Source organism: Chryseobacterium cheonjiense (assembly GCF_012927265.1).
Taxonomy (GTDB): Bacteria; Bacteroidota; Bacteroidia; order Flavobacteriales; family Weeksellaceae; genus Chryseobacterium; species Chryseobacterium cheonjiense.
In genome coordinates, this window is the sequence record NZ_JABBGF010000003.1 from 115343 (window position 1) to 230685 (window position 115343).

The window sequence follows — 115343 nt, forward strand, 5'->3', positions numbered from 1 at the left end:
ACCCCCCAAAATAATAATATTTTGTGTTTCCAGAAGTAGGGGTTCAGGGTTTTTAAAGCTTTCATAAACTTTTACAAATTTACGAAAATGTCATCACACTACGAATTTCATAAATTTTAAATTTCGTATCTTTGCACCCATAAAAAGCTCTTTGAATGTTAGGAAGACGACAAATCCGTGAAAAGATAGTACAGACTGTGTATTCGTATTACCAGAATCCAGTAAAATTTGATGTTTTAGAGAAAAACATGTTTACCGGAATAGAGAAAATCTATCATCTCTATATTTATGAACTGAATTTTCTGGTGGCCCTGAAAGAACTGGCGGAAAACCAGATTGAAATCGGTAAAAACAAATTCATTAAAACTGATGCAGATATTAATCCTAACCAAAAATTCATCAACAATAAGGTTTTGATTAAGCTGGAAGAAAATCCGGAAAGATTATTCTTCACCGGTCAGCATAAGCAGCTTAAATGGGATCTGCATGACGACCTTCTGGTAAAAACTTTCCAGAGAATTACAGCTGGAAAAAGATATCAGGATTTCATGAAAGAAGATGGCTATTCTTTTGAAGAAGATCAAAAATTTATCGGTAAATTATTTTTGAGATATATTGCTGAAAACGATGATTTTCATGATTATCTTGGGGATAAGGAACTTTCCTGGTATGATGATATTCACATTGCCAATTCTATGGTACAGAAAACAATCGGTTTCCTGAAAGAGGATGAAGAAAGCAGAACCTTAATCAAAATGATTAAAGATGATGAAGATAAAACTTTTGCCATCAAACTTCTAAGAAATACACTGGACAGCTGGGAAAATAATGAAAAGAAATTAGAAGAAAGATTAGAGAACTGGGATCTGGAAAGAGTCTCGCTGATGGATAAAGTAATTTTGTTAGCCGCTCTTACGGAACTCGATAATTTTCCTTTTACGCCTTCAAGAGTTATCATTAATGAATATATTGAGATTGCGAAAGTATTCGCTACCGACCGCTCCAATATTTTTATTAACGGAATTTTAGATAAATACTGCAAAGATTTAAACAGAATATAAATATTTCAATATGAAAAAGACGCTATCAATTATCGCTTTATCAGTAATAGGCTTTGGATTTGTTTCATGTAAGAAAGAAAATAAAGAAATTACGGGAACAGAAATTGCTGCAATAGATTCTACTGCTGCAATGCCGGCAACTTCCGGAGATTCTGCTGCTGTAGCTTCGGTTGCAGGTGAAACAGCTGCTGCTCCTGCATCCAATCAGCCATTAACAACCATTGCTCTTTCTGAAAGCAACTTCGATTTCGGAAAAGTTAAAAAAGGAGATAAAGTGCAGCACGTATATGAAATTACAAATACAGGAAGCAATCCTTTGGTGATTTCAGAAGTAAAACCGGGATGTGGATGTACTGTTCCTGACTTTACTAAAGAACCGATTATGCCGGGTAAAAAAGGAAAAATTACTTTGCATTTCGATTCTGCCAATTTTGACGGAAACGTAAACAAATACGCAGATGTTTTTGCCAATGTGGAAAAAGCACCTATCAAATTAACTTTCACTGCGAATATTCAACCATAATACCATGAATTTATTATCAATTTTTTTACAGGCACCTGCTCCGGGAGGTAACTCTTCCATGATGCTGATCATGATGGGGGTAATGTTTGTAGGGTTTTATTTCTTAATGATAAGACCGCAAATGAGAAAGCAGAAACAGGAGAAAAACTTTCAGGAAACGCTTAAAGTAGGAACAAGAGTAGTCCTTACGTCAGGTCTTCACGGAAGAATTGCTCAGGTTCAGGATGATGGTTTTGTAATCGAAACATTATCGGGAAAGCTAAAATTTGAAAAAGCGGCTGTTTCGAGAGAATTTACGGAAGCACGTTTTGGAGATAAGGCTAAAGCTGCTGAAAAAGCAGGAGACAAAAAAGAAATAGAAACTGAAAAGAAATAATGCTTTTCGTTTTACGATACTCGTTTCGGCGGGGTGAGCAAAGCTCACCCCGCCGAAACTTTTTATAAATTGTACATAATGCTGTCATTCTGAACATAGACTGAAAGTCTACGAGCATAGTTCAAAAGCGGAGTGAAGAATCTATCTTAAATCATCTTAATTACTTAATAAACTTAATGGTTAAAAAAAGAAATAGATTTCTCCTTTTCCGAAATGACAAAAGTAACAGTAAACCTTTGTGCCATTAGTGAAAATATTTGTGTTATTTGTGGTTTAAGTTATCTTTGCCCAATGGATCAAAACACAAACAAAACCGTTCTCATTTTAGGCGCCAGTTCCGATGTTGCGAAACAAGCCATTAAGCAATATATTCAAAAAGGTTTTTTCATTATTGCTGCTTCCCGAGATATAGAATCTTTGGAAGAATTTGTTCAGAAAAGTAGTCTTCATTCAAAGGTTTCGGTTTTATCTTTTGATGCTGTTGGTTTTGATTCTCATCAGAAATTTTATAATGAACTTCCCATAAAACCTCACATTGTAGTTTATGCGGCAGGTTTTTTAGTGGATAATGAAACCGCTTTAAAAGACTTTAAAGGAACCCAACAAATGATGTTGGTGAATTACATGGGAGCCGTTTCCATCTTGAATATCATTGCGATGGATAAAAGCAACAAGAATTTAGAAAGAATCATCGGCTTATCCTCTCTTTCAGGAGTTCGCGGCAGGAAAAGTAATTTCGTGTACGGAAGTACAAAAGCAGCCTTTACAACGTATTTAGCCGGATTAAGACAGGAATTAAAACATAGAAATATTACAGTGAATGCTTTGGTAATTGGATATATTAATACAAAAATTAATCAGGGTTTAGCATTAAATAAAAACCTGGTCATGGAGCCTGATTACGTTGCAAAATTCATCGTCAATGCAGGAAATACTTTTACCATTGTCCCGAATTTTAAATGGAAAATCATTTACCTGATTTTAAAACTGTTGCCGGAAAGTCTGGTGGCGAAGCTGCCATAATTTCTTTTAAATATCAGATTACAATTTTTACATTGCCTTTGTCATGCTGAAAGCATCTAAGCTTAATTAAACCTGTTGACGCTTACGGCAATACATCTATTATGTGCTAATAGATATTTGTACTATCGGATTACTCAATCTCCTGCAACAGCTCAAGCGCCTTAATCATATCAATTCCTTTACCTAAAACAGGCTTAAACAAATCTCCTTTTTCTTTCATTCTTTCTAATGCATTGTGAATATTGAAGTCGGTTGGTTTCATGCCTTTTTTTACCTCATTCCATTCCAGCGGCATGGAAACAGATGCTCCTTCTTTAGGTCTGATACTGTAAGCACTGGCTAAAGTCTGGCCTGTTCTGTTTTGCAGATAATCAAGGTAAATTTTACTGTTATCTCTTTTCTGAAGGCTCCTTTCCAATGTAGTGATTTCCGGAAGCTTTTCATGAACCTGTTTCATCAGGATATGAGCAAAATCCTTAACCTGGTCAAAATCGTACTTTCCGCCCATTGGAATATAGACGTGGATTCCTGTGCTTCCTGAAGTTTTGCAGTACCCATTGACTTTAACGGCATTTAAAACCTCGTTTACCTGCAAAGCTGTTTCGATAACATCGTCAAATGTATTCTTTTTGGAAGGATCCAGATCTAAAACAAGAAAGTCCGGATGATCGAGATCAGGTAGGGAGGAGTTCCAGGGGTTCATATCAATACATCCTAAATTATTCAGGTAAGCAAGGGTTGCTTTGTCATTACAGTAGATATAATCAATATATTTATCGTTAGACTCTGAATATACCTGCGTGGTTTTGATCCAGTCCGGAATATTGTCGCTGGCGTCTTTCTGATAAAAATTCTGCTCTTCGATACCGTTCGGAAAACGGTTCAGGGAAAGCGGCCGGTTTTTTAAATGCGGCAGAATATAATCTGCAACAGACTGATAATAATCAATAACATCGCCTTTGGTCACATTGTCTTTTGGAAAATAAATTTTATCCTGATTGGTAAGTTTTACCTTATGTTTATTCAGTGTTATTTCTTTTTCCTTTTCGGATGGACGCATTTTTTTATGGGGTGTGGTTTTCATAACTTTTGTATTTTGATTTACTTCATCTTCTTCACCGGCGGTATTTTTAACTTCTTCAGGTTCTTTATCTTCACGCAGTGCAACGAACACTGGGTGCCTGAAAATACCGTCTTCTGTAATTTCAGAATATTTGATTTCACATACCAGTTCTGGCTCAGTCCAGGTTACAGGCATATTGGTTTTAGGTCTGGTTTCAAACGGCGAGGTTTTTACCACCATTTTCTTTAGCCTTTCGTGAAGTTCAAGGATAGATTCGCGGTTGAAACCGGTTCCCGTATGTCCGGAGTAAACCAGTTTTCCGTCTATATATTTTCCCAGAATCAGCGCTCCGAAACCTTCCCTTGATCCGCGCGGTTCAGTAAAGCCACAGATAATAGCTTCCTCCGTATTGGTAAATTTTATTTTGAGCCAGTCGGAAGTTCTGTGGTTCTCCGTGTATTCGCTGTCTGCTTTTTTCGCAATCATTCCTTCCAGCTTCATTTTTTTCATCTGGTTGAAAAAAGAAATGCCTTTTTCCTGAATATGATCGCAATACTTGATAACATCGGTCTCGACTAATGCCTCTTTCAGGAGCTCTTTTCGCTGAATTAACGGGAGTTCTTCCGTGGAATGCCCGTTCAGCCAGAGAATATCAAAAACCTGATAGACCAGAGCCATATCCGGATTATCACCGATTTGCTGAAGCAGCTGGAAGTTCGGTCTGCCGTTTTCGTCATATGCAACAATTTCACCATCCAGGATCATTTTATGTTTCTGAAGACTGAAATCTTTGGTAACCTTTTTAAACTTCGATAAAAAGGAAATTCCGTTTCGTGAATAGAATAGATGTTCTTCTTCGCTAAGATCGGCAATAGCACGATAGCCATCCCATTTTATTTCAAAAATCCAGTCTTCGTCATCAAATGCGTCGGGATGCGGTTTGGCAAGCATTGGCTTAATAAAGCTTTCAAGCTTTTTTTCATCAACTAAAGAATTGAATCTTTGAAACCGCGGTTTTGTTTCAGTCTCTACCGCTTTTTTTTGCCGGCGTCCGGGCTTTTTTTTTCCTCTAAAAATTTCGTAACCAGTGAATTTTTCGCGGTATTTTCTTCCGCATCGTAATCACTTTCTGCAAAATTATCTTTATGTTTGATCAGCAGCCATGAATTCTCTTCGGTATTTTTCATTTTTACCAGGGCAAATTCACCTTTCAGTTTTCTTCCGTGGAGGATAAATTTTAATGAACCTGCATGCAATTCTTTCAGCAATTCTTTTTCATCAGAAAGCTTTGAGTTATTATCCAAAGGCTCATACGTTCCGCTGTCCCAAACTTCAACCTGCCCGGCACCATAATTTCCTTCAGGAATATTTCCTTCAAAATCTTTGTAATCGTAAGGGTGGTCCTCAACCATCATTGCCAGGCGTTTGTCTTTAGGGTCTAGTGACGGGCCTTTTGGAACTGCCCAACTCTTCAAAACACCATCCATCTCAAGCCTGAAGTCATAATGAAGGCGTGAAGCTGCATGGCGCTGAATCACAAAAATCAGCTTGTCTTTGCTTTTCTTTGTTTTTCCTTCAGGCTCAGTGGTTTCATCAAACTTTCTTTTTTCGTTGTAATCTTTTAAAGCCATTATGATGCGTTTTTAGATTTGGGACTTTGTAGACTTGCTTTCAGCTGGGCCATCAGGTCAATTACTTTTCCTTCTTTGGCAGGTTCAGCTTTTTTCGCTTTTATGTTTTTACCTTTGGCTTTCTGCTTAATAATTTTCATTAACGATTCAGAATAGGTGTCTTTATACATTTCCGGATCAAATTCCTGTGAAAGCTGTTCTATGAGGCTGATGGCCATCTTTAGCTCTGCCGGCTTGGGTGGTTTTTTGGCAGGTATCTTTAGATCGCTGTAATCTCTGATTTCCTGTGCAAACCTTAAGCGGTTAAGTACCAGGACATCATCTTTATAGGGACGGATCATTCCGATGGCTTCACTTTCACGAAGAACAAAAGTTCCTACTCCTACCATCTCTGTTTTGGCGAGTGCCTTTAAGAGCAGCCTATAGGCATTTTCACCGTTTTTCTGTGGTTCCAGATAATAAGGATTTTCGAAATAAACAGAATCTACTTCAGATTCTTTTACGAACTGATCAATCGATAATATTTTTGATTTTTCGGGGCTGGCCGCCTCGTAATCTTCTTCATCGAGAATAATGTATTTATCGTCCATGAGATAACCTTTTACAATGTTTTCCCATTTTACTTCTTTTCCTGTACTTTCATTCACCCTTTTAAAGCGGATATTTGAAAAATCGGATTTATCAAGCATATCCAGATCCAGTTTGGTGGTTTCTGTTGCTGAATAAATTTTTACAGGGATATTTACTAAGCCAAAGCCAATGGCGCCGTTCCAGATTGCTTTCATTGTAATCTAATTTTAAATATAGCGTACAATGATTGTGCCGTCTAAACAACACTTTACAAATGTGGTACTTAATTAAATGGTTTATTTTGATGTAATTACATCCGGAATTTTATTATCAAAAAGCTGAGGAATTATTAATTTCTGCATTTTAATTTATTCTCTGAAAAAATTATACTTATTGCATTGAAATAAAGATCAATATGAAAATATTTTCTATATATTTGTTTTAATAAAAACAAAACACAAATGAATGCAGAAAAAAACAACTGCCTTTCCGTCGTGAAAGGCAATCCACCAGGCTCCCGAAACAATTTTAGTAATTTCTGTGCTAAAATTGATGATACACAAGCTTACCTGGATTCTTTCTATGCAAAACTGCTGAATATTCACCATGTAAAATCAAACAGCAATGATTACGAGAATAGAGGAGGTAAGTGATCTTCAGGATCTTGGCATTGATCTTATCCGTTTTTATGTTTTTCTGCAGGGTACAGACGGCAGTGAAGTGACTATGCCTTTAATTATCTACATGTGGGATCTCAAAAAATATATGAGCACTCATGAGCCTCAGGCTTTTGCTTATTTGGTTAAAGTAAGCGAAAGCATACGATACTACGGCGCCAAAGACGGAAAAGTTCTTAAAGTGCTTCATGAAGACGGTTTTCCCGTTCATTCTTTTGTAGAGAAATACGTAAGGAATATGCCTGCCGATAAAATACTGAATCATATCAAATGGTCGCAAAGTATCGATGAACCGCACACCGGGGATGTGCAAGAGAAATCTGACATTTTGCCACATCCTGAGCTTGCATCCAATAATTTCAGGAGAACCATCTTTGCGGAGACGATAGATGAAGCCGTTCAAAAAGAAGTAAGAAAGCTTTACCCTGATTTTTTTAACAATGCAGATGCTCATGCTATTTCGAAATATGATAATATTTTGATAAATGCGGTAAATAAGTTAATTATGCAGATGGATGATTTTTTTTTCAGGGAATCTGAAGCTAAGAAATAGAAAAGCGGAGAATGTCTCCGCTTTCTTTATGTTTTAGGCGAATCAATCAAAAATTCTAGATCCAGATAATAATTGGTAGGAATATATTTATCGAAATAGACTTTTGCAGATGTATGGATGCGCGTCAATATTGGTAAACGCTGTAAGCAGAGGTAGGGATTTATTATAATATTCTATTGTAACCTTGGTTTTTACAAATTCTATATCATTTTTGTTATAAAAAATATTAGCATATTCGTTCTGATCTTTACCAATACCAAAGACATAATCTTCTATTGTGGCCTTGGTTAAATTAATGTCTTCAAAGAGTTTATAACCTTTTATCTCTTTAATAACAACTTCTTTGTGAAAGTTTTCTATAGGAAAACTTTTTTCCTTTTCGATAATGGAGCGAATGAAGATATAAATTGGAGCCATAATCAGAATTCCAATTACAAAATATCCCCCTTTAAAATCAAAAGCATTTTTCTCTTGTGAATATCCGATTCCATAATAGAAAATAAACAATCCGATATACCAAAGAATAACAACAGGAATTTCCCAAGACTTTCTTTTATTTTTTTTCATTAATTTAAATCAAATTTGTGTTGAAACAAAAAAGCGAAGAAATTATCTCCGCTTGTAGTTTATGATTTTAAATTCAATTTCAGTTCCAGTTCATCAAGCTGCTCATCAGCAATAGAAGCCGGTGCGTCAATCATTACATCTCGTCCTGAATTGTTTTTAGGAAATGCAATATAATCTCTGATCACTTCATTTCCGTCAAGAATTGCCACCAGACGGTCAAACCCGAAAGCCAATCCACCGTGAGGCGGAGCGCCATATTTGAAGGCATTCATCAGGAATCCGAACTGAGCCTCAGCTTCTTCTCGGGTAAAGCCCAATAGATCAAACATTTTTGACTGTAAATCTTTATCAAATATTCTGATCGAACCTCCGCCAATTTCGTTTCCGTTCAACACCATGTCGTAAGCATTGGCTCTTGCTTTCCCCGGATCGCTTTCCAGCAAATGAATATCTTCCGGCTTCGGAGAGGTGAAAGGGTGGTGCATGGCATGGTAACGGCCGCTTTCTTCATCAAATTCCAATAATGGGAAATCTACAACCCAAAGTGGAGCGAATTCATTCCCTTTTCTCAATCCTAAACGGTTACCCAGCTCCATTCTCAAGGCAGAAAGCTGCGTTCTTACTTTATTTTCGTTGCCGGAAAGGATTAACATTAAATCACCTTCTTTTGCTCCGAACTTTTCTATGATTTTGGCTAAATCTTCCTCGCTGTAGAATTTGTTTACCGAAGAGGTTTTCACACCGTCATTCTGGAATTTTACCCAAACCATTCCTGAAGCTCCGATCTGAGGTCTTTTTACCCAATCCACCAGCTCGTCAATCTGTTTTCTTGTATAATCTGCACACCCCTCAACGTTAATTCCTACTACCAGTTCTGCTTCATCAAATATTTTGAAATCTTTTCCTTTTACCAAATCATTCAGTTCTACGAACTCCATTCCGAAACGGATATCCGGTTTGTCGTTTCCATATTTTTTCATGGCATCAGCAAACGTCATTCTTGGAAAGTCTCCAAACTCCTGGCCGGTGATGTCTTTAAGTAAAGTTTTGGTCATTCCTTCAAAAACATTCATCACATCTTCCTGCTCTACAAAAGCCATTTCACAATCGATTTGTGTAAATTCCGGCTGTCGGTCGGCTCTTAAGTCCTCATCACGGAAACACTTTACGATCTGGAAATATTTGTCCATTCCACCAACCATCAACAATTGTTTGAAAGTTTGTGGAGATTGCGGTAAAGCGTAAAACTGTCCCGGATTCATTCTGCTCGGCACTACGAAATCTCTAGCTCCTTCCGGAGTAGACTTAATTAAAACAGGTGTTTCAACCTCTATAAATCCGTTGTCTGAAAGATAATTTCTTACTTTCTGTGCCATTTTGTGACGGAATATCAGTTTGTCTTTTACCGGATTTCTTCTGATATCCAGGTAACGGTATTTCATTCTTAATTCTTCACCGCCGTCTGTTTCATCTTCAATGGTGAATGGCGGAAGCTGAGATTCATTAAGGACCGTTAGTTTTTCTACAAGGATTTCAATTTCTCCTGTCGGAATATTTGGGTTTTTGCTTACTCTTTCGATCACTTTTCCTGTAACCTGAATCACAAATTCACGTCCCAGTTTTTTTGCGTTTTCCATCAGTTCCGCTGTAGAACGTTCCTGATCGAAGACCAATTGGGTAATTCCGTAACGATCCCGAAGGTCTATCCAAATCATAAATCCTTTGTCCCGAATGGTCTGTACCCATCCTGAAAGTGTAACTTCTTCATTTAGATTTTTGAGAGATAATTCTCCGTTGGTGTGCGATCGAAACATAAATTATTTGTTTAAAGTTCAAGGTTTAAAGTTCAGATTCGAACTTTAAATTTTCCGTTGGCAAAGATAAGATTTTTAGAGGTTTTTAAAAGAAAAAAACTCCCTTTCGGAAGTTTTTGATCTGAGTTTTGATGGTTATGTGTTGTTTTTAGGGAAAATTTTAAAATTTCAATTCATTATGGAAATGATAAAATGCCTGCATCTTAGTTTTTAATCCATTCTACAGCTTTGTCCAGAACCTCATCTTTGTTATTTTTAATGCCTTCCACGGTGGGTTTTATTTCTATATCAGGGATGATGCCTATTCTCTGGGTTTCAGATCCTTCCGGGGTATAAACACCGATGCCTGTTATTTGTGTTGAAATTTTTCCTGGAAGCATGAAGTAAGAAACATTACCGTCGGCACCCGCAGTTTGTGATCCGAAAACTTTTGCTTTGGGAGCTTTTCTGAAAGCCATGGTGTGGTATTCTGCACTGCTTTGAGTTGTTTCATTAACGAGTATGGCGATTTTACCGGGGTAAAAATCTTTGTTATTATTACCGACGGTAATTCCTTCTTTCATCGAGAATACTCCCGGCGAAATTATTGACGGTATCGTAAATTTTGCAAATTTTTCAGGGTGTGGCATCAGGTATTTCCCAAATTTGTATACGTTGAACTCGGCCGGATATGCTCTGATATCGATGATCAAACCTTTTGTATCCTTTATCTTTTCAAAAATTTCTTTAAAATTGTCTGATCTTATAGTTCCTAAATTAATATACGCTGTTTGCTCATCAATCATTTTAAAAGCTGCCGCAGGTTTTTGGGTATAATTTATTTTATCAGGAATATAGGTTTGAAGAGTTGCTGTTTTCTCTGTTCCGTCGGTAACATATCTGATATCAGTAGTGAGATCATTAGAGCTTAGAAGTTCAAAAGATAATTTTCTTAATTGGGTGGGATAATTAGAAGCCGGAAGGTATACAGAGTATTCTTCGATGACCTTTTCAACGGGTTTGTTGTTGATTGCCAGAATAATATCTCCTATTTTTAGTCCTGTTTCTTTTCCGCGTTGTTCGTCATAATAATTTTTTACCACTGCTTTATTTTCTACAAAAACTATTTCTAAGGGAAGAACTCTTTCTCCAAAAAAATGACGTGTTACGGCATTATATATTCCTGCATGAGAATCGTTGGTACGCGTAGTAAGTTCGAGGCAGGTGAGATTATAGGCTGTTGCATCTTCGTCGGAAAGAAATTTCGGTATGAATTCTTCTAAAACTTCTTTCCAGTCCCTGCCGATTGCGTATCGGTAAGGAAAATAATACTGAATGATATTCCAATATCGGTAAAGGCTCAGAAGTCTGTATCCCTCATCCGGATACATCATTGCAGAATAAGGGTTTTCATTTTTAAAATCGGGATTGCCGTCGGGAAGAAGTGCTACGTAATAATTTTTATTTTTTCTTTCAGCATTTTTCACCTTTAACAGGATGTCCGTAAGCTCCTTTGAGAAACCTGAAGATGTAATCCACTCAAGATCGGCTTTCATTTTAATATTTTCCGATACAGGATAATTCTGAGTTGTAAATACTCCAAAACTCTTGATCCAGTCTGTTAATATTTTGTTACTTTGTTCAGCAGGTGCATTAGACAATTGAGTGATAATTTTAAAAAGCTCTTTATCCCAGTTATATTTTCCAGACGAAATAGCAGGGTGGTAGTATTTCAGGAATCCCCATATTATTCCCAGTTGCTGTAATTTTTTATTGCCGATTTTGTTCAGTGATTCTAATGAAACTTTTGAACTTTGGTCAAATTCTGTTGTTGGATTTTTAGAATTCTCAGTTTTAATGACTGTTTGGGCAAAAGATAGTGGTGTCCAAAATGTCAAAAATAAGATGATGTATTTCTTCATGATTACTGGTTTAGTTTTTTACATATTCAAGGATGTCTCCGGGCTGACAATCCAGTGCTTTGCAAATCGCTTCCAGTGTTGAAAGCTTTACCGCTTTGGCTTTCCCTGTTTTAAGAATAGAAAGATTAGCTTGTGTAATGCCAATTTTCTCGGCAAGTTCCTGAGACTGCATTTTCCTTTTCGCCAACATGACGTCTACGTTGATGATTATGGGCATAACTTAAATTGTTAAATCATTTTCAGCTTTAAGATCGACAGCTTGTTTGTAAACCTGGGAAACAATATATATAATTGCAGATACCAAAAATAGCTGAAAATTTTGATTATCAATGCTCAAATTAAAAGTAACTTTATCTAGTAATGCTTCTATAATTGTATCACTTATAACAGAAAAGCATCCTAAAGCTAAAGTGTAAATAGCAATTTTTGAAATAATCTTGTAGATTTCTAATGAAAACGGACTCTTGATCTGGATTTTATTTGCCAGATTTAAAACATTTGAAAAAAGTCTAGTTTGTAATATTACTATTATGATTGTCATAAAAATGATCACTATTGAAACTTCTTTTTTTAATGACTGAATATCCTCTACGTGTAATCTTTTACTGTCTATTTTTATTTTGCTTAAAACACCAACATCAATTCCAACTATTTTTGTAATCAATAAAATAGCAAGAATAAATATGGTTATATATGAAATGATTAAATAAAGCCATAAAAAAGTAGTGAGAATGCTCAGAATCGTGGAAGAATAATTTTTCATAGTCTTTTTTATTGCAAATGTATAATTAATTATCGTTTAACGATAATTGTTTTATTGATTTTTTTATTTTAAAGCTCGAAAAAAGAATACTTCCGTCAACATGTTCAGATATTTTTACAAAACTTTCCCTATGCCAAGAAGTAATCACTTTTGAATCTCTATTTTTGCGGGATACAAAACCGAACCAATGTCAAAATATTTCAATTTTCTGAAGAAAGCTTTAAGCGGAGAAGACGTCGACTATACAAAGGCAACCATAAGAAGCGCTGTTCTTCTTCTCGCTATTCCCATGATGCTGGAAATGGCGATGGAATCTGTATTTGCATTGGTAGATCTGTATTTTGTAGGACATCTGAAAGAGAGCGGCTTTGCAATACAGACAGTCGGTCTCACAGAATCAGTACTCTCTGTGATGTATTCTATCGCAATCGGGATGAGTATGGCTGCAACAGCGATGGTTGCAAGAAGAATTGGCGAAAAAAATCCTGAATATGCTTCCAGAAGTGCAGCACAGGTTTTATTGGTTTCTTTTGCCGTGACTTTTATTTTAAGTGTATTCGGAGTGATTTATGCCGAAGAAATTTTAATTCTGATGGGTTCAAAGCCTGAGGCAGCAGCTTATGGCAAAGAATTTACAAGAATTATGATGGGAAGCAGCGTGATCATTATGCTTTTATTTTTGATCAACGGAATTTTCCGGGGAGCAGGAAACGCTGCGGTCGCCATGAAATCTCTCTGGATTGCCAATATTGCGAATATTATTTTGTGCCCGGTTTTGATCAGAGGCTTTGGGCCAATTCCGGCAATGGGATTGACAGGAGCGGCTCTGGCTACGACCATCGGGAGAAGTATTGGAGTAATTTACCAATTGTATCACCTCTTAATTGCAGATACACAGATCAGAATCCACTCAAAATATTTTAAACCCGATTTTGAAATCATAAAATCTGTTATAAAAATTGCAACACCCGGAATTTTCCAGTTTGTAATTGCTTCCTGCAGCTGGATATTTCTTGCTCAGCTCGTGGCAACCACAGGCGGCGAAAATGCTTCCGCAGGTTATCAGACCGCTTTACGGTTAATGATGTTCTTTATGCTTCCGGCATGGGGACTCAGCAATGCAGCATCTACGCTTGTCGGACAAAATATGGGAGCCAACGAAATGCTGAGAGCAGAACAGTCTGTCATGAAAACCGTGAAATATAATGTGATTTTTATGGTGACCGTAAGTGTTGTTTTCTTTTTTCTGGGTGATTTTTTAGTTGGATTTTTTACCAATGAAGCCGAAATCAGAAATATAGCAACCAACGCATTGCATATTATGGCTGTAGGATTTATCTTTTATGGAATCGGGATGGTGATGATTAATGCTTTTAACGGAGCCGGAGATACATGGACGCCAACCTGGGTGAATCTTTGCGGTTTCTGGCTGTTTCAGATTCCACTGGCCTATCTTCTTGCAAAATATTTTGAATGGGGACCGAAAGGAGTATTTATATCAATTCCCGTCGCTGAAGCTTTAATAACAATCGTCGCTTTTATATTGTTTAAAAGAGGAAAATGGAAAACGGTGAAAGTATAAGGAGAAAGAAGGTAAAGTTTAATACTGAATTTAAATTTCTTAGGCTAAAGATTTACCTCCATAATCTATACCTCCAGCCAATATTTATAAAAATTTTAACAGCTGAACTTTTGATTTTAAAATGGTATTCTCTAATTTCGTAAGAACAACTAAATTATATTTACTATGGGAAAAGGAGACAAAAAATCAAAGAGAGGCAAGATTAACAACGGAAGCTACGGAAAAAGAAGACCGAGAAAATCTTCAAAAACTGTTGCGGCTTCTGAAGATAAATCTAAAAGCTAAAAAGACCGGAAAATATTTCCGGTCTTTTTTATAGTATTAATCAAAATTTATTTTCCGCCAAAAATATTTCCCAAAATACTTCCGAGTCCGCCGCCATCTTTTTTCTGATCGTTATTGTTTCCTAAAACACTTCCCAGAATATCATTCAAAGGGTTTGACTCTGTATTTTGCGCCTGGCTGGAAGCGGTGCCAAGAATACTTTCAAGGAGGCCTCCCAAACCTCCGGCTCCTACATTGTTCTGCTGTTTTTCTTTCCCGATGTATCCCATAATGATTGGTGCCAACATCGACAATACAGGCCCGATTTTATCAATGGAAATTCCTGTTTTCTGAGACAGCTGATTTTCTACGTCCTGTTTTTCGCCACCGAAAATATGGTTGAGAATAGAATTTCCTTCAGATTGTCTTGCTTCGGCCTGGCTTACATCATTAAGGATACTTCCGTCATGGTCTTTATCCAATGCTGTATTTAAAGATTCAGCTTCACCGGAAGACTGAGATTTTTTACTGAGATAAGAAATGATCAAGGGTGCAGCTACTGCAAGTAATGCAAGCACCTGGTTTTTATTGATTCCGAATTTGCTTTCAGCCCGCTCTGCTACCTGATTGCCGGTATTTCCTGTAAGTAAATCAATTAAACTCATAGTTTATGTTTTTATTATTACACTAAACTCAAGTTATCAAAAAATATTCCTAACGCTTTTGTGCGAATGGCTGAAACAGGCTGAATCGTTTACAATAATCAGTTTTTCAAGATGGGTACGTTTGAGCAGGCTTCGCCGAACATTAAGGATTTTACAATGGGTTTTAGCTGCTCAACAAGTTCAATATAGGCGTTTTCAGGAATTTCTTTATCCGAACAGCCTTTTACCAGAACTCTTTTACCACGCATTTCCCCGAAATCATGATTTTTAATGGCATTGTGCATCAGAATCACTTCCAGATCTTCGCGGTTTCCGAAAACAATTTTTTTCGTAACATCGGTTAATCTGGCTGTAATTAAGAAATATGCCCACAGCGGAACAATAGCATCTGCAGAGTTGTAAATATATACATAAGCATCACGGTATTCTTCCAGGTCGATTGCTGCGACTTTTTCCCGGAAATCTTTCTCCTTCAAAATCATCTCCATGAAAAGAAAATCTTTAAGATCAATGCCCTTTCTTACCCCCTTCGGGACAAGATCGGTGAGATCAAAATTGATGAGGCCACTCTCTGCAACTTTATTTCGGATTTCAAATTCTTCTGACATTTTTATCATTATCTTTGAACAAATTTACAAATTAAGATGCTATAAAGTCTTATTTTGTTCTCTATACTTGTCATAGAAACCTCCCATAACTTCGGTTGTAATTCAAAAGAGGTCCCTGATGGCAGTTAAAAATAAAAGATTTCAGAAATGAAGTATTACATCATAGCCGGAGAAGCTTCCGGAGATTTACATGGAAGCAATTTAATGAAAGCGCTTAAGCAGAAAGATCCTGACGCTGAGTTCAGGTTTTGGGGGGGCGATCTGATGACAAAACAGGGCGGAACTATCGTAAAGCATTACCGTGATCTTGCTTTCATGGGTTTTCTGGAAGTTGCGATGAACCTTCGGACCATTCTTAATAATATTAAATTCTGTAAAGAAGACATTCAAAATAACAGACCTGACGTTCTTATTCTCGTAGATTATCCGGGTTTTAATTTAAGGATTGCCAGGTTTGCAAAAGAACTTGGGATAAAAGTAGTCTATTATATTTCTCCTCAGCTTTGGGCCTGGAAAGAGGGAAGGGTGGAGATTATAAAAAAATATGTGGATGAAATGATGGTGATTCTTCCGTTTGAAGAAGATTTTTACAAGAAGCATGGTGTTCATTCTCATTTTGTGGGACACCCTTTACTGGATGCTATTTCTACCTTGCAGGATGTTAATAATGAAGATTTTAAAAGAGATAATGGTTTAAATGAAAAGGAAATTATCGCATTGCTTCCCGGATCAAGAAAACAGGAAGTCGAAAAAATGCTGCAAATCATGCTTTCGGTAAGGCCTTATTTTAAGGAATATCAGTTTGTGATTGCCGGTGCACCAAGTCTTCCTAAAGAATTTTATGAAAAATATGTAGATGATAATGTGCATTTTGTGTCTAATAAAACCTATGATCTGTTGAGGTGTTCCAGGGCAGCATTGGTAACTTCCGGAACAGCAACCCTTGAAACGGCTTTGCTTAACGTGCCGGAAGTAGTCTGCTACCGTGGAAGTAAGGTATCTTATGCAATTGCAAAAAGACTGGTAAAAAATATAAAATACATTTCTCTGGTTAATCTCATTATGGATCGAGAGGTGGTAAAAGAATTGATTCAGAATGATTTAAATACCAATAATCTTGTAGAAGAGCTAACAAAAATACTTGCAACTGAAAAAAGATTTGAAGTATTCCGGGATTATGAGCTTTTACGGCAAAAGCTGGGCGGTAAAGGAGCCAGCGATAATGCAGCTGACGTCATTTTAAAAATGTAAAATTTAAATAAATAATAATTAATCGCAGAAATTTTTTCTGCGATTTTTCTTTTGTGTAAAGAATTTAGGAGTTTTTCTAAAGTTTTAAAATATTGCTGTGCAGATTTTTTCTGAAATATATATTTTTGGAAAAACACAAACTGTTGAATAAGCAGCCTCTTCTCATTCTTGCCCTGTTTTTTATTCTTGGAATTCTTTTTCAGGATCGGTTTTCTCTGGATGAAATTTACATTTTTGCAATTATAGGTATAAGCATGATTGCTTTTGTTGCCACATTTTTTAAAAGCTTTTTTCTGTATAGGTTAAAAAAATATTTACTGTGTGTAATTTTTTTTGGAGTCGGGGTTATTCTGCATTTTTTCAATACTCACAACAGTCATATTTCTGTTACCGGTAACCAGACGATAACCTTTAAAATATCGGGAAAGCTTAATTCTAACGAAAAGAACAGAAAATATGAGGCATTTGTACAATTAGAGAAGGACGTTTTTAAGGGCATCATTTATATCCCGAAAAGTAAAGGAGCGCTAGACTTTAATCATTATTATAAAGCTCAGGCTTTTGTATTGATGCCAAAAGCCCCGCAATATGATTTTCAATTTGATTATTCAAAATACCTGAAACGTAAAAATATAGACTTTCAATGTTATGCGAATGATGAGATCCAGACTACAGTAAGAAATGATTTGAGCTGGGGCGAACAATTTTCTCAGAAAAGACTTGAAGTTCTCCAAAACATTGACGAAACGCACATGTCTTTAAGGACTAAAGAATTTCTCAAGGGAATTATTCTTGCTGACCGCACGGAAATTGATGCACAAACGGTTCAGGATTTCAACAGGTCCGGGCTGGTGCATTTTCTCGCTATTTCGGGAACCCATATTGTTGTGATTTTCGGATTGTTCTTTTTTTTATTAACGAAACTATTGCCGGTAAAATATAGGAAATACGCCATTATTGTAAGCCTCATTTTCATTTGGCTTTTCACTGTTTTTATCGGTTTTGGGAGTTCTGTGGTCCGTTCAGGTCTGATGCTCAGTATTTATTTTATGTATATTCTTCTTCAAAGAAAACCTGACCTTCTGCATGCGCTCGCTTTGTCGGCTTTTATCATTTTATTGTTTGATACTCAGCAGTTATTCGACGTTGGATTTCAATTGAGCTTTCTTGCCGTTCTTGGGATATTCTGGCTGAATCAACCTATTCTCAGTCATTTTCCGGCACAGGATAACTGGTTTAAAAAGATTATTTTCAATACCATTTCAATTTCCATTTCGGCTCAGCTGGCAACGCTTCCTTTGGTGCTGTATTATTTTCATCAGTTTTCATTTATTTCAATCGTAGCCAATTTTTTTATCGTTCCATTTTCAGAAGTTATTATTGTGTTTTCATTTTTAATGACTTTTTTAATAGCTTTCAATGCAGATTTAGAATATGTAAACTTAATATATGGATTTGTTATTAAGGTTCTGCTTAAGGTGATTCACTGGTTTGCAAGTTCTGATGCTGTATTTTATGAAAATATTCCTATGAACCTGCCTGAAGTTTTTTCTCTCTTTTTAATTGTTTTTTTATTGAGATCGGTAATTCTACCATTCAATTTTAAAAATTTTATAAGATGTATGATAGCAGCACTTACATTTTTCATGCTAAAATTGAGTTCTGATGTCTATGAAAGCAGTACGTCCGAAATTCTTATACATGATTTCTCTAAAAGCAAAGTTTTATCTGTTAAAAAAAATGATGAAGTCTGTTTCTGGATTGAAGAAAATTCGGATAAATCTAAAATTGTAAAATTTGTCATAAACCCTTACTGTGCCTCACGGCGTATAAAAAGAACAGAGATAAGGAGGCTTCCTAATGCAGTTCGGAAAATTGTTTATAAACATAAAATTTATGAAATAAATTAATTTTGACACTTAATGTTTTCCTTTATTTATAATATTTTAAGACTTATTTAGAAAGATTACAAACTGGCTATATGTGAGATTTCTCACTTTTTGTTGTAGTTAACATTTCTTAATTTTGTGGAAAATCAAATTTAAACTTATATGGCAGGTTTAACGAGTTCTACAATAGGTAGAAAATATGCTATGGCATTGTCGGCTATCTTTTTGCTGATATTTCTGGTAATGCACCTTTCTGTAAACCTTTTGTCGGTTTTTGGAGCAGATGCTTACAACAATGCTTCGCAGTTTATGGGGTATAATCCTCTTATTCAATTTGTAATGCAGCCGGTATTGATATTTGCTGTTGTCTTCCATTTTGTAATGGGATTTGTTTTGGAAATTAAAAATCAAAAAGCACGTCCTGTTAAATACGAGGCTAATAATCCTTCTCACAATTCTACCTGGATGTCTAGAAATATGATCATTTCGGGTGCTGTGGTGCTGGCTTTTATTTTTCTTCACATGTATGATTTCTGGTTTCACGAAATGAACTACAAGTATCTGGACGGGTTGCCAATTGAAGAATCACGCTTCTGGGGAGATCTGCACGCTAAATTTGCAGATGCGTGGAGAGTAATCCTTTATATTATTTCTTTCATTCTGCTGGGATTACACCTGGGACACGGTTTCCAGTCTTCTTTCCAGTCTATCGGTGCAAGACATCCAAAATATACTCCTGTAATCATGGCATTAGGAAAATGGTATTCCATCCTGATTCCTGCAGGTTTTATTTTTATCGCAATTTATCACTTTGTAACTCAATAATATCAATATACTAATATGAGTAAATTAGATTCAAAAATTCCGGCGGGTCCTTTAAAGGATAAGTGGAAAAATCATAAAGATCATATGAACCTTGTTGCACCAAACAACAGAGATAAGATTGATATTATTGTTGTTGGAACAGGTTTGGCAGGAGGTTCTGCTGCTGCTACACTGGCAGAGCAGGGATATAATGTAAAAGCATTCTGCTATCAGGATTCTCCGAGAAGAGCGCACTCTATTGCCGCTCAGGGAGGTATCAACGCAGCTAAAAATTATCAGGGAGACGGTGACTCTACCTACAGATTATTCTATGATACCATCAAAGGTGGTGACTATAGAGCAAGAGAAGCAAACGTATACCGATTGGCAGAAGTTTCTGCAAATATTATCGACCAGTGTGTTGCTCAGGGTGTTCCTTTCGGACGTGAGTACGGGGGCCAGCTTGATAACCGTTCATTTGGTGGGGTTCAGGTAAAAAGAACGTTCTACGCAAAAGGACAAACCGGTCAGCAGTTGTTATTAGGTGCTTATTCAGCCATGAGCCGTCAGATCGGTAAAGGAAGAATCAAGATGTACAACCGTCATGAAATGATGGACCTTGTGATTGTTGACGGAAAAGCAAGAGGGATTATCGCAAGAAACCTTGTAACAGGTGAAATCGAAAGACATTCTGCACACGCGGTAGTAATTGCATCCGGAGGATACGGAAACGTATATTTCTTGTCTACGAATGCAATGGGCTCCAACGTTTCTGCAGCCTGGAAAATCCACAAAAAAGGAGCGTATTTCGCAAACCCTTGTTATGTGCAGATTCACCCTACATGTATTCCGGTTCACGGAACACAGCAGTCTAAACTGACTTTGATGTCAGAATCTTTAAGAAACTCAGGAAGAATCTGGGTTCCTAAAAAGATTGAAGATGCACAGGCTATCAGAGAAGGAAAATTAAGACCTGAAAATATTAAAGAAGAAGATAGAGACTATTATCTGGAAAGAAGATATCCGGCTTTCGGTAACCTTGTACCGAGAGATGTTGCATCAAGAGCTGCTAAAGAAAGATGTGACGCCGGTTACGGAATCGAAAATAATGATACTCAGGAAGGTGTTTACCTGGATTTCTCTACAGAGATTATGAAAAAAGGTAGAGAATCGGCTATTGAAAAGCATATTCATAATCCTACTGAGCAGCAGATCTATGATTTAGGAAAAAGCTGGGTTGAAGAAAAATATGGTAACTTATTCGTAATGTATGAAAAAATTACGGCTGATGATCCTTACAAGACACCGATGAAAATCTATCCTGCCGTTCACTACACCATGGGTGGTGTTTGGGTTGATTATAACCTTCAGTCTACCATTCCTGGCTGTTTCGTAATCGGAGAAGCTAATTTCTCTGATCACGGAGCTAACAGATTGGGAGCTTCTGCTCTAATGCAGGGACTTGCAGACGGATATTTCGTACTTCCTTATACCATTGCAGATTACCTTTCTGCTGATATCAGAACAGGAGCAATTCCTACCAATTCTTCATCTTTCGACGAAGCAGAAAAAGGGATCAAAGAAAAGATAGATTTCTTCCTTAATAACAACGGAACACATTCTGTTGATCATTTCCATAAGAGATTAGGAAACATTATGTGGAATAAAGTAGGAATGGGAAGAACACCTGAAGGTTTAAGAGAAGCCATCAGAGAAATTGAAGAAGTAAGAAATGATTTCTGGAAAAATGTAAAGGTTCCCGGAGATAATGACGGAATGAATACTGAGCTTGAAAAAGCATTCAGAGTAGCAGATTTCTTAGAGCTTGGGCAGTTAATGGCCATTGATGCATTGCACAGAAATGAATCTTGTGGAGGACATTTCCGTGAAGATCACTCAACTCCGGACGGAGAAGCTGAAAGAGATGACGTAAACTTCAAATATGTAGGAGCCTGGGAATATCAGGGAGATGATATCAATACAGAAGTATTGCACAAGGAAGAACTGGTCTACGAAAATATTGAGGTAAAAACTAGAAGTTACAAATAATCTCCAACCTATAAATATAACATTATGAGTGCAAAAAAAGGCTTACATCTTACGCTGAAAATTTGGAGACAAAAAAATAATAAATCTAAAGGTCAGTTTGAGACTTATAAAATATCGGATGTTTCTACAGATTCCTCATTTTTGGAAATGTTGGACATCCTAAACGAAAATCTTATTAACGAAGGAAAAGAGCCTATCGCTTTTGATCACGACTGCCGTGAAGGAATCTGCGGAATGTGTTCTCTTTACATCAACGGTAGAGCGCACGGCCCGGATACCGGAATCACTACTTGCCAGCTTCACATGAGAATGTTTAAAGATGGCGAAACGATCGTTATCGAGCCATGGAGAAGTGCTGCTTTCCCGGTTATTAAAGATTTAATTGTAGACAGAAGCGCATTCGACAGAGTGATGGCTGCAGGAGGATTTATTTCGGTAAATACTTCAGGAAATACATTGGATGCCAATGCGATTCCGGTTCCGAAAGAAGATGCCGATAAAGCAATGGATGCTGCAGCGTGTATCTCCTGTGGTGCCTGCGTTGCTTCATGTAAAAACGGTTCTGCAATGTTATTCGTCGGTGCAAAAGTTTCTCAATATGCTCTTTTACCTCAGGGTAGAGTAGAAGCGAAGAGAAGAGTACTGAATATGGTAAAAGCCATGGATGAAGAAGGATTCGGAAACTGTTCAAATACCGGTGCGTGTGAAGTAGAATGTCCGAAAGGAATTTCTCTTGAGAATATTGCCAGAATGAACAGAGAATACATGGCAGCGTTTGTTGACAGAGGATAAAATTATTAATTATATTAAAAAGCAGCTTTCAATTGGAAGCTGCTTTTTTGATTATAATATAAAACAATATTCTGTTGATTTCTTATAAGTCTGCAATAGTAAATCCCATTTATAAATTACTGCATATAAATGTTTTATTAATGTAGGTGATATTTGAATAATCACGTAATATTTACATAATTTCAAAAATAATACTTATAAATTTAATTGTTTAATATGCGAAATCAAAGCTTTTATTTCTTTTAGTTAAATCTTTCATAAAATCCCATAAAATATGATATTTACTTGAGATGAAAAACTTATTTTTGCGTAATTATAAAATTCGAAATGAAAAAATATCTTTTATTGTTTATCATCGCGGTTTTTGCGATGTCTTGCTCTAAAAAAGTAGAAGTAAAAGGAAAAATTACCGGCGGTTCTCCACTAGAGAGAATCGAATTTATTGAAGCATCAGGTGTTGCTACTTTACCACTGATTAATATCGGAATCAACAAAGACGGAACCTTTGCAGGAAGTTTTGAAGCTCCGAAAAGCGGAATGTATGTAATGTCGTATGGCGGAAAACAAAACCTGATCTACCTGAAAGGCGGCCAAAAGCTTGAAATTACCGGAAACGGAATGAGCTTCCCTTCCGAATTCGTGGTTACCGGTGATGCCAAAAATAATAACGATTTCTTTAATGCCACCCAAAAATACCTTTCTACCTATGCTCAGACCGTAAATATGAATGAGCTGATGACAAAGGATGAAAAAACCTTCCTGAAAGGAATTGAAAAAGTTCAGGCAGATGTTACTAAAAACATTGAAGAAAATGTTAAAAAATTCAGTCCGGACAGCGAGTTGGTAGAGTGGAAAAAGAACGACCTGGCAAGTACGCTGCTTACGATTCTGAATCAGTACGAAATGAGCCATAAACAAATGGGCAACCCTTCGTTCAAAGTGACAAAAGCTTTCACTGATTACGAAAACAAGCTTCAGGAAAATAAGGATGTAATGGTAAAAGAAAATCCTTACTACAGACAATATCTTTTAACAAAAATGAGTCCGGATTTCCAAAAGTATGCACAGGCGAACAGCGCTGGGAAAACAGATGTTACCACTTCTGAATTATTTTCAGAATATTTAAAGAAGAATCAGAAAGATCTTTCACAAACCGCTAAAGATTATTTGCTTGCTTTTGTAATGGCTCAGTCAGATATTCATCCGGGATCTCCTGAAAAAACAATTGAAAAAATTAAGAAGATCATTGATACAGATATCAAAGATGCTAATATTAAAGAAGATTTAAAGAAAATTCAGTTTGCCATTAACGGTTTCAAAACCGGAGAGCAGGCTCCTGAAGCATCTCTGATCAAGGCTGATGGAAAATCATACAATCTTTCTTCAAACAAAGGAAAACCTTATATGATGATGTTTTACGCATCATGGAATCCATACATTGGTGAAGCGTCAATTCCTGTTTTGAAAGAAGTGGTGAACTTCTACAAATCAAAAATGAACTTTGTGTTTGTAAATGTAGACGATACCAAAGATCAGTTTGTGAAAACAAGCAATTCTCTTCTGAAAGGAATTCCAGGAACTAATGTTTATGGTGAGGAAGGTTTAAATTCTGATATTGCTAAAAAATACGGTGTATATGGTTTCAAATTGCCATGTTTCGTGATCGTTGATAAAGATGGAAAAATAGCAAGCAAGCCGTTCTTCAATCTTGGAGATCCTGAATTGGTAACGGTTCTTGATAAACAGACCGGGCTTTCTGCGCCAAAAGTAAATCCTAACGTTCAGCTGCAGCCTGGAGCAGGAATGGATCCTGCGGCAGCGCCACAACCGGTACCTCAGCAACCGGCAAACCCACAGCCTGCTCAAACAAAATAATTTAAATTCAATATAGATAAAACCTTGTCTTCGGATAAGGTTTTTTTTATTGTATTTTTGCAGACCGGAAGATTATCGTTTCCGGGGTACTTTGTCAAAGTTCGGATCTTTGACAAAGTTTAAACAGTAAAACAGAAAAAATTCTTAATGAAAAAGAGAAGTAAGAAAAATATTATTCTTGAAAATATAGAACTCTTAAATGCAGGCGCGAAAGGTGTTGCTATAGGCAGAACCGAAGAAGGAAAAACAGTAATGGTTACAGGTGCAATTCCGGGAGATATTGTAAATGTAAAAGTAAAAAAAGCGAAATCCAGATATTATGAAGGAGAAGCGGTAGACTTGCTTCAAAAGTCACCTTACAGAGTAGACCCAAAATGTATTCATTTCGGTGTGTGCGGAGGTTGCAAATGGCAGAATATGAGCTATGAAAAACAGCTGGATTTCAAACAGGAAGAAGTATATAATAATATCAAAAGAATCGGAGGTATTGAACATTTTGAAACAGTGCCGATTTTAGGTTCAGCAGAGCAATATTATTACAGAAATAAAATGGAATTCTCCTTTTCAAATGCCCGCTGGTTGACCCAATATGAAATAAGCTCGGAAGAGAATTTCGGAAACAGAGATGCACTGGGCTTCCATATTCCCGGTATGTGGAGTAAAATCCTTGATCTTAAAGAATGTTTCCTGCAAGAGGAGCCCTCCAATACCATTAGACTTGCGGTGAAAGAATATGCCGTTAAAAACGGTCTCGATTTTTTTGATGTGAAAAATCACGAAGGGTTTTTAAGAACTTTAATGATGAGGCAAAACTCAAAAGGAGAATGGATGGTTCTTTTTCAGTTGTACAGGGAAGAAAAAGAAAACAGGGAAAAACTTTTCCAGTTTATGCTTGAAACATTTCCTCAGATTAAAACCCTGGTATACGCTATCAATCCGAAAGCTAATGATTCTATCTACGATCTGGATATCAACGTTTACTTCGGGGAAGGATATTTAATGGAAGAAATGGACGGTCTGAAATTCAAAATCGGTCCGAAATCCTTCTTTCAGACTAATTATAAACAGGCGCTGGAACTGTATAGAAAGACGCTGGAATTTGCAGACTTGAAAGGTGATGAAGTGGTTTATGATCTCTATACAGGAACTGGTACAATTGCACAGTACGTTGCAAGAAAAGCAAAACAGGTTATTGGGATAGAATCTGTTCAGGAAGCAATTGATGCGGCTATAGAGCATGCGCAACTGAACGGGCTTACCAATACAACGTTTTATTGTGGTGATATGAAAGACATTTTTAACGATGAATTTCTCGCCAACCATCCGAAAGCAGATGTTCTGATTACCGACCCTCCAAGAGACGGAATGCATCAGAAAGTGGTAGAGCAGATTCTGAAGCTGTCACCGGAAAAAGTGGTTTATGTAAGCTGTAATTCTGCAACACAGGCCCGTGACCTGGCTTTAATGAAAGAACATTATGATGTAGTGAAAATTTTACCGGTGGATATGTTTCCGCAAACCCACCATGTTGAAAATATTGCATTGCTGATTAAGAAATAATTTATTTAAATTTGAAAAAGATCACTATTCATATGAAATCTTTTAAAATTCTATTGGCCCTATGTTTAATCAGTATGCTTTTTTCCTGCGGAGCTGATGATGATATCTGTGAAAGCGGAGAAGGGACTCCCCGAATGAAAGTCTCTTTCCTGAGCGCAGAAACCGGTAAAGAAAAACCGGTTGACTCTCTGTATGTTGCAGTTGATTACGGATCCGGAAAAGTTCAGCTGGGAGGGCAGGCAAAGATAACTTCCAGGATAATTCCTTTAAGAGTAGACGACTCTCCATACACGGATATTTATTTCCGGACAGAAAATCTTGGAGCAGAATCCAAAGTGAGAGTGAATTACACGACCAAGTCGGTTTACGTTTCTCCGGGATGCGGAATCAAAAAAACATATGAAAATTTAAATTCGGTATTAACCACATCGGCGACAGCACCTGTAAAAACTATTCAGGCCGGACAAAACTTTATTGAGAATGAAGACAAGACAAATCTTTACCTTCTTTTTTAGTGTAATAAGTATCCTGAGTTTTGCTCAGAATACCCAGGAAACAAAAAAAGAAAAATGGAAATACGAACCCAATTTTATGGTTGGTGGCGATGTGCTGAATGCCGGAGTTTCTTTTTTTTCAGACCGAAAGCTCTATCAGGGCTTTATTTCTTCTAAAATAAAAAATAATCTGCATGCCATTGTGGAAGCCGGATTCGAATCTAATATTTACCAGAAGAATAACTACGACGTTAAGGCAAATGGACCTTTTGTGAAAATAGGAGCTTTCTATATGCTTGCAAAAGATCCGGAGAATGAATTCAATGGTTTCTATGCCGGCGGAAAAGCAGGGGGAGCTTTTTATACCCAGGAATATATGGCCGTGCCGGTTCGTGGCTATGGAGGAAGCAGTTCTTCCGTTTCTTTTCCATCTTCGTCACAATCTTCTTATTGGCTTGAAGGAACAATCGGTGGTAGGGTACAGCTGTTCGAATCCAATTTTTTCATTGATGTAAACCTTCAGCCCAGATATCTTGTAGCCACTACCAAACAGGACGATATACAGCCAATGATTGTTCCGGGCTTTGGAAAAAGCTCTTCAAAATTCAATATGGGATTTGCGTGGAATATTGCTTATAAGTTTTAAAAATATTTTAAAATATTAATCTGATCCTTCCTTATTTGGGAGGATTTCTTTTTGAATGTTAATGTTAAAATATTAATTTATTAGAAATTATGATATTTTCATTATTTTTAATAATTCGTTGAATAATTAAAAATATTTTTTTAGTTATAAAGTGTATAATTTCTTAAAACTGTTAAATAATAATACTTTATTTATAAATAATATTAATAATAATTTATTTATTAACATTAAAACATCGGTGATATTGCGTTTTTATTAGGTGAAAACTAGCAAATAATATATATTTGCAAACTAAATATTTCTAATGCAAAAATCTAAATCTTTTAAGGCTGTACTTTTGCTTTCCTCAATGTGTATTACTCTTGTTAATGCTCAGAACAAGAATGATAAAAAGAAAGCAGAGTTTGTTAGTACAAAATCTCCATCTGAGCTTGTAAATTCTCATGGATTTGAAAGGTGCTCTACTGAGGAATATGAGAAATATCTTCAGGAAAAAAATCCAAAAAGGATGACAAAGGAACAGTTTGAATCATGGCTGGCTCCTCTCATTAAAAATGCAAAAGTAGAAAAATCACAAAACGGTAATATTATCACAATACCGGTAGTAGTACATGTTATCCATAATGGGCAAAACGTAGGAGTCGGGCCAAATATTGTTGATGAGCAGGTAATGTCTCAAATTACAGTTATGAATAATGATTATCGCAGGCTTGCTTCTACGCCGGGTTTCAATTCCAACCCTGTCGGTGCAGATACACAAATTCAGTTTGCTTTGGCTAAAGTAGATCCCAACGGCAATCCTACCAATGGAATTGATAGAGTAAATCTTTGTCAGGCCTCATGGTCTCAGGCTCAGATTGAAACATTTGTGAAACCTGAAACAATTTGGGATCCAACACAGTATATGAATATGTGGAGTGTTAATTTCCCTAATACTTCTTCTATATTGGGATATGCTCAGTTTCCAGATTCTAATCTTCCAGGGCTAGATCCTATTGGTGGAGAAGCATATACTGATGGAGTTGTAGCGAGATACTCTACTTTTGGAAGCAGTGATTATGATACCAATAACACTTTTAATCTCGATGCTCCTTATGATAAGGGAAGAACAATGACCCATGAAGTTGGTCACTTCTTAGGATTAAGACATATTTGGGGAGATGATACTTGCGGAACAGATTATTGCGACGATACCCCAACTGCACATCATGAAAATTATAATTGTCCGCAGGGTATAGTGAGCTGTAATGATCTTTCACTTTATGAGATGGTACAAAATTACATGGATTATACTGATGATACATGTATGAATATTTTTACAATTAACCAGAAAGACAGACTTCGTACTGTTATGGATAATTCACCAAGAAGAATTGAACTGAAGACATCTACAAAAGATGTTGCAATTGCTTTATTTCCGAATGATGCTGAGGTTAAATTAGAAAGAGAATGTACAACCGTTAACTGCTCAAGTACAACACAAAATCCTAAGATTTCACTTTATAACAGAGGTACAAGCCCTATGACTTCTGCGGTAATTACTTATACTGTTAATGGTAATACACAGACTTATAACTGGAGTGGTAATTTAGCTCCGAATAAATATGTTGTAATTTCACTTCCTATAAGTGCAACGGCTTTAGGAGGTAGAATGAATATTAACGTAACTTCTGTAAATGGAGTTGCTGATCAACGTACTTCCAACAGCAATATTATAGTTAATTATTTAGGTGCTCCTACAAGAGTTGATTTAAATGTTGTTTTCAAGCTTCAGCTTGATCCTTATGGAAGCGAAACATCTTGGACTCTTAAAAACAGTGCCGGAACTACTGTATATAGCAGTCCTGCAGGTGGTTATGGCAATTCAGCTGGTCTACCAGCCTTAATTACTCAAAACTGGACCCTAAACCCTAATGAGTGTTATACTTTTACAATTAATGATACTTATGGTGACGGTATTTATCAGTTCGGTGGAAACTATAGCATTACTTCTCAATCCGGAGCAATATTACTTACGGGTTCTCATTATAGCACCACTCAAAGCAGAACATTAAAAGCGCAGGTTTTAGCAACCAATGATGTGACTGGACCTGCCAACGGAATTCAGATATATCCGAACCCAGTATCAGATATTTTAAATGTTACTAAAGTTTCTGATAAAACATCGTATAAAATCTACAGCGCTGCCGGTCAATTGGTAAGACAAGGTAATATCAACAGCGGAAAAATCAATGTTTCTGAATTGATTAAAGGTGGTTATGTAATTACGATTGAAGAAAAAGGAAAAGATGTATTCACTTCCAAATTCATCAAAAAATAATAAGATAATTTAAATGATTAATTGTAATCCTCAGGGCAACCTGAGGATTTTTTTTTGCTATAATAAATTTGGTGATGTTATTTTCAATAATATAATTGCAGACAACGTACGGAAACAACTGGATCAATAATATTTATTCTAATATAGGGGATAAAAATTGTGAAATTTGTATAAAAAAAATATATGCATTTTCATATTAATAATAAAAAATGATTAGATTTGTGTAATTAATATAATATTGAGAAAGTTATGAAGAAAAAATTTACTTCTTTCTTTTTCCTCTTTTTGTTTGCGATTACCAGTGCACAATGGAGTCCCACGACATTCAGGGGAGAAAAAACAAGAGCAGGCTCAGATAATAAGAGCTATTACACTCTGGACATTTCTTTACTAAAGTCTCAATTGGCAAAAGCACAGGAAACGGGTAAAAATGCAAAGCCCGTCACCATCTCGTTGCCAACTGTAGAAGGAAAAATCGAAAAATTTGCCGTCTACAGCTTCCCCGTTGTAGTTAAGGAACTGGCAGACCAGTATCAGCTGGGATCTTACGTAGGAGTTGGGATTGATGATCCCGGTAAATACTTAAGATTCAGCTTAGCACCGGATGATTTTCAGTCGATGATCATTAAAAACGGTGTCTATGAATTTATAGAGCCGGCCGACAAAGGCAAAACTGTTTATGGCGTGCACCCAAAAACTGACAAAAGCAATGAAGGCTTCCTATGCTCTATGAACGAGGATAGACTATCAAAACAAGAGATAGCTAACCTTTATAAAACAGGGAAATCATTTAATAACCAAACCAATGATTTCTCAAAGTCTTCTGACAAAAAATACAGGACAATGCGTCTTGCAATGTCTGTAACTGGAGAATATACCCAATATTTCGGAGGTACGGTAGCTAATGCTTTAACAGCTGTAAATGCTACATTAACCAGAGTGAATGGAGTGTTTGAAAAAGATTTTGCTTTACACCTTAATTTACAGAACTATCCGGGAGTAATTTATACAGATCCGGGAACGGATCCGTATTCTCCTGCAGCACAGATGAACAACTGGAATCTGCAGCTGCAACAAACGCTAACTGCTAACGTGGGAAGTGCCAATTATGATATCGGGCACTTATTCGGAGCTTCAGGAGGTGGAGGAAATGCAGGATGTATAGGATGTGTATGTATTGATCCGGCTAACAATAATGCAACACAGAAAGGTTCGGGATACACTTCTCCTGCGGATGGTATTCCACAGGGAGACAATTTTGATATTGACTATGTAGCTCATGAGATGGGACACCAGTTAGGAGCAAATCATACATTTTCACATGCTCTTGAAACAGCAGGTGTAAACGTGGAACCTGGTTCTGGTTCTACTATTATGGGATATGCAGGAATTACAGGAACCAATACTGACGTTCAGGCTCATTCAGATCCTTATTTCCATGCAGTAAGTATTACCCAGGTTCAGAACAATCTTACCAGTAAGACCTGTGATGTTGAAACGTCCATTACCAATAATCCGCCTGTAATAACACCATTACCTACCTATAATATTCCTAAAGGAACGGCATTCGTATTAACAGCATCTGCAACAGATGCCGAAAACGATCCGATGACCTATTGCTGGGAACAGGTAGATAATGCTAATGTAACTATTAATAAAAACAATCTTGGAACAACAGCAAGTGGAGCTATGTTCAGGTCATTTAATCCGACTACTAGCCCTACAAGATATTTCCCTAAGTTATCATCAGTATTAGCTGGTGTTTTAAATAATTCTAATAATGGATGGGAATCGGTATCTACTGTTGCGAGAACTACAAATTTCAGAGTTACGGTAAGAGACAATAATCCCGTTCCTACGCAACAGCAGACACAGTTTGCCAATCAGCAGATTGTAGTAGGTAACGATGGACCTTTTAAAGTAACTTCCACAACCGCTTATAACAATGCACCAACTCCTATTACATGGGATGTGGTGAATACTACGGCGGCACCATACAATGTAGCTAATGTTAAAATTGATTATACAACCGATAACGGAGTTACTTGGACAGTAGCATCAGCTTCTACGGCTAACGATGGTAATGAGTCTTTAACTCTTACAGGTCTTACTGTTGGAGGTAATGTTAAAATCAGAGTAAGTGCCATTGGAAATGTATTCTATGCAATTGGAAGTGCTACGGTAACGAGTTTAGCAAGTTGTACAGGTGCAGCTCCAACAGGTATTGCAGTATCTGCTATTACGCAAACTACCGCTACTGTGACATGGACTGCTGCGGCAAATGCAACGTATGTAATTCAGTACCGTCCGGTAGGAAGTACTACATGGACTACGGTTACGTCTACAGGAAACTCTGTGAACCTTACCGGTTTAAGTGATGGTATTCAGTATGAAGTACAGGTTGCTACAGTTTGTAACGGAGTGCAGGGAGCTTTCTCTTCCTCAACAAACTTTACGACTTTAGGTCTTACTTACTGTAACATGACGTCAAGTAACTTTAATGATGAATATATTTCTAATGTTACGGTAACTCCTACTGGCGCTTCAGTAATGAGTAATAACTCAGGAGGTTCTACCTATACAGATTATACAACCACACCAAGTGCTCTTGTAAATCTTGTGATAGGATCTGCAAACAATACAGTATCTGTTACCAAATTCTGGACAGGAACTACATTCAGTGAAGCGGTAGGTGTTTGGATTGATTTCAACAGAAACGGCGTTTTTGAAACATCTGAGCAGGTAATGAACTCTCCGGCTAATACAACAACTCCTGTTTCAGCTACTTTCGCTGTTCCTGCAAATGCCTATAACGGTCCTGCTACAACAAGAATGAGAGTGGTAATGCAGTTCAGTTCTTCTCCTGTAATGTGTACAAGTTTTACATATGGAGAAGTGGAAGATTATGCTGTAAAATTAATTCAGCCTATTCCTTGTACAAGCAATGCCCCGTTGAACCTTACGGTTACCAACCTTACGGCGACTTCCGCTTATGTAATGTGGGATCCGGCTGCGGGAGCTACTTATGTATTACAGTACAGACCCGTTGGCTCTACAACATGGACAACAGTTCCTTTAACATCGAATGCATACACCATCAATGGTTTAACAGAACAGACTTCTTATGAAGTTCAGGTTGCCTATGTATGTTCAGGAACTACAGGAACATTTACGGCTCCTTACCAGTTCACGACACCGCAAGTAACCTATTGTAATATTACTTCAACAAATAATACCAATGGTTATATTTCTAATGTAACAGTGGCTCCTACCAACTCATATGTTATGAGTAATAATTCAGGGGCAAATACATATACAAACTATTCAGCAGATCCTGCTAAATTGGTTACATTAGTTCGTAACTCCACAAACAACAGTATCTCCGTTTCAAAATCATGGTTAACGACAACAACTTCTTCATTAGCTGTTGGAGCATGGATCGATTTCAACAGAAACGGAATTTTTGAGACAACGGAAAGAGTAATCAGCACTACTGCGAATACCACTACTCCGATAAGTGCTACATTTACTGTTCCCGGAACTTCATACAATGGACCGCTGACTTTAAGAATGAGAGTTATTTTCTCCACAAGCAGCATTACAGATCCTTGTGCAACGGTAGCCAATGGTGAAATTGAAGATTACGCTGTTAAGATCATTGATCTTGCGCCTTGTACAACAGCAGCGCCATCTCCGATTGTTGTTTCAAATATTACTGCTTCTACAGCTTTAGTTTCTTGGATTAATGCTACGGGAGCTACATACTCTTTAAGATACAGAACAGGTACTGGTGCATGGACAACTATTGCCCCTGCAACAAATCCTTATACTATTATAAACCTGAACGGTGCTACAACTTATGAAGTACAGGTAGCTACTACTTGTGGCGGTACTACAGGGCCATGGTCTACTTCAGTGAACTTTACAACGCCTGCTATATCATATTGTAACTCAGGTACAGCAACGGTTAGTGATGGGTTTATTAATAATATTACGGTAACAGGTACAGCTACGCCTACGATGTCTAATAACTCCGGAGCAAGCACCTATACCGATTATTCTAACGATCCTACTAAAATCATCACGTTAGCAAGAAACTCTACCAACAACGTACTTTCTGTTGGAAGAACAATTTTGTCAAGTACATATTCTACTTATGCCTGGATAGACTTTAACGGTGACGGAATATTTAATAATAATCCGACAACGGTTGCAGGAGGTGAAAGAATTATGAATCTTGGATATTCTTCTACAACACCAGTTACGGCGACATTCCCAGTTCCGGCAGGAGCATATGCAGGAACAAACAAAGTGAAAATGCGTGTTATTGTATATTTCCTTACACCAACAGATGCATGTTCACCTCTTACAAGTAATGGGGAAGTTGAAGATTATCAGGTGAAATTTGTAGATATTCAGCCATGTACAACGGCGGCTCCTACGGGAATTACCGTGTCAAATCTTAGTGCTACTACTGCTACCATATCTTGGATTTCATCTACAGGTGCTACTTATCTTGTAAGATGGAGAACAACAAACCCGGTAGGAGCATGGAATGTGTCTCCTGCGCCAATTACAGGAAACAGCTTTAATATTACAGCTCTTACCGAGCAGACAGCTTATGAAGTACAGGTTGCTACGATTTGTGGTGGAACTCAGGGACCTTGGTCTCCTTCTACACCATTTACGACGCCGCCGATTAGCTATTGTAATATGACGGGTACAGGCACAACTGATTTCATTTCTAATGTGACGGTAACTTCAGTGAATCCGGGTATTCCTCCAATGAGTAATACGTCTGTTCAAACTAATTACATCAGCTATACGACTCCGGCTACTTTAATTAATCTTGAAATTGGATCTACCGGAAATCAACTTTCAGTATCCAAAGGAGCAACTCAAAATGATGCAGTCTCTGCTTGGATTGATTTTAACAGAAACGGAGTCTTTGAAACTTCAGAGCAGATTATGGCTTCTGCAGCTAGTACCACCAGTCCTGTAACAGCATTGTTTGGTGTACCTGCCAATGCATATAACGGAAACCTTACTACTACAATGAGGGTTGTTCTCAGACGTACGACTGCTCCTGTAATGTGTCAGAATGCCGTAAACGGAGAAGTTGAAGATTATGCAGTGAGATTGAGACCGTGTGCAACAACGGCTCCTACCAACATAACGTTCAACACGATTACACATACATCTGCTAATGTTACCTGGACAGTACCTACCGGAGGTCTTACTTTTATCGTAAGATATAGAGTAGCCGGTACAGGAACCTGGTCACAAGTGGTGGCTTCTACATTAACCGGAAACCCACCATTGGCACTTACAGGATTAACACCTGCAACAACCTATGAAGTACAGATTGCGGCAAGCTGCGGTACAACGCCGGGAACATTTACACCAGTTCAGACATTCACAACAAGATGTGACCCTACACCTCCGAATGTAACTATCGGTACGGTAACAGCAACCACTGCGGTAGTAAGTTGGTCTCCGATTGTAGCGAGTGCAACCTATGTATTAAGATACAGAATCACAGGAACAGGTATTTGGACTACTGTAAATATTACAGCAGCACCATTAAATACATATACTCTTACTGGTTTAAGCCCGTATACAACATATGAGGTACAGGTTGCTAATAAATGTAATGGTGAGACAACAGTAAATACATGGTCTAACCCTAAAGTATTTACAACAGAAAGAACGTGTGAATTACCACCTCCGGGATTAACGATTACCAATCTTACTCCTACAACAGCAGTTGTGGTATGGGATCCTTTCCCTGGAGCTACCTATATCCTGAGATATAGAAAAGTAGGTATTCCAAGCTGGACAACAGTGACTTCAAATACGAACACCATTACACTGACAGGTTTACTGGAATTGACACAATACGAAATGCAGGTTGCCAATGTATGTAGCGGAACACCGGGAACATATACACTTCCATATTTCTTCACAACTCCTACAATTGTGTATTGTCAGATGTCAGCGGCATCATCCACTGCGGGATATGTTTCGAAAGTTAAGGTTACTCCGAATGGTAAACCTGTTATGGAAAATCCATCAGGAGCTTCCAACTATACAGATTATACAGGTGTTACAACTAAGTTTATAGAATTGATTCAGGGTTCATCAAATAACCAGATTACAATCGATAAAAAACTTTCCGGAAATACCGAAGCAGGAGTAGCAGTTTGGATCGACTTCAACCGAAATGGATATTTCGATATCAATGAAAGAGTAATGGCAGTTGCACCGAATACCGATCCTACGGTGAGTACAACATTTACAGTACCGGCAGATGCTTTCATCAGCTTAACAGACTATAAATATGTTGTAATGAGAGTGGCGTTGGCAAAAGATGCTATTCCGGTGAACTGTACCAATATTCCTAACGGTGAAGTAGAAGATTATACTGTAAGGATTTCTAAACTTCCTGTTCCTAACCCGATCAACCAGACGGATATCTTAATTTATCCTAACCCGGTTAGTTCAGTATTGTATGTGAAAAATATCAGCAAAAAAGCGAATTATAAGATCTACAATGCAGCAGGACAGTTGGTGTCAAGCGGAATTATTCTGAATAACAAAATCGATGTGCACACCCTTATCAATGGTGTTTACTTAATCGATATTCAGGATGGAAATGAGATTACCGCTCAGAAGAAATTCATCAAAGAATAAATCATTTAATTATTAATCACTTCACAGGCTCTCAGTAATGGGAGCCTGTTTTTCTTTGAAATTAATGACTTTTTTAAAATAAGTAATTTATTCAAGCTTATTTATTCATTAAATAATTGAAAAAAAAGGCGGACTTAAATCAAACAAAATAGCGTCTGTATAGAATTGATAAATGTTAATAATTCTTGACTCAATTTTCATCATAAATAAAACCCGCTGAATTCAGCGGGCTTTGTTATCCTTTATTCAATGTCAAAAATGACCTTTTCCGTATGTTCTTTTAAATCTTCCAAATTGGTGTTGTTGTAAATAATACAGTCTGCCAATTTGATTTTATCTTTTTCAGGCATCTGCTTTTCCATTATGGACTGTACTTCTCTGTATGTTTTGCTGTCCCTGTCCATTACCCTTTTGATCCTGATATTATCTTCTGCAGTTACCAATACAGATCTATAACATTCTCTGTTAAGTTTAAGCTCAAATAATAAAGCGGTTTCTTTAAAAATTAAATACTTGGTCTGCTTTTTTACCCAATCTTGAAAATCGAGGCGTACCACCGGGTGGATGATCTGATTTAGTTGTTCCAGCAGATCTGTGTTGTTGAAAACTTTATCAGCTACAAATTTTCTGTTATAAAAGCTATTTTCATCATATGCCTCTTCACCCAGAAGCTCTTTAATCTTTGATTTCAGCGCTTCATTTTCATTGACGATATCTTTTGCCCTTTCATCAGAATAATACACCGGAAATCCGAATTCCTCAATAAATTTTGCGACGGTAGTTTTTCCCGAGCCTATTCCCCCGGTAAGGCCGATAATTTTGGGTGAAGATAATGGTTCCGGCTCAGCCTTCTGAGTTTCTGAATGTAGTTCTTCCATAATTTATATTAATATCCGAAAACATCATTAAAACTAAATGTCTCATCAAGCCTCACTCCTTTTTCTGTCATTTTAAGACTTGCCAGTTCATTGTGAGCATCATGTTCAAAGAACAACAAATATTCATTATCCACACACTGTTTTAAGAATTTTCCTTTCTCTTCAAGCGTAAGGAGAGGTCGTGTATCATATCCCATGACATAAACCTGGTTAATATGTCCTGCAGTAGGAATAAGATCCGCTGCAAAAACAATGGTTTTTTCCTGATACTGAATTACAGGAAGCATTTGTTTTTCTGTATGGCCGTCTACAAAGATGACATCCATTTTAAGATCCGGGGCAAAACCGTAGTTCCCGGTTGTAGGAAGGGGTAAGAAATTAAGCTGACCGCTTTCCTGGATCGGAATAATATTTTCTTTTAAAAAACTTGCCTTCTCTCTGGCGTTGGGTTCTGTTGCCCATTTCCAGTGGTTTTCATTGGTCCAGAACTGTGCATTTTTGAAAGCTGGTCGGTATCCTGTTCTGTCATCGTTCCACTTGATAGCGCCACCGCAGTGGTCAAAGTGAAGATGCGTGAGGAATACATCCGTAATATCTTCTCTTACAAAACCGTATTTTTTTAAGTTTTTGTCTAAATTATCATCTCCCCAAAGCGAATAGTGGCTGAAGAATTTATCGTCCTGCTTATTACCCAGTCCGCAGTCAATCAGGATCAGCTTTTTGCCGTCTTCTACAAGCAGGGAACGGGTTCCCAGCTCAATCAGGTTTCTTTCGTCTGCAGGATTGGTTTTTTCCCACAGACTCTTTGGGACGACCCCGAACATGGCGCCGCCATCCAGTTTAAATTTTCCGCACTGTATTGGATATAGTTTCATATTAAGATTTATAATGTTTGTTTATTTCTGAAAAATAAGATTTTCACGGCAACCGGAAAAATAATTTTAAGTAATTTTTTGTTGACGAATAAATAGGTCATAACCTGTGCAATTAAAAAAGTTCGCCCGGATTTTTTGGTCTGGAAATATTTAAATGTTTGTATGCTTTATCGGTTACTTCACGCCCTCTCGGCGTTCTGATAATAAATCCTTCCTGGATTAAAAAAGGCTCATAAACCTCTTCCAAGGTTTCCGGATTTTCCCCGATGGATGTTGCCAAAGCAGAAATACCAACAGGTTTTCCTTTAAAATTTTCAATCATGACGCGCATAATCTTGTTATCCATCTCATCGAGTCCGAACTCATCCACATTCAAAGAATCAAGAGCATATTTCGTAATGTTGATTTCAATTTCTCCATTTCCTTTGATTTCAGCAAAATCGCGTACCCTTCTCAGAAGAGCATTGGCAATTCTGGGAGTTCCGCGGCTTCTGCGGGCAATTTCGATGGCAGCATCTTCATAAATCCTTACGCCTAAAACCCTGGAACTTCTTTGAATGATCATCGATAAAAGCTCGATGGTATAATATTCCAGCCTGCTTTGGATCCCGAATCTTGCCAGCATCGGTTTGGTGAGCATTCCGCTTCTTGTGGTGGCACCTACCAACGTAAAAGGATTTAAGCCGATCTGAACACTTCTCGCATTCGGACCCGTTTCGAGCATAATGTCAATTTTATAATCTTCCATTGCAGAATATAAATATTCTTCTACAACCGGAGACAGCCTATGAATTTCGTCAATAAAAAGGACATCATTTTCTTCAAGATTTGTTAGCAATCCGGCAAGACTTCCCGGCTTGTCCAGAACGGGCCCTGAGGTAATTTTGCAGTTTACGCCAAGCTCGTTGGCGATAATATTTGCTAATGTTGTTTTACCGAGTCCAGGCGGACCATGAAGTAAGACATGATCCAGTGCTCCGCCACGTTTTTTGGCAGCAGTTACAAAAACTTCGAGGTTTTCCAGCGTTTTTCTCTGTCCAGCAAAGTCTTTAAAACTCTGCGGGCGGATCTGTTCTTCCTGTGCAAGCTCTTCACGGGAATAATTATCTTTATCCGGGTGTAAAAAATCGGGCATTAATTCAGTTTCATTTACTGTAAAGATAGGAAAATTGAGGTTAAGAATAAAGATTGAAATATAAGATTAAGGTTATGACAGAAAGCATATGTACCGATCATGTATCAGATTGATATATTTTAAGTATTTTTGAAAGAGAAATAAAACTGAAAATCAAAGTTTGCTCTGATGTTTGATTTGCTTAGATTCCTATTAAATGACAAGCATCCGCACAATTTTGTCATGTTGAAACCTTTAGGTTAGACATAGTCAAAGCATTTAAACTTTGCAAAGTTTTTAACATCAACTTTAGAATAAATGAAACTAATTGGACCCTTTAAGCAAGTGGTAACTCTTGCCAATCTTCCGTTAAGAGGAAAGCTATCCGATGAACAGCTGGAAATTATTGAAGATGGCGGACTTATAGTCAGTCAAAATAAAATCCAGAAAGTTGGAAATTTTGAAGCTTTACAATCCGAATATCCGAATATAGAAATTGAAAGAATAGAAGAGGAGCAAATTGTATTGCCAGCTTTTACGGATTCCCATACTCATATCTGTTTTGGGGGCAATCGTGCCAATGATTTTGCAATGCGCAACGCAGGCAAGACATATCTCGAAATTGCCGAAAGCGGAGGAGGAATCTGGAGTTCCGTTCAGCACACAAGAAATGCGTCCGAAGATGAATTGTTGAAAACATTACTGGAGCGCATAAACTTTTTAATCGCTCTCGGAATTACCACCATCGAAATAAAAAGCGGATATGGTCTTGATGTTGAAAATGAGCTGAAAATGCTTCGGATTATCAAAAAGGCACAGCAGAAAACAAACGCGACACTTGTTCCTACCTGCCTTTCTGCCCATTTAAAGCCGAGAGATTTTGAAGGAAGCAATCAGGATTATCTGCAGTATATTTTAACAGAAATTTTGCCTAAAGTAAGAGAAGAGAATCTGGCGAAACGTGTGGATATTTTTATTGAAAAATCAGCATTTCTGCCGGAAGAAAGTAAAGTGTTTTTATTAAAAACTAAAGATTTAGGTTTTGAAATAACGGTTCATGCAGACCAATTTACAGCGGGAAGCTCCAGGATTGCCGTAGAAGTTGGCGCAAAATCTGCAGATCATCTGGAAGCAACTGTTGATGAAGATATTGAATTTTTGGCACAATCGGAAACGGTTGCAACAGCTTTACCGGGCGCAAGTCTTGGGTTGGGAGAAAAGTTTACTCCTGCGAGAAAGTTATTGGATGCAGGAGCAATTTTGGCTATTGCCAGCGACTGGAATCCAGGGTCGGCACCGATGGGCAACCTTATTACACAGGCATCAATTTTAGCAACTTTTGAAAAGCTGACAACCGCTGAAGTTTTAGCCGGAATTACTTTCCGTTCGGCTTTTGCACTCGGACTGGAAGACAGGGGAAAACTGGAAAGCGGTTTAAAAGCAGATTTTGTGACATTTAAAACCGATAATTTCCAGAATGTTTTATATAATCAGGGGAGTTTAAAAGCGGATAATGTTTATGTTGATGGAATGAAAATTAAATAATTTATTATAATAAAGAATATGTTTAGGTGTTCTTAGAAGGAGATGACAATCTTGCGTTTTTGCTCTGCGCGTATTGTCATGCTGAAAGCATCCAGACACAATCATAATACAGATGATAAAAAATAATGTTCTAATTGAATGAAGGAATTTATAAATTTTATGTTTATATCTTAACCAATAAAAGCAGAACAGTTTTATACACAGGAGTTACAGGAAATTTACATCAAAGATTATTCAGCATGTACATAAAGTTAATCCGAATAGTTTTACTTCAAGGTATAATGCTTGTTTCTTAATTTATTATGAAAGCTTTGGCTGGATACAACAAGCTATTGAAAGAGAAAAAGAAATCAAACTTTTAAAAAGGAATAAAAACTTGAATTAATAAGAACTGCAAATCCTAATTTAGATTTTCTTAATTATCTTTTTGAATAAATGAGCTGAGATGCTTCCAGCATGACAAATACGAACCACACAAATTAATAATTGATAATGAACAATATCTGGCAGGGAAGATTAGACGGAGAAGAGTTGCTTTTCCACAGAATATTTCAGAGAGTTAAAGAAGAAACCAACTATGATCTTATCTCAACGAAGGATTTCGTTTTACACGGATTTGCTGTGGATGAAGGCGTTCGTAGAAACAAAGGAAGAGAAGGTGCAAAAGATGCTCCTGATATTATTAGAAAAAATATATCAAATTTCCCTGTTATCCGCCCGGATTTTACCTTGCTCGATTTCGGAAATATTACCTGTGACGGAGAAAATCTGGAAGATGCTCAGAACAGCCTTGCAAAAAATGTATCTAAGGTGCTGCTGAAAAATGGCCGATCTGTCGTTTTTGGCGGCGGACATGAAGTTACCTATGCCCATTATCTTGGCGTAAAAACCGCTTTTCCCGAACAAAAGATTGGAATTATCAATATTGATGCCCATTTTGACAACCGTGAGCCTGAAAACGGAGTAGGGCCGAGTTCGGGTACCGGATTCTGGCAGATCGCTCAGGGTGGGCCAATCAATTCTTTACATATCGGAATTCAGAGAAATTCGAATACGCTTAAATTATTCGATACAGCTCACCAATATGGAATGAAGTACATACTGGCCGATGAAATCTTTTTTGAAAACCTTCCATCAATTTATCAGAGAATTAATGATTTGGCAGAAAGTGTTGATTATCTTTATCTTACTATCTGTATGGATGTTTTCAATTCTTCTATAGCTCCCGGAGTTTCTGCTTCAGCTTATAACGGTATTTTTGCGGACGCAGCATTTATGCATCTTTACAGGCATATTTTAAAAAGTGAAAAACTGTTGGCACTGGATGTGGCCGAAGTCAATCCGTTATATGATATTCAGGACAGAACCGCAAGGCTCGCAGCAACACTCGTTAACGAATGGTTTATGATTTAACATCAACCCGATAGAGAGAATCATTATTTTATTAGTATACAAGGAATATATTTTGCTCCTTTCATTACGCTTTTAAAGCAATAATAAATTCATTTTGAATTTAAAACAGAGACTATTTTATGGAACAATTAATTGAAAATAAACTTATCAGAGCAGATAAGGCATTTTCAGAATGGAAGAAAATTCCATTCGATCATCGGCAACAACTCATTGCCAAGGCAGCTGAAATTTTAAAATCACGATCAGAAGAATTTGGAACTATTATTACTTTAGAAATGAACAAGCCAATTTCACAGTCCATTGCAGAGATTGAGAAGTGTGCTTTAATGATGAATTATTACGCAGATGCCGAAAACATTTTACAACCTGAAAAAATACAGTCCGAATATTCTTACTCCGAGATACATTACGTTCCGAAAGGGGTAATTTTGGGAGTTATGCCATGGAATTTTCCTTTCTGGCAGGTTCTGAGATTTGCTATTCCGGCTATTCTTGCAGGTAATACCGTCGTGCTGAAACATGCATCAATCTGTTTCGGCAGCGGAAATGCTATTGAAAAAGTATTTCTTGAAGCGGGCTTTCCTGAAGGCGTTTTCCAAAATCTTGAGATAGGACATAAAGATGTAAAGGAAGTTCTTGAACATAAAACGATTTCCGGTGTGAGTCTTACAGGAAGTGAAAAAGCAGGAGCTGAGGTTGCTTCCATTGCCGGGCAGCATATTAAAAAATCCCTACTGGAATTAGGCGGCAGCGATGCGTTTATCGTTTTGGATGATGCAGATCTGGATGAAGCGGCTAAGGTAGGAGCTTTGGCGAGACTTCAGAATTGCGGGCAGACATGCGTTGCAGCAAAAAGATTTATCATTGACGAAAAAATTGAGGATGCTTTTCTTCCGAAATTCATTGAAGAATATCAGAAATACATTCCTGCTGATCCCATGGATAAAGAAACGAAAATTGCCGGAATGGCAAGACCTGATCTTGCAGATGATTTGGAAAAGCAGTTTCGTAAAGCATTGGAAAACGGAGCTGAAATTATTCTTCCCCTGGAAAGAATTTCTGACAACGAATTCAAACCCGGTCTGATTCGTGTGCGGGAAGGAAACCCCATTCTGCAGGAAGAACTATTCGGACCACTGGGAATGGTAATGACTGCTAAAAATGATGAGGAAGCATTACAACTGGCCAATGATATTCCTTTCGGGCTTTCAAATTCTGTATGGACACAAGATAAAGAGCGACAATTATTTTTTATTGAAAATTTGGAATCGGGAACGGTAAATATCAACAGAATGACAAGTTCTGATCCTCGTTTTCCTTTTGGCGGTACTAAGTCTTCAGGATATGGAACCGAGCTTTCTCTATTGGCTTTAAAGGAATTTGTAAACGCAAAAACGATTTTAGGTCAATAATAAAACTAATTTTAAATTGGATTTATTAGTTTTGAAGAAAAGTAAACACCTCAGAAGTACAGTTGGTGGAAAGATGATACTTCTACCATAAAAAGAATCGTTTTGCCATTATTAGAAAAGAAATAAAATAAAAAACTCCCGATTATCCGGGAGTTTTGCTTTATGATAAACCATTCAAATTAAACGGTAGTTAATCTTAATGTATTTGTTTTTCCGCCTTCATAGGATGGAGTAGCGTTGATGTTGATTACAAAATCACCAGCCTCAATATATCCGTAGTTGTGCGTAAGCATATTTACCTGGATAATCGTTTCATCAGTAGATTTCTTCATATCATAATAATAGGCGTGAACACCCCAAAGAAGGTTCAGCATGGTAATGACTCTTCTGTTTCCACTGTACACGATAATGTGGGAATTCGGTCTGTGTGCTGAAAGCTGGAATGCAGTATATCCTGAACTTGTTAAAGTAACGATAGCAGAAACATTGGTTGTTTTTGCAATTCTTACTGCTGCCAGACAAACCCTGTTGGTAATGAATCTCTCGTCGATACAATTGAAGTCTTTTTCGATGGGCTCATTTTTATGTTGATAGAAGTGTGTGGTCTCAATATTTTTTACAATTTTGGTCATGTTTTCCACTACCTGTACCGGATATCTACCTACTGAAGTTTCTCCTGAAAGCATTACCGCATCGGCACCGTCAAGTACGGAGTTGGCTACGTCGTTTACCTCTGCTCTTGTAGGCGTAAGGCTGTTGATCATTGTTTCCATCATCTGGGTAGCAATGATTACCGGTTTGGAATAGAATCTTGCTTTTTCTACCAGAGTCTTCTGGATAGCCGGAACTTCTTCCATTGGAACCTCAACTCCTAAATCTCCACGGGCAACCATTAATCCGTCGCATTCCAATAAGATTTCATCGATATTTTTTACCCCTTCCGGCTTTTCAATTTTAGCAATAATCGGCGTTTTGAATTTTCCGTTCGGGTGTTTGGCAATAAGTTCTTTCAGGTCAATAATATCCTGTGCATGACGAACGAAAGACAGTGCTATCCAGTCAACATCCTGGTCCAGCATGAAATTGGCATCCTGAATATCCTTTTCCGTTAAAGCAGGAAGAGAAACATTCGTATTTGGTAGGTTAACACCTTTTTTGGAGCTTAATGGTCCCCCTTGAATGGTCTTTGCTTTTACAGTATCGATAAGGTTGGTTTCCATAACTTCCAACACCAGTTTACCGTCATCGATCAGGATTCTTTCCCCAACTTTTACATCCTGAGGAAATTGCTGATAAGTCATATAAACTTTTGTAGAATCTCCCTCAATCTTTTCATTGGTGAAAGTAAGGATGTCGCCCGGATTAAGGTAAGAACCTTCCTTTACCACCCCAACTCTTAGTTTTGGGCCCTGCAAGTCTCCTAAAATACCAACAGAAAAGCCATATTCTTTATTAAGCTCTCTGATGATTTCAATATTTGAACGAACTAAATCGTAATCAGCGTGTGAAAAATTGATTCTGAAAATGTCAACACCTGCTTTCATTAACCCTAACATTACTTCCTTCGACGATGAAGCCGGACCAAGTGTTGCGATAATTTTTGTCTTCTTTAAATACTTATTCATAATACTGGATAATTTGATAAAGTTCTTCTTCAGAACCTAATGTATAATCTTGAATAGGAAATACAAGATTTTCAGGGAGCAAAATTACGGAAAAATCAGGAAACTGTTCCGAACTATGCAAAATATATTGTACTTCTATGTGATTATTTAATAAAAATTTAATGTTTTCTTCTCCTGTAAAGAGCTCGGTCTGTAATTTTTTTTGTTTACTTTCCGAACATCGGTTGGAAATGAAAGTGAAGCAAGTTTTTGTAAACTTATGATATGCTTCAAATCTTGGAAAAAAGTAATCATAATAAGACCCGTGATAGATGAGGTCATCAATCCGTTTAAAGTTCAGATCGTTTTTTTGATTAACAGTAAAGAAAAACTCATGATCAGGTACATTTTTGGCTAATCTTACCAATCCTATGGTAACATCTTCAAATTCTGTTTCGTCGAGATCATAAAGCTTTTGAATTTCCAAGTATGTTTTCTTTTTTGTTTAAAATATAAAATGCTCTCTGTGCTGCTTTTTCTTCCGCCTTTTTCTTGGAGGTTTCGGTAGCATTCGCGATTTTTTCTTCCCCGAGCCACACGTGGCAGCGGAACACAATCGATTTGTTTACCTGTATTTCTTCACAGGTTTCGTACTTTATATTTAATTTTTTCTTTTGGCTCCATTCGAGAAGGAGACCTTTGTAGCTTACAATTTTATTTTCAAGCTTGTTCATCTCAGTGGGCGTGAGAAGCCTTTCTAAAATAATCCTCCTGCATGTTTCATACTGAAAATCCAGGTAAACGGCACCTATTAATGCCTCAAATAAATTTCCGGAAATATTTTCGCCTAATGCCACAGAGGTCTGCTTTTGCAAAAGGTCGGTAAGCTTTAGATCTTCTCCTAATTTATTAAGATTTTTCCTATTCACAATCTTGGATTTCATTTGCGTCAGGTAGCCTTCATTAGCCTGAGGATACGTCTGAAACAAGTGGCATGAAATGATTGTGCCCAAAACAGAATCTCCTAAAAATTCAAGTCTTTCGTAATTGCTGTCTTTATTTTTAGAAGAGTTTTTCACAGAAAAAGCTTCACGGTAAAGAGCAACATTTTGCACCTCAGTACCCAGAATTTTATTTAATTCAGTACTGAGAAAATAGTCTCTCTCCGTTAATTTTCTTTTTCTTTGTTTGAGAAGGAATTTAGAAAAGTATTTCTGTAACTCCATTCAGTAGATTTAGATTTTCTTAAATAGAACGCAGGCGTTGTGCCCGCCAAATCCAAAAGTATTGCTCATGGCTACTTTTACGTCTTTCTTCGCAGCTTCGTTAAATGTGAAATTCAGTCTGCTGTCGATATTTTCATCATCCGTAAAATGGTTGATGGTAGGAGGAACAATACCATGAATAATCGTTCCTAACGCAGCAATAGCTTCAATAACTCCTGCAGCACCCAACAGGTGGCCGGTCATTGATTTTGTAGAATTAATCTGAATGTCGAAAGCATGCTCTCCCAGTAATTTTGAAATTGCATTGGATTCTGCAATGTCTCCTAATGGAGTAGAAGTACCGTGCATATTGATATGATCTACTTCATCAGCAGTTAGTCCTGCATCTTCCAGGCAGTTTTTCATTACCAGATAAGCGCCTAATCCTTCAGGATGCGGTGCGGTCATGTGATGTGCATCTGCACTCAGACCTCCGCCTTTTAATTCTGCATAAATTGTTGCCCCACGTTTTACAGCGTGCTCATATTCTTCAAGGATGATACATCCTGCACCTTCGCCCAGTACAAAGCCATCTCTGTCTTTATCAAAAGGTCTTGAAGCTGTTTTAGGATCATCGTTTCTTGTAGATAATGCCATCATAGCATTAAATCCGCCGACACCGCTTGCCGTAACGGCTGCTTCGGAGCCTCCACATACAATTACGTCTGCTTTACCCAGCTGGATAAGCATTTTGGAATCAATTAATGCATTGGCCGAAGAGGCACAGGCAGAAACCGTAGTGTAGTTGGGACCGTGGAAACCATATTCGATGGAGATATGTCCTGGTGTGATATCAGCAATCATTTTAGGAATAAAGAAGGGATTGAATCTCGGAATTTCCGTATTGGCCCATCCTAAAACTTCAGTTTCAAATGTTTCCAGACCTCCGATACCGGAGCCCCAGATTACACCGACTCTGTTTTTATCTACGCTGTCTTCAATAATTCTTGAATGTTGTACTGCTTCTCTTGCAGCTACCAGCCCGAGTTGCGTATTTCTGTCCATTTTTTTTGCTTCTTTCTTATCGAAATGCTGCAGCGGATCGAAATTTTTTACTTCGCAGGCGAATTTTGTCTTGAAGTTTGTGGCATCAAAAAGAGTAATCGGAGCGGCACCGCTCTCACCTTTCACAAGATTTTCCCAGTATTCTTTTGCATTATTTCCAATCGGTGTTATTGCTCCAAAACCGGTTACAACTACTCTTTTTAATTCCATAAACTTAGTTTAATTTTCTTTTTTGTTGAAGAATATTATTTATTTACTACTTCCTCGATATAAGCGATAGCGTGTCCTACAGTAGTAATTTTTTCAGCCTGATCATCAGGGATTTGAATGTTGAATTCTTTTTCAAACTCCATGATTAGTTCAACTGTATCCAATGAATCAGCTCCCAGGTCGTTAGTGAAGCTAGCTTCAGGAGTTACTTCTGTTTCTTCAACGTCAAGCTTATCAGCGATGATAGCTTTTACTCTTGATGCAATGTCTGACATAGTAAATTTTTTTTTAATTGTTAGATGGTGCAAATATATAAAATTCTTTACGATAAAACATTTTTTTAATGCTTTTTGTCGCCCATAGGTATGTATTTTATCGCATCAGTGTTTAGTATTTTCGTTTTCAGAGCTTTATATTTTGTTGTTTCCCAATCTTATTTAAGCCTGATTTATTTAAAATACAAATCTTCTTTTATTGTTTGTTGCGTCGTGAAATCCCAACGTGTTCTTTTCATTTTAATGCACACAGTATTATCATTAGTTTTGCATTTATTTTTTTAAACACTAGTTTTTATCTGAATGAAAAAAATTATTTGCGTTGTATTATTTTCAGTTTCCTTAGCATTACCGGCACAGACCAAAGGAAAGGTTATTAAAATAAAGGATGGCGATACGGTGGTGGTTTTATTGGCGGACAATACCCAGAAAACGCTGAGACTGGCGGAAATCGACTGCCCCGAAAACGGACAGGCCTTCGGAAGCAATGCCAGACAATTTACCGCCGGCCAGGTGTTTGGAAAAACGGTTGTTTTCTATACCATAGGGAATGACCGCTACGGAAGGAGTGTTGCCGGGGTTTTCTATGATGGCGACAAATATCTGTCAAGGGAAATAGTCAAAGCCGGATTCGGGTGGTGGTATTTTAAGGCTTCTAAAAATACGGAACTGCAAAAGCTCCAGGATGAAGCGATGGAAAAGAGACTGGGCTTGTGGAGTGATAAAAAAGCCGTTGCGCCCTGGGAATTCAGGAAAAATAAAAAGAACAAGACAAAATAAAATACACTCCAATTGATATTAGAGTGTATCATGTTGATAAAATCATCCCACCAAATCATTGGTGAAAATAAATTATATTTCAGATGACAGTAAATTTTATGCTTTGCAGAATGCGTCCCATGTTGTCCAGAAGTGAGCATTGATGGCTCCCGGAGCCGGGCTGGTGCTATCCGCAACAATTCCTACCATAGAAGCACAGTTGGAGTTGCATCCGATCTGGTTTCTGCTTCCTTCCTGAGCCGGGATTTCTCTCCATGTTCCGGTAGAACCGCTTAACAATTCTACTTTAATATCAAAAATTCCTGAAAGACCCGGAGTCTGAAGTTGCTTGGTTGGGTTTTCGCTGGAGATCATGTCTTTCCAGTTTCCTTGTGAAAAGGTTACTCTCCACTGTCCGATCATTTTTGCCGTGTCATTTTGCGGTGAAAGGTATACCCAGAACTGAGCACCTCCTCCTAACTTTAATTCTCCCGTAGAATTTGCGTTGTAGCTTGTGTTTGCTTCCATGATGTTTGTTTTTATAGGTTGTTTTGTAGGTCAAAGTAACGCAGAAAAAAACATCCGGAATAGCGTGGAAATGACCAATTGTTGGGTTAGGTGTTTGTACGGAGGGGTGAGGGGTTGAAATTTTAAGATTAATGATTTGGCTTTGTTTAAATATGTATATAATAAATATATTTATCTTGTAATTGAATAGGATATTAGGTGTTATAAAAACAAAAAAGAGAAAATACAAACGCATTTTCTCTTTTTAATTTTGTGGAGTTGGAGGCTCAACTTGATTTGTTTGATAATTAATGTTTTACATTTATTTATTTTTTCTTGTACCAACAATTGTACCAACAAAATTCTTATTTTTACTTTTCTAAATTTACTATAAACAGTGTATAAATTGATAATTATTCGTCATGTCTAAAAAATTTAAATGTCATATTTATTTTAGTAGTAGTTTACTTTGAAAAAAAAATTAAATTTGTCCAGTCATTTGTTGAAATGAAAATTTATAATTCACTTAATAGTTCTGATTTTGCAGATATTGCGAAATTATTTTCTCCAATTTATATTGATTTTATTGCGAACAATCAATATGAGGAAATAAATCATATTATCACAACATATAAAAAATACTTTCATTGTACAGGAAGTGTTTCTATTCTTGATATTTATAACAATCTCTATAAATTGTTAAAACAAAATTACAGGAATGAATATGTATTTAAAAATGGAATTTATAAAAGTCTAATTTTATTAAACCATAACATAAATAAATGTGTTGTTATTCCTGAATTTAATGTTGGTGCTTCAAAGGCTGATTTAGCTGTTTTTAATGGTACATCAACTGTTTATGAAATTAAATCTGAAATTGATTCTACTGAAAGATTGAAATCACAGATGGACGATTATGAAAATTTTTTCGAATTTTTAAATGTTGTGATTTCGAGAAAACATTTAAGCAAAGTGAAAAAAATCATTCCCTCCACTGCAGGTATATACATATATGATGAAAAAAACAAAATTATTTTAGAAAGAGACTCTACAAGTAATTTGCATAATTTGAAACACAGGAGCCTATTTTATTCTTTAAGAAAACCTGAATATTTATATATTATTGAGCGAAAATTTGGTTTTATTCCTAAAATTCCAAATACTCAAATCTTTGAATACTGCTTTGATTTATTTAGTAAAATTGATATATATGAAGCACATTCCTTAGTAACTGAAGCTTTGAAGTTTAGACAATTCAAAAATGACCAAATCAATCTTATAAAGCTATTACCTGAAAGTTTAAAAAGCATTTCTATTTCAAAGCGGTACAATAAATTAAAATGTGATAACATTATTAAAAACTTAGCTATTTTGTATAATTAGTTGAAAATATTTATATTAGATGATAATATAAAAACTTTAACTATGTATTTTCCAATTTTTTTAGCTAAAAAATATGACATTTTAGCACTCTGTGATTTAGATGAGAGATTATTTAAAAATACTATTCCTATTTTAATACCTCATTATCATAAAGATTTTAAAAAAAATATCAAAAAAATAGTAGATAAAAATATCTATTTTATTATTGTTCTAAATTTTAAAAGAATTGGTTATCCAACCATAAGTGATATTGAGAACGATTTAATTAATGATGTTCTCAAAGACTATAAGAATTATTCATTAGCATATTGGACTTATAATGATACTTCTAAATTAGAAATTCAAAATTTTATTAATCAAAATGTAGAATTGGAAAAATCTATAATTCATAGAGAGAATTTTTCTAATATTTCATATTTAAATAAACAAGATTTTAAATATAATATTTTCATTGAAAATTATGTAGATCAAGATTATATAGACTTATTTGAAAATAATAATAAGGTGTATATTCAAGATGGTTTTAAAAGACAAAAAAAGAATGCAGATTACCCAAAAATAAGTAGTTTTTCAGATAATCATTATTCTTATAAATCAAGAGGTGGAATAGGATTTGGTGATTTTACTATTATTGGCCATGATTTAAAAGATGGAGGTGGAGCAGCGTATGCTGTTGCTATACATATAACAAACGCTCAAAATAAAACCGCAAATGTTCATCATTTTGTTTCAGATACAGTTACAGGAAGAGAAAACCCGGGGGGGAAGTTTATTGAAGCTTTGAATCATATGATGAAATTTATTGATAAGCATACAATTTTTGAAGGTATTGGAATAACCACATACAGAGACTTACATAAAAGAAAGCACTTTCCAGGCCTACCTATAAATAAAAAATTAGGTATTATAAACCATATAGAACAAATAGTAAATATTATATGAATTAACACAATTAATTAAAAAATAAACCACTGGATGTTTTTAACATGCGGTGGTTTATTTTTTACAGTGACTAAAAGATTTTAAATATTTAATGTTATCATTTTTTAGGTTGATTTGGTGGGGGAGTTGGTGGTGTCCCTTGTTTTACTCTTCTTGGAGTTTGAGGTGGTGGTGGAGGTGGTGGAGTTGGCTGATTAGCAAAACGTAATTGATTCATAACTTTTATATTATAAGTTTCTTGTTTTTCATGTCGCATATAGTTTGTACTAAATATAATTCCACCAATAAAAATAGCAATGAGACTATTTATTAAATGTATTTTTGACCAGTATAGATAATTCGCTTTCTTATCATTATTATAAATATTAGTGGTAAGGCATTCTGAAATTATTTTATTAACATTATCTTCTAAGAGGCTCTCAAAAGTTATTCCGTTTTGTACAAAATATGCTTTATTTGATTCGTAATAGGTTCTTATGTTTACCTCTTCCTTTTGAATAAAATCGGTGCAAGGAAAATATTCATACGTATAGCCTTTATACATGCCATTATAAGATAATAAAATAAATATAATACTAATAATCCAAAATATTATTGATAATCCAATTAATCCCCAAAATGCTATTTGTAAAATGCTATTTTCCTGCTCATAATTATATTTAGTTACAAGGTAATAAATTGCGGCAACAAAAGCTGTTAGGATCCCTATGGGGATATTTAATGAGTTGTCTAGGGCATACCTTCTTTCATCTTCTTTATAATACCACTCTAAAAGAAAAGCGTGAGTTTTCATTGTTATAGGATTGATTTCAATTTGTAGCAAGATAAATAAAAGATATAAATAATACTATACGTATTTTCCCGATATTTTAATCTTATTTTATTAAATAATATATAAATAAAAATCCCACTGGAATTAGTGAGATTTTTATATTTCTATCAATTAACTTATGCAGTTAAAATTACCTTATTTGCTTCTATTTGAGAATTTCTATCTTTAGTTTGATATTCTCTTCGGACAGTTTCTAACTGCTTATTCATAGAAGCAATAGCTGATATATGGCGAGGGCTATTTAAAGAGGTTACTTTACCTTCTCGCGCCATTTTTGCTTTAATAGCTTCTGTTTTACTTACTTTTTTTATCATATTTCGAAATTATTAAGGTTGTGCTCAAATATTTGAAATCGTGGCAAAGTTAACACATTACTTTGTAAAATACCACTTTTTTCATCAAATAATATCAATTTCTCTTGATATGCAGCAATAATTAATGGTTTATTAGAATATATAATTTTCTGTGTTGCATCTAATATAATCAAACCATTTGCCATTTTATTTTTCATAAGTTCTTTTGAGCTAATTTCCGTTATCCAAATGAATTTAGGCATGGCAGATTCTATTATTAGGGATTTTAAATCGTCTTGTATTGTTTCGTTTTTAGAAATCTCATGCTTAAAAGATCTACTTGATGCAAGAAATGTTCTTAATAAAACTGTACTATTATCAATGAGAGGTTCGGGGCCTGTTGTTAAAAATTCTAATATATAGTTTTTTGCCTCATATGCCTCTAAATAAATTTTAGTATATAAAGGAACTATAAAATGAGTTATTTTACATTTGTGCCATTCTGCTGAATAATGTATTGTAGGTTCATTCAATGAAGCTCTTTGATATGAAGGTTGATTATCATCAATAAAAATAAAATCTTTATTTATAGTATCAAAATCATATATTTTAATGTTTTTGGACTGTAGAATATGTTCTATAGATGAATTTATATGAGGCCACATGGCGTCTATTTTAGAATTTTCTACTTTTGTATGACCGATAGCCAATAATGCATGAGCAATATTTTCTTCATCATCAACGGTAACAATAATGGGAATACCACTTTCAACATAACAACTTAATAGACCCTCAAATTCTTTTCCATATTCTCTTTTACTGTAGATTCTTGCTCCAAATCCAAACTCTTTGAGAGCATATGACATTTCACTTATGCTTAAACCTTTCGAAGGAATTTGCCTTTCTGAAGACATCTGACGTAATGTATTGGTTATTTTGGAAGGCAGCAATGGTTGATAATCGGAATACTTATTACTAAAATACTCCATAATAGCCCATAAACTTGTTTCTGCGCAACTTATTGTTTCGGTATCTTGTGATGAATGAGGAAATCCTTTTACAGTAAACTTTAAACCATAAACCGTTGTGTGGAATTTACTTACGCAAGCGGTAAAATTATTATTTTTTAATAGTAAAGGAGATATTACACTTCTGCCAATTATAAAAGGGTCAGTTGGGCGTAAAACAATGAATCCTCTATATTTCTGTTGAAGTTTTTTATATTTATTTTTATCCCTGAAATCTGTATCTGAAATTTTCCCTTCAAAAAATGATAATCGAATACAATTTCTTTTGTAATCAGGTAATTTTGAAGAATAATAATGATAATAGCTATCTCTATAAACTTTATCTACATATTCGGTTTCAGCAAGAATGTATGTTTCATCCTTAAAGTTGTCAAAACTTGGTTTAACATATTGCTTAAAAAGATTTTTGCTATTAATTTCATTAATATTAAATTCATCCATTAAAAGAAATTTTATTAAATTTTTCCCTTTTTTAATAGATGTTATGTAAATATTTATGTTCATAATTGTGTAGATAAATTTAAAATGTTGATCTAATGATATGATACTTATAATATTTTATTTTAGATGTCTTAATTCATCATCAATTTGGAAATCAAATTTTTGATGTAAGTCCATAAAATTGAGATTTCCGTTAAAAAGAGCCTTGTCTAATACGAACTCACGATATTTATTAAGATGTCCTCCTTGTAATGATACTACGATTTGAACTTTATTTTCTTCAATATAATACGTGATATCTTTAACCCAAAAGTAATTTGTTCCCACAGCAGCTTTAATAAAATAGAATTCCAAGCTTTCATAGACTCTTGGGATAAATGGAAGTGTTAAATTAATAAAGCAATAATCATCATAATGTTTAAAATGTAGTTCCACATTATAGCCCCTTTCGTCATAAAATAAAACAGGATATTTCTGATTGAGCTCTAAAATATCTATATACATCTCACGACGCCATCTGCTAATTTTGGTATTGCTATAACAACTTAATTCTGCAATTTTTTTTAGGCTAATTCCTTCCTCTATACTATTAAAATATTGGTTAATAATAATCCAATTTAAAAAATCATTATAAGGCTTTTTATTGTTTTGTTTGAGCAATATTTTAGACCAATGAATCATATTTCCCAAGCAATATAAATATTCATGGGTCTTTGCATTATGATTAAATTTTAAACGTTCTTTATTTCTAGACATTTTATATACAATTAGTTAATCTAGATAAACCAATTTATTTTATTGAAATCATTTAAAAGTCTATTGCTATACTTTTCATCAATAGAATGGATATAACAGATATGACCATACAACCAATCATAAAAATTAAGTGAATTATATCCTTTAAATTCGTTGTAATTTTTGTTTAAATGATTTTCAACCCCATGTTTTCTACAAAAATGAATATGACGGGCAATTTGCTTTCTATATTTTTTGGAAGTATGAACTCCATTTGTAATAGTTAATCCTGTCACGAATTGTTTTGTTCCCTTCTTCATATATTGAATTTTATCTTCATTAATATAAAAACCTTCATCGTTAATAATTCTTAATACAAGTTTTATAGGAGGCAACATTCCATCACCCTTAATTGAAAATGTAAGGTCATCGGCATAACGAGAATAAAAGAAATTCATTTTTTTAGATAATGCTTCAAATCTACTATCCATTTTAGTAGCTATAATGTTTGCCAAAGCTGGGCTAGAAGGAGCACCTTGCGGCAAAATTGAAGGTTTTGTTTTAACAAGTTCAGATAAAATTAATTTTTCTCTTTCAGTAAAAGCTTCCCAGTAATCAGGTTGATGCTTTGCTGTACAAAGTTTGGCTAAACTTACCGATAAATTACCATGGAATCCCATAGCTCTAAAAACTCCATAGACTCTTTTCTCTGTAATAGTATCATAAAATTTTAAAAGGTCTACTTTTAGAATTATATCTGACTTTTCATGAGTTTTAGCATTATCTTTGATCGAAATGCCTTGCCTAAACCCTTTGCAACTTTCTTTCAAAGGATATTTGTTCAGTATATTAAAAAGAAGCCATTTTTGAATATATTTTAAATCTTTATGAGGAGCTATTATTTCGCGATATCCGCTTCTTTTCTTTTTGAATTTAAAATATTTATATCTTTTTTCTTTATATTCGAATCTATCAAATTCAACTTCTTCCCATTTAATATCACCAACTAAAAATCTTAAATAATCTGACTCAACTCCTATTACAACAGCTAAATGCTCTATTGTAAATATTACAGGATAATCTTTATCAATTAATTGATTCGCATATTTTAAACAGAGATCTATATATTCCTTAGAGTGTCCCTGTTCTTTGGCTGCTTCTTTAAATTGTTCAATGGGAAATGATTTCATTTGTTACTCTTACTCGGTTGTTTGATAATATTCATAACAGATATTAAATGTTAGTAAGGATTAGAAATGGCAACATTTAATATCTATTATGCATAGTATTTTATGCTGCTTTAAAAAGACTCCTTAATGATTCTCAGCAACAAGGCACTGAGAAAACCTTTTACAGTTAAATGCTAACAAATTACGTCATCCCATTGAACGTTTTTGGTAAATATATGTATTTTTTGATTTCTAAATTACTTTTTGATTCATTTCTAATTTTGTCTTTTTTAGACAGTGTTTTAAGATTATCTAATATTAAAAGTGCATTACTTGTAAGTTCATAGCTTCTTTTTTGAACCAAACCTTTGTTTAAAGCTTCTAAATAAATTAATCTAAGTTCTTCTCTTGTTAACCCCAACATTTGACATATAAAAACATTTTCAAGCCCTAACGATTTTAAATATATTAACGCAACAACAGCATGATTTTGCTCATTTAATTTTTGATAATCAGCATCCCTTATATCTGGCTGTATAGCTATAATTGAGCTGCCATTAATTATATCAATACCTAATTTATCACATATGCTCAGATAATAAACAATTTCTTTTTTAAACTTTTTGGACTCTGACATTCTAATTTCAGATTTTCTAGGAAATAATGGCTTCCAATCCGAATCGCCCCAAATCAGAGGAATTGTATTATTTGGGGTTCCATGAAAGAAAGCAACAAGGGCTTCACTATTATCATAACCAAAAGGTAAATAAGATTTTGGAGGTCTAATAACCTCAATTTTATTACCGTAATATTTAGTAATTCTTTTAATATCGTATTTATTCTTAAATAAATGTAATGGTGAAAGTGGTGAGTGAAACAGTTTATGTCTTGTCTCGGAGTAAATTTGAATTTTGTTATCCTTCTTTAAGATTTCATTTTTTCCTTCATCCATTATGATAGATGAAAGAATAAAAATACTATTAAAGCCATTATCACTTATCCATTTTTGTAAATCGGAATTACTATATTCTTTGATAAACGTTTTACCACTTCCAATAAAATCATCTAGAAAAATTATATGTTGAAAATCATGAGGTCTTTTAATCATTTGAAAATCATGAGTAATTAAATTATACTCTTCATTTCTACTAATATACTTGTTTTTTATAGCTAATGCTTGTCTATTTTTATAAGCTATAGTGTTTCTTAGAGGATAAGTAACTAACGTACCACTCTTTCCAACTTTTCCATAAGGATAAATAATAGCTCTTTCATTTTTAGGAATTTTTTTAAAAATTTCCTTTAATAAATAATCTATCCTTAACATGAATTCATTAAAAGGAATATATTCAAAAATTCTTAGTAAATCTAAAGCATGGGACACATCATTTTCTTCAAAGTTTTCTAACCATTGAACAATAACAGTAGGACGAACAGAAAATTTTAATTTCGGTAATAACATTTCGACCTGTCTTATTGAATTTTCTTCATATTTGAAGTCATGTCGTCTCATAGTTTTTTATTAGTTAGTTTTCTTGCTCATAAAATATTTTATAGTATTTTCGTCCACTTTCGTCAATACCTTGTTCTATTAATTCACTATTTCCGTGAATGTATATGTCAAAATTTTTATCAAGCTTTAAGACGTTTTTGAAAACCCTTGCTTGTTTTTTTACTGCTTGTACAGAGATATCAAAATTATCTGAAAGCTCTACCTCATTTTCCTGTCTATAATTTTCATCAAACTTTCGAAATGATTCAATAACACTGCTGTCTGCAAAAACCTCTGATTCGAATTCTTGTTTGTCGAAAGTTTCGTGCTTTTTAAAATAGTCTACTGAACGGTTGAGAAAGTCTATTTTCTCTGCCTTAGATATTTTAAAATCTTCAGGAATTTGTTTAGTAATAAAGTCCTTGGTTATAGAAAGAAAATCTTTTGTGAAATGATAATTATCACTTGCAGGTGTTATACTTAAAAAGTCGTCTTTCCAGTATTGTGTATCGTTTGATTTATTTGAATCTACTATACATACTTTATAGCCGTTTTCTTCCTCTAAATTAAAGATTAAACATCCTTTGTCTAATTTATCAATATTGACACCACTTTCGTGTCCAATTTTTGAAGACGTTAGTTTTAAAAAAATGTCTTTTTTTTCAGACTTGAACAAACCTATCGCATCTGTTTTTTGCCCCTCAAATAAACAGTCTTTAAAATAACAAATACAAAACTCTCCTCCATTTATTTTGGGATGCGAAGACTTTTCATATAAATGCTTTGAAACATCTATTGATAATTCATAAAGATTTTCTGGCTTTGCAAAAATTCTTTTAGCAAAAGTGTAGGTGTCATTGAGGTTAAGGTCAGTTGGATAATGAAAATTATAAACCTCATTATTGCTGAATGGAGAAAGAAAATACCTTAACAAATATTTTTTTGTGTCTTCATTTTCTAAATTTAGGTTTTTATCAGATACTTCGATTCCTTCGTCCCTAAGCTTATTTCCAACTTTATGGATGTAGATAGATTCAAATGTTATTTGAGTAAAATCAATCATTTTATTATATTGAATAGTTTTAATTTTTCAAGTTTAAGATTTTCAATTTCCTTTCCTAATTCCTTTTCAAGATTTTCAATACTTGATAAAGATTTCACTGAATTTGTTTTCATTAAATAAGGAGCAGATTTGAATACTCCGTCAAATTCGGGTTTGTTTTTAAGAGCATTTGAAAAGTTATATGTAACCTTATACATTCCATTTTTTATATTTAAAAAGTTAAATTTGTATAGCACTCTCATTTCTTCTAGAAAAATTGATTCTTTTGCATTTAACTCACTCAACTCTGTTAGTGTTTGTAACCCTTTTCCTTCAAAATTTATAATTAAGTCCTTGTCGACTTTATCACGATAGAATTCTGGAATTTCTGTGTTTTCATCGAACTTAAATCTGATATTTTGAATATCCGCCTCGTGGAACATTGCAGAAGAAGCAATATTACTAAAGCTAAGCAAGAAATTTACCCTTTCAGTATTTGAGCTAAAATTCTTGAACATTGCTTTTATTTTTTCCTCTTCAATAAAATCTATACGTTTAAACTCTTCTTCAACAAGCTTTACTAAGCGGTTAACTATATATTTGTCTGCTTTATTAATCGTGTTTTCGGTTACTACTACTAACTGATTATCTTTTTTCTTAACTACAACCTCTGCTTTTCCTGGTTTTGTATTAACCAATAAGCTACTTGTAGGATCTTTTGTTTCTGTAATCAACGTTAATTTGAATTCATCTTTTGCAGGACTGGCTTCAAATTTTAAACTATCTGAATTGATAATTTTGACATTTAGACCATCTGTCAAATTATCTGTGTTTATTTTTACTTTCTTAAATACAGATTCTAATGTTTCATCTTGTTTAATATTAAAAAATGCATCAGAACTGTTTACAGTTTTCCCTTTTACATCAATATAGGATTTAAAATCTTCAAGCTCTTTAGGGCTAAAAAGTAATGAAGTCATTAAATCAATTAATTTTTTTATGTCTGCGTTTCTTGTGTAAATTCCCTTTTTGCCAAGAAAGAATTTAATATCATTCGCTGTTATTGCATCCGTTTTAAGAAAAGGTTTTATAATATCTCCATACGGAAGTATATTGACAAAAGCTTCGTTTAAATGTTTTGAATTTACTAAAGATGGCTGATTATCTTCCTCGTATGTTTCATTCTTACTTGTAATTACCTTTGTATTTGACAATGAATCCAATGCTTCTGTATCAATGCTATTGTATTTTAGCACTTTAATCTTTTCATCTAATAATTCTTCGTTAAAAGAACGGATAACTTCAAGGGCATCATTTTTATTATCTGCTTCATTATAATCAGGAAAATAAAGAATATATTCATTTCCATAACCACTTGTAAGGCTAATTGTTAACCAAATGAGCTTTTTTAAAGCTTCCTGTGAAAATGGGTCAGAACAAAAAAGGAGAAAACTAATTTTAGATTTACTTTCTTTTGTAATAGGCAGCACAGAAGAATTAATGTATTGGGGAGGCAGCTTTAATCCTCTTGCTCCAATGCGATTTGGGCTTTGAGTAGCTTCTGTTATTGGATATGCAAATTTTACAGGTACGTCTGGTCTATAATTTTTTGCAGTTGTAATACTGCTAATCAAAAAGTTAGCTTTATTATTATCTATTAGAAAATAATTCATATTTTCATTGAGTAAATTTCGTTTATAGTTTTCTTTGGTGTAATGAATAAAATCCGTTGAAACCTCACTGTTATCCGTTGAAAGCCAAAATAAAAGACTGTAAATATCCGTAGAATCAAATTTTTTTAGTGGAATTTTATTCTTTTTTTCCAAATCCAAATATACAATATCAGTATCGTTTAAATATTTTGATATCTCTATCTTGGAAGTGTCAGGGTATTTAAGTGAATGGAGAGAGGAGACCATTATCAAATCTCCCGAATTTTCTTTTAACTTACTTTCAAAATCTCCAAGAAAATTGACCGAATGCACTTCATTTTCTTCTGTTTTTTCATTAAAACATTCTACAGTATAGTTTTCGCCAAACTGATGCCAACCAATAAGCTCTAATATTTTCTTAACTATCCTATGATTGATAGGAGTATTTAGATTTTCCGTTGGTGGAGCTAAGGAAGCATAAGGATTGTTGTCAAGTTGCTTTTCAACTGCACTAATCCATTCTAAAAGTTTTGTGTCAAAATCAGCCCTTGATACTTCTTTTCCAATAATAGAACTTGTTCCAAATTCCAATGTTAATGCTTTTACTATAAGCTCTCTAACCTGCGATGAAATCTTAGGCTTGTTCTTGTTTTCATAGTATTTATCAATTTTTGTCGATGCTTGGTCAATTAAAACTTGAACATTTAAAGGTTTAATTTCTCCAACTTTTACATTACCAATATCTTTTGCTTTTGAGAGTTTTTCGTCAACATTTCCAATTACAATTAATTCATATTCCGATGCGTTTGGAGAATGAGTTTCAAGCTCTTCACACCATTTTTTAGCAGCAGAGTGTCGAATTATGTTTTCGGAAGATTTTATTTGACAAAGTTTTGCAACATCATTAGCATATTTCCATCTAATGTCTACTTTTTCCGATTCGTCTAATGGCTCAAGTGTTACTGAAGTCCATAAATTATCAGCTTCGAGTGAATCTAATACACAAATAAACGTTTGTATTAAATATCCTCTTATTCCTGCATTACCTCCCATATATTTTAAGATTTTTTACCTTATATATTAACTTTTGTCAACATTATAAACTATATTAATTTTACTTTTCTATTTCATTAAAAGATTTTGAGATACCTTTGTTGCTAATTGTATAGAGTATACTTTAAGACAATTACATTTCGGTATAGCACTTTCATAAAAAGGTAAGATTTTTGAGATAATTTCAATACTGATTTAGTATTTCTAAAGATATAGATGGATTCCTCAATAATTTTTTCCATAATATTTGCGAATATTTTATACAATAATTTATTTTGCAACAATATATGCAAAAAGTACATTTCATGGTATAGGTATTTTCCCTGAATTTATAATTCCCATGAATAAAATAATAAAGCGACAAAATTGTCGCTCTTTATATCTTACCAATTATCTTTTTTAGCTGCATTATTCTGATTATAGATGTAGTCATAAAGACTTTTGCTGAGGTTGTTAAAATAACCAGAAACGCTGTTAATTGCATCCTGATACATTTTTCTTACTTCACCATCCTTTTTAAAGTGTGTCCAACTATTTATAAAATTCAGTTCACCCCAATGCGGTATACCTCTTAAATCTTTACCATTATTTTCAAGCCCAAGTACAGCAAATTTATATTTTCCATCTTTGAAAGAAATTTCGATGTCATACTTGATATTACTGCAAACCTTTACAATATTATTTGAACAGTAAATCTCTTCCGAACTTATACCTTGAAAGCGGATATAATCATTTTCAACTTGTGCTTTTATAACCTCGCTGGGTTTATTATAATTTTTATTAATCCATTCTATTGTTTTCTTATAAAGTTCTTCTTTGCTTTTTCCTTCGCATATAACTACAATAAAGTTGGTTAATCCTTGTGTCTTAGTTATAGTAAATTCCTTTGGTGGGGCTGTTTGCGTTGAGGTTGCTTCCTGTGAAAATAGGCTGTTGGAAAAAGCCAAAAATAGTAAACCTATAAAAGTGTAATTTTTTCTATTCATAATTTGTTGTAATAAGTATTTTAGTATAATTAAATATTATTGCCTTTAATTTTAAAGTGATTTTAGGGCTTATACAAGTGCAATTAAGCATTTATTCTTAATTATTCCTTACGGGATTCCATATGATAGGGCAAGAAAGCTAAGTAAAACACTTTTTATCATCTTGAATTTTTTATTCTACCAGCTCCGATAATAGTAATTATTAATAAAGAAAGCGCGGAACTGAAGCCAATCGGTCAAGAGGTACCGCGAAGAACCTAACATCCAGAATGACTCAGCCCGCGCCAATATAGGACACGGGCATAAGCCTATTATTCTTTGGATGTTTTTAGAAAATTCGCGGTTTTCTTGAACCAATTATAATAGCTTACGCCTTTATTTCGTTAAAATTTGAATGTCAAAAATAGTGTTTTTTTCTTTCCTACAAAATGGGATTAAAAACGAAAAATTGGAAAGGTTTTGTTTTGGCGTTGCTACTATAGTCTTTTTTTGTAAGGCGATTGAATGTGCTCAATTGGCTAAAATACCCATGAATAGAGGCGATTCATTGCTTTTTCATCGCCCGAAATAGATTTACTAAAAATTAGGCGTTTTTTTATCACTTGGTGATTGAGAAAGAACTGCATTTTTTTGCTTTTCGCTTGCGGTTTATTTTATATGTTCAAACAGCCAGAAACAGAATATTTAAAGCAGTAATTAGTCTCATCATTTTGAAAAGTAACTAATAATGAAAAGCACACTTCATAAAATGCTTGTAAAATAATTTCTCATGTGAAAGCATAGCTTTTATTTAATGAGAAAAAGAAAAACAGTCAAAAAAAATACTTTTTATCAATTGTAAAGCTTCTTTATCGCAAACCATAGCAAAGCGAGATAAAGAACTGAAAGGGCTATGAATAAAGCTTTTTTGTTTTCTGCAAGGATGCGTTACACCCTTTCATTTTTTGCCTTCCTTGGAGATACCATAGTGTGACCCATTTTTCTGTTTCTTTTTACAAGCAAAAGACTATGAATAAAAGAAAATGGGTTATGTCATAGAATTATTCAATTTATCCGCTTTTTCTTTTTTTGTTGCTGATAATATTTATGCCTGCAAGCATCTGAACAAAAAATAGCCGTAACCCTTTTATTTTTTAATGATTTGCGACACTCCCTCCGCCTACATCTCCTGATCCTCTTTATAGATATTACTGCTTCTTTTTCCTGTGACCAATTATACTCATCGTTTAACCCTTTATTTAAATGGTTAAAACATACCTCATTTTCAATTTTTTGCAGTTGTGAATTTTCATTTACTTTTATAATATTTTTAAAGTCTGAAAAAAGGGTTAATTCTTCTCCTTTTTTAGAATTTACCGTTATTAGTTTTTGACATTTTTCGAATAATAATTGTGTAATGATTTCTTTTGTATTGGCAGCTTTACAATACTTTTGTTTGATTTTTTGAATGAATTCTTTAGCTTTGCTTTGCTGCTTGGGGCTTAAACTTAACCAGTATGAAGCATCCAAAAGACGAAAAAATTTTCTTATTTCGTAATTTTTCATAAGCCTGTAGTCAAAATTATTTTCATCAATAAAAACAACCTCATTCCAAGCCTGTATCAGTTTTTTCAAAAGTAATTCCCACGCAAGAGGAGGTGCCAAATCCGAGAGGTTTTTAATTTTAGTATCTTTTATCCAAACCATTTTTTTTACAGCTATTTCAAGTCTTAATAATTGTGAATCAAGGTCTTTAAAGTACATCTTAAAATGATATTGCTGGAATTCGAAAACAACACCTATTCGTTTGCCATTATCAAGGTAATTTTTAAATCCCGTTCCTTTATAGCTTTTGACAGCAGAAATAAATTCCTGCACTTTCAATGGGCAAATAATATCAACCTTAATTTCAATTGTTTTAACAGAATTTTGCTCTGGTTTTATTTTTAATTCAGCTTCGAGTTTCAGAAGAGTAGCTAAAAACATTTCACGGGTATAGTCATAGGAATTGGTGTGACCATCACTAAAAAACATAGGTAAAGAGCCTCTTAAATTGCAGTAAATGGATTTCTCTCCCTTTACTACAGATAAAAATAAACCTTTATATTTTGCTTTGCTTTTATTCTCATATATCTCACCTGTAGACACATCAAATTCACCTGTAAATCCTAAATTACGGTTCGATAGCCACTTAGAGGGCTGTATACCACATAATAAACCGAAACCGTCCATTATTTACCTGATTACTTTATCGTAGTTATGAATGCTATGAAAGAAAATATTTGAAAAAGGACTGCCTATGCAATCCCTTTCTTTTAAGTAGCCCGATAAGATTAAAAAGAGGGCTTGCAATGCATTTTGAGCCATGATTGATTTCCCATGACGGAAAATCAATCATGGTTAATTAATCAAAGAAGTTTATTTTTGTTAATATACTCGTCAATTTCGGAGCGTTTGAAATAGACTCTATTTCCAACTCCATATGCAGTAAGAGTTCCATCTTTACGCCACCTATGTAAAGTGCTAAGGTCAATTTGTAAAAGTTCGCAGACTTCGGAACGAGTAAGATATTCTGTGGGCTCTTTAGGTTGGAAATCTTTTGAAAGTTGCTCTCGTAACTCTGGAATAAGAGCGTTTTTAATTTCTGTAATTAAATCTTTAGGTGTTGTACCAATAAACTGTATAGTATTCATATGCAATGTATTTATAATTTTACACTGCGAAGGTATTGAGTTGAAAAAGGTTTATATTCCCGCTTTATTCCTTTTTTATTCCAATGCAATAGAATGAAATTAATCTTTAATATTTTGGAACTCTAATGCTAATTTTTTTAGTTGTTCAATATGCTTTGGCGTACTTCCTTTTATTTCACTTCCATAATATTCAAATCCAAATAGTTCTTTGATTAAATTTTTATAGGCTTGTTTTTCAACATAAGGGATTTTTTCGGATCTTGATTTATTTTCTTCAGTTTCGGAATGAACATCGTGGAAATATGCGAAAATTTGATTATACTTTGTGAGTTCTGTAAATTTTTTACTTGTTGAAATAAAGTTTGTTGAAAGATATTTTAATAATTCAATTTTAGATAGATCTCCAAAAAAAGCACGAGCATAATCCCTAATTTCCTTAGAATATTGAAGTACATTATTTAAATTAGCTATTTTGCCGCCTTTATCTTCTGTATTCTTTATTTCATCTTTTAAAATTTCATTTTTTAAGTAATTAGCAATTTTAAATGCTTCTTTGCGTAATATTTTTGATATTTTTTTTGTATTCTGCAATGTAATAGATCTTTCTTCAATTTCATATTCTTCCAGAAGATAGAAAATAAGAAAAATGCCATATTTCTTTTCAATATATTCTTTTTCTTCTTTTAAACGATTTTCATCAAAAGGTAAATCTCTAAAAATTTTTGCATACTTATATGCAAGCTGATAATTATACTCTTCTAAGGAAATAGGCTCGTATTTATTGTATTTTACATATTCCTCTAAATATGATTCAAAGAAAAGATCAAAAGTAGGGTATATGGGAAATTCATAGTTTATCATAATTGAATATTATATTTATGAACTTATTTTGAAGATGGAACTCATTTTCTCTGCAACTCTCAGTGCTTTATCCAATTTAGCTGTTTTGTTATATAAGTTCACCATATCATCTGTTTTATGTCCTGTTTGTGTTTTTATGTTTTCTTTGCCTAATATATCAATGAAATTGGTTACAAAAGAGCGTCTAAAAATATGGGTTGTTATAAGCTCCCATTTTTCATATTCTTTAACAACTTTCTTACCTCGTTCGCCTTGTTCTTTATCTTTAATGCCACCAATCATTTTTTGTGTTAATCCAGCTATTTTGCAAACTTCTTTAATGTAAAGGTTTAATTTTACGTCCGAAATTTTACGTGGAAATTGTCCTTCTCTCTTTTCTAATACTTTTAAAACTTCTGGATGTAAATAGATACATTCTTCGGCATCATGAGTTTGATTTTGAATTTTCTTTTGTTGAAACTTTAATATGTTTCCATGAATAATATTTTTCGAATCAAAATTTAATAAGTCTGATACTCTCGCACCAGTATAAAATCCTATAATTATCCAATCTTTGGCATTTTTTAGATAATCATGCGGATAAATTGTTGATTGTATCTTCTTTAATTCTTCAAAAGATAAAATTGGAGGTGTATAAGTTTGTCTGGCTCTCATAAACTCCCAATGTAAAACCTCATTATTTACATCTATCTTCTTTTTCGATGCAAAACTACAGATAGTCTTAATGTATTTTAAATCTTTTATAATTGTGCTTCCACTATACTTTTCACTTTGCATCCATTGAGTTAAATCATCTCTAAAGTCATCGTTTATATCTTTTATAAATAATTTTTTATCAAACAGTATAATCCTATTTTTAATAGTTATAAGCTTTTTACGTGTAGCTTCTGTTATGGGTTCTTGTTTTCCTTCTATTCTTTTACTTTTTTCTTTAATATAATATTCTATGAAATCAGTGAAGACTTGTGGGATTATATTTTTTACAGTTTTTGGTTTTGATTTTTCGGGAAAATACTTAGTATTATAAAAATCTTTAACCTCCTCTTTATTTGCATGCGGGTTATTAGTTAAGTATATGGATATTTCAGATTTTAATAAGGCAAGATTATTATTCAATAATGAGATTTCGGTATTAAAATTTTTTTCTAATGTGGTTTTCGCATTTTTTTTAATTGCTGCTGCATTATAGCATTCGTTTTTATCATCCCAGTATTCAGGGTTGATAGAATAAGGAGTTTTAAGAGTGACCTCAAACTCCCTACCTTTATTATAACGAAAATAGATTGTTGAATTTGTTCCTGTCTTTGTACGAATAAAAAATTTTTTTGCCATTGTAATTGTATTTTACAAGTCAAAGGTAATAAATGTTGGTACAAATTGCAATTTGTACCAACTGTTGTACCGACAAATTTGAAATTTTATACAATTTTATGCATCGTGAAAACACTATTTAAATATATGGATTTTATTCCTCGTTGTGCTTTATCAGGGATTTTTGCAATAAAAAAGGGACTTATTTAAAAGTCCCTAATTTTATTTAATGTGGAGTTGGAGGGATTCGAACCCTCGTCCAAACAAGCAATACATAAGATTTCTACATGCTTATTCTGCTATTGGTTTTCGACTGAATGCAGAGAGCAGACACCCAACATTCAACTTATCTTCTGAGGTTTTCGAGCTTTAGCCGAAGTATCTAAAGCCTTATTTCCGCATTCCTATATCCCAGGATCAAACGCCGCAGAACAGAGCATTTGTGGAATATCTTGCTTCCCTACTAAAGTCTTCGGGAAAACGCTTGATCTACTATACTTCGATATTAAGCTGCAAGAGCGAACTCTTCGTTGCCAGTTAAAATTGTGTAGCAAGGGATTATAGAGATCGCGCTACGGTTCTCTGCATGCTTACTTACCCATTGGTCTTGCTGTCGAAACCAGTCAACCCCATGAATAGAGTATGCAAAAATAAGGCTTTTTATTCAAATATAATTAACATACGCTAATCTTTTTAGAGAAGCGCTGTTACTCCCTGTTCTTCAATAAGATCCACCCGGATAATTGTACAGGCTGTTTTGTAATCTGGTCGGTCCAGGATAGGCTGTACCAATACGTGTCGGTTGGCAACGGCATTCCGACATATTTTCCATTCCATACCGGATTTTTAGAACTTACCTCGAAAACAACTTTACCGTATTTATCAAAAATACTTCCTTTAAAATCTCCGAACTTGCTGATGATGCTGAAGTCGATATTATCGTTGATTCCATCACTGTTTGGCGTAATCGTGTTATTCATTAAGAAAGTATAGTATTCCGTATGGGTATCACACAAAACGCCCCTCTTTCTTACTCTGATAGAATACTGCGTATTTCTCAAAACATTTTTGAAAATATTATACGATTGCCACGTTACACCGCCGTCAATAGAATATTCCAGAGGATCACCTGCCGGATTTTTAACGTTGATGGTTAAGAAGCCGTTTTCATACGTAATCCCTGTAATTTCAGGAGTTTTAATATAGGAAACTACGGCGGTAAGCACTTTGGAACAAGACCCGTTGTTGATGGTTACCGTGTACGTTCCCGGAATGGCGGTGCTTATGGTTTGCGTGGCAGCTCCGGTATTCCAGCTGTAAGAATAATTCTGTCCGGCGCCAGCATCCAGAATGGCATTGTCTCCCTGACACACTTCAACATTCGGCAAAGAGGCTGAAATGGCAGGAACAACATTAATCGTAAGGGAAGTGGTTGCTTGGGCAGGACAGCCATTGCTTCCGATTCCTGTTACCGTGTAAGTGGTAGTAGAGGTAGGGGAAACAGTTTGCGTATTTCCATTGCCCGAAAGTCCGGTCCAGGTATAACTTGCAGCGCCTGAAGCAGTAAGCACAACAGAATCTCCTTTACAGATATTGATGGATGAAGCGTTTAGTGTAATTGTTGGGGGCGTAATATTTTTTATAACTGTTACCGACGATTGTTTCGTACAACCGAACGGACTGGTAATTTTCAGCGTATATGTTCCGGCATTATTCACAACCGGAGTTAATGTATTCGCTCCTGAAACAATCGTTCCGCCGCCGGAAGCTGTCCATAAAAAGGTTGAACCATTAGGAAATGTTGAGCCTGATGCATTTAGGGTAATTTGTGTATTGGCACAATTGATTTCAGCAGGAGCGGCAATATTTAACGAAATGGCAGGATCCATCGTAACCGTTGCAGAACTTTGGTATTGGCATCCTAACGGAGTGGTTACCGTAACCGTATAGGTTCCGGATGCAGTCACCGTATTGGTTGTTCCTGTTACACCGTTCGACCAGGAGAATGTATTTCCGGTTCCTGTGGCAGAAGCTGTTAATACCGTTGAAGATCCTTCGCAGAAGGTTAAGTTTCCTGCAATCTGAACATTCGGGTTGGGACTGCTGCTGATCGTAACGGAGGTTGTGTCACTTGTACACAATCCGTTATTGTTGGTTAAAGTGTATACGCCGGGTGTGTTTACCGTAATGCTTTGCGTGGTTTGTCCGGTCGACCAGGTATTTCCTGTCGCGTAATTGGAAGTCAGCGTGATGCTTCCGTTATTACAGATAACTGAAGCGGAAGCCGTGATCACTGCAACCGGTTTTTGATTGACTGTCAATTGCAGGTTGGCCACCTTAGAACATGTGCTGGATTTTACCCGAACATATACTGTTGCATTCCCGGAAATATGAGCTGCAGGATTAGAAATCGTATTCGTATTTCCGGCTACCGCATCAGCCTGGTTAAGATAGTAATCAAAAGTTACTCCAGGCGTTGTGCTTATATTGTTTTGTGCTGAGGTTAAATTAAAAGTAGCGGTCGCCGTATCCGAACAGATACTTAAACTTGCATTCTGCACAGCAGGAACAACGCCTTGTGTAACCGTAACCGATTTTTGATAGGTACAGTTGGCAGGTGTTGTAACGGTCACTGTATAGGTTCCCGGTGCTGCAACGGAAATGGTATTTCCGGTAGCACCGTTAGACCAGGTGTAGAGATTTCCTGTTCCGGTAGACGTAGCGATGAGTTGTGTAGAAGTATCACACAGCACAAGATTGCCGGTAATTTGTACGTTTGGATTTGTAGCAGCGGTAATGGTTACGGATGCCGTAGGACTAGTACAATTCCCATTCGTGGTTACAAGGGTATAGGTTCCCGGTGCTGTAACGGTAATAGACGGAGTGGTAGCGCCTGTAGACCAGGTGTTGCCGGTTGTATTGCTTGAGGTTAATGTAACATTTCCGCCGGGGCATAAAGTCATTGATGATGTGGTAATGGAAGCTGTTAAATTGCTGACTGCAAAAATGAAAGAACCGGTCTGTTTACAGGCATTCAGGCTGCTGCTCGGATTAGTGGGGTTGTTGTAATTGATATTATAGTAATAAACAGAGCTTGGTATTATAGCAGTAGGTGCTGTAATCGGGTTGCTGCCTGTCGCAGCATCATTGGCATCATTGAAATAGCTTACTGTAAAGTTGGTATTTCCATTAATAATTCCCGGAGATAAAGTGTTAAAATTAAAAGGAACGCTGCTGTCGCAGATGGATATCACTCTCGGCGAATTCGGATTAGGCCCTGCCACACCCGGTGCGATAAAGGGATTTGTTGCAATTGTAGAACTGGAAAAAGGAGATACAAAAGTGGCTGTTCCACCCCATGTAAGGTTAAAAGTATACACGGTAGTAGACCAATTGTCTATATATAGATAATAAGTTTCCCCGGCAACAACATCCATATATTTACAATACGGGCTTGTATTTCCGCCGGCAGAACTTGTATTCGTGTTGGTCATGTTCATGCCCGTGCTTGAAAGTGTTCCGGATGCATTGCATCGAATCGGAAACCCAAGATTGCCGCACGATGTATTCGGGCCGTAAATCGCCCAGTCGTAATCAACAGGTCCGGTAGGAGTAAGGTTAAAGGTAAGCGTCCCGCTGGTAGCGATGGTAAATTTATACCACACGGAATGATGTTCGCCGGAAGACAAACATCCTCCCAGATCTTCAAAATCATTTCCGACTCCTGAAGGGGTGTAATTGATGTTGGAATTTCCGCAAACCGTGATTGCTGAAACACAATCTTCCTGAGCAGAAAGAGAAATATAAAAAATGGAGAGTAAAAAAAACAGTAATCTTTTGATCATAACCCTGTTACAAGTTTAAATATGAATAGAGAAATATAGGAGATAATATGAGAATAAGGCAGAAGACCTTATGTTTTGACTGAGATGAGCCGTAATGAAAACGTGTTCATTTTAAATAATGTTAGTTTTTCGGCAAATTTAACTAAAATTTTATTATAAAATTCAATTAAATAATTGTAATATGATTTTAATACCGTGTTGATTTTGAAGATTTATCAGCCTGCATGCATGTCTTTTTACAAATGATTGTCAAACAATTCAGGTAAAAATTTGCAGATTTATAAAAAATTAGTATTTTTGCAATCCAAAATGAGATGTAAAATATGTTAATAATTCCAGTTAAAGATGGTGAATCCATCGACAGAGCATTAAAAAAATATAAAAGAAAATTTGATAAAACAGGTACCGTTCGTCAGCTTAGAGCAAGACAACAGTTTATCAAGCCTTCTGTAACGTTAAGACAAGCTAGATTGAAAGCTGCTCACAAACAAAGAGCGCTTAGCAAAGAAGAGCAGGCTTAAGAAAATTTTCTTAATTCGCATACGAATTCACTCTTTAAATAGTTATATTTGAAGAGTGAATTTTTTGTTTTTATACTTTAATGATGCTGGACAAATTCTTAGAACATTTAGAACTCGAAAAGAGGTATTCACCTCATACGATTACAAGTTACAGAAAAGATCTTGAGGATTTTTACCGTTTTTACCTCAAAACGGAATCTTCGGAAGATATTTCAAAAGCCGACAAAAAAATCATCCGCAATTTTATTGTCGAACTAAGCGAAAACAATATATCCAAAAGAAGCATCAACCGTAAACTTTCTTCCCTTCGCAGCTTTTATCTCTTCCTTTTAAAAATTGGCGATATTGAAGTTTCTCCCACCGAAAATATTTCTTCCTTAAAATTTTATCCCGAAAAACAGATTCCCATGTCCGAACAGGAGATGCAAAACCTCAGCGATCAGGTTTTTACGAACGTTCAGGATGTTCTCGAAAAATCAATTCTGGAAGTGCTTTATCAAACCGGAATACGGAAGGCGGAGCTTTGTGGTATGACTTTTGAAAATGTAAACCTGTCTGTTAACGAAATAAAGATCATCGGGAAAGGGAATAAGCAAAGAGTCATTCCGATCTCCGAAAATCTGGCGGCGATTTTAAAAAGTTACGCACAAATCCGCAAACCGGCAACAGAATTTAAATCATACTTTTTTGTCAACAGGAAAGGTAAAAAACTCACCGAAAAATTTGTTTATGTGGTGGTTAATAAGTACCTTAGTCTTATAACAACAAAGGAAAAAAGAAGTCCTCACATCCTTCGGCACAGCTTTGCGACACACGTTTTGGATAATGGGGCAGAGATCTCTAAAGTAAAAAAAATATTAGGACATTCCAGCCTTGCAAGTACTCAAGTCTATACGAATGCCAATATCGAACAATTGAAAAAAGTTTTTAATCAGGCTCATCCAAGAGCTGCAAAAAATGACGAATTATGAAGATCACAGTACAATCAATTGGTTTAACTCCACACGAACCATTAGAATCACACATCGAGAAAAAAGTAAGCAAACTGGATACTTTTTATGATAAAATTCAGGATTGCAAAGTCTTTTTAAAAGTGGAAAATAACTCTGATAAGGCCAACAAAACGGCTGAGATTATTTTAGCGGTTCCGGGAGACGATATCGTGGTAAAAAAGACATCGACAAGTTTTGAAGAAAGCTTAGACCTATGCGTTGATGCTGCTAAAAAGCTACTAATCAAGAAAAAAGAAATGGCGTAATAAAAAAAGTCAAAAAAAATTATTAAAAAGTTTGAGAATTCAAAAAATCCGTTCTATATTTGCACTCGCAAAAAGGAACAGTGATCTTTTGAATTCTTTTTTATTAAATGCCTCCATAGCTCAGCTGGCCAGAGCACGTGATTTGTAATCTCGGGGTCGTGGGTTCGAATCCCTCTGGAGGCTCATTTACTATAAAATATCTGGGGAGATTCCAGAGTGGCTAAATGGGACTGACTGTAACTCAGTTGCTTCGGCTTCGTAGGTTCGAATCCTGCTCTCCCCACATTTATAGTAGAAAAAAAGTTGCATGAATAAAGGATTTTCCTTAAGTTTGCACAGCATTACCAATAATTTTGGAAACAAAATTGCGGAAGTAGCTCAGTTGGTAGAGCGTCAGCCTTCCAAGCTGAATGTCGCGGGTTCGACCCCCGTCTTCCGCTCAGAATAATCACACTTATTGCAGGGTGATTTTTTTTTAACTGCTGAAATGATGTAGAGTAGAGTTTCTCACAGCTTTCAGCCCATTTGTTAAAATGCCTCCATAGCTCAGCTGGCCAGAGCACGTGATTTGTAATCTCGGGGTCGTGGGTTCGAATCCCTCTGGAGGCTCATTTACTATAAAATATCTGGGGAGATTCCAGAGTGGCTAAATGGGACTGACTGTAACTCAGTTGCTTCGGCTTCGTAGGTTCGAATCCTGCTCTCCCCACATTTATAGTAGAAAAAAAGTTGCATGAATAAAGGATTTTCCTTAAGTTTGCACAGCGTTACCAATAATTTTGGAAACAAAATTGCGGAAGTAGCTCAGTTGGTAGAGCGTCAGCCTTCCAAGCTGAATGTCGCGGGTTCGACCCCCGTCTTCCGCTCACATAAAATCACGCTTTCAGTGTGATTTTTTTGATTCATGCCGACTTAGCTCAGCGGTAGAGTGCTTCCTTGGTAAGGAAGAGGTCACGGGTTCAAGTCCCGTAGTTGGCTCTCGTTTCAATCCCGATTTCTTCGGGATTTTTTATTTTTAAATATTCATTAACGCTAACGCCGCCAGGATTACCTTTAACTCTTTTAATTCCGTTCGAAAAGGCATTCCATGCAAATGAAAGATATGCGATATTTAAGTTTTTAAAATTTAAAGATTTTAATTTTTACGAATTGCATTACCTGTTCTGATCCATAAATTAATGTTTATTCGGAATTTGTCGAAATATTTCCCCAGATTATAATGTAATGAAAATTGTATGTATACTTAATGCTATGTTTCTTTTCTATAAAATATTCCAGAGATTAGTAAATATAATAAGTAATTTCAACGCTACTATCATTTGCTGAACGAAGTGTCTTTGCGAACGCAAATATTCAGTAGAATTCAAATATCTATTGCGTCCATAGCGTTTAAAATATTTTTAACCTTAAAATTCAATTAAAATACTTCCCGCAAATTTGAATTCCTTTACGGTCATGAAAATTTTCTTTACATTCGTATAAAATAATTTTCGATGCATATTCTTTTATTGGAAGACGATCTGATTCTTTCGGCGGAACTTTGTAAGTTTTTAGAATCGAATAATTTTACCTGTGATAAAATCTATGACGGAGAAACTTTTCTTCGCCAGATCAAGAACAGCTCGTACGACCTGTACCTGCTGGACATCAATGTCCCGAAGATCAACGGGCTGGATGTCTGCCAGACCATACGTTCTTTTGATAAGAATACCCCGATTATTATTATCTCGGCATACGGAGATCTTTCTGATAAAAAAGATGCTTTTACAAGGCTGGCAGATGATTATCTGGTAAAGCCTTTTCAGTTTGAAGAACTGCTGCTGCGAATGAACTCGCTCCTGAGAAGAAAAGCCCCCTCCGAAAACAACGATCAGGATATTGTAAGAATTGATGATCTTATTATCAATAAAACCGAGCAGAAAGTATACCGGGCAGGAAATGAAATCGCGCTTACCCTTAAAGAATTCCAGCTGCTGGTTTATCTTGCCGAGGCGCAGGGAAGAACGGTTTCGAAACAGCAGATTACGGAACATGTGTGGGAACATAATTTCAATACCAATACCAATACGGTAGAAGTATACATCAACTTTTTAAGAAAAAAAATAGATAAGGATTTTAAAATTAAGCTTATTCATACACGTTCAGGATTTGGATATTATTTAAGCCCGCTGTAGAATGTCTTTAAAAAGAAAAATTGCCCTCAATCTCAGTATTGCTTTTTCATTGCTTTTCGGTATTGTGATGGCGGTTATTTACATGTCTTTTAATGATTTCAGGAAAGACGAATTTAAAGAAAGATTCAGGCAAAGACTGGAATTTACTTCTCATTTTATAGCAAAATCCAAAGACTTTGAGGAAGAGGCACCTGTCTTTTTCAATGAAAACTCAGATAATATTCTTTTAAACGAAACCATTTTAATCTTTAATGCTAATAAAGAACTAATCTACAGTACCATCAAGGACAGAAATGTAACCTGGGATGATACCTTACTGAAGGAGCTGGATGAAAAGAAAATCATTTACTCTGAAAAAACGGTTCCAGAAATCTATGCTGCATTAAAAAAGATCAATGGAGAAAACTACTACATTCTTACCAGTGCTTATGATACCAACGGAAATTCTAAGCTGGAGTATCTCAAATATCTTCTGATTACAGCCTATGTTATGAGCACGCTACTGATTGGTTTTTTCAGCTATTATTTTATGGGGCAGTTTTTAAAACCTTTGGAAGATCTTAATAAAGAAATTTCGGAAGTCACTGCGCACAAACTGACCACGGAAATTCCGGTACGTGATTCCAACGATGAGATTGATGTTCTTGCCAAATCTTTCAACACCATGATCAAGAGGCTGGATGACGTATTTCAGTCGCAGAAAGATTTTACGGCAAGTGCCTCTCATGAAATCCGTACTCCGATTACGAGAATGGCTTTTCAGCTCGAAAATTTAATTAAACTCGAACAACATTCACCGGAAACCTTAACTTCACTTCAGCAGATCCAGAGAGATGTGTATCAGTTGTCTGATCTCACCAATTCACTTTTGCTGTTAACAAAGTTTGATAAGGAAAATATCCAGAGCATATATGAAGAAGTAAGAATTGACGAGGTTATTTTTGAATCCTTTGAAGCAGTAGAAAAAAGCTATCCAAAGCTGAAGATGGATTTTCTGATCTCCGAAAATACTTCCGAAAGCGCATTGCTTACCATAAAAGGAGTACAGTCATTATTGGATATTGTATTTATTAATCTATTCAAAAATGCCGCGGTCTATTCTGATGATGCGGAAGTTGATGTTCTGATTACAGAAACGGAGCACCGGCTTATTGTTGACGTTATTTCCCACGGAAATACAATTCCCAAAGAAGAACAGCCAAAACTTTTTGAAGCTTTCATGAGGGGGAATAATTCTCAGAATATTTCCGGTTCCGGCCTGGGACTTCGGATCGTGAAAAGAATTCTGGAATATCACGGCGCTGAAATTACCTACACAGCACCTGCTAATCTCCTGAATAAATTCAGTGTTATTTTTCAAAAATAAATTTTAAACTAAAACTATGCGCTTACAAGCTTTAATAATTAGTAAAGTCCGTGCATGCGTTTAAGGCCGTTGAATGGTGTCGTATAGTGTATGTATAATCCTGAGTTTTAGTCAAGATTCTTTAAATCAATTTGTTATAAATAGTTTCAAGCTAAATTTAATTTTTTTTTAAGCATTCTTTAAGAGCATTTTAATACCATAAAGGCAACTTTGTATCATAAAATAAAAAAATGAACAAAATTGCAGGGCTGTTGATTGTTGCCTCATCACTTATGGCAGCACAACAGCAAATGTCACTTTCGGATTGCGAAGAAGCTTTTCAAAGGAACAATTTACAACTGCTCGCCGAACAGTATAACATCAACATGGCCGACGCAGATATTTTGCAGGCTAAAATCTGGGAGTTGCCGCAGCTAAGCGGACAAATCAATGCCTATAATCCTGAAGACCGGAAAGTTTTTGATATCGGCCGTGCGAAAGGAGCGGAAATCACCCAGCTTATTTATATGGGCGGGAAAAAGAAAAATGAAATTGCCTTTGCGAAATCAAATAAGGAACTGGCTCAGCTTCAGTTTTCCCAATTGCTTGTCGATCTCAGGACACAGCTTCACACAACGTATTATAATCTTTATTACGAAAGACTTAAACTTGAAAACACCAAAAGACAGCTTGGTTATATGAGTGATCTCCTTGCTGCTTATAAAGTACAGTCTGCAAAAGGAAATGTGTCGCTTAAAGACGAAGTAAGGCTTCAAAGTATTGTTATCCAGCTGAATAACGATAAAATGGCTATTAATAAAAATATTCTTGAATTTGAACAAAACCTTAAAGTTTTAACAGGGATCACAGACGATATAGAACCTAAACTTTCTGATTCAGAAGCTAAAGATATTCTTACAGCACAACCTTTCGGGGATGAAATAGAATTACAGAAAAAAGCGGTTGATAACAATGCCGATTATCAATATAATCTGAAATTAATCGACAACAGCAAGCTATATGCTCAATGGCAAAAATCTCTGAATATTCCCGACCTTAATCTGGGAGCGGGCTGGGACCAGAACGGAGGAACTTTTAAAAATGAGGTTAATCTTGTGATAGGTATTCCGCTGCCTTTATGGAAATCCAACAGGGGAAATGTTGAAAAAGCAAACTTTGCGATACAGCAAAACCAAAAAAATGCAGATTTTCAAAAGCTTAACCTTGAAACTAGAGTGCAGTCCGCCTATAAAACCTGGAAAATGCAATACGATCAGCTTTCCCAGATAAAATCCGAAGATCTTAATAACATGGAGCTCGTTTACAACGGTATGCTGGCCAACTTTCGGAAAGGAAATATAAGCCTCATCGAATTTGTAGATTTTATGGATAGCTACAGAGAAACCGCGCTTCAGATCTATGATATGAAAAACGGAATCATGCAATCTGCAGAACAATTAAATCAACTCGTACAAACAAAAATTTTCTATTAAACATGAAAACATATATTATTCCCTTATTCATTGCAGTCTTACTTTTTTCTTGTTCAAAAAAACAAGAAGCACAACAGGCTCAGGCAAAAAAAGGCTTTGAACTGAGCAATACCATGCTTCATTCCATTTCTCTTGCAAAAGTTGAAAAAAAATATATTGAAGATGATTATAATTTCTACGGTAAGATTTCTGCAGATAAAAACAGTTATATCGATGTATATCCGTTAGTTGGAGGAAATGTTTTAAGTGTAAATGTTGAACTGGGAGATTACGTAAGAAAAGGACAGGTGCTGGCAACTATAAGGAGTACTGAAATGGCTGAAGTTCAGAAAGATGTAAGCGATGCAAGAACAGACCTCGTAGTAGCGCAAAACAATCTCCGGGTAGCAAAAGAAATGTATGAAGGAAAGCTAAATACGGAAAGAGATGTTTTGGAAGCAAAAAGCGAATTGCAGAAAGCCCAGGACCAAATGCAACGGGCAAATGCCGTAAGCACGGTATACAATGTAAAAAAAGGAAATATTTACAGTGTCGTAGCGCCGATCAGCGGATATATTGTTCAGAAAAATATTAATAAAGATATGCAGTTGAGAAGTGACAGAAGCGAAAATATCTTCGATGTAGCCAATACCACCAATGTTTGGGCCATTATGAACGTTAATGAATCTGATATTGATAAAATCAGTCTCGGCATGAAAGCCCAGGTTTCCACTTTATCGTATCCGGATAAAGTCTTTGACGGGAAAATCGACAAGATTTTTAAAATCATCGATCCCGAAACCAATGCCATGCAGGCCAGGGTAGTACTCGATAACCAAAGCGGGCTACTGATCCCTGATAGCAAGGCCACTATTAAAGTATCCAGCTCAGAAAATACGACAGCACTTACTGTTCCGTCCAAAGCGGTAATCTTTGATGACAACAGAAGTTTTGTAATCATCTATAAATCAAGGACAGATGTGAAAATTCGTGAGATAAAAGTGCTGAAACAGGTCGGTGATGTTACCTATGTTTCCGAAGGACTATCAGAAGGAGAGCAGGTGGTTACCAATAATCAGTTGCTGATTTACCGCTCACTGAATAGTTGATTTATTTAAACCATTAAGACTTTTAATAATGTATAATTTAGAAATTAAGTCTAATTAAGAAATATCTAAAGATATTATAAACATCGATTTTAAACTCGTTATGAGTCACTTAATAATTCTTAAGTCCTTAAATGTCCTTAATGGTTCAAAAATTCGGATTCTTTGTTAAGTGAAACGCCTTTTGCGAACTTAAAAACGTATAGTTTATCAAAAAAACTTTGCGCGCTTTGCGTTAAAGAAAATAATTCAACGGCTTTTTTAGGTCAAAAAAATCCATCATGAACAAATTCATTAAAAATATAATTGCCTTTTCATTAAAAAATAAAACGTTTACCTTTATCTGGGTAGCCGTTCTGGCGGTGGCGGGATTCATCAGCTTCAAGAATATGCCCATCGAAGCCTTTCCTGACGTTACTAACACCCAGATCGTCATTATTACCCAATGGAACGGCCGAAGCGCAGAAGAAGTTGAACGTTTTGTAACAACACCTATTGAATTGGCAATGAGTCCGGTTCAGAAGAAAACCAGCGTAAGAAGCACCACGATGTTCGGGCTTTCCATTGTCAAAATACTTTTTGATGATGGGGTAGACGATACTTTTGCCAGAAATCAGGTGAATAACCAGTTAAGAGCAGTAAGCCTTCCTGATGAGGTTGACCCCGAAGTACAGCCGCCTTATGGTCCCACCGGAGAAATTTTCAGATATACTTTACAGAGTAAAACCAAAGATTCCAGGGAATTGCTGACATTACAGAACTGGGTGATCGACCGTGCTTTGAGAGGCGTTCCCGGCGTTGCAGACATCAACGTTTTCGGAGGCCAGGATAAAGTTTTTGAATTAAGTATTGATCCGAGAGCGTTGGATAAATATAATCTTACACCGCTTCAGGTTTATGATGCTGTTACCAAAAGCAATCTGAATGTTGGAGGGGATGTTATTGAAAAAAACGGACAGGCGTATGTTGTCCGTGGAATCGGTTTGGTAAAATCTGTCGCAGATATCGGAAATATCACCATCCAGAATGAAAACGGTAATCCGGTCTTGGTGAAGAATGTTGCCGAAGTTCACGAAAGCTCAATGCCGAGGGTCGGGCAGGCTGGACTCAACAGTCAGGAAGATACTGTGGAAGGAATCGTAGTGATGAGAAAAGGGGAAAATCCACGCGATGTTTTGGTAGGTGTGAAGGCTAAAATTAAAGAATTAAACGAAAAAGTTCTGCCAAAAGACGTCAAAATGGTCACCTTTTATGATCGTGACAACCTGATGGATTTTACCACACACACTGTAATGCATAACCTTATCGAAGGAATTATTCTGGTAACAGTGATTGTTTTGATTTTTATGGCAGACTGGAGAACGACATTAATAGTCTCCATTATTATCCCCTTATCTTTATTGTTTGCTTTCTTATGTTTAAAACTGGCGGGAATGAGCGCCAACTTATTGTCATTAGGAGCGGTCGATTTCGGAATTATCATCGACGGAGCCGTCGTCATGGTGGAAGGGCTCTTTGTCATGCTCGACCATAAAGCCCATAAATACGGTAATGAAAAATTCAACAAATTAGCAAAAGCCGGCTGGATCAAACAAACCGGAACAGGTCTTGGAAAGGCAATTTTCTTCTCAAAATTAATCATCATTACTTCTCTAATTCCGATTTTCTCGTTCCAGAAAGTGGAAGGAAAAATGTTTTCGCCGTTGGCATTTACCTTAGGTTTTGCATTAATGGGGGCTTTGATTTTCACTTTAACGCTCGTTCCGGTACTTTCACACATTCTTTTAAATAAAAATGTAAAGGAAAAAAATAATCCGTTTGTGAATTTCTGGGACAGAATTGTTTTAAAAGGATTCAGTTTTACATTTAGACATAAAAAATTAAGCTTAATAGTTTCGCTGTCATTTTTAGCCGTAACCTTATTCTCGGGAAAATTTTTAGGAACAGAATTTTTACCGCAGCTCAATGAGGGTTCATTATGGATCACTGCGGAGATGCCGATGAGCTCATCATTAAAAGAATCCCTGAAAACCGCCGATCTCCTCAAAAAAGACATCATGAGTTTCCCGGAGGTGACGGATGTTCTTGCGCAAACCGGTAGAAGTAACGACGGAACAGACCCGAACGGTTTCGGATTTGTACAGTTTGCCGTAAATCTAAAACCTAAAGAAGATTGGAAAAGAAAGATTACCTACGAGGAATTCATTGAAGAGATTGATAAAAAACTTAGAAATTATCAGGGAATTACCTTCAATTATTCCCAGCCTATTTCGGATAATGTAGCCGAAGCAGTTGCGGGGTTCAAGGCAGAAAACGGAATTAAAATTTATGGGGATAATCTTCAGACTTTGGATGTACTTGCCGAAAAAGTTTTAAAACAGGTTAAAGATATTGAAGGAGTAAAAGATGCCGGAATCATTAAAAATATTGGGCAGCCGGAAGTAAGTGTGATATTGGATCGAGATAAAATGGCCGCCTATGGCGTAATGCCGGATGATGCACAGTCTGTTCTCGAAATGGCTTTCGGTGGTAAAACCGCATCGGAAATGTTTGATGGAGAAAGGAAATTTCCGATTCGCCTCCGTTATTCGCAGGAGTATAGAAAAGACGAAAATGATATTGCCGCATTAATGGTTCCTACACAGGACGGCACCAAGATTCCGTTAAAAGAGATCAGTACGATTGAAAAAGACAACGGAGCCGCATTTATATATCGAGATGATATTAAAAGATATATCGGAATCAAATTTTCCATCCGCGACCGTGATCTGGGAAGCACCATTGCTGACGCACAAAAAGCAGTCTCTACAATTGATCTTCCGGATGGCTATTCCGTAGGATGGACCGGCCAGTTTGAAAATCAGCAGAGAGCCTCAAAAAGATTGACACAGGTTGTTCCGGTCAGTATTTTGGGAATTTTCTTCCTTTTATTTATCCTTTTTGGAAACATGAAAGACTCTTTACTGGTTTTGGCCAATGTTCCTTTTGCTTTAATTGGAGGAATTATCGCGCTTCACATCACCGGAATTAATTTCGGGATTTCAGCCGGAGTGGGAATGATCGCCCTTCTGGGAATATGTATTCAGAACGGAGTGATCCTGATCACAGAATTTCATCAGAATGTTAAAAATGGGATGGATCTGGACAGCTCATTGCTCAACGGGGTAAAATCACGAACGCGTCCTGTAATCATGACAGCATTAATGGCATCCATCGGATTAATGCCGGCAGCATTGTCTACCGGTATCGGTTCAGAGTCTCAAAAGCCTTTGGCTATTGTAATTATCGGAGGATTAATTACCGCAACTGTTTTAACCTTGCTGATCTTCCCGATTATTTTCTGGATTTTCAACAGAACTAAAAAGTCCCAGCAGATGTAATTATTTCTTACATTCATATTTATTAAAAGAATCGCGGAAAACGAAGTTTTCCGCGATTCTTACTATTGAAATAATTATTATGAGGTTTAAAGTCCTTTAGGCTGCCATAAATCTTTAACAGCATTAGGTAAACTGCAACAAATGTTCATATTTGTATCTACGACAAAATGTGAATGATGGTTTTATATTCCTGGAATTTTTTTAATTTGGATCTATTTGATTCAGAATTAAAGAGATAGTTTATAATTTAATGAAAAGCTTCAGAAGGATTTTTTCAATTAAGAAATTTGTGTAAATTTGCAATCTCAATACATTGAAATATAAGGTTTGTACTTCATTGGATTTGAATATTGAAACTTTTTTAAAGAAAAAGGTTTTGGTATTTAAAAATTCATTATATTTGCACACCGAAAATTTGAAAAACAATAAATAAATAATTTTAAATCATGGCAAAGGAAACGTTTAATCGTAACAAACCACACTTGAACATTGGTACTATTGGTCACGTTGACCATGGTAAAACTACTCTTACAGCTGCTATTTCTGCTGTATTAGCTAGCAAAGGTCTTGCTGAGAAAAAAGACTTCTCTGCAATTGACTCTGCTCCAGAAGAAAAAGAAAGAGGTATTACTATCAATACAGCTCACATCGAATACGAAACTGAAAAAAGACACTATGCTCACGTTGACTGTCCAGGTCACGCGGATTACGTAAAGAACATGGTAACAGGTGCTGCTCAGATGGACGGAGCTATCGTGGTATGTGCTGCGACTGACGGACCAATGCCTCAAACAAGAGAACACATTCTACTTTGCCGTCAGGTAAACGTACCAAGAATCGTTGTTTTCATGAATAAAGTTGACATGGTAGATGATGCTGAGTTATTAGAGCTTGTTGAAATGGAGCTTAGAGACTTATTATCTACTTATGAATTTGATGGTGATAACTCTCCTGTAATCCAAGGTTCTGCTCTTGGTGCACTTACTGCTGCTACTGAAGGTAACTCTGATGATAAGTGGTTTAAGTCTGTTGAGCAGTTAATGGATGCTGTTGATGAGTGGATCGAAGAGCCAATCAGAGATACAGACAAGCCATTCTTGATGCCAATCGAAGATGTATTCTCTATTACTGGTAGAGGTACTGTAGCAACTGGTAGAATCGAAGCTGGTATCATCAACACTGGTGATCCTGTAGATATCGTAGGTATGGGTGATGAAAAATTAACTTCTACAATTACAGGAGTTGAGATGTTCAGAAAAATCCTAGACAGAGGTGAAGCTGGTGATAACGTAGGTCTATTGTTGAGAGGTATTGAAAAAACTGACATCAAGAGAGGTATGGTAATCGCTAAGAAAGACTCTGTGAAGCCACACAAAAAATTCAAAGCATCAGTTTATATCCTTTCTAAAGAAGAAGGTGGACGTCACACTCCATTCCACAACAAATACCGTCCTCAGTTCTACGTAAGAACTACTGACGTTACAGGTGAGATCTTCTTACCAGAAGGTGTAGAAATGGTAATGCCTGGTGATAACTTAGAGATCACTGTAGAATTGTTACAGCCAATCGCTCTTAACGAGGGTCTTAGATTCGCGATCAGAGAAGGAGGTAGAACAGTTGGTTCAGGTCAGGTTACTGAAATCTTAGACTAATCATCTATTACAATATAAAGCTTCCGTAAGGAACTTCTTTACGGAAGCTTTTTTTTAACTACGGGCATCGTCCAATGGTAGGATACCGGTCTCCAAAACCGTTGATCAGGGTTCGAATCCTTGTGCCCGTGCAAATAACAATTATGAGTTCATTTATCGATTTTTTAAAAGGTTCTTATAACGAATTCAGACATAAAGTTGAATGGCCAAAATGGTCTGATCTGCAGTCTTCTACAATTGTAGTAACGATTGCAACAGTAATTCTGGCGTTATTTACCTTTGGTGTTGATGAGTTGTTTTCTAAAGCAATCAGCAACATAATAGGAATGCTTATCAACTTGTTCAATTAATAATAAAACTATTTTCCCATAATGAGCGAATTGAAATGGTATGTGCTGAAAGCAATCAGCGGACAGGAAAATAAAGTGAAAAACTATATTGAGACAGAAATCAAACGTTTAGGGTTTGAGCAGTACGTTACTCAAGTGGTTATTCCTATGGAAAAGGTTATTCAGATCAGAAACGGTAAAAAAGTTCCTAAAGAAAGACCTTACTATCCTGGATACCTAATGATTGAAGCTGATCTGATGGGAGAAATTCCTCACGTTATTAAAAATATTCCGGGAGTTATTTCCTTCTTAAGTTTAACAAAAGGCGGAGACCCTGTTCCGATGAGAAAATCTGAAGTGAACAGAATGCTTGGAAGAATGGATGAACTTTCAGAATTTGCCAGCGATGTTGAAATTCCTTATGTAGTGGGTGAAAACGTTAAAGTAATTGACGGACCATTCAATGGATTTAACGGAACCGTTGAAAAAATTCTTGAAGATAAAAAGAAAATTGAAGTTTCAGTTTTGATCTTCGGAAGAAAAACACCAATGGAACTTAGCTACATGCAGGTTGAAAAGGTATAAATCATACTTAAAAATATTTTAAAAACCACTTATTAAACAATAAGTGGTTTTTTATTTTAAAAATTATATAAAAATAAGAATATCAATTTGCTATTTCAAAAATATTTTATAATTTTGCAGTCCGAAAAGTAGGCTTATCTAATGTGAGAATGATAACCTGCTGAATAATAATGCTTCCAAACTCATTAATTATTCAAATTTAAAAAACAAACAATGGCTAAAAAAGTCTTTAAAATGGTAAAGCTTCAGGTGAAAGGTGGCGCAGCTAACCCTTCTCCACCAGTAGGTCCAGCATTGGGTTCTGCAGGTGTGAACATCATGGAGTTTTGTAAGCAATTTAACGGAAGAACTCAAGATAAGCCGGGACAAGTTTTACCTGTAGTAATTACAGTATACGAAGACAAATCTTTTGAATTCGTAATTAAAACTCCTCCTGCAGCAATCCAGTTAATGGATGCGGCTAAAATCAAGGGTGGTTCCGGAGAACCAAACAGAAACAAAGTAGGTTCTGTATCTTGGGATCAGGTGAAGAAAATCGCTGAAGATAAAATGACCGACCTTAACTGCTTTACAATGGATTCTGCAGTTTCTATGGTTGCAGGTACTGCTAGATCTATGGGATTAAGAGTAACAGGAACTAAACCAACTTTTAACGCTTAATACTTAAAGAAATGGCAAAATTGACTAAAAAGCAAAAGGAAGCTTTAAGCAAAGTAGAAAAAGGAAGAATCTATAACCTTGAAGAAGGTTCAGCTCTTGTAAAAGAAGTGAACACTGCAAAGTTTGATGCTTCTGTAGATATCGCTGTAAGATTGGGTGTAGATCCAAGAAAAGCAAACCAAATGGTAAGAGGTGTAGTATCTCTTCCTCACGGAACCGGTAAGGATGTTAAAGTTTTGGCTTTGGTAACTCCGGATAAAGAAGCTGAAGCTAAAGAAGCTGGTGCTGATTATGTAGGTCTTGATGAATATTTACAAAAAATCAAAGAAGGCTGGACAGATGTTGACGTTATCGTTACAATGCCAGCTGTAATGGGTAAATTAGGACCATTAGGTAGAGTATTAGGGCCAAGAGGTTTAATGCCAAACCCAAAATCAGGAACTGTAACTATGGAAATTGGTAAAGCAGTAACTGAAGTAAAAGCTGGTAAAATTGACTTTAAAGTAGACAAATACGGAATTATCCACGCTGGTATTGGTAAAGTATCTTTCGATGCTGCTAAAATCAAGGAAAATGCTCAGGAATTGATCTCTACTTTGATCAAAATGAAGCCAACTGCTGCTAAAGGTACTTATGTGAAGTCTATCTATTTATCTTCTACAATGAGTCCTGGTATTGCAATCGATACTAAAGCTATTAACTAATACTAAATCCTAAGACAATGACAAAAGACCAAAAAGTTGTAGCGATACAAGAGATCAAAGATTTGCTTCAGGATGCTAAAGTAGTATATGTAGCTGATCTGGACGGTTTGAATGCTGCTAGATCTTCAGAATTCAGAAGACAGGCTTTCAAGCAAAATATCAAAGTGAAAGTGGTAAAAAATACACTTTTGCAAAAAGCAATGGAGCAGATTGACGGAGTGAATTTCTCTGAAATGTTCGAAACTTTCAAAGGGAACTCTGCATTAATGATTGCTGAAACAGCTAACGCTCCTGCAAAATTAATCAAAGACTTCAGAAAGAAAGAAGAAAAACCTGCATTGAAATCAGCTTTCGTACAGGAAACTTTCTATCTTGGTGACAATAACCTTGATACTTTGGTGAGCATCAAGTCTAGAGAAGAAATGATCGGTGAAATCATCGGATTACTTCAGTCTCCAATCCAGAGAGTGGTTTCTGCTCTTCAAAACAAATCTGAAACTACAGAAGCTCAAGTTGAAGAAGCAGCTCCTGCAGTAGAAGAAACACCTGCTACGGAAGCTCCGGAAGCTCCTGCTGCAGAAAGCACTGACGAAACGCCAGCTGCTGAATAATTATACTCAAAAAATTAAATAAATAATCAACAAAAACATTACAACAATGTCAGATTTAAAAAATTTAGCTGAAACGCTAGTAAACTTAACAGTAAAAGACGTAAACGAATTAGCTGCTATCCTTAAGGATGAGTACGGAATTGAGCCAGCTGCTGCTGCAGTTGTAGTTGCAGGTGGAGGTGCTGCTGAAGCTGCTGAAGAAAAAACTGAATTCGACGTAATTCTTAAGTCTGCAGGTGCTTCTAAATTAGCGATCGTTAAATTAGTAAAAGATTTAACTGGTGCTGGTCTTAAAGAAGCTAAAGATATCGTAGATGGTGCTCCTGCTCCAATCAAAACTGGTATCTCTAAAGACGAAGCTGAAGCTCTTAAGAAGCAATTAGAAGAAGCTGGTGCTGAAGTAGAATTGAAGTAATTTCAATTATCTATAATATAAAGCCCGGACATTTGTCCGGGCTTTTTTTGTTGAGGAGCTTGATCCCGCTATCCGCACTCGCTATTTTTTTGGTTTCAGCGCGGCGGCGAAGCCGCCGCGCTGAAACCAAAAAAATGAGCTCAAACAAATGCTCCTATCGGGGCTATGATGTTAGGACTGGTGGCTTCGGAGCCTCAGCACCATACGAATAGAAGTTTTCCTATCAATATGACATTGATTTTTACAGATGAGAATTTTTTCTTTAAATTATACGAGGAATTTCAGGAATTTTTGACTAGCTTTTAAACAAGCATTTCGAATAAGTATAATCAATATTAAATTATTCAATAAAGTTGTAAATGTGGATAACTTTTCGTAAATTTGCAGTCTCTTTTGGCGCGAAAAATTGTTTATAATTCTATAAAATACTGTTAATCAACTCTTTCATTATATGAAAGGGCTTTGTTGTATATAGATATTATGGCTATTCTGCCTCAAAAGTAATAAAAATATTTTGCATTACGCTGTGAAAAGATATACCAGTGTTGCAGTTAGAAAGAGCCAAGTGCAAAGTTAAAGAATTCAAGGTCCTTCGTGAGCGCCAAAACACTTTTACCTTATTTTTTCTTTTCTTGTTCTTTTCTGATATTTTTTAATGAATCAAAATATTTTTTAACCCTTTCTTAAAAGTTTTATGAGTAAAACAACAGCAACAACTAAGGGAACGCCGAGAATTAATTTCTCATCAGCAAAAGGAAAAATTATCACTCCTGACTTCCTGGATATCCAGATCGAGTCTTTTAAAGAGTTTTTCCAGCTTGATACGCTTCCTGAAGACAGAACGAATGAAGGTCTTTACAAGACTTTTCAGGAAAACTTCCCGATTACGGATTCCAGAAACCAATTTGTGTTGGAATTCCTTGATTATCTGGTAGATTCTCCGCGTTATTCAATCGATGAGTGTGTGGAAAGAGGATTGACATATTCTGTCCCTCTTAAAGCAAGGCTTAAATTGTATTGTACAGACCCTGAGCACGAAGATTTCCAAACCGTAGTTCAGGATGTATACTTAGGTCCGGTTCCTTATATGACGCCTAGTGGATCTTTCATCATCAATGGTGCTGAAAGAGTTATCGTTACCCAGTTACACCGTTCACCAGGTGTATTCTTCGGGCAGACATACCACGCAAACGGAACCAAATTATACTATTCAAGAATTATCCCTTTCAAAGGATCTTGGATGGAATTTACAACCGATATCAACAGCGTAATGTACGCGTATATCGACCGTAAGAAAAAATTACCGTTAACAACTTTGTTAAGAGCAATTGGTTACGAATCTGATAAAGATATCCTTCAGATCTTTGACCTTGCCGAAGAAGTTAAAGTTTCTAAAGCTGCCCTTAAAAAAGTAGAAGGAAGAACATTAGCTGCGAGAGTTTTGAACACTTGGTTTGAAGATTTCGTAGACGAAGATACAGGTGAAGTAGTTTCTATTGAAAGAAACGAAATTATCCTGGATAGAGAAACAATTCTTGAAAAGGAACATTTAGATCTTATTCTTGATGCTGGTGTGAAGTCTATTTTGATCCACAAAGAAAACAGCAATGAATTCTCTATCATCCAGAATACACTACAAAAAGACCCTACCAACTCTGAAAAAGAAGCGGTAGAATATATCTACCGTCAGTTAAGAAACGCAGATCCACCAGATGAGGAAACAGCAAGAGGAATCATTGAAAAATTATTCTTCTCTGAGCAAAGATATTCTCTTGGTGAAGTTGGACGTTACAGACTGAACAAAAAATTAAGTCTAAACATTCCTACAACAACTGAGGTTCTTACAAAAGAAGATATCATTGCAATTGTAAGACACCTGATCGAATTGGTGAACTCAAAAACTGATGTTGATGATATCGATCACTTATCAAATAGAAGAATCAAAACTGTTGGTGAGCAATTGGCAGGACAGTTCGGGGTAGGTCTTTCAAGAATCGCGAGAACAATCAAGGAAAGAATGAACGTTAGAGATAACGAAATCTTTACACCGCTTGATCTTGTTAATGCGAAAACGTTAACATCTGTAATCAACTCATTCTTTGGTACCAACCAGCTTTCTCAGTTTATGGACCAAACCAACCCGCTTTCAGAAATCACGCACAAGCGTAGACTTTCTGCACTAGGGCCTGGAGGTTTGTCAAGAGAAAGAGCAGGTTTCGAGGTTCGAGACGTTCACCATACCCACTACGGAAGAATTTGTCCAATTGAAACTCCAGAAGGACCAAACATCGGTTTGATTTCATCTTTAGGTATTTATGCTAAAATCAACAGACTTGGTTTCATCGAAACTCCGTACAGAAAAGTAGCAGACAGCAAGATTGATCTTAATGCTGATCCTATCTACTTAAATGCTGAGGATGAAGAAGATAAAGTAATTGCTCAGGCAAACGTTGAATTGAGTGATAATGGTGACTTCTTAACAGACAGAATTATTGCAAGATTGGATGGTGACTATCCGGTGGTGGAACCTTCTCAGGTTAATCTTATCGATGTAGCACCAAACCAGATTTCCGGTATTTCAGCTTCGTTAATTCCGTTCCTGGAGCATGATGATGCGAACCGTGCATTGATGGGATCCAACATGATGCGTCAGGCAGTGCCTTTATTGAAGCCACAGGCTCCGGTAGTGGGTACAGGTCTTGAGCAGCAGGTTGCAAGAGATTCAAGAATTTTGATTAACGCTGAAGGTACAGGTACGGTAGAGTATGTAGATGCCGACAAAATCGTTATCAAATATGAAAGAAGCGAAGACGAAGATTTAGTACAATTTGAGTCTGCTACGAAAACATATAACTTAACTAAGTTCAGAAAAACCAACCAGAGTACAACCATTACCCTAAGACCAAACGTAAGAGTAGGTGATGTAGTGGAAAAAGGACAGGTTCTTTGCGACGGTTATGCTACTGAAAAAGGAGAATTGGCTCTTGGTAGAAACTTAGTGGTTGCGTTCATGCCTTGGAAAGGGTACAACTTCGAGGATGCGATTGTAATCAACGAAAAAGTTGTTCGTGAAGACTGGTTTACTTCAATTCACGTAGATGAATATTCTCTTGAAGTTCGTGATACCAAATTAGGTATGGAAGAATTGACAGCAGATATTCCGAACGTTTCTGAAGAAGCTACAAAAGATCTTGACGAGAACGGTATGATCAGAATCGGTGCTGAAGTGAAGCCTGGAGATATCATGATTGGTAAAATCACTCCAAAAGGTGAATCTGACCCAACGCCTGAAGAAAAACTTCTTAGAGCGATCTTCGGTGACAAAGCCGGTGATGTGAAAGATGCTTCATTGAAAGCAGATTCATCATTACGAGGTGTTGTGATCGACAAGAAATTGTTCTCTAGAAATATTAAAGATAAAAAGAAAAGAACTGAAGAAAAACTTAAACTTGAAGAAATTGAAAACACTTACAAGGCTAAGTTTGATGATTTAAGAAATACTTTAATTGAAAAATTAAATACACTGGTAAGCGGTAAAACTTCTCAAGGGGTTAAAAATGACCTTGATGAGGAAATTATCGGTAAAGGGGTGAAGTTCACTCACAAATTATTGACTTCAGTTGAAGATTATGTAAACGTTAGCGGTTCAGACTGGACTGTTGATAACGATAAAAATGAATTGATCAAACAATTAATTCACAATTATAAAATCAAGTACAACGATATTCAAGGGGTTAAAAACCGTGAGAAATTTGCAATTTCAATCGGAGACGAGCTTCCTGCAGGTATCATGAAACTTGCGAAAGTGTACATCGCTAAAAAACGTAAGCTTAACGTAGGAGATAAAATGGCAGGTCGTCACGGTAACAAAGGTATCGTTTCGAGAATCGTTCGTGAAGAAGATATGCCATTCCTTGAAGACGGAACACCGGTAGATATCGTACTGAATCCACTTGGGGTACCTTCTCGTATGAACATTGGTCAGATCTATGAAACAGTTCTTGGATGGGCTGGTCAGAAATTAGGATTGAAGTTCGCGACACCGATCTTCGACGGAGCAAGTCTTGATCAGATTACTGAATATACTGAGAAAGCAGGACTTCCTAAATTCGGTCACACGTATCTTTATGATGGTGGTACCGGAGAAAGATTTAGTCAGGCTGCAACAGTAGGGGTAATCTACATGTTGAAACTAGGTCACATGGTTGATGATAAAATGCACGCACGTTCTATCGGTCCATACTCATTGATTACTCAGCAGCCGTTAGGAGGTAAAGCTCAGTTCGGAGGTCAGAGATTCGGGGAGATGGAGGTTTGGGCTCTTGAAGCATTCGGAGCATCAAATATCCTTAGAGAGATCCTTACCGTGAAGTCGGATGACGTGATTGGTAGAGCGAAGACTTATGAAGCCATTGCAAAAGGTGAATCCATGCCTGAACCAGGTATTCCGGAATCATTCAATGTATTGCTTCACGAGTTGCAAGGTCTTGGATTAGACGTAAGATTGGAGGAGTAATTATTAATTTTTGTTAATTAATAATGTTCAATAGCGGCGGGCTTTAGCCCGTCCATATAAATAAAATTGACAATTTGGCTTTAGCCTAAATTTAATTTAAATGGTTTTGATTTTAAAGGGACATTACCTGAAACTTTAAACACTGAACCTTAAACCAAAAAAATTATGTCAAATAAAAATAAATCAAGTAGATTTAATAAAATAACCATCGGTTTAGCTTCTCCGGAATCGATTCTTCAGGAGTCAAGAGGGGAGGTTCTTAAGCCGGAAACTATTAACTACAGAACGCATAAGCCTGAAAGAGATGGTTTGTTCTGTGAAAAAATCTTCGGTCCTGTAAAGGATTACGAATGTGCTTGTGGTAAATACAAGAGAATTCGTTACAAAGGGATCGTTTGTGACCGTTGTGGAGTAGAAGTTACAGAGAAAAAAGTACGTAGAGAAAGAATAGGGCATATTAACCTTGTTGTTCCAATTGCGCACATCTGGTATTTCCGTTCTTTACCGAACAAAATCGGTTACCTTTTAGGAATTCCTTCCAAGAAGTTGGATATGATCATCTACTACGAAAGATATGTGGTGATTCAGCAGGGTATTGCTAAAAAGTTAGACGGCTCCGATTTCGAAAATATGGAGTTCTTAACTGAAGAAGAGTACCTTGATATCATGGAAACTCTTCCAATCGAGAACCAGTATCTTGATGATTCTGATCCAAACAAATTCATCGCTAAAATGGGTGCTGAAGCGGTTGAGGAATTATTAAAAAGAATCGACCTTGATGCATTGTCTTTCGACCTGAGACACAAAGCGCACAATGAAGGTTCAAAACAAAGAAGAACTGAAGCTCTTAAAAGATTGAACGTTGTAGAAGCATTAAGAGGTGCTAATACAAGAATGATCAACAAGCCTGAGTGGATGATCATGCGTGTGCTTCCAGTTATCCCGCCGGAATTAAGACCATTGGTTCCGTTGGATGGTGGACGTTTCGCTACTTCCGATTTGAATGACCTTTACAGAAGGGTTATTATCAGAAATAACCGTTTGAAAAGATTATTGGAGATCAAAGCTCCTGAAGTAATCTTAAGAAACGAAAAGCGTATGCTTCAGGAATCGGTAGATTCATTATTCGATAATACAAGAAAATCTTCAGCTGTAAAATCTGAATCAAACAGACCATTGAAATCACTTTCAGATTCATTGAAAGGTAAGCAAGGTCGTTTCCGTCAGAACTTATTAGGAAAAAGGGTAGATTACTCTGCGCGTTCGGTAATTGTTGTAGGTCCAAACTTACAGCTTCATGAGTGTGGTATTCCTAAAGATATGGCTGCTGAGCTTTACAAACCATTCATCATCAGAAAACTGATTGAAAGAGGAATTGTAAAAACAGTGAAATCTGCAAAGAGAATCATCGACAGAAAAGAGCCTGTTGTATACGATATTCTTGAAAACGTGATGAAAGGCCACCCGGTACTATTGAACAGGGCGCCTACGCTTCACAGACTGGGTATTCAGGCATTCCAGCCTAAAATGATTGAAGGTAAAGCGATTCAGCTTCACCCGTTGGTAACAACGGCATTCAACGCCGATTTCGACGGTGACCAGATGGCGGTACATTTACCGTTGGGTCCTGAAGCAATCCTTGAAGCTCAGTTATTAATGTTAGGTTCTCAAAACATTTTGAACCCGGCAAACGGTTCTCCGATTACGGTACCTTCTCAGGACATGGTTCTTGGTCTTTATTTCATGACTAAAGAATTAAGCTCTACAGAAGATATGAAAGTGAAAGGTGAAGGTCTTGCATTCTATTCTCCTGAGGAAGCGGAAATCGCTTATGCAGAAGGAAGAGTATCTTTAAATGCTAAAGTAAGATGTAGACTGCCAATCAAAGAAAACGGAGAAATCGTTACGAGACTTATCGAAACTTCTGTAGGTAGAATTTTATTCAACCAGATTGTACCTAAGCAAGTAGGATATATCAATGAACTTCTTACGAAGAAATCATTAAGAAACGTTATCGGTAAGATCCTTGCTGACACGGATTTCCCTACAACCGTGAAGTTCCTTGATGCCATGAAAGACTTAGGGTATTCAAACGCATTCAAAGGAGGTCTTTCATTCTCATTAGGAGACATCGTAGTTCCTGTTGAGAAAAAACAGATGATTGCACAATCTATCGAAACTGTAGACGAAATTAGAGCCAACTATAACATGGGTCTTATTACCGATACAGAACGTTATAACCAGGTAATCGACGTTTGGACAAATACCAATGCCGGATTGACCGAAATGATCATGAGCAGAATGAAAGTTGATCAGGGTGGTTTCAACTCTGTATACATGATGCTTGACTCCGGAGCGAGGGGTTCTAAGGAACAGATCCGTCAGTTATCAGGGATGAGAGGTTTGATGGCAAAACCACAGAAAGCCGGTTCCACCGGAGCGGAGATCATTGAAAACCCGATTCTTGCAAACTTTAAAGAAGGTCTTTCCATCCTAGAATACTTTATCTCTACCCACGGTGCCCGTAAAGGTCTTGCGGATACCGCTCTTAAGACTGCCGATGCAGGTTACTTAACGAGAAGATTGGTAGACGTTGCACAGGACGTTATTGTTACAGAAGACGACTGTGGAACTTTAAGAGGTACAGAAGTTACTGCACTTAAGAAAAATGACGAGATCGTTGAAAGAATCTCTGAAAGAATTTTAGGTAGAGTTTCTTTACATAATATTTATGATCCAGAATCAGACGAATTAATTACTGAGGCAGATCAGGTAATCTCTGAAGCTTTAGCTAAGAGAATAGAAGAAGCAGGATTAGAAGCCGTGGAAGTTCGTTCACCATTAACTTGTGAGGCTAAGAAAGGAATCTGTGCAAAATGTTACGGTAGAAACTTAGCAACAGGTAAGATGATCCACATGGGTGAAGCGGTAGGTGTAATTGCAGCACAATCCATCGGGGAGCCGGGAACTCAGCTTACGTTGAGAACCTTCCACCAGGGGGGTACTGCAGGAAACGTATCAGAGAACCCTTCCATCGTTGCAAGAAGAGACGGTATCGTTGAAATGGATGAAGTAAGAACCATTACTTCTGAAGATGAAAACGGTAATACAGCGGAAGTTGTCGTTTCCCGTTCAACAGAATTCAGATTGGTTGCTGATAATGAGTCAAGAACTCCATTAATGGTTGCCAACGTACCTTACGGTTCCATATTATCAGTAAAACCTGGTGATAAAGTGAAAAAAGGAGACGTAATCTGTAGATGGGATCCGTATAACGCCGTTATTATTGCAGAGACTGCAGGTAAGGTTGAATACGAAGATATCATCCAGGGGGTTTCATTCCAGTTGGAAATTGACGAACAGACAGGATTTGAAGAGAAAGTAATCTCCGAATCAAGAAATAAAAAAGCCGTACCTACTTTGAAAGTGGTAGATTCTAAAGGAGTTGAGCAGAAAGCGTACAACTTACCGGTAGGAGCCCACTTAATGGTAAATGATGGTGAAAAAATTAAGGCAGGTAAAGTCTTAATCAAAATCCCGAGAAAATCTGCAAAAGCAGGGGATATTACCGGAGGTCTTCCGAGAGTTACCGAATTATTCGAAGCAAGAAACCCTTCAAACCCAGCGGTGGTTACAGAAATCGATGGGGTAGTTTCTTACGGAAAAATCAAAAGAGGTAACCGAGAATTGATCGTTGAAGCTAAAACTGGAGAGAGAAAAATTTATTTGGTTAAATTATCCAACCAGATTTTGGTACAGGAGAATGACTTCGTAAGAGCTGGTTCACCACTTTCTGACGGATCAATCACACCGGACGATATCTTAAGAATCAAAGGTCCAACAGCTGTTCAGGAATATTTAGTAAATGAAATTCAGGAAGTTTACCGTCTTCAGGGGGTAAAAATCGACGACAAACACTTCGAAATCATCGTAAGACAGATGATGACAAAAGTATCTATTGTTGACGGAGGTGATACTCAGTTCCTTGAAGGAGCTCTTGAACACAAATATGATTTCTTGGAAGAGAACAACAGAGTATTTGGCCTTAAAGTAGTGACTGAAGCGGGAGATTCTAAAATCTTCAAACCGGGACAGATGATTACGGCAAGAGAATTAAGAGATGAAAACTCTAAGTTGAAGCGTGAAGACCAGGCTTTAGTAGAAGTGAGAGAAGCTTTGCCAGCTACAGCAACGCCTGTATTGCAGGGGATTACAAGAGCAGCACTTCAAACGAAATCATTCATGTCTGCAGCATCATTCCAGGAAACAACAAAAGTTCTTAACGAAGCTGCTGTTGCCGGAAAAGTAGACTATCTTGGAGGTCTTAAAGAAAATGTAATTGTAGGGCATAGAATTCCTGCAGGTACAGGTCTTAAAGAATACCAAAATGTAATCGTTGGTTCTAAGAAGGAATTCGAAGATCTTAACTAAAATTTATAATTTGAAATTTGAGGTTTGAAATTATTTTTATACTTTCACAATCTCAAATTTCGAATTTTTTAAAATATAATTTATAACAAATGGACAACAATCAAAACCCACAAGACGGAAACATCAACATCGAATTAAACGAAATGGTAGCGGCTGGTATCTATGCTAATTTAGCTTTGGTAAACCATTCTCCATCTGAGTTTGTAGTAGATTTCATCCAGTTAATGCCGGGTGTACAGCAGGCGAAGGTAAGATCAAGAGTGATTCTTGCTCCGCTTCATGCAAAAAGAGTACTTTCTGCTCTTCAACAAAATATTGCTAACTACGAACAGCAATTCGGAGAAATCAAAGAAGTTGAGCCTTTCGTATTAGGAGGAAACAACGTAAACGCTTAAGATTACTCATAATCATAAAGAAAATGCTCCATTTATGGGGCATTTTTTTTTGGTTTTTTTATTCATTAAAAATATTTTGATTATAATATTATTAATAATTTTCCGTTTTATGTAAATTTTATTAATAGATCAAAAAAATCGCCTACAGAATTCACAATTTTATATCTTTGTTTTATATATGGTATAAGGATATGATAAACAATCAATTTATTCTCAATAAATTTGGCTTCTTAGGTGCAAAATTTTTAAGTGAGCTTGAAAAAAACGCGGTCATTACCGAAGTTAAGTCAAAAACTGAAATCATTCGTGAAGGCCAGAAAAATAAATTCGTCCCTTTTTTAATTAAAGGATCGATAAGGGTCTTTACCTTAAATGACGGGCGTGAACTCATTTACTATTATATCAGGGCTAATGATAGCTGTCTTATGACGTTTTCCTCCATTTTTACGGACTATATAAGCCGGGTTTATGCAGTGGCCGAAGAAGATTCCGAAGTCTTGCTTATTCCTGTTTCAGTTGTTCATGACTGGCTGATACAATTCCCTGAGATCAACAGGCTTTTTTATCATGAATATGATAAAAGGTTTTCAGACGTAATGAATATGGTAAATGATGCCGTTTTTCATCGTCTCGACAAAAGAGTGCTGAACTATATTCGGCACCAGATCTCTCTTACCGGAAACAATCCTGTCAGACTTACGCATAGAGAAATTGCCAGTAATCTGGGAACTTCCAGGGAAGTGGTAAGCCGTGTATTGAAGAAAATGGAAAATGAGGGAGAAATTTCACAGACAAAAGAAGGGATAAAAGTTCCTATAAATGAAAATGTTATACAAGGCTAATAAATTATATATAACTTATTTAACAATTTAATTGATAAAAACAATCCTGTCGGTGACTTTTATCACACAATTTTGATAGCATAAGTATATAAGTTTGTCATATTAATTATAATATAAACTGTATGACAAAAACCTTACTCTTTTTGTCAGTATTAATTTCAGGTTTCACCTTTGCACAGGAAGATCTGCTAAAAGATATTGACACTATTCAAACAAAAAACACAGATACTTCTCAACCTGCTTTTAAGGCATTACAGATCGTTACAGGCCAATCTACCAAACTCGCTGCAAAAAAAGAATGGTATATTGTTGTAGCACACCGTTTCGGGGATGTAAGCAAAGGATTTAAAGATTTTTTCGGACTGGATGATGCTTCTACAAAGCTGGGAGTCATATATGGAGCTACAGATTGGCTCTCATTCAATTTATCAAGAGAAACCAACCAGAAAACTTTTGAAGGAGGAGCAAAATACAGACTATTGAAGCAGAATGAAAATTTCCCTGTCGATATTGTCGGTTATAATGTGATGGCCGTAAACACAGATCTGAGTACAGATAATTATCCTCATCTTAAATTCGGAGACAGGTTGGCTTACCTTACCCAAGCTTTAATTTCCAGACGATTTAATGATAATTTTTCTTTACAGCTTACCCCTTCTTATGTTCATAAAAATCTTTATGAACCTGCAATAGAAGATAAGAATCAGTTTCTGGCAGGTCTTGGAGGAAGATATAAAATATCCAAAAGAATATCCATCAACGCAGAGTATTTTGTGAATTTCGATAACCACAGCTTTTATAAAAACCCGCTTTCAGTAGGGATGGATATTGAAACGGGAGGGCATGTTTTTCAGCTGTTGTTTACCAATTCACAAATCAATTCAGATATAGGATATCTCACGAACGCTACAGGAAAGTGGGAAAAAGGACAGATTTTCTTTGGATTTAATCTTTATAGAGTTTTTTAATATGAAAAAGTGTATATATATCATTGCTACAGCAGCAGTATTGATTGCCTGTGAAAGCAGAACCTATGAAGAGATATCCGACAATACTCCTGTTCCGGAAACAGTAACCTACAATAAAGATGTTAAAGCAATTATTGATGGTAACTGTGTAAGCTGTCATTCTCCTGGTGCTCAGGCTTTAACCAATTATACCCAGGTTAAAAATAATATAGATAATATTATAAATCGGATCAGCAGACCCAATGGTGATCCACTGAAAATGCCGCAGAGCGGAAGTTTATCGCCGGCACAAATCAACATCATCACCAAATGGAAAGCCGACGGTCTTTCCGAAAACTAAAATAGTATTATGAAAAAGCTAGCATTATTAATCATTTTAATGATATCGGGTAATTTTCTTTTTGCCCAGAAATATATGTCTAAAACAGGAAAGATAACATTCGAAGCATCTGTCCCTCTTTTTGAAGACGTCTTTGCGCAGGATGACAACAATGTTGTTGTGCTCAATGCAGATAACGGCGATATTGCTTCCGTTTCGGTAGTTAAAAATTTTCATTTTAAAACCAAGCTTATGGAAGAGCATTTCAATGAAAGCTACGCAGAAACAGCCAAATTTCCGAAGACCACTTTTAGTGGTAAAATTGTAAATTTTGATAAGTCGAAACTTACAGCTTCACCTCAGAAATATACTGTTCAGGGTACGCTTAATTTCCATGGAGTGGCAAAAGCATATACATCCACTGCTACAATGTATGCTAAAGACGGCAAAATTTATATGTCAGGAGGATTTGCGGTAAAAGCGGCCGACCATAAAGTGACAATCCCCAAAATGGTGATGAAGAAAGTAGCGGAAACAGTGAATGTTGAATATAATTATGTTTTGGTAAAACAATGAAAAAGCTGATACTACTTTTAAGTATATTTCTGGGATTCACATTTACAACGGCCCAGGATAAGGCAAAATCAATTTTTGATATTGCCCGCACAGGAACTGTTGAGGAAGTAAAAGAACTTATGAAACAGAATCCGGATATTATTAATCAAACCAATGAAAGCGGCTTCTCCCCATTAATTTTAGCATGTTATAGAGGAAATGTAGAAGTTGCTAAATTTTTAATAGACAACGTGAAAGATGTAAATTATAAAAGCCAGGAAGGAACTGCATTAGCAGGACTTGCGGTGAAATATAATAAAGATTTGGTAGAGTATATTTTAATAAAAAATGCAAACCCGAATATTGCAGATGCAAACGGCGCTACACCATTGTTCTGGGCAGTAAAATTCGGTAATAAAGAATTGACGGAATTATTACTGAAATACAAAGCCGATAAATCTATTAAAGATTCACAGGGAATGACACCTTTTGAGTATGCCCTTCAGACAAACAACAAAGAAATTATTAATCTTTTAAAAAATTAGCGAATGAAAAAAGTTTTACTTACTTTATCAATGGCTCTGGCATCTTCGCTCGGAGCTCAGTTTTTTTCGACAGGAACAGTAAATCTCGGATCAACCGGAATGACTGTTAAACTTGTAACGTCACCAACTCAAGCTACAATTACATTAACCGGACCCGATACATCATATTTGGGAATTGGTTTCGGAAGCAGTGGAATGGCAAATGGTGCAGACGGATTTATTTATAATTCTTCTACAAACAGAGATTATACATTTGGAGGAGTTGGAGTAACACCTACTGCAGATGTCTCTCAAGATTGGACGGAAACCTCAAACACAACTTCTGGAGGAATACGAACCGTAGTTGCTACAAGATCTCTTACGGGAGGATCAGGAGATACGGCAATTACCAATTCGGCTACATCAATTAATATTTTCTTTGCAAAAGGGCCAGGAACTGCTTTGTCCTCAGGATATCATGGTGGAGGAAACAGAGGGTATGCAACTCTTACAAGAACTTCAGTTTTAGGAACAAATGATTTGGATCTTGAAAGTAAAAAAGTTGTTCTTTATCCAAATCCTGCAAAAGAAACGGTAAGCTTAAAAAATGCTGATAAAATAAAATCGGTTGATATTTTTGAGTCTACGGGAAGAAAAATCAGGAGCGTGAAAGTGGATGGTAAACAAATTAATATTTCCGATCTGAAATCAGGAAATTATTATCTTGAAATTACTCTAAAAGACGGTTCAACAGCTTTTGAACAGCTCATCAAAGAATAATTAAGTGCCTAAGAATAATTTCGGGGCGGCGGCAAAGCCGCCGCCCCGAAATTTAATAACAATCCACAAGATTCTCTTCTGCTGGTTAGCAAAAGTAGGCTCATTTACCATTTATAAAAGAAAATTTTACCCGGCATCTTTTACATCTATCAAAAAAGAAATATCTTTCCGGTATGAAAACTTCTCAAATCACCACTGCGCAGAGAATAAAAGCTATTGTGGGCGGATCCATCGGAAATCTCGTTGAATGGTACGATTGGTATGCTTACGCAGCATTTGCCATTTACTTTTCAAATTCCTTTTTTCCTGATTCTGATATGACGGCACAGCTGCTGAATACCGCGGGGATTTTTGCCGTAGGATTTCTTATGCGCCCTGTAGGCGGATGGCTCTTTGGAAGTATTGCAGACCGGATCGGCCGTAAAAAAGCGATGACGTTTTCGGTATTACTTATGTCTTTCGGATCACTTCTGATTGCGCTTACCCCGACTTATAATACAATAGGAGTCTTGGCACCGTTACTTTTATTAATAGCAAGGCTTCTGCAAGGACTGAGTGTGGGAGGAGAGTACGGTGTTTCTGCAACCTACCTCAGCGAAATGGCAACTCCGGACCGTCGCGGATTTTACTCCAGCTTCCAATATGTTACCCTTATTGGCGGACAGCTAATCGCTTTGGGAATTCAGCTTATTTTACAGAAACTTCTACTGACGGAAAGCCAGCTTGAAAGCTGGGGTTGGAGAATTCCCTTTGTTGTCGGAGCACTCCTTTCGGTCATTGCCTTATATCTGCGGGCCAATCTTCATGAAACCGAAGCATTTGAAACTAAAAAAAGTGTGGATGAAAACAAAAAAGGAACCCTCAAAGAATTATTGAAACATCCAAAAGCGTTACTGACTGTTGTAGGGCTTACCTTAGGCGGAACACTTGCCTTTTATACTTACACCACTTACATGCAGAAATTTCTGGTAAACACCGTTCATCTTACAAAAGAAGAATCGACATTGATTTCCTTTATTTCCCTTTTTATTTTTGCTTGTCTGCAGCCTGTCTTTGGAGCTTTATCAGATAAAATAGGAAGAAGACCGCTGTTGCTGAGCTTCGGGATTCTCGGTACTGTATTCACCTATCCATTACTGAATGCTCTAAGTACAACTACGTCTATGTGGGGAGCCTTTTTCCTGATCATGGCAGCACTACTTATTGTGAGCGGTTATACTTCTATTAATGCGGTGGTAAAGGCAGAACTTTTCCCGGCTGAAGTAAGAGCGTTGGGAGTAGGGCTTCCATATGCATTGACGGTAGCGATTTTCGGAGGAACGGCAGAATATCTGGCGTTGTGGTTTAAGCAGCAGCATGTAGAGCATTATTTTTACTGGTACATCACAGCCTGTATTTTCTTTTCTTTTGTCGTCTATTCAAGAATGAGAGAGACAAAGAAAACATCTTCCCTTGATAAAGATTAAATAAAATAATAGTGTATAAAAGACCCGCGGCTCAGAGAATCTGAGCCGCGGGTTCTATTTAATGATAGGCTTGCTTAAATTTGGCGAGAATATTGTCCAGGTTATGTCGCTGAACATATACACTCTTTACATCTTCATATCTTGGCGATTTGTAAAATACTTCGTGGAAATCCATACTTCCGTTTCCCACCTTCACTACTTTCTGAACTTCGATATTCAACTTTCTCAATTCATCTTTAAAAACCTGAAATTCGTCTTGGATATTTTTCATCTATATTTTTGAATTTTAATTAAAACTATGTTTTTATATCAAACACCCTACCAAAATTCGGGGGTCTATCTAAAATCTAACATAAAGATAATGAATTTATGAATACATATGCAAGAATTTATTAGGATTTTAGCAAGAATTTCTTTGTTTTCAAGTTATTTTAATAAAATTTTAAATCAATTGAATATTTTGTTATTGAATGAAAAAATTAAACAAAACTTTTAAACTAGGGATCCCTGTAACAATAAGTATCGCGGAACAACTTATTGATGAAAAATTTTCGTGAGTTATTTAATAAAATTTAAAGATGATGCTGCTGACTTAATACGATTCATTAGGAAACCAAATGATGTTCAGTTTAATGGTACTGCCGGAAAAAAAGTTTCTTTAATATTTAATATGCTTGCTTTGGAAATTATTTTTTCACTGATATTTATATTTCCCTTACAATATGTCGTTGAAAAACTCATAGCGGTCGAAGAAAGTGAAATATTTAAAAATCTAACTTTATTAAATGCCGTATTCTTGACCGTTATTCTTGCACCGTTATCGGAAGAATTAATTTTCCGGTATTCTTTACGGTATAAAAAAATATTTTCCACATTCATGAGAAGAGAAAAGTGGAACCAGATTTTCCCGTTTCTAGTTTATGGATTCTCAATTTTATTCGGATTTATCCACCTGAATAATTACGTAAATGATTCCTGGGAATTTTATGCCTTGTCACCTTTAATTATCGCATCACAGCTGTCAGGAGGGTTAGTTCTCAGCTATATCAGAGTAAGGCTCAATATTTTGTACAGTATGCTGTATCATGCCATTTGGAATTTCCTTTTTGCTATTATTATTCCTTCGTTATATGTGCTTTTTACTCCGGTTTTTGTGGAGAGCACTTCAGAATATCAGATAAAGATCGAAGAAAAAGCTTTTGTCAGCACTGTTACAATTCATGCGCAAATTGAAGGTGACAAAATATATGAGATCACGGCCAGGCGGTATCAGTTTCAGGATTTATTAGACTATATATATGAAAAAGGAAAGCTCAGCACTGATGAAGGTTTGATTGATATTAATTTTGAATCAAAAAAGGGAATTTCCAAAGAAGAGTTTTTGAAGATCCTACGGAGGAAATATGATATTGAATGAGAAAGTGTGTTTACGCTAATTTCAATTTAACCGTAAAGAGATAAAAATTATCTTATAAATTTAGACATAATAAGCTTTCAAAAATAAAGATCATAGATTTTTAAGACTTAGGTATCTCTTTTATCTTAATGATAAGCTTTTAATTGTATTATTAAAATCTTTGTGTTAAATAAAAATAAAAAAAATAAGAGGTTAAAATATCTGTAATTCTAACCTCTTATTAAATATCTTAATTATTTGTCTTACTCTTCCTTCAGTTCCACTTCATGTCTCAGCTGCGCTTTGTATAAGGTAGCATAATATCCGTTCTTATCCAGAAGCTCCAGGTGTTTGCCTTCTTCAACAATTTTACCATGTTCCATAACGATGATTTTATCTGCCTTTTCAATCGTGGAAAGCCTGTGCGCAATGATAATTGATGTTCTGTTTCTCGTAATTTTTTCCGTAGCCCTTTGGATCAGCTTTTCACTTTCGTGGTCTATGGATGAGGTAGCTTCATCCAGAATCAGAATCTTAGGATCCGAAAGATACGCTCTCAGGAAAGACAACAGCTGTCTCTGGCCAAGCGAAATAGAAGAACCTCTTTCGCTTACCACATAATCATATCCTCCCGGCAGACTTTCTATAAATTCGTCGACCTCAATTTCCTTCGCTCCGGCTTTAATCTTTTCAAGCGTGATGGTATCATCACCAAAAGAAAGATTCTCAAAAATACTTCCGTGGAACAGGAAAACATCCTGCAGCACCACGCCTATATGGCTTCGGAGGCAGTAGAGTTCATAATTTTTAAGATCTACATCGTCAATAAGAATACTCCCGGAATTGATATCATAAAGTCTTGTAATCAAACTGATAATGGTTGATTTCCCGGCTCCGGTTGCTCCTACAATGGCTACCGTTTCTCCCGGATTTACCTTAAAATCAATTCCCTTTAATACTTCCTGCTTTTCATCATAAGCAAAATGAACATTTCTGAATTCTATCTTTCCGTCAAAATGATCTTTCTGTACGGTTCCTGTATTCGGCATTGAATTTTCCTCATCCATCAGCCCCAATACTCTTTCGGCACCCACAATACCTCTCTGGATATTGTTGAATCGGTCTGCGATTTGTCTCAAAGGACGTATCAGCATAGAAATATACTGGATAAATGCTATAACCACTCCAGCACTGATCGTGATATAACCTCCGTAAAATAGAATAAATCCAATAAAAAGTGAAGAAATTAGTTCTACCACCGGAAAGAATAATGAGAAAATAAACACCGTTCTCAGCAGTGCGCCTTTTAATGTTATATTAATTTCGTCAAACTTTTTAAACTCAGACTCCTGCCTGTTGAATACCTGAATAATAGGCATTCCTGCAAGCCTTTCCTGAACAAAAGAGTTCTGGTTGGAAGTCCAGTTTCTTTCATCACCAAATGCTTTCTTCAGTCTCTTCTGGAAAAAACGTGTGATAACAACCATTAAAGGAAGAATAGCCAGCGTAATATAACTGAGATGAACATTGGTGCTGAACATCATTACCAGCACAAAAACAATCCTCAGCACGTCCCCGAAAACCATCAGGAAACCATCCGTATATACCGTAGCGATTGTTTCTACATCTCCTACCGCCCTTGTAACCAGCTGGCCGATAGGTGTTTTATCGAAGAATGAAGTTTTAAAATAGATCAGTTTGTTATAAAGCCTCTGTCTGATATCCCTGATTACATTCTGTGAAATATAATTGGAAAAATAAACCAGGAAAAAGTTTAAAACAGTTTCTGCGAAAACCAAACCTACTAAAATGTAGATGTGCTTCATCATTAGAGTTTTATCCTGTAGCTTGGTGATATCATTATCCACCACCTGCATGGTAAGGTATGGCCTGTAGGTAGAAACCATTGCCAGTATGAGGGAGATAATCAGGGTAAGGACGAACCAGGAACGGAATTTCATTCCGATAAAGAACAGTCTTTTGATTATGCCCCAGGTATCTTGTTTTTTCATTGTATGATTGACGAAAAGAATGGTATTTAAATTCTATGCAAAAATAAGACTTTAAAATTTGACAATCTTACCAACCGTACAAATAGTCATAGAAAATTTCAGATCGTTATTATTTATGATATAGATTAACTATTGAGCAGTAAAGTTCAGTCGATCGCAACTTGAAGATTTATTTATAAAGGTTAAAATTAAATTATTGCTCAAAATCATAGCCCACATCCACCAGGTATAACCCATGAGCCGGTGCAGAAGTACCCGCTGAATTCCTGTTCTTATTCTCAATGACCTTGCGCAGGTCTTCAGGTTGTAACTTTCCGGCACCAATATCTACCATAGTCCCTACGATAGCTCTCACCATGTTTCTCAGAAAACGGTTGGCCGAAACGGTGAATTTTAGTTCGCTTCCGTTTTGTTCCCATTCTGCTTTATATATTTTGCAGAGGTTGGTTTTATTATCCGTATGAAGCTTGGCAAAGCTGGTAAAATCTTCATACTCGAAAAGGATTTTGCACGCTTCATTCATGGGTTCGATATCAAGCGGTCTTCTCCAGTGCTGCCAGGCAGATTCTTCCGTGAAGGGATTTTTTTCTAGCGAAATATAATATTCATACGTCCTGTATGTAGCATCAAAACGGGCATGAAAATCATCCTTTACCTGAAAAATTCTTTTAACCGAAATATCCGGAGGTAAAAAGCTGTTCAGCTTTCTGGTTAGATCCTGATCAAGAATTTTCTCCGTATCAAAATGCGCGAAAATTTTCTTAGCATGCACACCTGTATCCGTTCTTCCCGCGCCGGTAGTTTTGATCTCTTCTCTTAATATCGTAGAAAGTGCTTTTTCCATTTCTTCCTGCACGGAAACGGCATTTGGCTGAATCTGATAGCCGAAATAATTTTTGCCGTTGTAGGAAAATTCTATAAAATACCTCACTGTAATAAAATAAGTCTACAAAATTACTTTAATTAAGTGATAAACATCAATACAATTTTTAAAATAAATCTCGAAAAGTAGGTACCATAGTGAGCTGAATCCATATGAAAATTCCTATTTTTGCAAGGTATGAAAAGATGGTACCTTTATCCCTTTTCTCTAGGTTATCGCATGGTAACGGGTGTCCGAAACACAATGTATGATCTGGGAATTTTTAAGTCGACAACATTCAGAACACCGATAATATGTGTCGGTAACCTTTCTGTGGGCGGAAGCGGAAAATCTCCTATGGTGATGTACCTTGCGCAGTTTTTGTCAAAACATTACAGAACAGGAGTTCTTTCCAGAGGCTATGGAAGACTCACCAAAGGTTATGCAGTAACAAATTATGAAAGCAACTACAAAATGGTGGGCGATGAAGCCATGCAGCTGTTTGAGCGTTTCAAAAACCGTTTCGTGATAGCTGTTTCTGAAGAAAGAGTTCCCGGCGCTAAAAAAGTAATCTCCGATATGGATCTCGATGTTCTCGTACTGGATGACGCGATGCAGCATAGAGCTATAAAGCCAGGCTTTACCATTATGATGACCGACTTTAATGATCCTTATTTTAAAGATCATCTGCTTCCTGCAGGAGATTTAAGAGAGTCAAGAGCAGGATCCAAAAGGGCAGACATCATCATGGTCAGCAAATGCCCCGACGAACTCACCGAAGAAACCAAACAATATTATATTTCGAGAATCAGACCTTCCGGACGCCAGAAAGTATTCTTTTCATCCATAGGCTATGACGAAAATGTGTACGGAAAAGAAAAAATACTTCCGGACAATAACCTGAATTATTACGACATTCTCCTCATTACAGGAATTGCCAACCCAAAGCCTTTAGTCAGTCATCTTGCTAAATTTTCGCAGAGAGTAAAGCATTTGAAATTCCGTGACCATCATAATTTTACGGAAGCAGATATTAAAAATATTGTAGCAGAATATAAAAAGCTGGGGGAGTACAAATTAATCTTAACAACAGAAAAAGATTACGTGCGGCTTAAAACATTTGATTACCTGAGGGATATCGTGTATTACTGGCCTATCAATGTGATTATTGACAAGAAAGAAGAATTTAACCAAATCATTCTGGATTATGTTAGAAAAAATTAAAAAAATAACGGCCTTCATACAAAACGTTGTCAATGATACTCCTGATTTTGCCATCGTTTTAGGTTCGGGATTAGGAAAACTACAGGATGAGGTAGAAATCATTCATACATTTGAATACGCTGAAATTCCTGATTTTCCGCAGACTACAGTTGCGGGCCACAGCGGAAATCTGATCTATGGAATGCTGGAGGGCAAAAGAGTACTCATGATGAGCGGCCGTTTTCACTATTACGAAGGTCATCCCATTGAAAATGTAGTGCTGCCGATCAAAGTTTTTCATTTACTGGGAATAAAAAATCTTATTCTTTCCAATGCTTCAGGTGGGGTAAATTCTGCCTACAATATTGCAGATATTGCCATCATTAAAGATCATATCAATATGATGCCCAAACATCCGCTGCGTGGAAGAAATATGGACGAGTTGGGTCCCCGTTTTGTAGATATGAGTGAGCCGTATAATAGAAATATGATCGCCATGGCACAAAAAGTTGCTTCCGATAATAATATTACTGTTCATCAGGGCGTTTATGTGGCGCTACAGGGCCCTACTTTTGAAACGCCTGCAGAATACGGAATGATTAAAGCCATCGGCGGCGATATGGTAGGAATGAGCACCGTTCCGGAAGTTATTGCAGCCCGGCATATGGGAATGAACGTTTTCGGGATCTCGGTAATTACTGACCTTGGCGGACCGGATATTGCATTTTCGGTTTCCCATGAAGAAGTACTCAATGCTGCCAACAAGGCGATGCCCCATGTAATTACAGTAGTAAAAGGTCTCGTTAAAAGCTATCCGCAACCATTATAGAATTTTTCAATAGTACAAATTTCCGGCAGTGGCTTTCTAATAATTTTTCATTGTTTAGATTTGCAGAAAAGATTTAAAAAAATGAAGAAGCTGTTTTTATTATTCATGCTCGGAATTTTCGGTTTAAGCTGTTCACAGCAGGCTCCCAAAGTTCTTAAAACCAATTTTTCCAAAGAAGCGCTGCTTCAGAAACTGGAAGATGAAGAAGGCAAAACCATTACCATACAGCAAATTCTTGATCAGCATAAAGGGAAAGTTTTAGTTCTCGATTTCTGGGCAGGATGGTGCAGAGATTGTTTAAAGGCGCTTCCAAAAGCCAGAGAATTAGAAGAAAACAATAAAAATATCGATTTTGTTTTTCTTTCATTAGACCGTTCCAAAGAAGGTTTCGATAAAAGCCTGGAAAGATTTGAAATGAAAGATAAAGAAAATTACTGGTTTTCTTCCGGCTGGAAGAATGATTTCAACAACTATATTGATCTTAACTGGATCCCAAGATATATGGTGATCGATCAGAAATCTGCCATTGCAAAATATTATGCCATTTCACCGGAAGATCCCGATATTCAGGCAACCATTGATAAGCTTTTGAAATGATTTTTATTTTTGTCGCAAAGTAAAACAAAGTTTTTATCTTAATATGCTGTTTAATTTTTAAGTCATACAAAGGCGCTTCGCTTAATAAAGTAAGACGAATTTATTCAATTGTATATCGTAAATCAGTGAAACGGCATTGTTTATTAAAAGCATTTTATTTTATAAACTTTGTCTGTCCTTGCGATTAAAGAATTCAAGACAAAGAAATTAATCTAAATTAAAGAATACAGGAATCCATATCTTTGCGGTATGGATTCTTCATTTCCTCTCCGCAAAATTATTCACGTTGATATGGATGCATTTTATGCTTCTGTAGAGCAGCATGATAACCCTGAATTGAAAGGTAAGGCAATTGCAGTAGGAGGAGAGCACCGCGGCGTTGTTGCGGCGGCAAGCTATGAAGCCAGAAAATTCGGGGTGCGGTCTGCCATGCCCAGCAAAACAGCCAAAGAGAAGTGTCCTCATCTTATTTTCGTCTCACCCAGATTTCAGCGGTACAAGGAGATTTCCAGGAAAATACGGGAAATTTTTTACGAATATACCGATCTGGTAGAACCTTTATCATTAGATGAAGCCTATCTTGATGTCACAGAAAATAAAAAAGAGATCGAGTCTGCCAACCAAATTGCCAGAGAGATTCGGCAGAAGATTTTTGAACAGACCGGATTAACGGCTTCCGCAGGTATTTCCATTAATAAATTCTTAGCAAAAGTAGCCTCGGATATTAATAAACCGAACGGACAGAAAACCATTCATCCCGATAAAGTAGAAAGCTTTCTTGAAGAGTTGCCGGTCGAAAAATTTTACGGCGTAGGAAAAGTGACGGCGAATAAAATGTTTAGTTTAGGCATTTATAAGGGAAAAGATTTAAAGAAAAGATCGATAGAAGACTTAACAAGGCTATTCGGGAAATCAGGAGCTTACTATTATAATGTCGTCCGTGGAATTCATCATTCCGAAGTGAAACCTCACCGTATTCAGAAAAGCGTTGCAGTGGAAAGAACTTTTTTTGAAGACCTTTTTGACGAACAGCAGATTAATGAAAAGCTGAAGAGCCTGAGCGAAGAACTTCACAACCGCCTTCAGAAAAATAATATTCTCGGGCGAACATTAACTCTTAAAATTAAATATAAAGATTTTTCCCTTTTTACGCGAAGCATTACCAAAGAAGAATATTTCTCCTCTGCAGAGCAGTATTTCAATACCGGAAAACAGCTCTGGGAACTTCGTCCGTTCGATAAAGCCGTTCGGCTTCTGGGATTGTCTCTTTCCCAGCTTAATACCGAAGAGAAAAAACAAATATCGGTTCAACTAAAAATTCCGTTCAAAGAATTTGAAGATCAATAATCTCGAAAATTTTCACTACATTGTAGTAACCAAATTTACAATTTTATGAATGAAACGATGATTCAATACTTCCACTGGTACTCGGAAGGAGAAGGGAAACTGTGGAAAGAGGCAGAAGATAACGCACAATATCTGGCTGAATTAGGAATTACATCAGTATGGTTTCCGCCCGCTTACAAAGGAACGGGAGGCGGTCATTCTACCGGTTATGATGCCTACGATCTCTTTGATCTGGGAGAATTTGATCAGAAAGAAACCATCCCCACAAAATACGGAACGAAAGAAGATTATATAAAAGCTATAAAAGCTTTAAAAAAACACAACATTAAGGTTATTGTTGATATCGTTCTCGGGCACAAAGCTGGAGGAGATGAACTTGAAACCTTCAAGGCCCTGAAAGTAGATGAAGAAAACAGGGATAAAATTATTTCCGATGAAATCGAGATACAGTCGTATACAAAATTCACCTTTCCCGGGCGCGGAAAAAAATATTCTGATTTTGTATGGAATTTTACCTGCTTCAGCGGTGTAGATTATGCAGAAGGCATGGATTCCCATATTTTTAAGATTAAAAACGAATATGGTACCGATTGGGAAGAAATGATTGATGATGAAAAGGGAAACTATGATTACCTCATGTTCAATGATGTGGAACACCGCAATCCTTTCGTACGGGAAGAGCTCAATAACTGGGCAAAATGGTATTTTGATGAAACAGATTTTGACGGTGTAAGGCTGGATGCCCTGAAACATATTTCATTTGATTTTTATAAAGAATGGCTTACGCTGCTTCGATCCAACTCTGGTAAGAATATTTTTGCGGTAGGAGAATACTGGGCACCGGGATATCTAAGCTTGCTTCAGAAATATATTGAAGTTACCGAAGGATGCATGAGCCTTTTCGACAGCTCTTTACAGAATAATTTTCATACTGCTTCCAATGAAGGCGATTCATACGATTTACGGAGAATTTTTGATGAAACCCTTACCCAGGCAGATCCTATGCACTCGGTAAGTCTGGTTGATAATCATGACACCCAGCCGCTCCAGGATCTTGAAGCACCGGTAGAGCAATGGTTTAAACCTTTAGCGTATGCCTTAATTTTGCTTCGTCAGGAAGGATATCCTTGTGTATTTTATCCGGATTTATATGGTGCCCATTACGTAGATAAAGACCGTGAAGGCAATGACCAGGAAATATTTCTGGATAAGGTAGACGGTATTGAGGAAATGCTGAAGGCGAGGAGAGATCATGCTTATGGAGAACAGCGCGATTATTTTGAAGATGCCAATTGTCTGGGATGGGTTCGTGAAGGAGATGATGAACATTCGGGATGTGCGGTTGTGCTCAGCAATAAAGAAGCGTATGAAAAGCCTATGGAAATGGGTGAAAGATATATCGGTAAAACTTTTTATGATGTATTGGGAAGATTTGAAGATAAAGTAACGATTGATGAAAACGGTTGGGGAAATTTCCCTGTTCCTGCAGGAAATGTGAGTGTCTGGATTGAGGAATAGTATAGAGTTACACAATATTTAAAAAAATAATCATCCGTAAGTTTTGTTACCTTCAGAAATCTGTAAAGTGACAAATCTTGCGGATATTTTTATGATCAATGAATATAACTAAACTTTTTTAAGCTTAAGGATTTCGGGCCTCTCTGAATCTTCTGAAATTGAACCGGATCTCGCAAACTCAGCCCAGAGTGCACGGAGCTTTTTTCCGTTTTCCTGGATATATTCCCACGGAACATCCTTTAGCAGTTCAGCTGATTTCCAAGCTTCTTTATTTTCAAATATTAAAGGTAAATCTACACAATGTGATGCACCGATGTAATTATTTTTTAAAGTAGATTGAATAATAAACTGATAGATATTCCCACCACCGGCTGAAAAATTTTCTGCAAAGATTTTAGCGGGCTTTTCATAAATTGATTCTGTTGTCCTTCTCACGATCTTATTCAGGATTTTATGAGGGAGATAAGTGTAGATTCCTGTTTGGGCTGTCTTTACATAAAAAGCCGTTTCATCCTGATTGGAGCCGATTAAAACATCATACTTCCGTGCATTTACTTTCCACTTATCCATGCTTTCTTCCTCTCTGCATAACGGTGGATGACCATATTGAGTACAGAACGGCATCGATGTTTTCAACCCGTATTTTCTGAAAGAAGGTAAAAAACTGACGTAATCTGCTACCATCTTCAAAGCATCCGGCTCATCTTTCAAAGCATCCGTTTTCAGAAAAAATTCATTTGACATCTTTTGTCTGTTGATCCTGAAACCCAGCGGTGCACTATGGATAATGGCCCTCCGGAATAAACCGTCGGTGCCTTCAGAAATCATGATGTGAGCAATGGCGTCGCCTCCGGAAGACTGTCCGAACAATGTAATGTTTTCCGGATCTCCGCCAAAATCCCGAATATTTTTTTTAATCCATTTCAAGGCAGCGATCAGATCATACAATCCGATGTTGGCAGGCCTTTCTTCATTACCGCCTAAAAAGCCGAACAGCCCCAAACGGTAGGAAACCGAAACAACAATAATATTCTGTTCTTTCACCCACACGGAAGGGTCGGAAGTAGGCAGATCACCACATCCTATTTCGTAGGAACCACCGTGAATCCACACAACAACCGAAAGCTTTTCGTTTTCATTAAAGTGTTCGGGACGTGTAATGGTAAGAAATTGAGGGGATTCATCAGGTTCAAATTGTTCTATATCTGTTTTCTGAATCAATCTGTCCAGCAGCGGACTTACATTTTGCGGACATACCGGAGTTTTATCACGGATTTCATGGTTTTCGGCATATTCTAAAAGCTCAGGTTTTTTAAATCTTTGTGAACGGGCATAACGAATGCTTTTTGCCCGGATAACGCCGTTTTCTCTCAATGCTGAAATGGTTCCGAAAGAAGTATGAAAGATATGGATTCTCTTATGCTGCTGTGTTGTCATCAACAAAATTATGTTTTACATAAATGTAGTAAATTATCTTTTTTAAGCCAATAAAAATCTAATGTAAAGCTTTATAAAAGGTAGGAGATACTCCTGTTTTGCTTTTGAATAATCTCGTAAAATGCTGCGGGTACCTGAAGCCAAGATCATAAGAAATCTCACTGATGGATTTTGCAGGGTCGGTAATCTGCTGTTTTGCAGCATCAATAAGCTTATTGTGAATAAACTCCTGTGCCGAAATGCCAAGTTCTTTTTTCATGACATCTCCGAAATAATTCGCTGAAAGATTAAGCTGTTCAGCAAAATAATTAACCATCGGAAAACCAATGGTTTTGGGCTTTTCGGAATACAGATAATCATCCACAAGTTTTTCAAATTTTCCGATCACGCCACGGTTGATGTGGTCCCGGGTAATGAACTGACGGTCATAAAAACGCGTGCAGTAGTTGAGGAACAGCTCAATATTGTTGACGATCAGAGATTTACTGTGCTTGTCAATAGCCTGGTCCAGTTCGAACCTGATATTTTTAAAACAATCCAGAATAATTTCCCGTTCCTTTTCCGAAAGATGCAGGGCCTCATGAACTTCATAGGAAAAGAAATTATAATTCCTAATGTTTTTGCCCAGATTTGTTCCTTTAATAAGGTCGGGATGAAACAGCAGCGCAAAACCTGCCGGCTGCACATAATTACCGTCGTTATTGATTCCGTATTCCTGTCCAGGAGCGATAAAAACTAAGGTGCCTTCCTGGTAATCGTAGCTGTTTTTACCGTAAAACATATCACCGCACATTACGTCTTTCAAAAAAACGGTATAAAACCCGAATATCCTCCTGAACTGGCAGATGGGATCTGATTTTGAAAAATCCACAACGCTTACCAGAGGATGCAGCGTTTCATGATTCGTCATTTTATTATATTCTGAAATACTGTTGATAAACTCAGCCTGATTGTTCATAATAAAGTTTTTACTGAAATCAAAATTACCGTTTTTAAGGCGCAGATTTTGCGGTTACAGTAAAATTGGTACATCATTCTGTAATTTATATAAGTTTAATTTATCATAAACAGACGATTTTTGCAGAATAACAATTAATTTTATTACAAACTTAAATACAATATGAACACATTCACAGTAAAAGCGTTCGGTACAGAATCCAACACAGCAGATTTAGCCGAAATGAATATTGAAAGAAGAGAAGTAACACCTACTGATGTAGAGATTGAAATTCTCTACTGTGGCGTATGCCATTCTGATCTTCATACCGCAAGAAACGACTGGGGCGGATCCATGTATCCGGTGGTTCCCGGACATGAAATTGTAGGAAGGGTAACTAATGTCGGAGCTGAAGTTTCTAAATTTAAAGTAGGGGATCTTGCAGCAGTAGGATGTATGGTTGATTCCTGTAAAGAATGCGAAAGCTGTAAACATGATTTGGAACAATACTGCCAGAAAGGATTTACCGGTACCTATAACGGAAAAGATAAGCATTTGGGCGGGCATACATTCGGAGGATATTCTCAAAAAGTTGTGGTAGACGAACATTTTGTTCTCAGTGTTCCGGAAAATTTAGATCTTGCTGCAGTGGCACCGCTTCTTTGTGCAGGAATTACAACCTGGTCTCCTTTACGACACTGGAACGTAGGTCCGAATTCTAAAGTGGCCGTTGTAGGACTTGGTGGTTTGGGGCATATGGCGATTAAACTTGCCAAAGGTCTGGGAGCTGAGGTTACTTTATTTTCCCGTACACCCGGAAAAACCGAAGATGCTAAAAAATTAGGAGCCGATCATGTGGTGATTTCAACTGAACAGGAGCAGATGGATGCTGTTAAAGGTAAGTTTGATGTCATTATCGATACGGTGCCTTATGAGCATGATATCAATCCTTACATGCAGACGGTAGCATTGAACGGTACCTTAGTTCTTGTCGGTTTTGTGGGAGAATTTAAGGAAACTGAACCAAGTACAAGACCATTGATTTTCCAGCGACGTTCTGTGGCAGGGTCATTGATTGGCGGTATTGCCGAAACTCAGGAATTGCTGGATTTCTGCGGAGAGCATAATATTGTTTCAGACATTGAGCTTATCAAAATGAGTGAAATTAATGAAGCGTATGAAAGAATGCTGAAGAGCGATGTGAAATACCGGTTTGTAATTGATATGCAGTCTCTTTAATTTAAATATCTTTTTAACTAAAACTCTCTTCGGAGAGTTTTTTTTATTTAGGAATGGTCATAGTTTCCTGCCATATCTTTAAATGCCCATTCTGACATTGATTGAATAACAGGAACAAGGCTTTTCCCTGCCGTGCTTAATTCATATACTACATGCGGCGGTACAACCGGCTTTGCGGTCCTTATAACAATGCCGTCTTTTTCAAGCTGCTTCAGATGCTGGATAAGCATTTTTTCCGTAACGGCAGGAATTGCCCGTTTCAGTTCGCTGTAGCGTTTGTCTCCGGTTGAAAGATGATATAAAATAATAGGCTTCCAGAATCCTCCTATTTTTTCCATAAAATAG

At 36.2% G+C, this 115343-nt stretch carries 97 protein-coding genes, 8 tRNA genes, 1 other RNA gene and 1 pseudogene (2 of these 107 running past the window's edge); 66 read left to right on the forward strand and 41 right to left on the reverse strand.

What is annotated here, in order from left to right; genetic code table 11:
- Nucleotides 1–65, reverse strand: partial view of an ABC transporter ATP-binding protein gene (locus tag HHL20_RS15390; RefSeq protein WP_169232083.1) — the start only. Its footprint begins 1597 nt before the window's first position; the window shows 65 of its 1662 coding nt (coding positions 1–65); the start codon lies at nt 63–65; its stop codon lies beyond the left edge, outside the window.
- 90 nt (nt 66–155) lie between these two features.
- On the opposite strand from HHL20_RS15390, the gene HHL20_RS15395 reads away from it, so the two are divergent.
- The 4 genes from HHL20_RS15395 (at nt 156) to HHL20_RS15410 (ending at nt 2983) form a co-directional block, all read left to right on the forward strand.
- Complete coding sequence (locus HHL20_RS15395) at nt 156–1061, forward strand: transcription antitermination protein NusB (RefSeq protein WP_169232084.1); 906 nt, start codon at nt 156–158, stop codon at nt 1059–1061.
- A gap of 10 nt (nt 1062–1071) precedes the next feature.
- Entirely contained in the window at nt 1072–1584 is a 513-nt protein-coding gene (locus tag HHL20_RS15400) for a DUF1573 domain-containing protein (protein ID WP_185194828.1), read from the forward strand.
- Between the two features lie 4 nt (nt 1585–1588).
- On the forward strand, nt 1589–1960 hold the full coding sequence (gene yajC, locus HHL20_RS15405) for a preprotein translocase subunit YajC (protein WP_169232085.1): 372 nt from the start codon (nt 1589–1591) through the stop codon (nt 1958–1960).
- A gap of 291 nt (nt 1961–2251) precedes the next feature.
- A complete protein-coding gene (locus HHL20_RS15410) occupies nt 2252–2983 on the forward strand; it encodes an SDR family NAD(P)-dependent oxidoreductase (RefSeq protein ID WP_169232086.1) in 732 nt (243 codons plus the stop codon).
- Between the two features lie 130 nt (nt 2984–3113).
- Here the strand turns inward: HHL20_RS15410 and ligD are convergent, their stop codons facing one another.
- The 3 genes from ligD to ku all read right to left on the reverse strand — a co-directional run bounded on the left by ligD (nt 3114) and on the right by ku (nt 6462).
- Nucleotides 3114–4997 carry a DNA ligase D gene (gene ligD, locus HHL20_RS15415; RefSeq protein WP_169232087.1) on the reverse strand — a complete coding sequence of 628 codons (1884 nt, stop codon included), beginning with the start codon at nt 4995–4997 and terminating at the stop codon, nt 3114–3116.
- A gap of 77 nt (nt 4998–5074) precedes the next feature.
- Nucleotides 5075–5677 (reverse strand): DNA polymerase ligase N-terminal domain-containing protein, encoded by a 603-nt coding sequence (locus HHL20_RS15420; RefSeq protein WP_169232088.1) that lies wholly within the window; start codon nt 5675–5677, stop codon nt 5075–5077.
- A complete protein-coding gene (gene ku / locus HHL20_RS15425) occupies nt 5677–6462 on the reverse strand; it encodes a non-homologous end joining protein Ku (protein WP_169232089.1) in 786 nt (261 codons plus the stop codon). Before ku ends, HHL20_RS15420 begins: the two co-directional genes overlap by 1 nt.
- A 246-nt stretch (nt 6463–6708) precedes the next feature.
- On the opposite strand from ku, the gene HHL20_RS15430 reads away from it, so the two are divergent.
- The gene (locus tag HHL20_RS15430) at nt 6709–6900 is read left to right on the forward strand and encodes a hypothetical protein (RefSeq protein WP_169232090.1); all 192 of its coding nucleotides are present in this window, start codon (nt 6709–6711) and stop codon (nt 6898–6900) included.
- Nucleotides 6872–7477: a hypothetical protein gene (locus tag HHL20_RS15435; protein ID WP_169232091.1), complete on the forward strand. Its 606-nt coding sequence runs from the start codon at nt 6872–6874 to the stop codon at nt 7475–7477. The genes HHL20_RS15430 and HHL20_RS15435 overlap by 29 nt, the downstream gene beginning before the upstream one ends.
- 87 nt (nt 7478–7564) lie before the next feature.
- Here HHL20_RS15435 and HHL20_RS15440 read toward each other — a convergent pair whose 3' ends face one another.
- From HHL20_RS15440 to HHL20_RS15460, 5 genes are all read right to left on the reverse strand, one after another.
- Nucleotides 7565–8044 carry a hypothetical protein gene (locus HHL20_RS15440; protein WP_169232092.1) on the reverse strand — a complete coding sequence of 160 codons (480 nt, stop codon included), beginning with the start codon at nt 8042–8044 and terminating at the stop codon, nt 7565–7567.
- Nucleotides 8045–8103: 59 nt separating this feature from the next.
- Complete coding sequence (gene aspS / locus HHL20_RS15445) at nt 8104–9858, reverse strand: aspartate--tRNA ligase (RefSeq protein WP_169232093.1); 1755 nt, start codon at nt 9856–9858, stop codon at nt 8104–8106.
- Nucleotides 9859–10061: 203 nt separating this feature from the next.
- Complete coding sequence (locus HHL20_RS15450) at nt 10062–11759, reverse strand: S41 family peptidase (protein ID WP_169232094.1); 1698 nt, start codon at nt 11757–11759, stop codon at nt 10062–10064.
- A gap of 10 nt (nt 11760–11769) precedes the next feature.
- Entirely contained in the window at nt 11770–11976 is a 207-nt protein-coding gene (locus HHL20_RS15455; RefSeq protein ID WP_029295495.1) for a helix-turn-helix domain-containing protein, read from the reverse strand.
- Nucleotides 11977–11979: 3 nt separating this feature from the next.
- Complete coding sequence (locus tag HHL20_RS15460) at nt 11980–12522, reverse strand: hypothetical protein (RefSeq protein ID WP_169232095.1); 543 nt, start codon at nt 12520–12522, stop codon at nt 11980–11982.
- A gap of 187 nt (nt 12523–12709) precedes the next feature.
- Here HHL20_RS15460 and HHL20_RS15465 point away from each other — a divergent pair, with 187 nt between their 5' ends.
- Nucleotides 12710–14104, forward strand: a complete 1395-nt coding sequence (locus tag HHL20_RS15465; protein ID WP_169232096.1) for an MATE family efflux transporter — start codon at nt 12710–12712, stop codon at nt 14102–14104.
- 165 nt (nt 14105–14269) lie between these two features.
- Nucleotides 14270–14389 (forward strand): 30S ribosomal protein THX, encoded by a 120-nt coding sequence (locus HHL20_RS15470; protein ID WP_169232097.1) that lies wholly within the window; start codon nt 14270–14272, stop codon nt 14387–14389.
- Between the two features lie 47 nt (nt 14390–14436).
- On the opposite strand, the gene HHL20_RS15475 is transcribed toward HHL20_RS15470, so the two are convergent.
- Both HHL20_RS15475 and HHL20_RS15480 read right to left on the reverse strand, forming a co-directional pair.
- The gene (locus tag HHL20_RS15475; protein WP_169232098.1) at nt 14437–15033 is read right to left on the reverse strand and encodes a DUF937 domain-containing protein; all 597 of its coding nucleotides are present in this window, start codon (nt 15031–15033) and stop codon (nt 14437–14439) included.
- A 98-nt stretch (nt 15034–15131) separates the two neighbouring features.
- On the reverse strand, nt 15132–15641 hold the full coding sequence (locus tag HHL20_RS15480; RefSeq protein WP_169232099.1) for a DUF2480 family protein: 510 nt from the start codon (nt 15639–15641) through the stop codon (nt 15132–15134).
- A 147-nt stretch (nt 15642–15788) separates the two neighbouring features.
- Here HHL20_RS15480 and lpxB point away from each other — a divergent pair, with 147 nt between their 5' ends.
- The 11 genes from lpxB to HHL20_RS15535 all read left to right on the forward strand — a co-directional run bounded on the left by lpxB (nt 15789) and on the right by HHL20_RS15535 (nt 36014).
- Nucleotides 15789–16892, forward strand: coding sequence for a lipid-A-disaccharide synthase (lpxB, locus tag HHL20_RS15485; RefSeq protein WP_169232100.1), 1104 nt, complete (start codon nt 15789–15791; stop codon nt 16890–16892).
- A gap of 125 nt (nt 16893–17017) precedes the next feature.
- A complete protein-coding gene (locus HHL20_RS15490) occupies nt 17018–18802 on the forward strand; it encodes a ComEC/Rec2 family competence protein (protein WP_228463204.1) in 1785 nt (594 codons plus the stop codon).
- 141 nt (nt 18803–18943) lie between these two features.
- The gene (locus HHL20_RS15495) at nt 18944–19606 is read left to right on the forward strand and encodes a succinate dehydrogenase cytochrome b subunit (RefSeq protein ID WP_169232101.1); all 663 of its coding nucleotides are present in this window, start codon (nt 18944–18946) and stop codon (nt 19604–19606) included.
- Nucleotides 19607–19621: 15 nt separating this feature from the next.
- Nucleotides 19622–21634 carry a fumarate reductase/succinate dehydrogenase flavoprotein subunit gene (locus tag HHL20_RS15500; RefSeq protein ID WP_169232102.1) on the forward strand — a complete coding sequence of 671 codons (2013 nt, stop codon included), beginning with the start codon at nt 19622–19624 and terminating at the stop codon, nt 21632–21634.
- Nucleotides 21635–21658: 24 nt separating this feature from the next.
- Nucleotides 21659–22426, forward strand: coding sequence for a succinate dehydrogenase/fumarate reductase iron-sulfur subunit (locus tag HHL20_RS15505; protein ID WP_072883500.1), 768 nt, complete (start codon nt 21659–21661; stop codon nt 22424–22426).
- Between the two features lie 327 nt (nt 22427–22753).
- Nucleotides 22754–24301, forward strand: a complete 1548-nt coding sequence (locus HHL20_RS15510; RefSeq protein ID WP_169232103.1) for a TlpA family protein disulfide reductase — start codon at nt 22754–22756, stop codon at nt 24299–24301.
- A 147-nt stretch (nt 24302–24448) separates the two neighbouring features.
- Complete coding sequence (rlmD, locus tag HHL20_RS15515; RefSeq protein WP_169232104.1) at nt 24449–25861, forward strand: 23S rRNA (uracil(1939)-C(5))-methyltransferase RlmD; 1413 nt, start codon at nt 24449–24451, stop codon at nt 25859–25861.
- Between the two features lie 32 nt (nt 25862–25893).
- Entirely contained in the window at nt 25894–26376 is a 483-nt protein-coding gene (locus HHL20_RS15520) for a DUF6452 family protein (protein ID WP_169232105.1), read from the forward strand.
- Nucleotides 26342–27001, forward strand: a complete 660-nt coding sequence (locus tag HHL20_RS15525; protein WP_169232106.1) for a DUF6048 family protein — start codon at nt 26342–26344, stop codon at nt 26999–27001. Before HHL20_RS15520 ends, HHL20_RS15525 begins: the two co-directional genes overlap by 35 nt.
- Before the next feature lie 304 nt (nt 27002–27305).
- Entirely contained in the window at nt 27306–29321 is a 2016-nt protein-coding gene (locus tag HHL20_RS15530; protein ID WP_169232107.1) for a M43 family zinc metalloprotease, read from the forward strand.
- Nucleotides 29322–29570: 249 nt separating this feature from the next.
- Nucleotides 29571–36014: a GEVED domain-containing protein gene (locus HHL20_RS15535; RefSeq protein ID WP_169232108.1), complete on the forward strand. Its 6444-nt coding sequence runs from the start codon at nt 29571–29573 to the stop codon at nt 36012–36014.
- 242 nt (nt 36015–36256) lie between these two features.
- On the opposite strand, the gene coaE is transcribed toward HHL20_RS15535, so the two are convergent.
- The 3 genes from coaE to ruvB all read right to left on the reverse strand — a co-directional run bounded on the left by coaE (nt 36257) and on the right by ruvB (nt 38902).
- On the reverse strand, nt 36257–36892 hold the full coding sequence (gene coaE, locus HHL20_RS15540) for a dephospho-CoA kinase (protein ID WP_169232109.1): 636 nt from the start codon (nt 36890–36892) through the stop codon (nt 36257–36259).
- Between the two features lie 8 nt (nt 36893–36900).
- Nucleotides 36901–37767, reverse strand: coding sequence for an MBL fold metallo-hydrolase (locus HHL20_RS15545; protein WP_169232110.1), 867 nt, complete (start codon nt 37765–37767; stop codon nt 36901–36903).
- Between the two features lie 112 nt (nt 37768–37879).
- A complete protein-coding gene (gene ruvB / locus HHL20_RS15550) occupies nt 37880–38902 on the reverse strand; it encodes a Holliday junction branch migration DNA helicase RuvB (RefSeq protein WP_169232111.1) in 1023 nt (340 codons plus the stop codon).
- A gap of 297 nt (nt 38903–39199) precedes the next feature.
- Here ruvB and hutI point away from each other — a divergent pair, with 297 nt between their 5' ends.
- The 4 genes and pseudogenes from hutI (at nt 39200) to HHL20_RS15570 (ending at nt 43251) form a co-directional block, all read left to right on the forward strand.
- Nucleotides 39200–40426 carry an imidazolonepropionase gene (gene hutI / locus HHL20_RS15555; RefSeq protein WP_169232112.1) on the forward strand — a complete coding sequence of 409 codons (1227 nt, stop codon included), beginning with the start codon at nt 39200–39202 and terminating at the stop codon, nt 40424–40426.
- A 134-nt stretch (nt 40427–40560) separates the two neighbouring features.
- Nucleotides 40561–40861: pseudogene (locus tag HHL20_RS19765) on the forward strand (GIY-YIG nuclease family protein).
- 57 nt (nt 40862–40918) lie between these two features.
- Nucleotides 40919–41839, forward strand: coding sequence for a formimidoylglutamase (gene hutG, locus HHL20_RS15565; protein ID WP_169232113.1), 921 nt, complete (start codon nt 40919–40921; stop codon nt 41837–41839).
- Nucleotides 41840–41958: 119 nt separating this feature from the next.
- A complete protein-coding gene (locus tag HHL20_RS15570; RefSeq protein WP_169232114.1) occupies nt 41959–43251 on the forward strand; it encodes an NAD-dependent succinate-semialdehyde dehydrogenase in 1293 nt (430 codons plus the stop codon).
- Nucleotides 43252–43430: 179 nt separating this feature from the next.
- On the opposite strand, the gene pyk is transcribed toward HHL20_RS15570, so the two are convergent.
- The 5 genes from pyk to HHL20_RS15595 are packed head-to-tail and all read right to left on the reverse strand — an operon-like array spanning nt 43431 to nt 47610.
- Nucleotides 43431–44876 (reverse strand): pyruvate kinase, encoded by a 1446-nt coding sequence (gene pyk / locus HHL20_RS15575; RefSeq protein WP_169232115.1) that lies wholly within the window; start codon nt 44874–44876, stop codon nt 43431–43433.
- A complete protein-coding gene (locus HHL20_RS15580) occupies nt 44869–45342 on the reverse strand; it encodes an IPExxxVDY family protein (protein ID WP_169232116.1) in 474 nt (157 codons plus the stop codon). Before HHL20_RS15580 ends, pyk begins: the two co-directional genes overlap by 8 nt.
- Nucleotides 45320–46081 (reverse strand): ribonuclease III, encoded by a 762-nt coding sequence (rnc, locus tag HHL20_RS15585; protein ID WP_169232117.1) that lies wholly within the window; start codon nt 46079–46081, stop codon nt 45320–45322. Before rnc ends, HHL20_RS15580 begins: the two co-directional genes overlap by 23 nt.
- Nucleotides 46082–46090: 9 nt before the next feature.
- Nucleotides 46091–47335 carry a beta-ketoacyl-ACP synthase II gene (gene fabF / locus HHL20_RS15590; RefSeq protein WP_029295536.1) on the reverse strand — a complete coding sequence of 415 codons (1245 nt, stop codon included), beginning with the start codon at nt 47333–47335 and terminating at the stop codon, nt 46091–46093.
- Between the two features lie 35 nt (nt 47336–47370).
- A complete protein-coding gene (locus tag HHL20_RS15595; RefSeq protein WP_002976354.1) occupies nt 47371–47610 on the reverse strand; it encodes an acyl carrier protein in 240 nt (79 codons plus the stop codon).
- A 303-nt stretch (nt 47611–47913) separates the two neighbouring features.
- Between HHL20_RS15595 and HHL20_RS15600 the strand changes: the two genes are divergently transcribed.
- Entirely contained in the window at nt 47914–48390 is a 477-nt protein-coding gene (locus HHL20_RS15600) for a thermonuclease family protein (protein ID WP_169232118.1), read from the forward strand.
- Nucleotides 48391–48486: 96 nt separating this feature from the next.
- Here the strand turns inward: HHL20_RS15600 and HHL20_RS15605 are convergent, their stop codons facing one another.
- On the reverse strand, nt 48487–48897 hold the full coding sequence (locus tag HHL20_RS15605; RefSeq protein ID WP_169232119.1) for a hypothetical protein: 411 nt from the start codon (nt 48895–48897) through the stop codon (nt 48487–48489).
- Between the two features lie 486 nt (nt 48898–49383).
- On the opposite strand from HHL20_RS15605, the gene HHL20_RS15610 reads away from it, so the two are divergent.
- Both HHL20_RS15610 and HHL20_RS15615 read left to right on the forward strand, forming a co-directional pair.
- Nucleotides 49384–50259 carry a sce7726 family protein gene (locus HHL20_RS15610; protein ID WP_169232120.1) on the forward strand — a complete coding sequence of 292 codons (876 nt, stop codon included), beginning with the start codon at nt 49384–49386 and terminating at the stop codon, nt 50257–50259.
- Nucleotides 50260–50301: 42 nt separating this feature from the next.
- Nucleotides 50302–51201: a sce7725 family protein gene (locus HHL20_RS15615; RefSeq protein WP_169232121.1), complete on the forward strand. Its 900-nt coding sequence runs from the start codon at nt 50302–50304 to the stop codon at nt 51199–51201.
- Between the two features lie 97 nt (nt 51202–51298).
- Here the strand turns inward: HHL20_RS15615 and HHL20_RS15620 are convergent, their stop codons facing one another.
- The 15 genes from HHL20_RS15620 to HHL20_RS15690 form a co-directional block, all read right to left on the reverse strand.
- Nucleotides 51299–51994 carry a hypothetical protein gene (locus HHL20_RS15620; RefSeq protein ID WP_169232122.1) on the reverse strand — a complete coding sequence of 232 codons (696 nt, stop codon included), beginning with the start codon at nt 51992–51994 and terminating at the stop codon, nt 51299–51301.
- A 155-nt stretch (nt 51995–52149) separates the two neighbouring features.
- Nucleotides 52150–52347 carry a hypothetical protein gene (locus HHL20_RS15625; protein ID WP_169232123.1) on the reverse strand — a complete coding sequence of 66 codons (198 nt, stop codon included), beginning with the start codon at nt 52345–52347 and terminating at the stop codon, nt 52150–52152.
- Nucleotides 52344–53795: a hypothetical protein gene (locus tag HHL20_RS15630; protein WP_169232124.1), complete on the reverse strand. Its 1452-nt coding sequence runs from the start codon at nt 53793–53795 to the stop codon at nt 52344–52346. The genes HHL20_RS15625 and HHL20_RS15630 overlap by 4 nt, the downstream gene beginning before the upstream one ends.
- 117 nt (nt 53796–53912) lie before the next feature.
- Nucleotides 53913–54551, reverse strand: a complete 639-nt coding sequence (locus HHL20_RS15635) for a hypothetical protein (RefSeq protein ID WP_169232125.1) — start codon at nt 54549–54551, stop codon at nt 53913–53915.
- 20 nt (nt 54552–54571) lie between these two features.
- A complete protein-coding gene (locus tag HHL20_RS15640; protein WP_169232126.1) occupies nt 54572–55720 on the reverse strand; it encodes a reverse transcriptase family protein in 1149 nt (382 codons plus the stop codon).
- Nucleotides 55721–55901: 181 nt separating this feature from the next.
- Nucleotides 55902–57212 (reverse strand): phosphoribosyltransferase-like protein, encoded by a 1311-nt coding sequence (locus tag HHL20_RS15645; protein ID WP_169232127.1) that lies wholly within the window; start codon nt 57210–57212, stop codon nt 55902–55904.
- 13 nt (nt 57213–57225) lie between these two features.
- Nucleotides 57226–58254, reverse strand: coding sequence for a nucleoid-associated protein (locus HHL20_RS15650; protein ID WP_169232128.1), 1029 nt, complete (start codon nt 58252–58254; stop codon nt 57226–57228).
- On the reverse strand, nt 58251–60938 hold the full coding sequence (locus HHL20_RS15655; protein WP_169232129.1) for a hypothetical protein: 2688 nt from the start codon (nt 60936–60938) through the stop codon (nt 58251–58253). Before HHL20_RS15655 ends, HHL20_RS15650 begins: the two co-directional genes overlap by 4 nt.
- A gap of 383 nt (nt 60939–61321) precedes the next feature.
- Nucleotides 61322–61924 carry a DUF4468 domain-containing protein gene (locus tag HHL20_RS15660; protein WP_169232130.1) on the reverse strand — a complete coding sequence of 201 codons (603 nt, stop codon included), beginning with the start codon at nt 61922–61924 and terminating at the stop codon, nt 61322–61324.
- 1044 nt (nt 61925–62968) lie between these two features.
- The gene (locus HHL20_RS15665) at nt 62969–64135 is read right to left on the reverse strand and encodes a hypothetical protein (protein ID WP_169232131.1); all 1167 of its coding nucleotides are present in this window, start codon (nt 64133–64135) and stop codon (nt 62969–62971) included.
- A 176-nt stretch (nt 64136–64311) separates the two neighbouring features.
- On the reverse strand, nt 64312–64596 hold the full coding sequence (locus HHL20_RS15670; protein ID WP_169232132.1) for a helix-turn-helix domain-containing protein: 285 nt from the start codon (nt 64594–64596) through the stop codon (nt 64312–64314).
- A gap of 99 nt (nt 64597–64695) precedes the next feature.
- Complete coding sequence (locus tag HHL20_RS15675) at nt 64696–65457, reverse strand: hypothetical protein (protein ID WP_169232133.1); 762 nt, start codon at nt 65455–65457, stop codon at nt 64696–64698.
- A gap of 15 nt (nt 65458–65472) precedes the next feature.
- Nucleotides 65473–66789 carry a tyrosine-type recombinase/integrase gene (locus HHL20_RS15680; protein ID WP_169232134.1) on the reverse strand — a complete coding sequence of 439 codons (1317 nt, stop codon included), beginning with the start codon at nt 66787–66789 and terminating at the stop codon, nt 65473–65475.
- A gap of 208 nt (nt 66790–66997) precedes the next feature.
- Nucleotides 66998–67399: a transfer-messenger RNA gene (ssrA, locus tag HHL20_RS15685) on the reverse strand.
- A 76-nt stretch (nt 67400–67475) separates the two neighbouring features.
- Nucleotides 67476–70613: a T9SS type B sorting domain-containing protein gene (locus HHL20_RS15690; protein ID WP_169232135.1), complete on the reverse strand. Its 3138-nt coding sequence runs from the start codon at nt 70611–70613 to the stop codon at nt 67476–67478.
- A gap of 323 nt (nt 70614–70936) precedes the next feature.
- On the opposite strand from HHL20_RS15690, the gene rpsU reads away from it, so the two are divergent.
- The 33 genes from rpsU to HHL20_RS15855 all read left to right on the forward strand — a co-directional run bounded on the left by rpsU (nt 70937) and on the right by HHL20_RS15855 (nt 101621).
- The gene (rpsU, locus tag HHL20_RS15695) at nt 70937–71134 is read left to right on the forward strand and encodes a 30S ribosomal protein S21 (protein ID WP_007846872.1); all 198 of its coding nucleotides are present in this window, start codon (nt 70937–70939) and stop codon (nt 71132–71134) included.
- Nucleotides 71135–71217: 83 nt separating this feature from the next.
- Nucleotides 71218–72105 carry a tyrosine-type recombinase/integrase gene (locus HHL20_RS15700; RefSeq protein ID WP_169232136.1) on the forward strand — a complete coding sequence of 296 codons (888 nt, stop codon included), beginning with the start codon at nt 71218–71220 and terminating at the stop codon, nt 72103–72105.
- Entirely contained in the window at nt 72102–72392 is a 291-nt protein-coding gene (locus tag HHL20_RS15705; RefSeq protein ID WP_169232137.1) for an HPF/RaiA family ribosome-associated protein, read from the forward strand. The genes HHL20_RS15700 and HHL20_RS15705 overlap by 4 nt, the downstream gene beginning before the upstream one ends.
- Nucleotides 72393–72501: 109 nt before the next feature.
- Nucleotides 72502–72575: transfer RNA gene (locus HHL20_RS15710), tRNA-Thr, on the forward strand.
- A gap of 19 nt (nt 72576–72594) precedes the next feature.
- Nucleotides 72595–72675 (forward strand) — tRNA-Tyr (locus HHL20_RS15715).
- An 84-nt stretch (nt 72676–72759) separates the two neighbouring features.
- Nucleotides 72760–72832, forward strand: a tRNA-Gly gene (locus tag HHL20_RS15720).
- 95 nt (nt 72833–72927) lie between these two features.
- Nucleotides 72928–73001, forward strand: a tRNA-Thr gene (locus HHL20_RS15725).
- Between the two features lie 19 nt (nt 73002–73020).
- A tRNA-Tyr gene (locus HHL20_RS15730) sits at nt 73021–73101 on the forward strand.
- An 84-nt stretch (nt 73102–73185) separates the two neighbouring features.
- A tRNA-Gly gene (locus tag HHL20_RS15735) sits at nt 73186–73258 on the forward strand.
- A 40-nt stretch (nt 73259–73298) separates the two neighbouring features.
- Nucleotides 73299–73370: transfer RNA gene (locus HHL20_RS15740), tRNA-Thr, on the forward strand.
- A 515-nt stretch (nt 73371–73885) separates the two neighbouring features.
- Nucleotides 73886–74566, forward strand: coding sequence for a response regulator transcription factor (locus HHL20_RS15745; RefSeq protein ID WP_169232138.1), 681 nt, complete (start codon nt 73886–73888; stop codon nt 74564–74566).
- Nucleotide 74567: 1 nt separating this feature from the next.
- Nucleotides 74568–75932, forward strand: coding sequence for an ATP-binding protein (locus tag HHL20_RS15750; RefSeq protein WP_169232139.1), 1365 nt, complete (start codon nt 74568–74570; stop codon nt 75930–75932).
- Nucleotides 75933–76162: 230 nt separating this feature from the next.
- Nucleotides 76163–77404 carry a TolC family protein gene (locus tag HHL20_RS15755; RefSeq protein ID WP_185194829.1) on the forward strand — a complete coding sequence of 414 codons (1242 nt, stop codon included), beginning with the start codon at nt 76163–76165 and terminating at the stop codon, nt 77402–77404.
- 2 nt (nt 77405–77406) lie between these two features.
- Nucleotides 77407–78492 carry an efflux RND transporter periplasmic adaptor subunit gene (locus HHL20_RS15760; RefSeq protein WP_169232140.1) on the forward strand — a complete coding sequence of 362 codons (1086 nt, stop codon included), beginning with the start codon at nt 77407–77409 and terminating at the stop codon, nt 78490–78492.
- 278 nt (nt 78493–78770) lie between these two features.
- Nucleotides 78771–81869 carry an efflux RND transporter permease subunit gene (locus HHL20_RS15765; protein WP_169232141.1) on the forward strand — a complete coding sequence of 1033 codons (3099 nt, stop codon included), beginning with the start codon at nt 78771–78773 and terminating at the stop codon, nt 81867–81869.
- A gap of 446 nt (nt 81870–82315) precedes the next feature.
- Entirely contained in the window at nt 82316–83521 is a 1206-nt protein-coding gene (gene tuf, locus HHL20_RS15770; protein ID WP_042721320.1) for an elongation factor Tu, read from the forward strand.
- A 60-nt stretch (nt 83522–83581) separates the two neighbouring features.
- A tRNA-Trp gene (locus tag HHL20_RS15775) sits at nt 83582–83652 on the forward strand.
- Nucleotides 83653–83664: 12 nt separating this feature from the next.
- A complete protein-coding gene (gene secE, locus HHL20_RS15780) occupies nt 83665–83871 on the forward strand; it encodes a preprotein translocase subunit SecE (protein WP_029295580.1) in 207 nt (68 codons plus the stop codon).
- 21 nt (nt 83872–83892) lie between these two features.
- Nucleotides 83893–84435 carry a transcription termination/antitermination protein NusG gene (gene nusG / locus HHL20_RS15785; protein ID WP_002976412.1) on the forward strand — a complete coding sequence of 181 codons (543 nt, stop codon included), beginning with the start codon at nt 83893–83895 and terminating at the stop codon, nt 84433–84435.
- 213 nt (nt 84436–84648) lie between these two features.
- Nucleotides 84649–85095, forward strand: coding sequence for a 50S ribosomal protein L11 (gene rplK, locus HHL20_RS15790; RefSeq protein WP_034702033.1), 447 nt, complete (start codon nt 84649–84651; stop codon nt 85093–85095).
- Between the two features lie 11 nt (nt 85096–85106).
- Nucleotides 85107–85799, forward strand: coding sequence for a 50S ribosomal protein L1 (gene rplA / locus HHL20_RS15795; protein ID WP_169232142.1), 693 nt, complete (start codon nt 85107–85109; stop codon nt 85797–85799).
- Between the two features lie 17 nt (nt 85800–85816).
- A complete protein-coding gene (rplJ, locus tag HHL20_RS15800; protein ID WP_169232143.1) occupies nt 85817–86410 on the forward strand; it encodes a 50S ribosomal protein L10 in 594 nt (197 codons plus the stop codon).
- A gap of 46 nt (nt 86411–86456) precedes the next feature.
- Nucleotides 86457–86825 (forward strand): 50S ribosomal protein L7/L12, encoded by a 369-nt coding sequence (gene rplL, locus HHL20_RS15805; RefSeq protein ID WP_029295588.1) that lies wholly within the window; start codon nt 86457–86459, stop codon nt 86823–86825.
- A 694-nt stretch (nt 86826–87519) separates the two neighbouring features.
- A complete protein-coding gene (gene rpoB, locus HHL20_RS15810; protein WP_169232144.1) occupies nt 87520–91341 on the forward strand; it encodes a DNA-directed RNA polymerase subunit beta in 3822 nt (1273 codons plus the stop codon).
- A 165-nt stretch (nt 91342–91506) separates the two neighbouring features.
- Nucleotides 91507–95772: a DNA-directed RNA polymerase subunit beta' gene (rpoC, locus tag HHL20_RS15815; RefSeq protein WP_169232145.1), complete on the forward strand. Its 4266-nt coding sequence runs from the start codon at nt 91507–91509 to the stop codon at nt 95770–95772.
- An 89-nt stretch (nt 95773–95861) separates the two neighbouring features.
- A complete protein-coding gene (locus HHL20_RS15820) occupies nt 95862–96167 on the forward strand; it encodes a DUF3467 domain-containing protein (protein WP_029295596.1) in 306 nt (101 codons plus the stop codon).
- A gap of 191 nt (nt 96168–96358) precedes the next feature.
- Nucleotides 96359–97009, forward strand: coding sequence for a Crp/Fnr family transcriptional regulator (locus HHL20_RS15825; protein ID WP_169232146.1), 651 nt, complete (start codon nt 96359–96361; stop codon nt 97007–97009).
- A 122-nt stretch (nt 97010–97131) separates the two neighbouring features.
- On the forward strand, nt 97132–97977 hold the full coding sequence (locus tag HHL20_RS15830; RefSeq protein WP_169232147.1) for a DUF5777 family beta-barrel protein: 846 nt from the start codon (nt 97132–97134) through the stop codon (nt 97975–97977).
- Nucleotide 97978: 1 nt separating this feature from the next.
- Nucleotides 97979–98317 carry a hypothetical protein gene (locus HHL20_RS15835; RefSeq protein ID WP_169232148.1) on the forward strand — a complete coding sequence of 113 codons (339 nt, stop codon included), beginning with the start codon at nt 97979–97981 and terminating at the stop codon, nt 98315–98317.
- 9 nt (nt 98318–98326) lie between these two features.
- Nucleotides 98327–98872 (forward strand): YceI family protein, encoded by a 546-nt coding sequence (locus tag HHL20_RS15840; protein ID WP_169232149.1) that lies wholly within the window; start codon nt 98327–98329, stop codon nt 98870–98872.
- Entirely contained in the window at nt 98869–99396 is a 528-nt protein-coding gene (locus tag HHL20_RS15845) for an ankyrin repeat domain-containing protein (protein ID WP_169232150.1), read from the forward strand. Before HHL20_RS15840 ends, HHL20_RS15845 begins: the two co-directional genes overlap by 4 nt.
- 3 nt (nt 99397–99399) lie before the next feature.
- Complete coding sequence (locus tag HHL20_RS15850; protein ID WP_169232151.1) at nt 99400–100155, forward strand: T9SS type A sorting domain-containing protein; 756 nt, start codon at nt 99400–99402, stop codon at nt 100153–100155.
- A 173-nt stretch (nt 100156–100328) separates the two neighbouring features.
- Entirely contained in the window at nt 100329–101621 is a 1293-nt protein-coding gene (locus tag HHL20_RS15855; protein WP_169232152.1) for an MFS transporter, read from the forward strand.
- Between the two features lie 58 nt (nt 101622–101679).
- On the opposite strand, the gene HHL20_RS15860 is transcribed toward HHL20_RS15855, so the two are convergent.
- The gene (locus HHL20_RS15860; protein ID WP_072955399.1) at nt 101680–101892 is read right to left on the reverse strand and encodes a hypothetical protein; all 213 of its coding nucleotides are present in this window, start codon (nt 101890–101892) and stop codon (nt 101680–101682) included.
- A 282-nt stretch (nt 101893–102174) separates the two neighbouring features.
- On the opposite strand from HHL20_RS15860, the gene HHL20_RS15865 reads away from it, so the two are divergent.
- The gene (locus HHL20_RS15865) at nt 102175–103038 is read left to right on the forward strand and encodes a CPBP family intramembrane glutamic endopeptidase (RefSeq protein WP_169232153.1); all 864 of its coding nucleotides are present in this window, start codon (nt 102175–102177) and stop codon (nt 103036–103038) included.
- Between the two features lie 242 nt (nt 103039–103280).
- Here the strand turns inward: HHL20_RS15865 and HHL20_RS15870 are convergent, their stop codons facing one another.
- Together HHL20_RS15870 and truA are read right to left on the reverse strand one after the other, a co-directional pair.
- Nucleotides 103281–105029 carry an ABC transporter ATP-binding protein gene (locus tag HHL20_RS15870; protein ID WP_169232154.1) on the reverse strand — a complete coding sequence of 583 codons (1749 nt, stop codon included), beginning with the start codon at nt 105027–105029 and terminating at the stop codon, nt 103281–103283.
- Nucleotides 105030–105222: 193 nt separating this feature from the next.
- Nucleotides 105223–105960, reverse strand: a complete 738-nt coding sequence (gene truA, locus HHL20_RS15875) for a tRNA pseudouridine(38-40) synthase TruA (RefSeq protein WP_169232155.1) — start codon at nt 105958–105960, stop codon at nt 105223–105225.
- A gap of 129 nt (nt 105961–106089) precedes the next feature.
- On the opposite strand from truA, the gene lpxK reads away from it, so the two are divergent.
- The 5 genes from lpxK (at nt 106090) to HHL20_RS15900 (ending at nt 111385) form a co-directional block, all read left to right on the forward strand.
- On the forward strand, nt 106090–107115 hold the full coding sequence (lpxK, locus tag HHL20_RS15880) for a tetraacyldisaccharide 4'-kinase (protein ID WP_169232156.1): 1026 nt from the start codon (nt 106090–106092) through the stop codon (nt 107113–107115).
- Nucleotides 107099–107923, forward strand: coding sequence for a purine-nucleoside phosphorylase (locus tag HHL20_RS15885; RefSeq protein ID WP_169232157.1), 825 nt, complete (start codon nt 107099–107101; stop codon nt 107921–107923). The genes lpxK and HHL20_RS15885 overlap by 17 nt, the downstream gene beginning before the upstream one ends.
- A gap of 81 nt (nt 107924–108004) precedes the next feature.
- Entirely contained in the window at nt 108005–108520 is a 516-nt protein-coding gene (locus tag HHL20_RS15890; RefSeq protein WP_169232158.1) for a TlpA family protein disulfide reductase, read from the forward strand.
- A gap of 249 nt (nt 108521–108769) precedes the next feature.
- A complete protein-coding gene (gene dinB, locus HHL20_RS15895) occupies nt 108770–109867 on the forward strand; it encodes a DNA polymerase IV (RefSeq protein WP_169232159.1) in 1098 nt (365 codons plus the stop codon).
- A 45-nt stretch (nt 109868–109912) separates the two neighbouring features.
- Nucleotides 109913–111385, forward strand: coding sequence for an alpha-amylase (locus HHL20_RS15900; protein ID WP_169232160.1), 1473 nt, complete (start codon nt 109913–109915; stop codon nt 111383–111385).
- 108 nt (nt 111386–111493) lie between these two features.
- On the opposite strand, the gene HHL20_RS15905 is transcribed toward HHL20_RS15900, so the two are convergent.
- Both HHL20_RS15905 and HHL20_RS15910 read right to left on the reverse strand, forming a co-directional pair.
- The gene (locus tag HHL20_RS15905) at nt 111494–112822 is read right to left on the reverse strand and encodes a carboxylesterase family protein (protein ID WP_169232161.1); all 1329 of its coding nucleotides are present in this window, start codon (nt 112820–112822) and stop codon (nt 111494–111496) included.
- Between the two features lie 58 nt (nt 112823–112880).
- Nucleotides 112881–113780, reverse strand: a complete 900-nt coding sequence (locus HHL20_RS15910) for a helix-turn-helix domain-containing protein (protein ID WP_169232162.1) — start codon at nt 113778–113780, stop codon at nt 112881–112883.
- Between the two features lie 162 nt (nt 113781–113942).
- Between HHL20_RS15910 and HHL20_RS15915 the strand changes: the two genes are divergently transcribed.
- Nucleotides 113943–114998, forward strand: a complete 1056-nt coding sequence (locus HHL20_RS15915) for an NAD(P)-dependent alcohol dehydrogenase (RefSeq protein ID WP_169232163.1) — start codon at nt 113943–113945, stop codon at nt 114996–114998.
- Between the two features lie 47 nt (nt 114999–115045).
- Here HHL20_RS15915 and HHL20_RS15920 read toward each other — a convergent pair whose 3' ends face one another.
- Nucleotides 115046–115343, reverse strand: partial view of a winged helix-turn-helix transcriptional regulator gene (locus HHL20_RS15920; protein ID WP_169232164.1) — the 3' portion only. Its footprint extends 71 nt past the window's final position; only the last 298 of its 369 coding nucleotides appear in the window; its start codon lies off the right edge, out of view; the stop codon is at nt 115046–115048.

Bases quoted from the DNA above. Each gene is read 5' to 3' on its own strand.
- HHL20_RS15660 (WP_169232130.1), bottom strand. From the start codon at position 61,924: ATGAATAGAAAAAATTACACTTTTATAGGTTTACTATTTTTGGCTTTT.
- HHL20_RS15395 (WP_169232084.1), top strand. From the start codon at position 156: ATGTTAGGAAGACGACAAATCCGTGAAAAGATAGTACAGACTGTGTAT.
- HHL20_RS15435 (WP_169232091.1), top strand. From the start codon at position 6,872: ATGATTACGAGAATAGAGGAGGTAAGTGATCTTCAGGATCTTGGCATT.
- HHL20_RS15755 (WP_185194829.1), top strand. From the start codon at position 76,163: ATGAACAAAATTGCAGGGCTGTTGATTGTTGCCTCATCACTTATGGCA.
- HHL20_RS15885 (WP_169232157.1), top strand. From the start codon at position 107,099: ATGTTAGAAAAAATTAAAAAAATAACGGCCTTCATACAAAACGTTGTC.
- HHL20_RS15480 (WP_169232099.1), bottom strand. From the start codon at position 15,641: ATGTCAGAAGAATTTGAAATCCGAAATAAAGTTGCAGAGAGTGGCCTC.
- HHL20_RS15835 (WP_169232148.1), top strand. From the start codon at position 97,979: ATGAAAAAGTGTATATATATCATTGCTACAGCAGCAGTATTGATTGCC.
- HHL20_RS15475 (WP_169232098.1), bottom strand. From the start codon at position 15,033: ATGAGTTTAATTGATTTACTTACAGGAAATACCGGCAATCAGGTAGCA.
- ku (WP_169232089.1), bottom strand. From the start codon at position 6,462: ATGAAAGCAATCTGGAACGGCGCCATTGGCTTTGGCTTAGTAAATATC.
- HHL20_RS15450 (WP_169232094.1), bottom strand. From the start codon at position 11,759: ATGAAGAAATACATCATCTTATTTTTGACATTTTGGACACCACTATCT.
- HHL20_RS15505 (WP_072883500.1), top strand. From the start codon at position 21,659: ATGAGTGCAAAAAAAGGCTTACATCTTACGCTGAAAATTTGGAGACAA.
- ruvB (WP_169232111.1), bottom strand. From the start codon at position 38,902: ATGCCCGATTTTTTACACCCGGATAAAGATAATTATTCCCGTGAAGAG.
- HHL20_RS15610 (WP_169232120.1), top strand. From the start codon at position 49,384: ATGAAAATTTATAATTCACTTAATAGTTCTGATTTTGCAGATATTGCG.
- aspS (WP_169232093.1), bottom strand. From the start codon at position 9,858: ATGTTTCGATCGCACACCAACGGAGAATTATCTCTCAAAAATCTAAAT.
- rlmD (WP_169232104.1), top strand. From the start codon at position 24,449: ATGAAAAAGAGAAGTAAGAAAAATATTATTCTTGAAAATATAGAACTC.
- HHL20_RS15900 (WP_169232160.1), top strand. From the start codon at position 109,913: ATGAATGAAACGATGATTCAATACTTCCACTGGTACTCGGAAGGAGAA.
- rpsU (WP_007846872.1), top strand. From the start codon at position 70,937: ATGTTAATAATTCCAGTTAAAGATGGTGAATCCATCGACAGAGCATTA.
- HHL20_RS15465 (WP_169232096.1), top strand. From the start codon at position 12,710: ATGTCAAAATATTTCAATTTTCTGAAGAAAGCTTTAAGCGGAGAAGAC.
- lpxK (WP_169232156.1), top strand. From the start codon at position 106,090: ATGAAAAGATGGTACCTTTATCCCTTTTCTCTAGGTTATCGCATGGTA.
- HHL20_RS15630 (WP_169232124.1), bottom strand. From the start codon at position 53,795: ATGGATGAATTTAATATTAATGAAATTAATAGCAAAAATCTTTTTAAG.
- secE (WP_029295580.1), top strand. From the start codon at position 83,665: ATGAGTTCATTTATCGATTTTTTAAAAGGTTCTTATAACGAATTCAGA.
- tuf (WP_042721320.1), top strand. From the start codon at position 82,316: ATGGCAAAGGAAACGTTTAATCGTAACAAACCACACTTGAACATTGGT.
- HHL20_RS15760 (WP_169232140.1), top strand. From the start codon at position 77,407: ATGAAAACATATATTATTCCCTTATTCATTGCAGTCTTACTTTTTTCT.
- HHL20_RS15705 (WP_169232137.1), top strand. From the start codon at position 72,102: ATGAAGATCACAGTACAATCAATTGGTTTAACTCCACACGAACCATTA.
- HHL20_RS15905 (WP_169232161.1), bottom strand. From the start codon at position 112,822: ATGACAACACAGCAGCATAAGAGAATCCATATCTTTCATACTTCTTTC.
- HHL20_RS15890 (WP_169232158.1), top strand. From the start codon at position 108,005: ATGAAGAAGCTGTTTTTATTATTCATGCTCGGAATTTTCGGTTTAAGC.
- HHL20_RS15645 (WP_169232127.1), bottom strand. From the start codon at position 57,212: ATGAGACGACATGACTTCAAATATGAAGAAAATTCAATAAGACAGGTC.
- HHL20_RS15600 (WP_169232118.1), top strand. From the start codon at position 47,914: ATGAAAAAAATTATTTGCGTTGTATTATTTTCAGTTTCCTTAGCATTA.
- nusG (WP_002976412.1), top strand. From the start codon at position 83,893: ATGAGCGAATTGAAATGGTATGTGCTGAAAGCAATCAGCGGACAGGAA.
- HHL20_RS15860 (WP_072955399.1), bottom strand. From the start codon at position 101,892: ATGAAAAATATCCAAGACGAATTTCAGGTTTTTAAAGATGAATTGAGA.
- HHL20_RS15525 (WP_169232106.1), top strand. From the start codon at position 26,342: ATGAAGACAAGACAAATCTTTACCTTCTTTTTTAGTGTAATAAGTATC.
- HHL20_RS15820 (WP_029295596.1), top strand. From the start codon at position 95,862: ATGGACAACAATCAAAACCCACAAGACGGAAACATCAACATCGAATTA.
- ligD (WP_169232087.1), bottom strand. From the start codon at position 4,997: ATGCTTGCCAAACCGCATCCCGACGCATTTGATGACGAAGACTGGATT.
- HHL20_RS15535 (WP_169232108.1), top strand. From the start codon at position 29,571: ATGAAGAAAAAATTTACTTCTTTCTTTTTCCTCTTTTTGTTTGCGATT.
- HHL20_RS15650 (WP_169232128.1), bottom strand. From the start codon at position 58,254: ATGATTGATTTTACTCAAATAACATTTGAATCTATCTACATCCATAAA.
- lpxB (WP_169232100.1), top strand. From the start codon at position 15,789: ATGAAGTATTACATCATAGCCGGAGAAGCTTCCGGAGATTTACATGGA.
- HHL20_RS15520 (WP_169232105.1), top strand. From the start codon at position 25,894: ATGAAATCTTTTAAAATTCTATTGGCCCTATGTTTAATCAGTATGCTT.
- HHL20_RS15400 (WP_185194828.1), top strand. From the start codon at position 1,072: ATGAAAAAGACGCTATCAATTATCGCTTTATCAGTAATAGGCTTTGGA.
- HHL20_RS15680 (WP_169232134.1), bottom strand. From the start codon at position 66,789: ATGGCAAAAAAATTTTTTATTCGTACAAAGACAGGAACAAATTCAACA.
- HHL20_RS15470 (WP_169232097.1), top strand. From the start codon at position 14,270: ATGGGAAAAGGAGACAAAAAATCAAAGAGAGGCAAGATTAACAACGGA.
- HHL20_RS15620 (WP_169232122.1), bottom strand. From the start codon at position 51,994: ATGAAAACTCACGCTTTTCTTTTAGAGTGGTATTATAAAGAAGATGAA.
- hutI (WP_169232112.1), top strand. From the start codon at position 39,200: ATGAAACTAATTGGACCCTTTAAGCAAGTGGTAACTCTTGCCAATCTT.
- HHL20_RS15530 (WP_169232107.1), top strand. From the start codon at position 27,306: ATGCAAAAATCTAAATCTTTTAAGGCTGTACTTTTGCTTTCCTCAATG.
- HHL20_RS15840 (WP_169232149.1), top strand. From the start codon at position 98,327: ATGAAAAAGCTAGCATTATTAATCATTTTAATGATATCGGGTAATTTT.
- HHL20_RS15420 (WP_169232088.1), bottom strand. From the start codon at position 5,677: ATGGCTTTAAAAGATTACAACGAAAAAAGAAAGTTTGATGAAACCACT.
- HHL20_RS15545 (WP_169232110.1), bottom strand. From the start codon at position 37,767: ATGAAACTATATCCAATACAGTGCGGAAAATTTAAACTGGATGGCGGC.
- HHL20_RS15665 (WP_169232131.1), bottom strand. From the start codon at position 64,135: ATGGACGGTTTCGGTTTATTATGTGGTATACAGCCCTCTAAGTGGCTA.
- HHL20_RS15915 (WP_169232163.1), top strand. From the start codon at position 113,943: ATGAACACATTCACAGTAAAAGCGTTCGGTACAGAATCCAACACAGCA.
- HHL20_RS15455 (WP_029295495.1), bottom strand. From the start codon at position 11,976: ATGCCCATAATCATCAACGTAGACGTCATGTTGGCGAAAAGGAAAATG.
- rplK (WP_034702033.1), top strand. From the start codon at position 84,649: ATGGCTAAAAAAGTCTTTAAAATGGTAAAGCTTCAGGTGAAAGGTGGC.
- rplL (WP_029295588.1), top strand. From the start codon at position 86,457: ATGTCAGATTTAAAAAATTTAGCTGAAACGCTAGTAAACTTAACAGTA.
- HHL20_RS15690 (WP_169232135.1), bottom strand. From the start codon at position 70,613: ATGATCAAAAGATTACTGTTTTTTTTACTCTCCATTTTTTATATTTCT.
- HHL20_RS15675 (WP_169232133.1), bottom strand. From the start codon at position 65,457: ATGATAAACTATGAATTTCCCATATACCCTACTTTTGATCTTTTCTTT.
- rnc (WP_169232117.1), bottom strand. From the start codon at position 46,081: ATGGAGTTACAGAAATACTTTTCTAAATTCCTTCTCAAACAAAGAAAA.
- rplJ (WP_169232143.1), top strand. From the start codon at position 85,817: ATGACAAAAGACCAAAAAGTTGTAGCGATACAAGAGATCAAAGATTTG.
- HHL20_RS15825 (WP_169232146.1), top strand. From the start codon at position 96,359: ATGATAAACAATCAATTTATTCTCAATAAATTTGGCTTCTTAGGTGCA.
- HHL20_RS15870 (WP_169232154.1), bottom strand. From the start codon at position 105,029: ATGAAAAAACAAGATACCTGGGGCATAATCAAAAGACTGTTCTTTATC.
- HHL20_RS15440 (WP_169232092.1), bottom strand. From the start codon at position 8,044: ATGAAAAAAAATAAAAGAAAGTCTTGGGAAATTCCTGTTGTTATTCTT.
- dinB (WP_169232159.1), top strand. From the start codon at position 108,770: ATGGATTCTTCATTTCCTCTCCGCAAAATTATTCACGTTGATATGGAT.
- HHL20_RS15460 (WP_169232095.1), bottom strand. From the start codon at position 12,522: ATGAAAAATTATTCTTCCACGATTCTGAGCATTCTCACTACTTTTTTA.
- pyk (WP_169232115.1), bottom strand. From the start codon at position 44,876: ATGAATAAGTATTTAAAGAAGACAAAAATTATCGCAACACTTGGTCCG.
- HHL20_RS15595 (WP_002976354.1), bottom strand. From the start codon at position 47,610: ATGTCAGACATTGCATCAAGAGTAAAAGCTATCATCGCTGATAAGCTT.
- coaE (WP_169232109.1), bottom strand. From the start codon at position 36,892: ATGGAAGAACTACATTCAGAAACTCAGAAGGCTGAGCCGGAACCATTA.
- rplA (WP_169232142.1), top strand. From the start codon at position 85,107: ATGGCAAAATTGACTAAAAAGCAAAAGGAAGCTTTAAGCAAAGTAGAA.
- rpoB (WP_169232144.1), top strand. From the start codon at position 87,520: ATGAGTAAAACAACAGCAACAACTAAGGGAACGCCGAGAATTAATTTC.
- HHL20_RS15745 (WP_169232138.1), top strand. From the start codon at position 73,886: ATGCATATTCTTTTATTGGAAGACGATCTGATTCTTTCGGCGGAACTT.
- HHL20_RS15500 (WP_169232102.1), top strand. From the start codon at position 19,622: ATGAGTAAATTAGATTCAAAAATTCCGGCGGGTCCTTTAAAGGATAAG.
- HHL20_RS15670 (WP_169232132.1), bottom strand. From the start codon at position 64,596: ATGAATACTATACAGTTTATTGGTACAACACCTAAAGATTTAATTACA.
- HHL20_RS15640 (WP_169232126.1), bottom strand. From the start codon at position 55,720: ATGAAATCATTTCCCATTGAACAATTTAAAGAAGCAGCCAAAGAACAG.
- HHL20_RS15845 (WP_169232150.1), top strand. From the start codon at position 98,869: ATGAAAAAGCTGATACTACTTTTAAGTATATTTCTGGGATTCACATTT.
- HHL20_RS15615 (WP_169232121.1), top strand. From the start codon at position 50,302: ATGTATTTTCCAATTTTTTTAGCTAAAAAATATGACATTTTAGCACTC.
- HHL20_RS15570 (WP_169232114.1), top strand. From the start codon at position 41,959: ATGGAACAATTAATTGAAAATAAACTTATCAGAGCAGATAAGGCATTT.
- HHL20_RS15605 (WP_169232119.1), bottom strand. From the start codon at position 48,897: ATGGAAGCAAACACAAGCTACAACGCAAATTCTACGGGAGAATTAAAG.
- HHL20_RS15855 (WP_169232152.1), top strand. From the start codon at position 100,329: ATGAAAACTTCTCAAATCACCACTGCGCAGAGAATAAAAGCTATTGTG.
- HHL20_RS15635 (WP_169232125.1), bottom strand. From the start codon at position 54,551: ATGTCTAGAAATAAAGAACGTTTAAAATTTAATCATAATGCAAAGACC.
- HHL20_RS15765 (WP_169232141.1), top strand. From the start codon at position 78,771: ATGAACAAATTCATTAAAAATATAATTGCCTTTTCATTAAAAAATAAA.
- HHL20_RS15910 (WP_169232162.1), bottom strand. From the start codon at position 113,780: ATGAACAATCAGGCTGAGTTTATCAACAGTATTTCAGAATATAATAAA.
- HHL20_RS15830 (WP_169232147.1), top strand. From the start codon at position 97,132: ATGACAAAAACCTTACTCTTTTTGTCAGTATTAATTTCAGGTTTCACC.
- yajC (WP_169232085.1), top strand. From the start codon at position 1,589: ATGAATTTATTATCAATTTTTTTACAGGCACCTGCTCCGGGAGGTAAC.
- HHL20_RS15655 (WP_169232129.1), bottom strand. From the start codon at position 60,938: ATGGGAGGTAATGCAGGAATAAGAGGATATTTAATACAAACGTTTATT.
- hutG (WP_169232113.1), top strand. From the start codon at position 40,919: ATGAACAATATCTGGCAGGGAAGATTAGACGGAGAAGAGTTGCTTTTC.
- HHL20_RS15625 (WP_169232123.1), bottom strand. From the start codon at position 52,347: ATGATAAAAAAAGTAAGTAAAACAGAAGCTATTAAAGCAAAAATGGCG.
- HHL20_RS15700 (WP_169232136.1), top strand. From the start codon at position 71,218: ATGCTGGACAAATTCTTAGAACATTTAGAACTCGAAAAGAGGTATTCA.
- HHL20_RS15750 (WP_169232139.1), top strand. From the start codon at position 74,568: ATGTCTTTAAAAAGAAAAATTGCCCTCAATCTCAGTATTGCTTTTTCA.
- HHL20_RS15850 (WP_169232151.1), top strand. From the start codon at position 99,400: ATGAAAAAAGTTTTACTTACTTTATCAATGGCTCTGGCATCTTCGCTC.
- HHL20_RS15430 (WP_169232090.1), top strand. From the start codon at position 6,709: ATGAATGCAGAAAAAAACAACTGCCTTTCCGTCGTGAAAGGCAATCCA.
- HHL20_RS15410 (WP_169232086.1), top strand. From the start codon at position 2,252: ATGGATCAAAACACAAACAAAACCGTTCTCATTTTAGGCGCCAGTTCC.
- HHL20_RS15510 (WP_169232103.1), top strand. From the start codon at position 22,754: ATGAAAAAATATCTTTTATTGTTTATCATCGCGGTTTTTGCGATGTCT.
- fabF (WP_029295536.1), bottom strand. From the start codon at position 47,335: ATGGAATTAAAAAGAGTAGTTGTAACCGGTTTTGGAGCAATAACACCG.
- rpoC (WP_169232145.1), top strand. From the start codon at position 91,507: ATGTCAAATAAAAATAAATCAAGTAGATTTAATAAAATAACCATCGGT.
- HHL20_RS15495 (WP_169232101.1), top strand. From the start codon at position 18,944: ATGGCAGGTTTAACGAGTTCTACAATAGGTAGAAAATATGCTATGGCA.